87 protein-coding genes and 2 pseudogenes (1 of these 89 running past the window's edge) are annotated in these 115,343 nt (G+C 54.8%); 39 read left to right on the forward strand and 50 right to left on the reverse strand.

Annotated features, from left to right (window positions below):
• A partial coding sequence (locus FY046_RS18485) for a DeoR family transcriptional regulator (RefSeq protein WP_446186352.1) occupies positions 1 to 455 on the reverse strand: 455 nt, incomplete at its 3' end.
• Between the two features lie 275 nt (positions 456 to 730).
• On the opposite strand from FY046_RS18485, the pseudogene FY046_RS18490 reads away from it, so the two are divergent.
• From FY046_RS18490 to FY046_RS18500, 3 genes and pseudogenes are all read left to right on the forward strand, one after another.
• Positions 731 to 1,124: pseudogene (locus FY046_RS18490) on the forward strand (tyrosine-type recombinase/integrase); the annotation flags it as partial.
• A 377-nt stretch (positions 1,125 to 1,501) separates the two neighbouring features.
• Complete coding sequence (locus tag FY046_RS18495; protein ID WP_446186353.1) at positions 1,502 to 4,051, forward strand: N-6 DNA methylase; 2,550 nt, start codon at positions 1,502 to 1,504, stop codon at positions 4,049 to 4,051.
• Positions 4,052 to 4,240: 189 nt separating this feature from the next.
• A complete protein-coding gene (locus FY046_RS18500) occupies positions 4,241 to 5,320 on the forward strand; it encodes a hsdR (protein WP_446186354.1) in 1,080 nt (359 codons plus the stop codon).
• 174 nt (positions 5,321 to 5,494) lie between these two features.
• Here FY046_RS18500 and FY046_RS18505 read toward each other — a convergent pair whose 3' ends face one another.
• The 3 genes from FY046_RS18505 to FY046_RS18515 all read right to left on the reverse strand — a co-directional run bounded on the left by FY046_RS18505 (position 5,495) and on the right by FY046_RS18515 (position 8,649).
• The gene (locus FY046_RS18505; RefSeq protein WP_339507215.1) at positions 5,495 to 6,874 is read right to left on the reverse strand and encodes a VasL domain-containing protein; all 1,380 of its coding nucleotides are present in this window, start codon (positions 6,872 to 6,874) and stop codon (positions 5,495 to 5,497) included.
• 433 nt (positions 6,875 to 7,307) lie between these two features.
• Positions 7,308 to 7,649, reverse strand: a complete 342-nt coding sequence (locus tag FY046_RS18510) for a hypothetical protein (RefSeq protein ID WP_446186355.1) — start codon at positions 7,647 to 7,649, stop codon at positions 7,308 to 7,310.
• A gap of 31 nt (positions 7,650 to 7,680) precedes the next feature.
• Positions 7,681 to 8,649 carry a hypothetical protein gene (locus FY046_RS18515; RefSeq protein WP_446186356.1) on the reverse strand — a complete coding sequence of 323 codons (969 nt, stop codon included), beginning with the start codon at positions 8,647 to 8,649 and terminating at the stop codon, positions 7,681 to 7,683.
• 404 nt (positions 8,650 to 9,053) lie between these two features.
• Between FY046_RS18515 and FY046_RS18520 the strand changes: the two genes are divergently transcribed.
• Positions 9,054 to 11,174, forward strand: coding sequence for a TonB-dependent siderophore receptor (locus tag FY046_RS18520; protein ID WP_446186357.1), 2,121 nt, complete (start codon positions 9,054 to 9,056; stop codon positions 11,172 to 11,174).
• 45 nt (positions 11,175 to 11,219) lie between these two features.
• Here FY046_RS18520 and FY046_RS18525 read toward each other — a convergent pair whose 3' ends face one another.
• Positions 11,220 to 12,158 carry a LysR family transcriptional regulator gene (locus FY046_RS18525; RefSeq protein WP_446186358.1) on the reverse strand — a complete coding sequence of 313 codons (939 nt, stop codon included), beginning with the start codon at positions 12,156 to 12,158 and terminating at the stop codon, positions 11,220 to 11,222.
• Between the two features lie 99 nt (positions 12,159 to 12,257).
• On the opposite strand from FY046_RS18525, the gene FY046_RS18530 reads away from it, so the two are divergent.
• Positions 12,258 to 13,481, forward strand: a complete 1,224-nt coding sequence (locus FY046_RS18530; protein WP_238337028.1) for an MFS transporter — start codon at positions 12,258 to 12,260, stop codon at positions 13,479 to 13,481.
• A gap of 109 nt (positions 13,482 to 13,590) precedes the next feature.
• On the opposite strand, the gene FY046_RS18535 is transcribed toward FY046_RS18530, so the two are convergent.
• The 3 genes from FY046_RS18535 to FY046_RS18545 form a co-directional block, all read right to left on the reverse strand.
• Positions 13,591 to 14,529, reverse strand: a complete 939-nt coding sequence (locus FY046_RS18535) for a hypothetical protein (RefSeq protein ID WP_227535199.1) — start codon at positions 14,527 to 14,529, stop codon at positions 13,591 to 13,593.
• A gap of 54 nt (positions 14,530 to 14,583) precedes the next feature.
• Positions 14,584 to 15,249 carry a fructose-6-phosphate aldolase gene (gene fsa / locus FY046_RS18540; RefSeq protein ID WP_133842592.1) on the reverse strand — a complete coding sequence of 222 codons (666 nt, stop codon included), beginning with the start codon at positions 15,247 to 15,249 and terminating at the stop codon, positions 14,584 to 14,586.
• A 259-nt stretch (positions 15,250 to 15,508) separates the two neighbouring features.
• Positions 15,509 to 16,246 (reverse strand): DeoR/GlpR family DNA-binding transcription regulator, encoded by a 738-nt coding sequence (locus FY046_RS18545; protein WP_133842593.1) that lies wholly within the window; start codon positions 16,244 to 16,246, stop codon positions 15,509 to 15,511.
• A 327-nt stretch (positions 16,247 to 16,573) separates the two neighbouring features.
• Between FY046_RS18545 and FY046_RS18550 the strand changes: the two genes are divergently transcribed.
• Complete coding sequence (locus tag FY046_RS18550; protein WP_167864310.1) at positions 16,574 to 17,377, forward strand: Cof-type HAD-IIB family hydrolase; 804 nt, start codon at positions 16,574 to 16,576, stop codon at positions 17,375 to 17,377.
• A 459-nt stretch (positions 17,378 to 17,836) separates the two neighbouring features.
• Here FY046_RS18550 and hglS read toward each other — a convergent pair whose 3' ends face one another.
• Positions 17,837 to 19,171 (reverse strand): 2-oxoadipate dioxygenase/decarboxylase HglS, encoded by a 1,335-nt coding sequence (gene hglS, locus FY046_RS18555; RefSeq protein WP_159336777.1) that lies wholly within the window; start codon positions 19,169 to 19,171, stop codon positions 17,837 to 17,839.
• 485 nt (positions 19,172 to 19,656) lie between these two features.
• Here hglS and FY046_RS18560 point away from each other — a divergent pair, with 485 nt between their 5' ends.
• Both FY046_RS18560 and FY046_RS18565 read left to right on the forward strand, forming a co-directional pair.
• The gene (locus FY046_RS18560; protein ID WP_133842596.1) at positions 19,657 to 21,234 is read left to right on the forward strand and encodes a carbohydrate porin; all 1,578 of its coding nucleotides are present in this window, start codon (positions 19,657 to 19,659) and stop codon (positions 21,232 to 21,234) included.
• Positions 21,235 to 21,272: 38 nt separating this feature from the next.
• Positions 21,273 to 22,457: an alpha/beta hydrolase-fold protein gene (locus tag FY046_RS18565; RefSeq protein WP_171149294.1), complete on the forward strand. Its 1,185-nt coding sequence runs from the start codon at positions 21,273 to 21,275 to the stop codon at positions 22,455 to 22,457.
• Between the two features lie 78 nt (positions 22,458 to 22,535).
• Here the strand turns inward: FY046_RS18565 and FY046_RS18570 are convergent, their stop codons facing one another.
• Genes FY046_RS18570 through FY046_RS18580 form a run of 3 tightly spaced genes read right to left on the reverse strand, consistent with a single transcriptional unit; the run spans position 22,536 to position 26,034 of the window.
• Positions 22,536 to 23,897 carry a c-type cytochrome gene (locus FY046_RS18570; protein WP_159336775.1) on the reverse strand — a complete coding sequence of 454 codons (1,362 nt, stop codon included), beginning with the start codon at positions 23,895 to 23,897 and terminating at the stop codon, positions 22,536 to 22,538.
• A 2-nt stretch (positions 23,898 to 23,899) separates the two neighbouring features.
• The gene (locus tag FY046_RS18575; protein WP_446186359.1) at positions 23,900 to 25,489 is read right to left on the reverse strand and encodes a GMC family oxidoreductase; all 1,590 of its coding nucleotides are present in this window, start codon (positions 25,487 to 25,489) and stop codon (positions 23,900 to 23,902) included.
• A 26-nt stretch (positions 25,490 to 25,515) separates the two neighbouring features.
• Positions 25,516 to 26,034 (reverse strand): sugar dehydrogenase complex small subunit, encoded by a 519-nt coding sequence (locus FY046_RS18580; protein WP_159336773.1) that lies wholly within the window; start codon positions 26,032 to 26,034, stop codon positions 25,516 to 25,518.
• A 172-nt stretch (positions 26,035 to 26,206) separates the two neighbouring features.
• On the opposite strand from FY046_RS18580, the gene FY046_RS18585 reads away from it, so the two are divergent.
• Positions 26,207 to 26,626, forward strand: coding sequence for a nucleotide triphosphate diphosphatase NUDT15 (locus FY046_RS18585; RefSeq protein WP_159336772.1), 420 nt, complete (start codon positions 26,207 to 26,209; stop codon positions 26,624 to 26,626).
• A gap of 1 nt (position 26,627) precedes the next feature.
• Here FY046_RS18585 and FY046_RS18590 read toward each other — a convergent pair whose 3' ends face one another.
• Positions 26,628 to 27,377, reverse strand: a complete 750-nt coding sequence (locus FY046_RS18590; protein WP_446186360.1) for a 6-phosphogluconolactonase — start codon at positions 27,375 to 27,377, stop codon at positions 26,628 to 26,630.
• Positions 27,378 to 27,562: 185 nt separating this feature from the next.
• Between FY046_RS18590 and FY046_RS18595 the strand changes: the two genes are divergently transcribed.
• Positions 27,563 to 28,342 (forward strand): HalD/BesD family halogenase, encoded by a 780-nt coding sequence (locus tag FY046_RS18595; protein ID WP_159336770.1) that lies wholly within the window; start codon positions 27,563 to 27,565, stop codon positions 28,340 to 28,342.
• 2 nt (positions 28,343 to 28,344) lie between these two features.
• On the opposite strand, the gene FY046_RS18600 is transcribed toward FY046_RS18595, so the two are convergent.
• The 3 genes from FY046_RS18600 to treF form a co-directional block, all read right to left on the reverse strand.
• Entirely contained in the window at positions 28,345 to 29,439 is a 1,095-nt protein-coding gene (locus FY046_RS18600) for a DUF2817 domain-containing protein (protein ID WP_133842601.1), read from the reverse strand.
• 3 nt (positions 29,440 to 29,442) lie between these two features.
• The gene (locus FY046_RS18605) at positions 29,443 to 30,222 is read right to left on the reverse strand and encodes an ABC transporter substrate-binding protein (protein WP_133842602.1); all 780 of its coding nucleotides are present in this window, start codon (positions 30,220 to 30,222) and stop codon (positions 29,443 to 29,445) included.
• Between the two features lie 171 nt (positions 30,223 to 30,393).
• On the reverse strand, positions 30,394 to 32,028 hold the full coding sequence (treF, locus tag FY046_RS18610) for an alpha,alpha-trehalase TreF (RefSeq protein ID WP_259152095.1): 1,635 nt from the start codon (positions 32,026 to 32,028) through the stop codon (positions 30,394 to 30,396).
• Between the two features lie 747 nt (positions 32,029 to 32,775).
• Between treF and FY046_RS18615 the strand changes: the two genes are divergently transcribed.
• Entirely contained in the window at positions 32,776 to 33,402 is a 627-nt protein-coding gene (locus FY046_RS18615; RefSeq protein ID WP_133842604.1) for a LysE family translocator, read from the forward strand.
• Positions 33,403 to 33,458: 56 nt separating this feature from the next.
• Here the strand turns inward: FY046_RS18615 and FY046_RS18620 are convergent, their stop codons facing one another.
• Both FY046_RS18620 and FY046_RS18625 read right to left on the reverse strand, forming a co-directional pair.
• Positions 33,459 to 34,004, reverse strand: a complete 546-nt coding sequence (locus tag FY046_RS18620; protein ID WP_133842605.1) for a LeuD/DmdB family oxidoreductase small subunit — start codon at positions 34,002 to 34,004, stop codon at positions 33,459 to 33,461.
• Between the two features lie 2 nt (positions 34,005 to 34,006).
• Complete coding sequence (locus FY046_RS18625) at positions 34,007 to 35,308, reverse strand: 3-isopropylmalate dehydratase large subunit (protein ID WP_446186361.1); 1,302 nt, start codon at positions 35,306 to 35,308, stop codon at positions 34,007 to 34,009.
• A gap of 137 nt (positions 35,309 to 35,445) precedes the next feature.
• Here FY046_RS18625 and FY046_RS18630 point away from each other — a divergent pair, with 137 nt between their 5' ends.
• A complete protein-coding gene (locus FY046_RS18630; RefSeq protein ID WP_446186362.1) occupies positions 35,446 to 36,339 on the forward strand; it encodes a LysR family transcriptional regulator in 894 nt (297 codons plus the stop codon).
• Positions 36,340 to 36,761: 422 nt separating this feature from the next.
• Here FY046_RS18630 and FY046_RS18635 read toward each other — a convergent pair whose 3' ends face one another.
• Positions 36,762 to 37,541 (reverse strand): L-threonylcarbamoyladenylate synthase, encoded by a 780-nt coding sequence (locus tag FY046_RS18635; protein WP_133842608.1) that lies wholly within the window; start codon positions 37,539 to 37,541, stop codon positions 36,762 to 36,764.
• Between the two features lie 140 nt (positions 37,542 to 37,681).
• On the reverse strand, positions 37,682 to 38,746 hold the full coding sequence (locus FY046_RS18640) for an SDR family oxidoreductase (protein ID WP_133842609.1): 1,065 nt from the start codon (positions 38,744 to 38,746) through the stop codon (positions 37,682 to 37,684).
• Between the two features lie 95 nt (positions 38,747 to 38,841).
• On the opposite strand from FY046_RS18640, the gene FY046_RS18645 reads away from it, so the two are divergent.
• Complete coding sequence (locus tag FY046_RS18645) at positions 38,842 to 39,750, forward strand: LysR family transcriptional regulator (RefSeq protein ID WP_133842610.1); 909 nt, start codon at positions 38,842 to 38,844, stop codon at positions 39,748 to 39,750.
• An 81-nt stretch (positions 39,751 to 39,831) separates the two neighbouring features.
• Here the strand turns inward: FY046_RS18645 and FY046_RS18650 are convergent, their stop codons facing one another.
• Both FY046_RS18650 and FY046_RS18655 read right to left on the reverse strand, forming a co-directional pair.
• Positions 39,832 to 40,182, reverse strand: coding sequence for a hypothetical protein (locus FY046_RS18650; RefSeq protein ID WP_446186363.1), 351 nt, complete (start codon positions 40,180 to 40,182; stop codon positions 39,832 to 39,834).
• Between the two features lie 431 nt (positions 40,183 to 40,613).
• Positions 40,614 to 41,426, reverse strand: a complete 813-nt coding sequence (locus FY046_RS18655; protein WP_133842611.1) for an IclR family transcriptional regulator — start codon at positions 41,424 to 41,426, stop codon at positions 40,614 to 40,616.
• A gap of 335 nt (positions 41,427 to 41,761) precedes the next feature.
• Between FY046_RS18655 and FY046_RS18660 the strand changes: the two genes are divergently transcribed.
• The 11 genes from FY046_RS18660 to araD all read left to right on the forward strand — a co-directional run bounded on the left by FY046_RS18660 (position 41,762) and on the right by araD (position 53,372).
• The gene (locus FY046_RS18660; protein WP_133842612.1) at positions 41,762 to 43,288 is read left to right on the forward strand and encodes a sugar ABC transporter ATP-binding protein; all 1,527 of its coding nucleotides are present in this window, start codon (positions 41,762 to 41,764) and stop codon (positions 43,286 to 43,288) included.
• 41 nt (positions 43,289 to 43,329) lie between these two features.
• Positions 43,330 to 44,430, forward strand: coding sequence for an ABC transporter permease (locus FY046_RS18665; protein ID WP_133842613.1), 1,101 nt, complete (start codon positions 43,330 to 43,332; stop codon positions 44,428 to 44,430).
• Entirely contained in the window at positions 44,427 to 45,527 is a 1,101-nt protein-coding gene (locus tag FY046_RS18670) for an ABC transporter substrate-binding protein (protein WP_133842614.1), read from the forward strand. Before FY046_RS18665 ends, FY046_RS18670 begins: the two co-directional genes overlap by 4 nt.
• A 10-nt stretch (positions 45,528 to 45,537) precedes the next feature.
• Positions 45,538 to 46,383, forward strand: coding sequence for an SMP-30/gluconolactonase/LRE family protein (locus FY046_RS18675; RefSeq protein ID WP_446186364.1), 846 nt, complete (start codon positions 45,538 to 45,540; stop codon positions 46,381 to 46,383).
• 506 nt (positions 46,384 to 46,889) lie between these two features.
• A complete protein-coding gene (yiaK, locus tag FY046_RS18680) occupies positions 46,890 to 47,888 on the forward strand; it encodes a 3-dehydro-L-gulonate 2-dehydrogenase (RefSeq protein WP_133842616.1) in 999 nt (332 codons plus the stop codon).
• Positions 47,889 to 47,901: 13 nt separating this feature from the next.
• Positions 47,902 to 48,372 (forward strand): YhcH/YjgK/YiaL family protein, encoded by a 471-nt coding sequence (locus FY046_RS18685; RefSeq protein ID WP_133842617.1) that lies wholly within the window; start codon positions 47,902 to 47,904, stop codon positions 48,370 to 48,372.
• Positions 48,373 to 48,384: 12 nt separating this feature from the next.
• On the forward strand, positions 48,385 to 49,680 hold the full coding sequence (locus tag FY046_RS18690) for an MFS transporter (RefSeq protein ID WP_133842618.1): 1,296 nt from the start codon (positions 48,385 to 48,387) through the stop codon (positions 49,678 to 49,680).
• Positions 49,677 to 51,158 (forward strand): FGGY-family carbohydrate kinase, encoded by a 1,482-nt coding sequence (locus FY046_RS18695; RefSeq protein ID WP_259152044.1) that lies wholly within the window; start codon positions 49,677 to 49,679, stop codon positions 51,156 to 51,158. The genes FY046_RS18690 and FY046_RS18695 overlap by 4 nt, the downstream gene beginning before the upstream one ends.
• Positions 51,155 to 51,817: a 3-keto-L-gulonate-6-phosphate decarboxylase UlaD gene (gene ulaD, locus FY046_RS18700; RefSeq protein ID WP_133842620.1), complete on the forward strand. Its 663-nt coding sequence runs from the start codon at positions 51,155 to 51,157 to the stop codon at positions 51,815 to 51,817. The genes FY046_RS18695 and ulaD overlap by 4 nt, the downstream gene beginning before the upstream one ends.
• 2 nt (positions 51,818 to 51,819) lie before the next feature.
• Positions 51,820 to 52,677 (forward strand): L-ribulose-5-phosphate 3-epimerase, encoded by an 858-nt coding sequence (locus tag FY046_RS18705; protein WP_133842621.1) that lies wholly within the window; start codon positions 51,820 to 51,822, stop codon positions 52,675 to 52,677.
• Entirely contained in the window at positions 52,674 to 53,372 is a 699-nt protein-coding gene (gene araD / locus FY046_RS18710; RefSeq protein ID WP_133842622.1) for an L-ribulose-5-phosphate 4-epimerase, read from the forward strand. The genes FY046_RS18705 and araD overlap by 4 nt, the downstream gene beginning before the upstream one ends.
• Before the next feature lie 158 nt (positions 53,373 to 53,530).
• Here araD and FY046_RS18715 read toward each other — a convergent pair whose 3' ends face one another.
• The 4 genes from FY046_RS18715 to FY046_RS18730 all read right to left on the reverse strand — a co-directional run bounded on the left by FY046_RS18715 (position 53,531) and on the right by FY046_RS18730 (position 60,778).
• Complete coding sequence (locus tag FY046_RS18715; protein ID WP_446186365.1) at positions 53,531 to 54,847, reverse strand: c-type cytochrome; 1,317 nt, start codon at positions 54,845 to 54,847, stop codon at positions 53,531 to 53,533.
• A 10-nt stretch (positions 54,848 to 54,857) separates the two neighbouring features.
• Positions 54,858 to 56,642 (reverse strand): GMC family oxidoreductase, encoded by a 1,785-nt coding sequence (locus FY046_RS18720; RefSeq protein WP_167864302.1) that lies wholly within the window; start codon positions 56,640 to 56,642, stop codon positions 54,858 to 54,860.
• A 2-nt stretch (positions 56,643 to 56,644) separates the two neighbouring features.
• Positions 56,645 to 57,382, reverse strand: coding sequence for a gluconate 2-dehydrogenase subunit 3 family protein (locus tag FY046_RS18725; protein ID WP_133842625.1), 738 nt, complete (start codon positions 57,380 to 57,382; stop codon positions 56,645 to 56,647).
• Positions 57,383 to 57,931: 549 nt separating this feature from the next.
• The gene (locus FY046_RS18730; RefSeq protein ID WP_167864301.1) at positions 57,932 to 60,778 is read right to left on the reverse strand and encodes a sensor domain-containing protein; all 2,847 of its coding nucleotides are present in this window, start codon (positions 60,776 to 60,778) and stop codon (positions 57,932 to 57,934) included.
• A gap of 455 nt (positions 60,779 to 61,233) precedes the next feature.
• On the opposite strand from FY046_RS18730, the gene sbmA reads away from it, so the two are divergent.
• Positions 61,234 to 62,433, forward strand: coding sequence for a peptide antibiotic transporter SbmA (sbmA, locus tag FY046_RS18735; protein WP_159336761.1), 1,200 nt, complete (start codon positions 61,234 to 61,236; stop codon positions 62,431 to 62,433).
• A gap of 41 nt (positions 62,434 to 62,474) precedes the next feature.
• Here sbmA and FY046_RS18740 read toward each other — a convergent pair whose 3' ends face one another.
• Complete coding sequence (locus FY046_RS18740) at positions 62,475 to 64,115, reverse strand: dihydroxyacetone kinase subunit DhaK (RefSeq protein WP_133842628.1); 1,641 nt, start codon at positions 64,113 to 64,115, stop codon at positions 62,475 to 62,477.
• A 599-nt stretch (positions 64,116 to 64,714) separates the two neighbouring features.
• On the opposite strand from FY046_RS18740, the gene leuA reads away from it, so the two are divergent.
• Complete coding sequence (gene leuA, locus FY046_RS18745) at positions 64,715 to 66,382, forward strand: 2-isopropylmalate synthase (RefSeq protein WP_167864300.1); 1,668 nt, start codon at positions 64,715 to 64,717, stop codon at positions 66,380 to 66,382.
• On the opposite strand, the gene FY046_RS18750 is transcribed toward leuA, so the two are convergent.
• From FY046_RS18750 to gltP, 3 genes are all read right to left on the reverse strand, one after another.
• The gene (locus FY046_RS18750) at positions 66,364 to 67,128 is read right to left on the reverse strand and encodes an AraC family transcriptional regulator (RefSeq protein WP_133842630.1); all 765 of its coding nucleotides are present in this window, start codon (positions 67,126 to 67,128) and stop codon (positions 66,364 to 66,366) included. The two genes, leuA and FY046_RS18750, sit on opposite strands and share 19 nt — an antisense overlap.
• An 87-nt stretch (positions 67,129 to 67,215) precedes the next feature.
• Positions 67,216 to 68,760, reverse strand: coding sequence for a methyl-accepting chemotaxis protein (locus FY046_RS18755; protein ID WP_133842631.1), 1,545 nt, complete (start codon positions 68,758 to 68,760; stop codon positions 67,216 to 67,218).
• 379 nt (positions 68,761 to 69,139) lie between these two features.
• Positions 69,140 to 70,441 carry a glutamate/aspartate:proton symporter GltP gene (gene gltP / locus FY046_RS18760; protein WP_133842632.1) on the reverse strand — a complete coding sequence of 434 codons (1,302 nt, stop codon included), beginning with the start codon at positions 70,439 to 70,441 and terminating at the stop codon, positions 69,140 to 69,142.
• Positions 70,442 to 70,962: 521 nt separating this feature from the next.
• On the opposite strand from gltP, the gene acs reads away from it, so the two are divergent.
• The 3 genes from acs to actP all read left to right on the forward strand — a co-directional run bounded on the left by acs (position 70,963) and on the right by actP (position 75,066).
• Positions 70,963 to 72,918, forward strand: a complete 1,956-nt coding sequence (acs, locus tag FY046_RS18765; RefSeq protein WP_133842633.1) for an acetate--CoA ligase — start codon at positions 70,963 to 70,965, stop codon at positions 72,916 to 72,918.
• Between the two features lie 181 nt (positions 72,919 to 73,099).
• A complete protein-coding gene (locus tag FY046_RS18770; protein ID WP_133842634.1) occupies positions 73,100 to 73,411 on the forward strand; it encodes a DUF485 domain-containing protein in 312 nt (103 codons plus the stop codon).
• Positions 73,408 to 75,066 carry a cation/acetate symporter ActP gene (gene actP / locus FY046_RS18775; protein WP_133842635.1) on the forward strand — a complete coding sequence of 553 codons (1,659 nt, stop codon included), beginning with the start codon at positions 73,408 to 73,410 and terminating at the stop codon, positions 75,064 to 75,066. Before FY046_RS18770 ends, actP begins: the two co-directional genes overlap by 4 nt.
• A gap of 57 nt (positions 75,067 to 75,123) precedes the next feature.
• On the opposite strand, the gene FY046_RS18780 is transcribed toward actP, so the two are convergent.
• From FY046_RS18780 to FY046_RS18790, 3 genes are all read right to left on the reverse strand, one after another.
• Positions 75,124 to 75,669 (reverse strand): YfaZ family outer membrane protein, encoded by a 546-nt coding sequence (locus FY046_RS18780; RefSeq protein ID WP_133842636.1) that lies wholly within the window; start codon positions 75,667 to 75,669, stop codon positions 75,124 to 75,126.
• Between the two features lie 140 nt (positions 75,670 to 75,809).
• Positions 75,810 to 76,508, reverse strand: coding sequence for an LrgB family protein (locus FY046_RS18785; protein WP_133842637.1), 699 nt, complete (start codon positions 76,506 to 76,508; stop codon positions 75,810 to 75,812).
• Positions 76,501 to 76,929 carry a CidA/LrgA family protein gene (locus FY046_RS18790; protein ID WP_171149305.1) on the reverse strand — a complete coding sequence of 143 codons (429 nt, stop codon included), beginning with the start codon at positions 76,927 to 76,929 and terminating at the stop codon, positions 76,501 to 76,503. The genes FY046_RS18785 and FY046_RS18790 overlap by 8 nt, the downstream gene beginning before the upstream one ends.
• Before the next feature lie 107 nt (positions 76,930 to 77,036).
• Between FY046_RS18790 and FY046_RS18795 the strand changes: the two genes are divergently transcribed.
• Entirely contained in the window at positions 77,037 to 77,939 is a 903-nt protein-coding gene (locus FY046_RS18795) for a LysR family transcriptional regulator (RefSeq protein ID WP_446186366.1), read from the forward strand.
• A 286-nt stretch (positions 77,940 to 78,225) separates the two neighbouring features.
• Here FY046_RS18795 and FY046_RS18800 read toward each other — a convergent pair whose 3' ends face one another.
• The 4 genes from FY046_RS18800 to soxR form a co-directional block, all read right to left on the reverse strand.
• Complete coding sequence (locus tag FY046_RS18800) at positions 78,226 to 79,875, reverse strand: Na+/H+ antiporter (protein ID WP_133842640.1); 1,650 nt, start codon at positions 79,873 to 79,875, stop codon at positions 78,226 to 78,228.
• Between the two features lie 175 nt (positions 79,876 to 80,050).
• Positions 80,051 to 81,400, reverse strand: a complete 1,350-nt coding sequence (locus FY046_RS18805; protein ID WP_133842641.1) for an NCS2 family permease — start codon at positions 81,398 to 81,400, stop codon at positions 80,051 to 80,053.
• Positions 81,401 to 81,883: 483 nt separating this feature from the next.
• The gene (locus FY046_RS18810; protein WP_159336758.1) at positions 81,884 to 82,546 is read right to left on the reverse strand and encodes a glutathione S-transferase family protein; all 663 of its coding nucleotides are present in this window, start codon (positions 82,544 to 82,546) and stop codon (positions 81,884 to 81,886) included.
• Positions 82,547 to 82,572: 26 nt separating this feature from the next.
• Positions 82,573 to 83,040: a redox-sensitive transcriptional activator SoxR gene (gene soxR / locus FY046_RS18815; RefSeq protein ID WP_133842643.1), complete on the reverse strand. Its 468-nt coding sequence runs from the start codon at positions 83,038 to 83,040 to the stop codon at positions 82,573 to 82,575.
• Positions 83,041 to 83,132: 92 nt separating this feature from the next.
• Between soxR and soxS the strand changes: the two genes are divergently transcribed.
• Positions 83,133 to 83,558, forward strand: coding sequence for a superoxide response transcriptional regulator SoxS (gene soxS, locus FY046_RS18820; protein ID WP_171149306.1), 426 nt, complete (start codon positions 83,133 to 83,135; stop codon positions 83,556 to 83,558).
• A gap of 5 nt (positions 83,559 to 83,563) precedes the next feature.
• On the opposite strand, the gene FY046_RS18825 is transcribed toward soxS, so the two are convergent.
• Positions 83,564 to 84,868 (reverse strand): diguanylate cyclase domain-containing protein, encoded by a 1,305-nt coding sequence (locus FY046_RS18825; RefSeq protein WP_159336756.1) that lies wholly within the window; start codon positions 84,866 to 84,868, stop codon positions 83,564 to 83,566.
• 812 nt (positions 84,869 to 85,680) lie between these two features.
• Here FY046_RS18825 and FY046_RS18830 point away from each other — a divergent pair.
• Complete coding sequence (locus FY046_RS18830; RefSeq protein WP_133842648.1) at positions 85,681 to 85,962, forward strand: YjcB family protein; 282 nt, start codon at positions 85,681 to 85,683, stop codon at positions 85,960 to 85,962.
• 58 nt (positions 85,963 to 86,020) lie between these two features.
• Here FY046_RS18830 and FY046_RS18835 read toward each other — a convergent pair whose 3' ends face one another.
• Positions 86,021 to 86,983, reverse strand: a complete 963-nt coding sequence (locus FY046_RS18835; RefSeq protein ID WP_133842650.1) for an ATP-grasp fold amidoligase family protein — start codon at positions 86,981 to 86,983, stop codon at positions 86,021 to 86,023.
• A gap of 8 nt (positions 86,984 to 86,991) precedes the next feature.
• The gene (locus FY046_RS18840) at positions 86,992 to 88,248 is read right to left on the reverse strand and encodes a polysaccharide biosynthesis protein (RefSeq protein ID WP_133842652.1); all 1,257 of its coding nucleotides are present in this window, start codon (positions 88,246 to 88,248) and stop codon (positions 86,992 to 86,994) included.
• 546 nt (positions 88,249 to 88,794) lie between these two features.
• Here FY046_RS18840 and FY046_RS18845 point away from each other — a divergent pair.
• Positions 88,795 to 89,190 (forward strand): transposase, encoded by a 396-nt coding sequence (locus tag FY046_RS18845; RefSeq protein ID WP_133842654.1) that lies wholly within the window; start codon positions 88,795 to 88,797, stop codon positions 89,188 to 89,190.
• Between the two features lie 861 nt (positions 89,191 to 90,051).
• Here FY046_RS18845 and FY046_RS18850 read toward each other — a convergent pair.
• The 3 genes from FY046_RS18850 to gstA all read right to left on the reverse strand — a co-directional run bounded on the left by FY046_RS18850 (position 90,052) and on the right by gstA (position 92,591).
• Positions 90,052 to 91,014 carry a DMT family transporter gene (locus FY046_RS18850; protein WP_446186367.1) on the reverse strand — a complete coding sequence of 321 codons (963 nt, stop codon included), beginning with the start codon at positions 91,012 to 91,014 and terminating at the stop codon, positions 90,052 to 90,054.
• A 69-nt stretch (positions 91,015 to 91,083) separates the two neighbouring features.
• A complete protein-coding gene (locus FY046_RS18855; protein WP_446186368.1) occupies positions 91,084 to 91,917 on the reverse strand; it encodes an AraC family ligand binding domain-containing protein in 834 nt (277 codons plus the stop codon).
• Positions 91,918 to 91,985: 68 nt separating this feature from the next.
• Positions 91,986 to 92,591: a glutathione transferase GstA gene (gene gstA, locus FY046_RS18860; protein ID WP_133842660.1), complete on the reverse strand. Its 606-nt coding sequence runs from the start codon at positions 92,589 to 92,591 to the stop codon at positions 91,986 to 91,988.
• A gap of 214 nt (positions 92,592 to 92,805) precedes the next feature.
• Between gstA and FY046_RS18865 the strand changes: the two genes are divergently transcribed.
• Positions 92,806 to 93,738 (forward strand): VirK/YbjX family protein, encoded by a 933-nt coding sequence (locus tag FY046_RS18865; RefSeq protein WP_133842662.1) that lies wholly within the window; start codon positions 92,806 to 92,808, stop codon positions 93,736 to 93,738.
• Between the two features lie 6 nt (positions 93,739 to 93,744).
• Here FY046_RS18865 and FY046_RS18870 read toward each other — a convergent pair whose 3' ends face one another.
• Both FY046_RS18870 and dld read right to left on the reverse strand, forming a co-directional pair.
• Positions 93,745 to 94,191 (reverse strand): DUF3828 domain-containing protein, encoded by a 447-nt coding sequence (locus FY046_RS18870; protein WP_446186369.1) that lies wholly within the window; start codon positions 94,189 to 94,191, stop codon positions 93,745 to 93,747.
• A gap of 191 nt (positions 94,192 to 94,382) precedes the next feature.
• Positions 94,383 to 96,074: a D-lactate dehydrogenase gene (gene dld, locus FY046_RS18875; RefSeq protein WP_133842666.1), complete on the reverse strand. Its 1,692-nt coding sequence runs from the start codon at positions 96,072 to 96,074 to the stop codon at positions 94,383 to 94,385.
• A gap of 464 nt (positions 96,075 to 96,538) precedes the next feature.
• Between dld and FY046_RS18880 the strand changes: the two genes are divergently transcribed.
• Positions 96,539 to 97,927, forward strand: coding sequence for an amino acid permease (locus FY046_RS18880; protein WP_446186370.1), 1,389 nt, complete (start codon positions 96,539 to 96,541; stop codon positions 97,925 to 97,927).
• Positions 97,928 to 97,991: 64 nt separating this feature from the next.
• Here the strand turns inward: FY046_RS18880 and gdhA are convergent, their stop codons facing one another.
• The gene (gene gdhA, locus FY046_RS18885) at positions 97,992 to 99,335 is read right to left on the reverse strand and encodes an NADP-specific glutamate dehydrogenase (protein WP_133842670.1); all 1,344 of its coding nucleotides are present in this window, start codon (positions 99,333 to 99,335) and stop codon (positions 97,992 to 97,994) included.
• A gap of 497 nt (positions 99,336 to 99,832) precedes the next feature.
• On the opposite strand from gdhA, the gene FY046_RS18890 reads away from it, so the two are divergent.
• Both FY046_RS18890 and FY046_RS18895 read left to right on the forward strand, forming a co-directional pair.
• Complete coding sequence (locus tag FY046_RS18890) at positions 99,833 to 100,747, forward strand: lipid kinase (RefSeq protein WP_133842754.1); 915 nt, start codon at positions 99,833 to 99,835, stop codon at positions 100,745 to 100,747.
• Between the two features lie 14 nt (positions 100,748 to 100,761).
• Positions 100,762 to 101,082: a hypothetical protein gene (locus FY046_RS18895; protein ID WP_446186371.1), complete on the forward strand. Its 321-nt coding sequence runs from the start codon at positions 100,762 to 100,764 to the stop codon at positions 101,080 to 101,082.
• A gap of 74 nt (positions 101,083 to 101,156) precedes the next feature.
• On the opposite strand, the pseudogene FY046_RS18900 reads toward FY046_RS18895, so the two are convergent.
• The 4 genes and pseudogenes from FY046_RS18900 to FY046_RS18915 all read right to left on the reverse strand — a co-directional run.
• Positions 101,157 to 101,393 (reverse strand): annotated as a pseudogene (locus tag FY046_RS18900) (hemagglutinin repeat-containing protein); the annotation flags it as partial.
• A 213-nt stretch (positions 101,394 to 101,606) separates the two neighbouring features.
• Positions 101,607 to 102,080 (reverse strand): hypothetical protein, encoded by a 474-nt coding sequence (locus FY046_RS18905; protein ID WP_446186372.1) that lies wholly within the window; start codon positions 102,078 to 102,080, stop codon positions 101,607 to 101,609.
• A gap of 1 nt (position 102,081) precedes the next feature.
• Positions 102,082 to 110,904 (reverse strand): hemagglutinin repeat-containing protein, encoded by an 8,823-nt coding sequence (locus tag FY046_RS18910; RefSeq protein ID WP_446186373.1) that lies wholly within the window; start codon positions 110,902 to 110,904, stop codon positions 102,082 to 102,084.
• Positions 110,905 to 110,974: 70 nt separating this feature from the next.
• Positions 110,975 to 112,648: a ShlB/FhaC/HecB family hemolysin secretion/activation protein gene (locus tag FY046_RS18915; protein WP_446186374.1), complete on the reverse strand. Its 1,674-nt coding sequence runs from the start codon at positions 112,646 to 112,648 to the stop codon at positions 110,975 to 110,977.
• Positions 112,649 to 113,230: 582 nt separating this feature from the next.
• Between FY046_RS18915 and FY046_RS18920 the strand changes: the two genes are divergently transcribed.
• Together FY046_RS18920 and FY046_RS18925 are read left to right on the forward strand one after the other, a co-directional pair.
• The gene (locus tag FY046_RS18920; RefSeq protein WP_159336745.1) at positions 113,231 to 114,622 is read left to right on the forward strand and encodes an amino acid permease; all 1,392 of its coding nucleotides are present in this window, start codon (positions 113,231 to 113,233) and stop codon (positions 114,620 to 114,622) included.
• Positions 114,623 to 114,634: 12 nt separating this feature from the next.
• Positions 114,635 to 115,343, forward strand: partial view of a transporter substrate-binding domain-containing protein gene (locus FY046_RS18925; protein WP_133846977.1) — the 5' portion only. Its footprint extends 47 nt past the window's final position; the window shows 709 of its 756 coding nt (coding positions 1–709); it begins with the start codon at positions 114,635 to 114,637; its stop codon lies off the right edge, out of view.

The raw sequence follows: 115,343 nt of genomic DNA on the forward strand, positions 1-115,343 counted from the left end.
GGCTCAGTTGCCGAAAACATCTTGTCTTTATAGGTAAAATCTATCTTCTGGTATGCCTGAATTGCCCCGGAAATCGCATTGAGGGTGGACATGAAGGCACCGCAATTCTCATAGGGTCGTTGCTTGATCAGGAAGGGATTGTTTTCGGTATCACCCAGTAGTACGTTCAGCAGGCGGTCTTCCCAGCGCGGAAATAGTCCTTCAATGCCGAGAATGCGGGTAAAACGGCGCAAATCCGTGTTGCTGCGTTGTCCCAGAATCCCTTTAGGCAGGCGGTACTGCTTTCCCTGTCGGAGCAAGTTCAGGTAAGCCAAACGCTCAGTCAGATCGCGTCGTATTGTTTTTTCACAAACATTAAATTCGTCAGCAAGGCCCCTGACGGTCAGTGACTCGCCATTGTTGAGGCGCGTCAGTATCAATCCTAGTCGGTATCCAAGTTTGTCGTGTCGGTCCATTCCGGCATCCGGGTTGTTGAAGCAGGAATGGGATTATCGATAGGCAGGTGGACGGGTTAGGTCCCGTCATGAGAAAAAAGAACCTATTTAAAACAAATAATAATCAACGAGTTAGCAATTATTTTGATGGTATGGTTTTTCTGGACTCGTCCTGTCCATATGTCATTAAACGGAAGTGTGCGTATAGCCCGACGAATTTTGACCAAGTATCACTGCAGGTTTACAGTTTTAGAATTAACAGGATTTCGAGGTCTCCTGAGCAACAAAGTTACTACAAAGCGAGTGGACCCAGTGAAGTTGTCTCTCGTCTTCAACAACGTACAGCTGCTATTATGGGCTTTGCTGCACAAGATGTACTGACTTGATTATGAACCGGCCTAAGACACTGCTGGTGCGGTAGCCGTGGCTAAACGAGTTCATCGCATGGCACTTTATTTTGAACGCTTCCATAAGTCACTGGCGCGTATCGAATGCTTCAAAGACTGAAATTTGACCAAATCAGCTATGAGTTTAACGTTATTGGTTTACATACGTTCAAGTGAGCTACGTCAGATGGGAAGAAATTGATTTTAAAAATTCTTGGTCGAATCTTTGAAAGGAGTTGAACGCTCTCATCGTTGTTCAGAGAGACAAGCCCCTAGTCTCATGCCTCATAGCCATCAGGCCCTGAGATAGCAGAAAGCGAGTTGACAAAGCTAGTCTAGGTTCCAATTTGTTCTTTTAAGCGATCAGCAGCTATAGAACCAATTAGTAAGAGTAAAATTAACAAATCTTTTCGCTGAAACAAAAACTGAACTATATGTGCATGAATTTCGATCTATGTCATGCAGTGCGCAGATTTAATCAGGCTTATTGTTATAGGAAACTACTGAACGTCAGGATATAATTCAATTCGAGCAGTTTACATCCATAGCGCTAAACATCTTAATAAAAATCGCCTGATGACATAGTTGTGGGCAATGAATTTTTTATACATAAAAATAAAACATTCACTGCCCATTAAAACCTACAAAATGGTATTATTTAAATTTAAAAAAGTGGTAATTATGAATACTATACTTGTATGTCCAGTTCGTGGAAAACTGAAGTCCAATTATATTGCCGAGGATGGATTTACTGTTACAGAAGAAGCAAGAAGAATTGAATGCATAAAATATTTATGCAAGAAAAAATATCCAAAAGAAAACTTCTCTTGTGAAACAACAATCATAAAAAGAATAGGTAACGCAGGTAGAAACTCTCTTAGAGCGGATATAGTCATATATGACAAACCAACAAACTTGATTAATAAACTTGCTGAAGAAGAAAGAAACAAACATATCCTTCTTATCGCAGAGATAAAAAGAGAAAGCAAGTCCAAGAAAAAAGCACTAATGTATCAACTAGAACCAGCCTTAAGACAAGTTGATAAGAATAGCGTATTTGGTGTTTATTGGGATGATGTTAATAGACTTCTATTTATAAAGAAAACCAATGACAATGAAGTAATCATTGAAAAAGATGAACTGGGCAACATCCCAGACTATGGATTACCCTATCAATACAATAAATTAACATATGATAAATTAATTAGCCCAGAAGACATATCAACAACATTGATGGATATAGCAAATATCCTTAGGTCGAATCATATAAATGATGAGGCAACAAGATATAGAGAAACAGTCAAGCTTCTATTAGCAAAATATGTTGATGAAAAAGAGGCAAAGGAAAGCAAAGAACCTCTAATTCTACAAGTTTTACCCGGTGAAGATCCGAACTTTTTAACGAGGGTACAAAATCTATATTCTAGAACAGCAAGGATTTACTCTAAAGCGACATCTATTTTTAGTAAAGAAACGATAAACTACTTATCGGAAAAAGCATTAAGAGAAATAGTTGCAAAAGTTCAAGGGTTAGATTTGCTCAACTCATCAAGTGATTCTATGCAGCAGGTATTCATGAACTTTGTTCCCGCTGTATTCAAAAAAGATTTAGATCAATATTTCACACCACTGACATTAATTAATTGCATGGTTGAAATATTGAAACCGGGTCCAAATGATAAAATTGCAGACCCTGCAATGGGAACCGCTGATTTTTTAACTGCATCAATGCAATATCGGTTTAATCATAATGACGGGCAAGTTATTAACCGTGTTTATGGATCAGACAAAGATCCTCAAGCATATGAACTTGCCGTCATAAATATGATCTTAAATAAAGATGGTCAGACTAATTTACTTAATGTAGATACCATAGAGGAATACTACCGATGGTCTGAAACGATGGATATTGCATTTTGCAACCCACCATTTGGTGCAAAAACAGTAGAAACAAGAGAAGATGTATTAAAACAGTTTGACTTAGGGTATGTTTGGGAAAACAAGGAAGGTAAGTGGTATAAAACAGATGAAATCCAAGAATCACAGCAACTTGGAATATTATTTATTGAAAGGTGCTTTAAGCTTTTGGCTGAGGGTGGCAGGATGGGAATTATTTTGCCAGAAGGCTATCTATGCACAGCAAGTTATGGATATGTAAGACAATGGATCATTGATAAATTTAGAATCATAGGTCTAGTTGAGCTCCCTAGACGTATTTTCCTAAAATCAGAAGCAGATCTACGGTCCAATATACTTTTCGCATATAAAAAACACAACGAGGATGAAGATGAAGATTACCCAGTTCATACAGAACTAGTTAGAAAGGTAGGATATAAATTAGGGAAAGGTTTTTTCCCAATACCATTAAGGGATCCAAACACTGGCATTGAAATGAGAGATCTCGACAATAGCATTATAATTGATACAGATTTCCTTCGTGTCCGCGAAAATTTCCTACAGTTCATTAAATACATTAATGAGCCGATTGAAAAAAATTGGGATGGGGCATATCTTAGTGATATTACATCACACCCTTTATTGGATATGAAACCACGTAGATTGAATAAAAAAGCATTATCAAATATAAGAAACATCACAAATAGTCAGTATGTTAAATTGTCAGAAATTGCTGAGGTATTAGAATCTACAGAGTTATTTGATGGAGGTATTGAAGAAGAAATATACCTTGTTGAAGGGCAAGATATACGTGCAGTAGAAGGTGTAGTTGTGCTCAAGGACAGCGAAAAAAGATGGCAGGTTGAGGTTCGAAAAACCAATAAAGGATATAAACTCAGAAAAAATGATATAGTTGTTGGACTAGTTCGACCAGAGAGAAGAAACATAGGCTTTTATAATTATGATTTGCCTAATGTTTACGCTAGTTCTGATGGGGTCGCTGTCGTAAGGGAAAAAACTGAGTTAGCAGGCCAATTCCCAATCGAATGGATATTTCATACACTAAGAACAGAGAAATGTCGTTTACAATTTTGGACAGAGTCAGGCGGAACCAGTTATGGTAAGCTAACACTAGAGCAAATAAAAAATGTATTAATACCGTTACCGACTCAAACTGACATAGACGAAATAACAAATAAAGTTCGGTCATGGTCTGATTTAACATCTCAAATGCATCACCTATTCCAAAATATGTGGGCTAATGAGGATAAAAAAGCGATATTAAACTCTCCAATTATAGGATTGGAAAGTGAATCATTGTATGATGAGGAATAATTACTCTTGATTACTCACCAAGCTTAAATATGTTAAAAAGGGCTCAGAGGCCCTTTTTAACCATTAAGTTCAGTAAATACCCCCTCATCCTGCCAAGATCTTTTTTACGCTGAAAACTTAAAAGAAGGCTTAGCCAAAATAGCAATATTTAAATTCAGATTGCATATTATACTATCAGGATAGCAGAAAATGCTTTATGAAAATGATAATGAAAGCCCAGCCCTTACAAATGAAGTCCATGCCTTAATTGACAACGGATTAGATTTTCTGAATAAAGCACGCCGAGAGTTTGAATCCGGGCAACACAAGCATTCAATTGTCAATTTCTGGACTGCCGTTGAGATTCTTCTGAAGGTGCCTTTGGTCCACGAGCATTGGACGCTGGTCTGTACAGGTAAAAAAATTAGTCGTAAGAATTACCTCGCAGGAAATTTTCAGTCTGTTACCTATGATGAGACCTGCGATCGCCTCAGGGACATTCTTGAAAAAAATCTACCGACTGAAACTACTAAGATTTTCGATAAGGTCAGAAAGCACCGTAACCGAGTGGTGCATTTTTACCACAATGCTTTTTCGGAAACTGAACTGCAAAATATACTTGCGGAGCAGGCTGATGCATGGTTTTCCCTAAACAGGTTGATGCGAGATGACTGGCCATCATTGTTCGGGCACTCACTGAATCAAAAACTAGCGCTAGATGAGACTCATCTTTTACAGAATAACGAATTCTATGCAACAGCAAAATTTAAATATATCAAACCTCAACTGGATCAATTAGTAGCACAGGGTTTGGCTGTGAGTGACTGTCCGCATTGCAAGCAAACAGCCACCGTAGAATATGTCTCTAATGAAAACAGTACTCATCCATTATATGAGTTGCGATGCCATGTCTGCCTTCGAGAGGTTGATAAATATATTGAGGCAAACTGCCCAGAATGCACTATAGCTCAGCGCATCTATCCTGATGATCAAGATTTTACCTGTCAAAAATGTCATCATAGTTTAACCAAGTACAGCCTTCTTGATGAAGGGACTGGAAGGGCTAAGGATTCACTCTGCTCTCCTCTACCGGCAAGCTGTTCCGATTGTGACGGATATGAATCAATTTGCGAATACGATGGGGGTTACTTTTGCACACAGTGCTTTACTCCCCATGAATCATTAGAGCCCTGTGGCTATTGCAATCATTACAGCAATGATGTGGGAGAGTTTAGCATTATTAACGGCTGTAATTTTTGCGATGGTAATACGAAATTATTAGATGGCTAAAATAGAAGCAACATCGATTCAAGAGCGAGGATGCCTGATTGCCCCCAGCAGAACTGCATAACTAACAACCAAATTTGACACGAGTTTTGAAAATCCCCGTGTCCTTGGTTCGATTCCGAGTCCGGGCACCATATTTAGAAGAACCCGCCTGTGGCGGGTTTTTTGCTTTCTGGGTTACAGACTCTCTTTTCCTTTTTCCTGACTCAGCAAGAAGTAACGCTTCTGCAACTGCTCCAACGCCATTTCCGTCTGCCGTTTCTGTATATCAGAAGAGCTGACCGAGTAAAGACGCAGCTGTTCTTCAACCGGGATCGATCGGTTAAACGCCTGCCTTGCGGTGTATATCACCGACTTCAGTTCGCTGACCGTAATGTATTTCCCGCGCTCGCTGTCGAGCGTATTCAGCTTCGCACTCAGTTGCTGCAACTGCGACATGCCCTTATGCCAGCCGCTCATCACATCTTCGGGTAACGCTGCCGCATTGAGCTGCTGTTGCCATTTCTGTACCAGCTGTTTCGCCACCTCATCTTCAGGCTTGAATGACTGCAACTGGTTGATTAACCCCTGGCCGTAGGATAAAGACCAGTCAGGGCTGTAGCCCTCTACCCGCTCCAGCTGCTGCTGCGTTTGCTCAACAAAGTTTTCCGCCAGTTGAGGCTGACTCTGAAGCAAAGCCTGACGCTGAGCGGGCGATAACGGGGTAGCAAGAGGCATAACGGACGCTTCCAACTGCAACAACAGCGGAGCCGGAGGAAATACCTTATCCCAGCCCAGCTGTACCGCGCTGCCCAGCACAAGCATGACGCACATCCCCGCCGCAAAGGGCTTCCAGGGCATATTGTTAAACGGTATCTGCATCGCTGCCTTAGACTGCGCCACATAGACCCATCTCACGGGTTCCTCAGTTTCCTTCGGTGATTCTGCAACCGGCTCGGGTAACACCACGTCCAGCTTAGCCACCGTACTACTGGTCCCCTTCGCCAGAGGAGTTCCGGCGACTGACGTACTGTTTTTTCCCGCCACGTCACTGTTTTCCAACCGAATGGCAATGCTGTGCATCAACGTGGCCAGTACATCAAACTGACTCAGCTGTTTTAATTCCCGCCTATCCAATACTTCATTCAGACGCGCGAGCAGATGCTCGGCCTGGTACAACTGACTGAGGTTAAGATCGCTGTAGCTAATCGGAAGCGTGCGCATCAGTTGCTGGATACGTCGGCTCAGGCTACTGAGGATGTCCACCCGCGCGTGTCCCTGCTTAGGCCACAGCGTTTCCCACTTATGGCTAATCAGGGCCTCGAGGATCGCCAGGCCTTCGTTCAACCCGGATAACCCGGCAAGTTGCATGCGAACCTGGGTATACCAGGCGGCTGTCTGTAATTCCACACCGTTGCGTTCAAACAGTGCCAGGCACAATTTTTGTACCCGAGTCCAGTCCACGTCCGGCCGTGCAGAATGAGCGAACTTACTCATTTCATCGTTCAGGGAAATATAGTCCGGCAGCATAGTCGGGTCACCGCCGGTTTTCAAATAACGTTCAGATAATGGGTTCATAGTGGGCTTCTGAGTTGAGAAAATGTATTTATCTATTTAAGAAAGTTCAAAAAAATTATCGTGTTAAATAAGAACAATTAGACAAGCGCACCACAATAACTGCATGCCCTTCCTTCCTCAAAAATAATAATATTTTTTGAACCACTTATTGATATACAATCGGAAACCCTTACTAAGCAAATAGTCATCGCTACATATTCTGACAGTGTTCTGGGAAACAGGCTCACGAAAACTCCTTTTATAAGTTAAATCCTATCATTCCATTAAATATCCCAAAAAATACCCCATCGATTATTCATAACAGGGTTTTAATATCAAGATATTGTGTCATAAGATGACGGATCAGCACCAAAACCTGGGGCATGAGTGCCCTTTTGGCTGTGTTAAACAGAGAGATTAACGGCAGGAGGAACAGATATGAGACGTTGCAAGATTAGGCAGTGAGGAATTGCACGATAGCCACAATAAGCATCAGGCCGACACCTATCACCATTATCCAGCACAGCGCGTAAAAAGGATGATTGTTGCCGTGTCTTGCGATCAAACGCAGCTCGTCAGTCGAAAAAAACCGTAATGAGCGTCGAAAGACGATGAGATAGGCAATACAGTAAAGCAGCCACAAGAATGGCGTCAGCCAGGCCAGATCGCGCCCGCCAGTCAAAAATAAACATAATGGGATAACAAAGAAGAAGATGGCGGCCAGGTTATCCCGACGTTTCAGTTTCTCCCTCCATCGGGCATCGTTCTCTTTCACGGCTTTCTTACTGGGTAACATTGTTACTCTCCTCCTTTGGAACCATTTACCTTCACTTTATTAACGTATCTGCCTTGATCCAGGCAACAAGGGGAGAGCCTTTTGCATTGATGTAACCCACATTCACCCATTGATTATCAGGTGAACGTTGTATGATTTTTATTTCATCCCCCGCCACCAAATAGGCCTTAGTTTGACTGTGTTCATCTGCACGGGTGAATAATAAGGCTTTGGACTCTATCGATGCGGCCACCGTCAGGCTATTGACGTAATGGGCTATCTGGCTGCGAACGGCCTTTGCCGATAATTTATTTAATGTAGCCAGTTGCTGGTAGTCATTAATATTACCTTTCCCCGGCACGTCACAACGCATAATATTCATTACCCGGGCATTTTCCATGAGGGCGAAATCCCCTTTCGACTCACGCAGCGTAGGCCGCATTGCGGTAAAGTTAAACGTGTCTGCGTTGGGTTTTTCTGAACTGGCGAGGATATCTTTGCCGCCGACCCACGTGTAACCACACGCCTCACCGCTCCAGTCACTGGTGATACAGCCATTCTTCATATCAACCACACTGCAATAGGCGCGGTCGCTCCAGGTCACCGTACCATCTTCCTGCCACAACTCCCCACCAGAGATGCTGTTGACGATCAGATAACGCCCGGAGGGGGACACCTGGGAAGAACCGTCTTCAGTGTAATAACGGTCCTCCTGGCTGAGATCTGCCTGCATATTTTTAGTAGAGAAGACGATTTTCCCCCATGTGTTGGCATCGTAATGCTCCCCTTTTTTCGCCTGAGAAAAGGTTAATACGCCCCCTTCAGGAGAGGTAATCATCACCCCGGCATGACTTATTCCAGAAATTAAAAGAGAGAACAAAAAACAACCCGCATAACGATGCTTAATCATCCACTGACCTTGAAGGAGCAAAAAAGAAGGGGGAAAAGATACCACTCTTATGATGCGCTGACACGATCGCCTGCTGATGAATCGCAACGCGCTCAGCGAGGCAGCTATCATCGTGATAGCTGCTTTTTTTATTTTCCTCTACGGACGTTCTCTCCCTCTTAATGCCCGCTTTACTTTAAATATTCTACTATTTTTCTGCTTCATAACCTTCTTGTCATAATATCACCACAGAGTCTGAATGCGCTTTCGCGCCATATTTAACTACTTGTTAAATATATAATCACCCCTAAAAACCACAGATTCCAGGCGTATCATCACCTCAAGCACGTAACAGGCAGGTAACGTTCTAACTAAAGACAAATTTTTATATTGCCGTGAAGATCTGCACATAAAAACACTACGGCTTGTAGGTGTTATTTCGCGATAAAAATTTAATTTTTCGGAAGTTATTGCATAGTCACTACCAATGATAATAATTGTCGTTATCTTTAACATTCTCATTGGCATCTGAATCTATGTTTAACACCAAGCCCTGCCTGCTCTCTGTGCTGATTGCCAGCACCTGCGCCACCTTCGCTCACGCCGCCACCCCCCCTGACGAAAAAACCCTGGTGGTTAGCGCGTCGGATTCCGGTGCAGCGTCATTGCCCGCTTACACCAACAGCGCCACCAAATCAGCGGTGCCGGAAAGTAAAACGCCGCAGGTGATTAACACCGTGGGCAGCAAAGAGATTGCCGCACGCCACGCCAACTCACTGAATGAAATTCTGCGCTATGCGCCGGGCGTCTCCACAGAAACCCGTGGTGCCACCTCGTATATGAGCGAATATAAAATTCGTGGTTTTGCGGTAGATAACTCGTTCTACGACGGGCTGCAGCTACCGTATAACGTCACCGGAAATACCAAAGCCAATATCGACCCAATTCTTATCGACCATGTTGATATCCTGAAAGGCCCGGCCTCGGTGCTGTACGGCAACGGTTCACCGGGCGGTCTGGTGAATATTCAGAGCAAGAAACCGCAGAAAGAACAGAAAACCGAGGTCGGCTTTAACAGCGGCAGCCGGAAACTGCGCGAAGGCTATATCGACAGCACCGGGGCGATTGCCGACAGCGACTGGAGCTACCGCTTTATCGGTAAAGCCAGCGCCGGCGATGACCAGCCGCGCACCACCAAATCCGAAAACTATCTGGTGGCACCGTCCCTGACATGGCAACCCTCGGACAAAACCCGCCTGACATTTGATGCGCAGTACCAGGATATCCCCAGCCTGACGCCGTCGGATACAATGCCGCTGGCCGCGCTGAAAGCCTTAGATTCCTCACACCGCGCCTACGCGGGCGATCGCTGGAGCGGCTTTAAACAGCGCCAGTGGATGCTGGGTTACAGCTTTGAACATGAGTTCGATAACGGCTGGGCCGTCGCCCAGAAGGCACGCTACTTTGACGTCGACACGCATCAGCAAAGCATCTACGCGACCGGCATCACCGATCCAGCGGTCAGCAACACGCAACTGGGTCGTTTTGCCTATACCACTGATGAAGATCTGAAAAGTTTCAACATCGACAACCAGGTGACGAAGCAGTGGGATCTGGGCGACTGGAAACACCACCTGCTGGCGGGTGTGGACTATCAGCGCATGGATTCCCACTTCCACTATAAATATGCTTCTGCCGCCTCACCGGGTATTGATATCAGCAACCCGGATTACAATCAGGTCAATGAGTCGGCGCTGGGCCTGAACACCGCGCAGCTTAACCGCCTGAGTTTTAATCAAACCGGCTACTACTTCCAGGATCAGGTCGAATACGGCAACCTGAGCCTGATCGCCGGACTGCGTTACGACGACTACCGCTCAACCAATACCGATTATTTTGCCAATAACACCAAAACCTGGGTTGATCAGCACCGCCTGACCAAACGCCTCGGCGCGCTCTACACCTTTGATAACGGCATTGCGCCGTTTATCAGCTATTCCGAAGGCTTCAAACCGGTTTCACCCACGGGCAACCTGACCACCGCCAAACCGACCACCAGCCGTCAGCTGGAAGGCGGGGTGAAATACCTGCTGGCCGATTACGCCACCACGGTGACCGCCTCGGTATTTAATATTCGCCAGAAAAATGTGCTGACGTCGAATTCCAACGTGCCAGCAGTCTATCGCCAGACCGGGGAAGTGGAGTCAAAAGGCGCAGAGCTGTCGGTGATCAGTCGTCCGACCGAGAATATTAATATCATCGCCAACTACGCCTACACCCACGCGCTGAATACGGAAGATGATAAATATCAGGGTAAACGCCCGACTCAGGTGGCGGAGAACACCTTCAACCTGTGGGGTGACTACACCGTCGACAGCGGTGCAGTACGCGGCCTGACCGTCGGTGCCGGGGCGCGTTATGTCGGCCCAATGGAAATTTCACTGGCGAACGATCAGGGGAAACTGGGCGGCACCACGCTGTGGGATATGGCCGTGTCTTACAATATGGCGGCGGTGTCTCCGCAGCTGGCCGGGGTGACGCTGAAAGCCAGCGCGCAGAACCTGACCAACAAAGAGACCTTCACCTGCTACGACACCTACAACTGCTGGATCGGTCGTGACCGTACCTGGCAGGCAGGCGTCAGCTACAGCTTCTGATCCCGCGCTCTACAGGCACTCTCCTGGCGGGAGTGCCTTTTTTATTTAGCGCACCGGGTGCTGCGTCCCCGACAGGACCGGCATCGCTTCGCGCATCATCGCCAGAAACATCCGCAATCGTGCCGGATAGTAACGGGCATGCGGATAGACCAGATACACCGGCAACGCAGCGGCCTGCCACTGTGGAGCCAGATGCAGCAAGTCCCCACGGGCAATATCCTCCTGTACCACCCATGACGATGCAATACCCACCCCCATTCCTGCCAGTACGGCATTGCGCAGCGCATACAGACTGTCGGTCAGCAGACGTGGCCGGATATCAAAACGCTGGTTCTCCCCACTCGGAAGCTGCGTCAGCGACACGCTGTGACGATAAAAAGTGCTGAGCGCCAGCCAGGGCAGATCCTGCAACTGTTGCGGATGCCGGGGCAACCCCCCCGAAGGCAGCAGCGAGGGTGCGCCAATCACAATGCGCGGCACTTCGGCCACCAGCAGGGCCACCACCGAGGGTTCCGTCACCGGACCGACGTGCACCGCACAATCAATGCCTTCGGCAATAAAGTCCGGGTGCCGATCACTGAGCATCCACTCGACGGTCATCTGAGGGTAGCGTTGTAAGTAGCGCTGCAAAGGCCCAATCATCTGGTCCTGGCCAAAGGCATGCGGGGCCAGTACACGCAGCACGCCCTGCGGCTCTTCCGTTACGCCGCGCAGATCGTCCTCAATGCCCTGCCAGCTTTCCAGCAACGTTCTGGCATGGGCGTAACAGCGTTCGCCATCTTCCGTCAGCTTCATCACGTGCGTGGTACGCTGCAATAGCTTCAGCCCCAGCAGTTTTTCCAGGGTTTGCAGGCGGCGACTGACGGTGGGCTGGCTGGTCCCCAGACGTGCCGCCGCCGCCGACAGATTGCCGGCTTCCACAATGCGCACAAAAGTCTGCATCAGTTCTATACGGTCAACGCCGGGAAATTGAGATATGTTCATACGCTTATCGTATAACAGTTCTACCAGGCAGGCGACTACCCTCTAACGCAGCGGCGCATAATAATAGCGCCAACTTCACTGACACACAGGCTGTTCACCATGTCGACTCACACCGCTTCTTTACCGCAGCCACTCTCCGGCCCCACCGTGCTGATGCTGGCCAGCGGCGCTGGCTTTAGCGTGGCATCCATCTACTACAGCCAGCCGATGCTGGAAATTTTATCGCGCCAGCTTCATGCCAGCGTCACCACCAGCGGCCTGGTGCCGACGTTGACGCAAATGGGTTATGCCCTCGGCATCCTGCTGCTGGCGCCACTGGGGGATCGCCACGATCGCCGCACCATTATCACTCTCAAAGGTATGTTGCTGACGCTGGCCCTGCTGCTCAGCGCCGCCGCCGGCAATATGATGGTGCTGCTGGCCGCCAGCCTGGCGATTGGCATCACCGCGACAATGGCACAGGATATCGTTCCGGCCTCTGCCAGCCTGTCGCCGGAGGCACAGCGCGGTAAAACGGTGGGCACGGTGATGACCGGACTGCTGCTTGGCATTTTGCTGTCCAGAGTGGTGAGCGGGCTGGTGGCGCAGTACTTCGGCTGGCGCGTCATGTTTGTGCTCGCCGCCCTGCTGGTGCTGATGATTACCCTGGTGCTGTGGCGTCGCCTGCCGCATATCGCCCCCAGCACCTCGCTGGGTTACCCGGCGCTGTTGGCATCAATGCGCCACCTGTGGATGCACCACGGTGAGCTGCGCCGCGCCACGCTGGCGCAGGGGTTGCTCTCTGTCGGTTTCAGCGCGTTCTGGTCGACACTGGCGGTGATGCTGCACAGCCGTTATGGCCTGGGCAGCGCCACGGCAGGGGCGTTTGGCCTGGCGGGTGCCGCAGGCGCAATGGCGGCACCGCTGGCGGGAATGATGGCCGACCGCCGCGGCCCGGCGCTGGTTACGCAGTTCAGCACTGCCCTCGCCACGCTCTCTTTTGCTGCCCTGTTTTTACTGCCGCTGCTGCCGGTTTCCGCCCAGCTGGCGCTGATTGTTATCTCGGCTATCGGCTTTGATTTTGGCGTGCAGGCGACGCTGGTTTCCCATCAGACGCTGATCTTCGGGCTGGAACCCGCCGCCCGCAGCCGCCTGAATGCGCTGATGTTTACCGGGGTATTTATCGGTATGGCGGTCGGTTCGGCGCTGGGCAGTCTGTTGCTGGAAAAGGCGGGCTGGCCGGGCGTGGTCGCCCTGCTGACACTGGCCGGAGCGGGCAGTTTTATCGTGCGGATGAATGCCCGCCGCCTGATGAAGTCTGCCCATAAAACAAGACAAGCATAAATCCGTAATGGCTGACCCTGAGTTTCGGTCAGCCAGTATTGCTGACCTGGACCCTGGTACAAACCCTCAGCACGGGTCGATCGGAAAAAATGATCGACCCGTGCGGCTGTTACTCAGCGAGTTTTTTGTAGAAGTCATCCCACTGCTGACGGTACACATCAAGCTGCTTGAGCCCGCTCTCTATAGAGGATTGCGCCATCTTGTCAGGATTCGGCGTGTTGTTAATCACATCGGCAAAGGCACTGAACGCAGCCTCCATATTTTTACTGAGTGTTGTCGCCGCCATCATCGCCACCAGTTCAAGCTGCGGTCGGGCGGTGCCGCTCTTCACCTGCTCAAGATAGTCACGCGCATCAGCCTGCATCGCACGGGTGCCGTACTGGTTAGCCACATCCAGCATCCCCTGTGCCGACAGGAGCGTTCGCTCTTCGCGAAAGGCAATCTTGTCATCAATCATCGCATCAACAATATCGGTTGCCTGCTGTTGGTTATCGGGTGAGACATATTTCTCCACCAGCTTATGCAGCTTGGCCTGGGTTAACGTCAGGGCCATCGCCTCCGAGGTGTCTGAATTATCGTACTGATTACGCCCCACCTGACCATCCGTTATCACCTGATGCAGCGCGGCGGCAAAGCTGTCCATGCTGGCCTGGGTAGGGTCAGCGGTCATCTTCAGCAGTGGGCTGAAGGTGCGGGCATCCCAGTTGGTTTGCGGATCGTTAAACAACGCATACCCCAGATTTATCGACGGGGTCTGGTTGGCTGATTTACTGGCCAGCAGGTCCTTAACCTGGTGTTCCTGCTGTTCCAGTTGCTCTGCCGTTAAGGGTTCGGTGGAAACCTGCGCCAGTCGTGCTCTGCCTTCCGGCGAGATCACCACCATGCTGGCAGGCAAGGTTTTTCCGGTAATGCTCTCGGTTTGAGAAGAGGTTGCTGCTTCCACTGCGGTTGTGGCGATGTACCCTCTTGCCACGCTGTCGGTCACTCCACTGATAACGCCCATAATGCCCTCTACGGTTTTTTCTTCGGTAGAGCAATTAATCGGCAATATGTAAGAATTCTTTACCAAATAACGTCAGAACCCTGACATTCAGCAGGTCATTTATGACAGCGTCAGGCTACCGTAGGCCGATGACCAGTCGTGGTCAAAACGCTGCAGTGCGCTGTCCACCGCCGGATCAAGCAGGAACAGTTCCGCCACATCCGGATCGACGGTGATCGCCTGACACCCGGCGAGCATACAGTCCAGCACCTGGCGCGGCGTACGGAAGCTGGCGGCCAGCACTTTGCTCTGTGGGCAATGGAGGCCCAGCAAGGTTTGCAGCTCCCTGACCAGCGCAATGCCGTCGCCGCCCTGCGCATCAATACGGTTAACATAGGGAGCAATGTAGCTGGCCCCGGCCAGCGCCGCGTAAAAGCCCTGCCCGGCTCCGTATACTGCCGTGCCCAGCGTCGGGATATTCTGCTGCGTCAGTAATTTAATTGCGGTCAGGCCCTGGTGGGTTACTGGCACCTTTACCACCAGCGACGGCACGATTTCGCGCAACTGTAACGCCTCATCCACCATGGCAGATGCCTCATGCGCAATCACCTGAGCGAACAGCGTGCTGTCGGCTGGCAGAATCGTCACCAGCTCCTGCAACACGCTGCTGAGCGGGCGCTTACTGCGAGCGACAATACTGGGATTGGTGGTCACACCCTTTATCGGCAGCACTGCTGCCAGGCGCTTTACCACTGCCACATCTGCCGTATCTAAATAGAATTCCATCACATCCTCCGGGAAACCACGCTAAGAAGTTTCATATGAAACTGTTTTTTCTTTCGCCGTACAATAAATGAAATATTCGCGATGAAATTTGATCGCTGTCACGCTTATCAAGGCAGAAGAAAACAATAAAAAAACTAAAACAAAAAGTTTTAAAACAGTTAGTTAGATGCTGATGGTTGTGGTGTATTGCGATTGGTGAAAGTGACCTTTCACCAGGCGGGAAATAACGTAACAAAGCAGCGCGAATATGAAAGCGCTATCAGGCCTTCAGCACCCTCACCCCCTGTTGCACGAGGGCGTTTTCAAAGTTCAGCAGCAGCCCGGCGTCAGTGATCACCGTGTCGATATCGCTGTGCTTCGCCACGTTATACGGGAACAACTTGCCGAACTTGCCCGATTCGGCAATCACGTAATTCTGCACCCGCTTCTCTATCGCCAGCCGGATGTTTTCAGCGCGCATAATGTCACGCCCGGTAAAGCCATAATCCGGGTTGTAACCATCAATACCGATAAACACCTTGTTGAAATTGATGTTGTTGATACACAGGTGGGTCAGCGGCCCGACCAGGCATTCGCTGCGCTTTTGCAGCACCCCGCCTATCAACACCACATCCTGATGGCAGTTTTTCAGCTCGTTAGCGACATAAACACAAGGGGTTACCACCGTGACATCCAGGCCTGAACGGCCAATCTCCCGGGCAAAATGTGCATTGCTGCTACCGGCTTCAATAAACAGCGTGTCCCCTTCTGACAATAGCGCCAGCGCCCGCTTTGCCATGGCTTCTTTGGTGGAAAAGTTACTGCTGACACGCTCAGAGAGATCGTTAAGTGACACCGCATAACCGTGAGCACGGCTGAGATAATGCAGGCTTTCCAGTTCGGCCAGGTCTTTGCGGATCGTCACGCCAGAGACACCGTTAATCTGCGCCAGCTCATTAATGCTGACCTTTCCCTTCTCTTCCACCCGATCGAGAATACGCCGGTGACGCTGTTTCATAGGGACCCTCTCCGTCTGTGATTACTTTCATCAGTAATCCTTTCCTTTCATATTATGTAAGCAGCGTGCGGATCACAATCTGATGCCCGTCGAAAATCACTGCCTCTTTTCGAGGTAGGTTTTTCCCCTTACAGGTACTTTCATCGCTAACAGCATCCAGTAACAGTACAAAAAGCACCAGACAGGGGATAAATAACCCAATAACGGCTCAGCCTCAGCAAGCACACAAATAAAAGGGGAACGCACGGAAAAAAGCTGCCTCTTTTTACCTTCAGTCTTTCCACCGATGATAAGGCAGTATTTTACCTTTTTTACTCAGGGGACCCGATGATTAAAATGATTGCTGTGGATATGGACGGCACCTTCCTCGATGACAACAAAACCTACAACAAAGCGCGATTTTTAGCGCAATACCAGCAACTGAAAAAGCAGAACATCAAGTTTGTGGTCGCCAGCGGCAACCAGTATTACCAGCTCATCAGCTTCTTCCCGGAAATACGGGATGAGATCGCTTTTGTCTCCGAAAACGGTGCCAATATTGTCGACTGTGGTAAAACCTTGTTCTGTGGCGAGTTAAGTGAAGCGCATCTGGAAAAAGTGCTGGCGGTGCTGGCCAGGCTGCCTTACGCCCATACCGTGGTCTGCGGGCCGCGCAGCGCCTATATGCTCAACAGCGCACCCGAATCACTGGTAACACTGATGTCGCAGCACTATCACCGCCTGGAACTGCGCGATGATTTCAGCGCGCTCAATGACACCATCTTCAAGTTCTCACTGAATCTGGCCGATGAAAAAATCCCGGAACTGATGGCACATATCGGCCATGCGCTCGATGGCATCGTCACACCGGTTTCCAGCGGCTTCGGGTTTGTTGACCTGATCATTCCTGGCATCCACAAAGCGCACGGATTGGCGCTACTGCAACGTCAGTGGCAGATTGCCGACAATGAAGTGGTGGCCGTCGGTGACAGCGGTAACGATATTGAGATGGTGGCGCATGCCGGTTATGGCTTTGCGATGGCGAATGCGCAACCCGCCGTGAAGCAGGTGGCGCGATATCACACCGAGAGTAACAACCATGAAGGCGCGCTGAACGTGATTGAACGCGTGTTAAGCGGTCAGATCGGTTAAACGCAGGGGGCGCCCCTGAGAGATCCCAGAAAAATGACCAGGGCGTCATTGCGGGCAGCCGGTTCCCGGAGGAAGGGCTGCTTGCTGCACCGGCATAAACACGTCCCTGTGGCCTGGCGGCCGGCCTTCCCTGGCCGGCAGCCTGCTGCAATCAGCCCTTCCTCCTTCACCTGCTGGCATTTGCGTGGCTGTTTTTAAAACCCACAGCGGGAACGAATGTTTAGGGGATGGGGCCAGTTTGAGGTAAGCCGGACGTCACGCGGCAGGACGCCGCGTGCCGAGGCCCGCATGGATGCGTCTTTTGCCGATCCGGCGTGCTCAAACTGGCCCCAGCCCGTGTGCTGTGCATTCAGCCAGAAAACATTTGTGGGGATCCTTGATGGAAAGCCCCTTTTTCCGGTCGCCCCCTGCCGAATATTTCCACCACAGGGTGGGCTGACCGAAACAGAGGGTAAGGCCCTACAGGAACAGGCGATCGAGGGAATCCTGCTGTACTTGCTGATACAGCGTAAACTCATCGAGCACCTGAGCCCCCAGCGCCTGCTCAAACGCCGCCTGGCTGGGGTTACCGCTGCTGATACTGCTCGTGTCGCTCCCCAGATTCGACTGAAAAATCCCGGCCGCACTGACCGGTAGAAAATCTTCGTAGATAATCGGTTCGGCAATGACCGCACCCCGGGCAATCTGGCTCTCCAGATCGTCACCCGGTAATGCGGCTATTTCCGGATGACGACGATAACGGTAAAAAGCCAGCTGCTGCTGACGCAACTGGTCAGCATCATCCGGGAAGGCGTTAAATACCGCGCTCAAATGACGCTGATGACTGTCGTTATCCCCGTGTTTTTCCGCTGAGGCTTCACGCAGCAGGCGATCATACAGCTCGCGACCCTTGCGCGTCAGCGCCACGCCGCGCTGCTCAATTTCCCCAAAACGGGCAGTATGCGTACCCGCCGTCTGGTCGGTAAAATCAATCGCTTCATTCAGCGCTTTAAAACTGGTTTGCCGCAGCAGGATCGGACAATGTCGTGCAGGCGGGCCTTCGATGGTCTCTTTCGGCGTGATGCCATATTCCGGCATCAGCTGCTGTACAAGGTCGATATCCAGCGTGCGCGGCGTCAGATGGTTGATATGCGGCCCACGGAAACACACCACATCGGCGATCAGACGATGCTGTGCCAGCAACGTGTTATAGGTACGGAGGTCGACCGAAGCCTGATGATGCCAGCGGAAAGTTTCCAGCGCTTCCTGCACAAATTCGTCCGCCTGCGCATCGTCCAGACCGCCCTGCTGCTGCCATCGCGTCAGCAATTCGCGTAGCCGCGACGTGAAGATATCGCGCCGGGCCAGAATCTCACTCACCTGCTGGCGCAACGCCGGATCCTCAATCAACTCCAGCCGTAGCAGTGAGGTAAACACGCGAAACGGATTGATTTGCAGTGCCTCTTCCGTCACCGGGCGAAACGCGGTGGAGTGCACCGGCACCCCGGCCGCCGTGAGATCGTAATACCCCACCGCCGACATCCCCATCACGGCAAACAGCTGTCGCAGCGTAGCCAACTCCTGCGCCGTTCCCACGCGAATGGCGCCGTGGCGTTCCACGCTCAGGCGATTCACTTCCTGGGGCCACTGATCTGCATTCAATGCGCCAGGATGCTGCGCCAATGCCTGCTGATTCACCTCGCGCACCAGCTGCAACAGCGTGCCATATTGAGGAACTTCCTTTTGATACATCGCCGACATCGCTTTGGAAAAGCGGTCACGAATACGGTCTGCGCTGATAACTCTGTGACTCATTGCGGCTCTCCTGAGTGTCCTGTTCACCATCCCACAGGAAGGATAGCGATGGCTCCGGTGGCTAAGTGTTAGTTTCATCACAGATTGTAGACAGAGAATGAAAATGTCATTGCAGCCGCAGCCATAATTGAGACAAAATCTTCTTATTACGAAATATTTCATACCGTATTTCGTTAACAAACACTCTGGATTGTTACTGTTTGCCCGCTAACGGGCTGGCAGGCAAAACCTGAAGCGTTTTTCTTCTTGCTGAAAAAGCGGAAAGAAAAGCCATTCAGGTTTTTTTTTGCCTTCAGAAAAGTTGGCAGCAAGAAAATATAAGAGGAATGGTATTCATAAAAGAAAAAAAATATAAAACAAATCGTTGATTTAAAGAGTGTTGTCTGCTTTCGCACCCACTCTCAATTTTATGCCCGTTAGCGGTACGACTGGCAGGGATTCCGCATGCCTTTTATTTATCATGCAACACCTGGGAAACTAAAAAAATGAAAAAACACTCATTAAAAATAATAGCCGTTCTTATTACTTCTGCACTGTTTCCAAACCATGTTCTTGCCGCTAAATTAACGCTGGAACAGCGTCTGGAATTACTGGAAAAAGAGTTACAGCGAACCCAAACGGAATTCAGCGAATATAAAGCACAGCATGAGCAGCCCGCTATGGCTAAACGTGCGGCGCCCGCCAGCACGCCGAATGCCGCCCCTGTCGCGGTCAGCGCCAGCTCTACGGTTGACGTCGCCAGCACCTCTGCGGGTGGCGAAAGTAGCCAGCCAGTCACTCTGAAAGACATCAGCCAGTATGTGAAAGATGATATCGGCTTCACCTACTCCGGCTACCTGCGCAGCGGCTGGGCAACCGGCAACAACGGCTCCCCACAGTCCTATGCTATCGGCTCCGTCGGGCGCTTTGGTAATGAGCACAGCGGCTGGTTTGACTTACTGCTGAAACAGCGCGTGTATAACCAGAATGGAAAAACCGCCGAAGCCATTGTCAAACTGGATGGTAACGTCAGCCAGCAGTATGGTTCCGGCTGGTTTGGCGACAACACCGGCAATGAAAACCTGCTGCAGTTCTCCGATATCTACCTGACCACCAAAGGTTTCCTGCCGTTTGCGCCCGAAGCTGACTTCTGGGTGGGTAAACATACCCTACCGGTCTATGAAATCCAGATGCTCGACTGGAAAAGCGTGCGCACCGACGTCGGCGGCGGCGTAGGTATTGAAAACCTGGCGGCCGGACCGGGCAAGGTTGATCTGTCACTGACCCGTGAAGATATCGACGTTTACTCGCGCGATCTCGCCAATAAGACGCAAATGAATACCAACTCTGTCGAGGTCCGCTACAAAGATCTGCCACTGTGGGATAGCGCAACGCTGACCATGATGGGTAAATATTCGATGGCGAATAAAACCGACGAGCAGAAAAACAATGAAGACAGCAACAGCTTCTATACGCTGAAAGACGCATGGCTGGCCACCGCCATCGTGCGCCAGCAGCTCTACAACAAAGGCTTTAACGACTTCAGCCTGCAGGCCGGTAACAACTCCTTCGCCAGCAGCTTCGCCAATTACAACGGTGCAAGCTCCAATGTCAGCTATAACGGCTACTATTATGGCGACCACACTAACGGCACCGCGTTCCGCGCCATCTCCCAGGGTGAAATGTACCTGAGCGATAAGATCATTATGGCGAATGCGCTGGTCTACTCACGCGGTAACGATGTCTACAGCTACGAAAGTGGTTCACACAGCGATTTCGAAAGCCTGCGTACCGTGGTGCGCCCGGCCTGGATCTGGGACAGCTACAATCAGACCGGTGTGGAACTGGGCTGGTTTACTCAGACCAACAAAACGCAGTCAGGTGAGAATCTGAAAGAATCTGGCTATAAAACGACGCTGTATCACGCGCTGAAAGTCGATACCAGCATCCTGAACTCACGCCCGGAGATCCGTTTCTACGGTACGTATTTGCATGTACTGGATAATGAGCTGTCAAATTACAGCTTCCAGGACAGCAAAAACGATCAGTTCACGCTGGGCGTTCAGGCGGAAGTCTGGTGGTAATCTGCCCCTGATTTTCTTAACCGATAAGGAAGTAACTGATGAAGAAGTCTGCCGTTGCACTGCTGCTCTCAGGCCTGGTACTGGGGGCATCGCTCCCGGCCTTTTCCGCGACGCTGCCCGCTGATTTCCCTGTATTCCCGCCGCAGGACCGGGCGGTGAATCAGTACGTGACCCAGGTGAATGCTGACCACAGCATCACCTTCCGGTTGTTCGCACCGCAGGCGCAAAAAGTCTCGGTGTTTACCGGGGCCACGCCGGATAGCTATGTCTCGCATCCGATGGTGAAGGACGCCAGCGGGGTCTGGAGTTTCCGCTCAGCGGTGCAGGCACCGAATCTGTATGAGTACTTCTTCAGTGTTGATGGTTTCCGTAGTATCGATACCGGTACGGCGTATGCCAAACCCCAGCGCCAGGTGAACACCAGCCTGATCCTGGTGCCGGGCAGCATTCTCGATGTGCGCAATGTGCCTCATGGTGAACTGCGTACGCTGACTTATCACTCACCCCAGTTGAAGCGCGAGCGTCAGGTCGCGGTCTGGACACCGCCGGGTTACGACGGAAAAGGCGCCCCGCTACCGGTGCTCTATTTTTATCATGGCTTTGGTGACAGTCTGCGCTCGGCCATCGATCAGGGCCGTGTGCCGGAAATGATGGATAACCTGCTGGCAGAGGGAAAAATCAAACCGATGCTGGTGGTGATCCCGGATACCGAAACCGATACCGCCACCACCACGCCGGAAGCGTACGTGCCGCAGGAGCGCCGTAAGCTGTTCTACCCGCTGAATGCGGCGGCGGCTGACCGTGAACTGATCCACGATATTATCCCGCTGATAAACCAGCGTTTTAATGTCCGTCATGATGCGAACGGACGCGCACTGGCGGGCCTGTCGCAGGGAGGATATCAGGCGCTGGTGTCGGGTCTCAGTCATCTGGACAGTTTCAGTGCGCTGGCGACTCTCAGCGGTGTGAGCACTACCACTGTTCCGAATGACAAGGTGGCGGCACAGCTGGAAAAACCGGATCAGATTAACCGTCAGTTGAAAAACTTTACCGTTGTGGTCGGCGAGAATGACACCATTACCGGTAAAGATATCGCCGGGCTGAAGCAAACGCTTGAAGAGAAAGGGGTGAAGTTCGATTATCACGCCTGGCCGAAGCTGGGGCACGAAATGGATGTCTGGCGACCGGCCTACGCGGAGTTTGTCCAGAAACTGTTCCGTTAAGCGCAAAAACCGCTGATACCGGGAGAGAAAATCTACGCTAAAAAATCGGGCGGGCCGTTTAAGGCCTGCCCGACAGACTCATCGCCTGCGCAAACGTAACAGGCCGAACACCACCAGCAGCAACACTATCACGCCGCCAGCCATCAGCCAGTTCACGTAACGGATGATAAACGGGGGGTCCCCACCGCCGCGCAGATTATGCACATCCTCTGCCGTTAACGGGCTCACAATCCCCGCGAACTGGTCGCGTACATAGCGGCTGACAGCGGCAATCTGCGCATCATTCATTTGGCTGGCAAAGCCTGGCATAGCCACATCGGCATCGCTGCCATGGCGATGAATGCCCTCCACAATGGTCATCACTAAATTACCCGGAGAAACGGCAGATACTGCGCTGTTTTGCCTGAGCGAAGGGTAGAAGTTATCACCTGTTCCCTTGCCTTCGCGGCCGTGACAGCTTGCACAAGCGCCACTGTACAACGCTGCACCATCGGTGGTTGAGCTGTTCGCCAGCGATGCCTGATCGCCCTGACCTTTAATCACCTGATTAATGTCCTCAGGCGCTGGCCTGGTACTGTCCACCGCCTGCGCGCTTTGGATCGCGGGAACCTGCTTAATCCAGGCGGCAATCGCCTGCAGATCGTCATCCGACATGTAGCGGAAACTGTGCTCAACGGCTTCCGCCATCGGCCCGGCCGCCTGCCCTTTCCCGGTCACATGGCCCGTTTTCAGGTAGGTGGCAATATCGCTCTGACTCCAGTCCGCCAACCCCGAAGGATCGGAGGTGATATTCGGCGCATACCAGCCGCCCAGCGGACTGCCAGCAAGATAGCGGCTCTGGTCTTCTGCCATGGCCATATTGCGCGGCGTATGACAGGTGCTGCAATGCGCCAGCACGTCCACCAGATAGCGCCCACGGTTGAGTTTATCCGACAGCTCCGCCTGCTTTTCACCCTGTTGAGTATTGAGGTAAAGAAGATTCCAGCCCCACATCAGCTGGCGAAGATTAAACGGGAAACTGAGCGCGGTTTGTTCCTCAGGCGCCCGATCGACAGGTTTAACACCCTGCATAAAATAGAGATACAGGGCGTGAATATCGTCGTCAGTCATCCCCTGAAAGGCAGTGTAAGGCATGGCGGGATACAGGTAACTTCCGTCGGCAGCCTGACCTTTTCGCAACGCGTCAGCAAACTGTTGCTCAGTGTAGCCGCCAATACCGAACTGTCTGGACGGCGTAATATTGCTGGCAATAATACGTCCCATCGGGGAATCAATGGCATAGCCACCGGCAAAAGGCGCACCATTTTTGGTGGCCTGACGGTGACAGGCAGCGCAGTCAGCGGCGATGGCAATCGTTTTACCGCGCTCAATCATCACCTCGTCAGAGGCCACTGCCTGCCAGGAACCCGCCAGCAGCAGAACGTACATCAAGATTTTCATGATCAGATCTCTCGCTCAATGATGTCAGCGGCGCGAAGACTTAATGCCACGCCGGTGAGCGTCGGATTAATCACGCCTGAAGCCGGAATGACCCCTGTCGTGGCGAGAAACAGGTTGCTGTGATCCCACGTCCGACACTCATGGTTGACCACGGAGTCACGAGAGCTGTCTCCCATAATCACCGTGCCCATCAGGTGATCGCGGTTTTGCCATCCCGTATTGTCCTCAACAACGTCGCCCCCCATCAGGCTAGCGAAACGGCGGTAATCGTTATCCACCACCGCCTTCGCCGCTTTGACATAATCATCCACTTCGTAGTGCACCGTCAGCATCGGGATCCCCAACGCATCTTTACGCGTCGTGCTGGCACGAACCGTGTTCGTCTCATGCGGTAAAATTTCAAACACCGTAGAAATATCTACCCAGCGTGCAGCCTGATGGCGGATCTGTTCATCCAGCATTTTGCCAATGACGCCTTTGGCAATCAGCCGCTGCGCGACGGCCATATTCGGCACGTTGTTTGATATGGCATGCTTGATAGCCGAGTGATTTTTGCGAAAGTCTCCATCGCGGTTGTTAAAAATACCGCCCTGCTGAACCGCGCCACGACCGGGCCATAGCGGTTCATCTGCCAGAAACTGCATCCCCATTCCGGTGTGATCCATCAGATTACGCCCTACCTGATCGGAACTGTTGGCCACATCCGAGATCAGCAAAAGTTTTGCCGTTTCCAGACCATGTGCCGCCACCACGAAATATTTTGCCGTTAAGCGGGTATCTAACCCTTTTGAACTGCGCACATGTACGGCGACAATTTTGTCATCAGCGCCTTTTTCCAGTTTCCAGGCGGTGGCATCCGCCATCAGCTTTGCTCCTGCCTCTTCTGCATGGCGGGCATGAGTATCACCGCTGTACATGGCCCCAATGGGACAAACAGGCATGCAGTTGTTGTTACCACTGCATGCGGGGCGGGCATCATAGGGCCGCGTGGCGCGGGCATTGGGCTCATGAATGAAGTGGTATCCGGCAGGAGAGAGACGGCTTTTCAGACGCTGAAAAAGATAGGTTTCCCCCTCTGGTTCCATAGGATAAGGCTGCGAACGCGGAGGGAAGGCCGCTCCCCCCTGGCCGCTCTGATCATCTGTATCGCTGCCGCATACCCCCAGCGCCTCCTCCGCTTTTTGGTACCAGGGTTCAAGTGCGTCATAGTCCATTGGCCAGTCACGCCCAACGCCATACAGGGTTTTTAATTTCATATCGTTCGGCAGATAGCGCCAACAGGCAGCAGCCCAGTGCCAGGTGGTTCCCCCCACCAGTTTCAGCATTCCAGGGCGGAAATCGAATGAACCCGTGTTCTCAATATATTGTTCATCGTAAGAGTGATGAGCCCAGGGTTCATTAGGGTAAGGCGAGTTATAATTGCCTTTTTTCGACGAGTTACGGAAATTTTCAACGATTTTCCACCGTGGAATACGTTCACCGGCCTCCAGGATAATGACCGATTTTCCCTTTAGGGCGAGATGCGTAGCGGCATTACTGCCCAGCGCACCGGAACCGATGACAATGACATCGGCATCATAATGTTGATTCATAGGGGATGCTCACATAAAGAAAAGAGTTAGTCGTTGGCGATCGTGGCCGGCGGCTGGGTCCAGTAATTAGTCTTACCGCGCGAATAAGTGGGTATAACGGTGGCATCCAGGGTGGGGGCATACATTAGCGCATCGGTATAGGTTACAAAGCGGGTGTTATCCACCGCACGCAGTGGCACGGGCGTACCGGTAAACCCGAGGTACCAGGCGGAGATGATTTTCTTGATCGTTGCCCCGGTACTCCCCTGCATCAGAGAATGGCCGTTGAGCTGGTCAGCGTGAGTGATGGCGGCCGCCTGACAACCAGACCAAAGCCGTTGCAGTTGCTGAGGAAAATCGCCGTCCTCCGCGTTCAGGCAGTAAAGCGCACGCTGTGCCACCAGCGGACTCAGGTGCGAACGTGCGGTAACAAGTAATGAGGTGTGATAAAACGCAGCACTGTCACTGCCTGCGGCGGGAACGGCCGCCCAGGACAGGGTGGGCCTGAGCACCGCAAACCCCAACAAGGCGGCACCGCTACCTAAAAGCTTCCTTCGTGTTAACATTTGTCACTCTCCATTTGGACAACTGTGATTATCATCACACCATTCGAATGGACTTGTATATGGCATGTAAAAGCGCCAGATAGTTAAGCTGGCGTAACGAATTTGGATTTTTTACCGCTGTGGATTAATACAGTTTCAGTCGGTGAAAATACGTCGTAGTCAGGAGATTAAAATGACACAGCCGCGTATCGGCGTCGGAGTATTACTCTTCCGTGATGGCAAAGTATTATTAGGTAAACGTCTGGGCAGCCACGGCGCAGGCGAATGGGCAACGCCTGGAGGTCATCTGGAGTTTGGGGAAACGCCACAGCAATGCGCGCAGCGAGAAGTGGCTGAAGAAACCGGACTTTCTCTGGGGGAATGTGTTCAGGGGCCCTTCACTAATAACATTTTCTGTTCAGAGCAGAAACATTACGTCACGCTTTTTATGCTCGCCTGGCATGCCAGCGGCACACCCGAACGCTGTGAACCGCACAAATGTGAAGGCTGGCAGTGGTTCGATAAGACGGCGCTACCGCAGCCGCTGTTCGCCCCACTGCAATCTTTGCTGGATCAAAGTGATCTTCTCGATCTCAGTCAGGAAACGCGCTGATTTAGTGGGTGATATGCGCCGCCAGCCAGTCTGCATCCAGCAGGCGTGCGGCGGCCGCGTCGAGATAGAGCGTGCAGTTGGCATGGCGCTGCAATACAGAAGCAGGCAACGCTTCCACGGGGGGCTCCATCAGCATCCGCCGGACTATCTCGGCTTTATTCTCACCGTTGATCAGCACCCTGATATGCCTCGCCTGCATAATAGTGTGAATGCCAAAGCTCAGGTAGCTGTCGGGAACATTTTCCTCCGATCCCACTTCCTGCACTAAAGCCGCCATCAGTACACCGTGGCAGCGATCGACCTCAATTTCACGCGTCAGCGTGTCGAACGGCGTGCCCGGCAGGTTCGCGGCAATATGTCCATCCTGCCCCACCCCCAGCAGCAGCAGATCCAGCCCGCCGTCAGCGGCAATCGCGGCATCCTGCTGCGCAACGTTGGCCAGGGTTAACGGATGGATGCGTTGTAGCGGGATGCCCGCCGGGGTCAGCAGATGTCGGTCAATATGCTGATAAATCACCCCTGGCTGCTGCTCACGACCGCGCAGCGGAACATCATCCTGCAGATAATAGTGCACCTGCTGTCCGGCGTTTTCTGCCTGTAACCGTGCGACCAGATGCTGATACAGCCGCAGCGGCGATGAACCGCCTGTCGGGGCGAAATTACAACGTCCTCCCTGATTCAGCTCAGTAAAAATATCTGCCGCGGCCTGCTGGCTCAGGGCTTCATGATCGTCGAATAACCGTATTTTCATTTTTTCATTCCCTTGTTACGGACCGGATGACAATAAGATGAATGCTTCTGATAACCACTGCAACAATAATAACTAAAGGGATAATTCTCTTGGGTTTTTATCGCTAAAAAGTCCGAGAAATCAGTAGTAGAGCGCGCAACGGCATCGTACAGTGAATAACCTGCTTTTCTGCCAACGAGACCCTGATGAATCCTCTTGCTTCCCTGCTTAACCTGAGTGCTCACCCGATTACCGATGCCGGTTACACAGCAACATGCCAGCAGCAGCTAGCTGCCAGCGGCGCGCTGGTACTGCGAGGTTTTTTAACCCCTGCCGCGCTGGCCGCAATCAAGCAGGAAGGGGACGATAACCAGCATCTGGCGTTTTATGCCAGCAGCCAGCATAACGTCTATTTGCAGAAACCGGACGATGCCTTTGCCGCCGATCACCCGCGTAACCGCCAGGTGGTTTCCTCGAAAGGCTGTATTACCGATGAAGAGATCCCGGCGGCCTCGGCCCTGCGTACGTTGTACGACTCGGACGCGTTCAAGGCGTTTCTATGCGGCGTGCTGCAAGAGCAACAGTTGTTCCCGTATGCCGACAACCTGTCGTCGATTAACCTGCACTATGCACATGCCGGGCAGGAGCTGGGCTGGCACTTTGACAACTCCTCCTTCGCTATCACACTGCTGATTCAGAAACCCGAAGCGGGCGGCGTATTTGAATACGTCAGCCATCTGCGTAATGCGGAAGCCGGAGAGATGAACTACAGCGGTGTGGGTGCCGTGCTGGACGGTGAGCATCCGGTAGAGAAACTGGCCATTGAGCCGGGGGATCTGGTGCTGTTCAGGGGGCGGAATGCCCTGCACCGCGTGACGCCAACGGAAGGAGATACGACACGTATGCTGGTGGTGCTGGCGTACAATGCCCAGCCGGATGTGTCGTTGTCAGAAAGCGCCCGCATGACCTTCTACGGGCGCCTGTGATCTCACTGCTGTAATGCTTCCCAGCCGCGCTGGAAAATCTGTCGGGTGCGCAGTGCAACCAGCGCCCGCCAGTCCGGATCGGCCGGGTAAAACCCTTCAAACAGCTGCTGTTTCACCTGTAATGCCTGCTCGCTGTCCAGGTCACCGTACAGATGCAGCCAGTGGTCGTCGCGCACGCGACGGTGCATATCACGACCGTCGTAAGTTCCGCACTCCACCACCAGTTGAAGCAGTTCAGTCTCCGGCAGCTGATCCAGCATAAACTGTGACAAATAACCGGTGGCTGTGGCGGTCACACCGGTGTCACTCTCCCCACTGTCCCCGGTGATGATCACCGTCAGCCACTCGCCAAACAGACGTTTCGCTTCATCGAGCGCCGGGTAAGGGCGCTGCGCAATCGCCAGCAGCATGGGATGGCCGTAAGCCCCGGCCCCGGTATGCAGATCGAAGCTGATAATACGCCGTGCCATTTGCAGATGATTGGCGATAATCTGCCGCAGGATCTGCTGAGACCAGCTGGCCTCGCTGCCGCCGTAAAAGATGCCGTCAGCAAACTGATACTGCCCGGCTTCCACAATACGTTTTACGCCACCCCAGCCGATCTCCGCGCACTTCAGTGCCATCTGCACATCGGCTGCCGCACGCTCTGATCCGTCCAGGTCACGGCAGGTATAAATACTGTGCAGCGCCGGGTACGCCGGATTGGGCGGTACCGCTCCCGAGAAGTCGATAAAGTTACGGTTCAGGTCGGCGTTGTCTTCATTCACCCGCCGCAGCCAGGCGGTACCCCACGGATTGATCAGATGCACCAGCACCAGCGCGACATCCTGCGGCAGGGTGCTGCCATCCAGCGCTTCCAGCCAGGCGATCTGGCTGTCGGAGCCGTAATACCCTTCCACGCCGTGGGTGCCAGAAACCACCAGCATCACCTGCGGGGCATCCGCGCGGCCAATCACCGCCACATCGGTCGACAGCGGCTCGCCCTGCGGGCCGCTCAGCGGGTGTGGGTAGCAGGTAACAGCGCCTCCCAGCGCCCCCACTGCTGCCAGAAAGCGTGCGCGCTGCTGGCGAAAGTCAGGCAGTGTCGTTAACGTCATCGCTTACTCCGGGCGGTGATAAACATCAAAGCTGAAATACTGCTTCGCCAGACGATCGTAGGTGCCATTTTTGTGCAGTTCAGCCATCGCTTCATTAATTTTGGCAATGCGCGCACCGTCATCTTTACGCAAGCCGATCCCGACACCTTCACCGAAGTATTTTGGGTCATACAGCGGTTTCCCGGCGATATGATACTCCGCACCCTGCGGCGTTTTCAGGAAGCCGGACTCAGCCGCTGCTGCACTGGTGAAAGTGGCATCAAGACGCCCTGACGCCAGGTCCGGATAAATTTCCGACTGGTTTGGATAGCTCACCACCTGAACACCCTGGCTGCCCCAGACGCTTTTCGCAAAGCCTTCCTGCGTGGTGCCCTGCGCCACGCCAACGGTCTTGCCTTTCAGCGATGCCAGTTCCGGCATCAGCTTGCTGTCTTTACGTGTCAGCAACGCGCTCGGGGTGTTATAGAGCATGTCGGTGAACGCCACCTGCTCACGACGTTTTTCAGTCATCGCCATGGCTGACAGGATGGCATCAAACTTGCGCGCCTGTAATGCCGGAATAATGCCGTCATAACCGGTCTGTACCCAGACACATTTCACTTTCATCTGCTGGCAGATGGCGTTACCCATATCAATATCAAATCCCTGCAACGATCCGTCAGCAGCCTTGGATTCAAAGGGGGGGAACGTCGGGTCAACGCCAAAACGCAGCTCTTCTGCGGCCAGGGCAGAAGCACTAAACCCCGCCAGCAAAGCCAGCGCGGTCAGGGTCAGTTTTTTCATTTCAGGATCTCCGGGATCATCATGCGGGTTATCCCCAAGTAATAGCATGATTTTTCATGGAGAAATAAGGCTTTTGTCTTATGGCAGGCGGGGGTTAATAAGCCAGTTTTATAATACGAGGTGTTGTCGGGTAAACGTCGATGAGGGTGGCCGGGCGGCCACCCTCTGATCTCAGCTGCGTGGGTACAACTCAAGCAGACGGCGCGTCACACCGTTAGTCCAGCCGAAGCCGTCCTGCAACGGGTATTCGCCACCGCCACCGAGCAGCGCGGCATCACCGCTGATGTTGTATTTCTCCACCAGCTTGTGATGCTGCTGCCAGGTGGTATCGACGGTCGTCAGCCAACGGGTGGCAATCTCCTTCGCCAGCTCTTCTTCGCCATAACTGCTGAAGCCTTTTACCGCCAGCCACTGCATGGGTGCCCAGCCGTTCGGGCTGTCCCACTGCTCACCGGTCACTTCCATGCTGCACAGCATACCGCCCGGTGCCAGAAGATAGTCACGCACCGCTTTCGCCGTACGCGTGGCCTGCTCATAGCTGGACATTCCCACATACACCGGGGTGACCGCCGCGGCGGAGAACGCGGCTTTCTCCCCTTCACGCCAGTTGTAATCCCGGTACAGACCGGTTTCCTCTTCCCACAGATACTTATCTACGACCTCACGGCGACGCAGCGCCAGCTGCTGGTAGCGGTCTGCGGTCTCCTGCTCGCCTTTGCTGGCCGACAATCGGGCGATGGTGGTTTCCAGCTTGTAGAGGAACGCATTCAGGTCGATCGGCACAATACTGGTGGTCTGGATGCTTTCCAGACGGCCTGGCTCAGCCAGCCAGCGCGAGGTAAAGTCCCAACCGGATGCCGCGCCGGCACGCAGGTCACGGTACACTTCGCTGGACGGACGCGATGACTGGCGTGCCGTTTCCACGTCTTCCAGCCAGGACTCGTCACGCGGCGTATCACGGTCATCCCAGTAACGGTTCAGCACCGAACCATCGGGCAGCATCACCACGTGGCGATACGCCTGATTCGGGGAGAGATCGTCCTGGCCATCCATCCAGAACGCATACTCGCTTTTCAACTGCGGCAGGTAATGCTGTGCTTCATGGATATCATTCTTTTCGAACAACTCCACCATCATGGCAAACACCGGCGGCTGCGAACGGCTGAGGTAATAAGTACGGTTACCGTTAGGAATATGGCCGTATTTATCAATCATCCACGCAAAGTTGTCGGCCATGTTATGCATCAGATCGCCACGCCCGGCGGCGGCAAAGCCCAGCATGCTGAAATAGGAATCCCAGTAGTAGGTTTCACCAAATCGCCCGCCCGGCACCACATAGGGTTTCGGCAGCGGCAGCAGCGATGAAAACTCGCAATGCTTTTCCGGCTGGCGGGTTAATACCGGCCACAGCGCATCAATATGTTGTTCGATGCTGTTTTCCGGGTCGGAAACATAGCGGCTGTCATGGACACGTGGCAGCTCGAAATTTTCCAGCACGAATTCCAGCAGGTTAAAATCATCCCGCTCACGCGCCATATAATAACGAAAGAGAATACGTTCCGGTTCAAACCTTGGCGCACAGTCAGCAAAGGTTTTACTGTCGGAAAAAATACGCGACATCTGCACCACTTCGAACAGCTCCTGATAGCGGTCTGAAGGGGTGAGAATATCGGACGCGGGTAGCCCACGGATCGGCTCCGGCTGAGGCTCGACCGCGGAATCAGGCCCAGCCTCATAATCATCGTACCAGGCTTCATATTCAGTAGGGTTATTGTCAATCATCGCTTCATTTTGGTTGAAAGTGATAAGAACCTCCTGATGCCTAAATATTATGGCAAAGTCGCTGGTGGATTAAGAGACTTATTATAGTACCGTAGTCTCAGCACGCAACCCGATGTTTCCATTACTCTTAATGAAGAAATATTTCAAAAAATAAACAGAAAGAAAAATAAGCCAAATTCATTGACAATAAAAATGAAAATTGCCGTTTTCCCCTTCATTTCTGACTGCCTATTTATTTTTTAAAATAGTGTTCATTAATCGCGAAATTACAGCAGCTTAACGACGCTGGTGGCAAAAAAAGGCAAAAATGATTTCTCTGGCGTTTTTAACAGTATTCTTCAACGCTTACAGAAGATTAGCGTATTTTTCCGCTTACCCATGACGTGTGGCTGTGCCTGTTGAGCCCGCGCTGCAATGTTACGGGCTTGTAAAAGTTAAGTATGGGGGCATTTTTTGTCTAATTCAGACAATACCCAGAGAGAGCCCTGATGGAAAATGCTTTATCCACGGTGACTGCACAGGCTCGCACGCAGTGGATAGATCGGCTGGAGGCCGTTGCGGTGTTTATCCCACTCAACGGCCGCTTTCGCCTGAAACCCGGGGTTCGGGGAGCTTGTACTGAATCGCTGACAGGCCTCGTCACAGGAATATTTCCCGACTGTGATTTACTTCTCATTGCCGGGAAAATAAACTATTGCACCTTCGTAATTTGACGAAAAGAACAGACCCGGCGCCCTCAGGCTGAGGGTGATAACCAGAAAGGATTATGTAATGACGCTTCAACTCTGGCTGGCGTATACCGGTGTGATTGCCGCACTGATTGCCATCCCCGGCCCTTCGGCCCTGATCAGCATGACCCACGGACTGCGCTATGGCCGTAAACAGGCACTGGCAACGGTGACGGGCGGCGTGCTGGCCGCCATGATGCTGATGACCGCTTCTGCGCTGGGGCTGGGTGCCATCCTGGCGGCGTCTACCACCGCCTTTACCGTGCTAAAAGTGGTCGGTGCCGCGTATCTGATCTGGCTGGGCATTGCGGCCTGGCGTGATAACAGCGAGCCTGCTGCGGTGAATGCCGTGGAGCTGGAAGAGGCGCCGGGCGCATTACGCCTGTTCCGCAAAGGCTTTATGGTCGGTATCAGTAACCCGAAAGATCTGCTGTTCTTCGCGGCACTGTTCCCGAACTTTGTTGATGCCAGCCAGCCACATGCTGCGCAGTTTGCCACGCTGGCCATCACCTGGGCGGTGCTGGATCTCAGCATTATGTTCAGCTATGCCTGCGCCGGACGCCGCCTGTCAGGGGTGTTCTCCAATGCACGTCGTCTGCGCATCCTCAACCGTTCTACCGGCAGCCTGTTTGTCTTTGCCGGTGGCGCGCTGGCGATTTCAGCGAAATAATCCTGCCAGCTCCCGGGTGAAGCCGCTGTGCAGGCTTCGCCCGTTGCTCTGCTCCGTTACCCTGTACGAATGCGCCCACTGGCGCGCGCATAGGCAAACAACCCGCCCGCATCAATGATATTCGCCAGCTCCCCCACCGGATCAATCGCCAGCTGTTCGCCCGTTGCCAGCACGGTCACCGTCTGACTGCGGGTATCAATACTCACCCGGTCGCCAGTTTGCAGCTGCTGATACAGCGCTGCGGTGGTCGCAACGGGCAGCAACTCTCCGGTCGCGACACAGTTGCGGAAAAAGATGCGCGCATAAGACCGGGCAATCACGGCCTGCACCCCGGCGGCCCCCAGCGCCATCACGGCATGCTCACGCGATGAACCACAGCCAAAATTTTTCCCCGCCACAATAATCGGGTAAGCCGAGCGCCCACTCTGCACATCGATAAACGGTAGTGCGCCTTCCGGCAGACCGCACATCGCCAGTGAGGCCAGCTGGGCATAGCCCTCCGGCGTCGAAGGATTCACTTTGAGATACTCGGCAGTCAGAATCTGGTCGGTATCAATATTGTCGCCCAGCACGTATACCGCGCCGCTGATGATCGATTCCATGCTTACACTCCGAATTCAACAGGGTTGGTGATCATGCCGGTCACCGCCGCCGCCGCCACGGCATAAGGGGAGGCCAGATAGATAGTGGCGCGCTTGTGCCCCATGCGGCCAACAAAGTTACGGTTGGTGGTGGAGATCACTGAAATCGGCTGATGCACGCGACCAAAGGTATCGGCAGGGCCGCCGCAACAGGCCGCGCAGCCCGCTTCTGACGACAGCTGCACGCCGGCATCGGTGAGGATCTGATACACCGACTGCCCCGCAATTTGCGTGGTGATCAGGCGATGAAACACCTCTTTAGTGGCCGGAACGGCAAAGGTCGGGATCGACACTTTACGCCCCTTCATCACCTGTGCAGCAGCGACAAAGTCCGCCAGCTTGCCGCCCGTACAGGAACCAATATAGGCCTGAGAGATGGCGACATTTTTCAGCGTATCAATCGACACCACGTTATCCGGTGAGTGCGGTTTTGCCACCAGCGGCTGCATGGACGTCACATCGAACTCGACCACCCGGCTATAGTCCGCATCCGCATCGGCCGTCACCACACTAAACGGGATATCGGTGCGTTCCGCCAGATAAGCCAGCGTGGCTGCGTTCGGCACCATAATGCCGTTCTTTCCACCGCACTCCACGACCATATTGCACATCGTCATACGCTCTTCCACCGACAGGGCATCAATGACACTGCCGCCGAACTCAATCGCTTCATAGGTTGCCCCTTCCACCGTCAGCTCAGCCAGCAGCGCCAGGATCAGGTCTTTTGCCTGCACATGCGCCGGCAGCGTGCCGTGATAGTTAACCCGGATGGTGGTGGGCACTTTCAGTGGGATTTCGCCGGTCCCCAGCGCATAGGCCGCATCGGTGATCCCCAGCCCGACAGCAAAACAGCCAAAAGCCCCGGCGGTGACCGTATGGGAATCGGTGCCGAGTAACACCTCGCCGGGCCGGGTATGCCCGCCTTCGGCCAGGCCAATATGGCAAACGCCCTTATACTGTGGCGTGCCGGCATCGTAGAAGTATTTAATCTTCTGCTCCTGAGCGAACTCGCGCATCACACGAATATTGTGATTAGCCTGCGGGTCAGCCGAATAAACAAAGTGATCCGGAATCAGAATAAAACGGTCGGCATCCCATATTTTCGCCTGTTCACCAAATTCTTTTTTAAATACGCTGGCGACACCCGGCGTACAGGGATCGTGCGACATTAATATATCCACTTTTGCCCAGACTATTTCTCCAGGCGTAACGGTTTCCCGCCCGCTGGCACGAGCGAGTATTTTCTGACTGATTGTCTGCCCCATGCTATTTATCTCTGCGTGATATTTCGGCCATTGAAAGTAAATAAATTTTAATCACCTTACCGTTTTTCTCTGCGCGGTAAACGGGGAATATGCTAATATCCTCTATTGTTTCCGCCTCAGAACAATCCGGGATAATAATGAGCGATTTTGAAAACCTGCACGGGATGATTATTTTTGCCAAAGTGGTGGAAACGTTAAGCTATACCGAAGCCGCGAAAGCGCTGGGGCTGGCAAAATCCTCGGTGAGTAAAGAGATCTCGGCGCTGGAAGTGCGCCTCGGGGCAAAACTGTTGCAACGCACCACCCGGCGGATTCAGGTCACCGAAGTCGGGATGACGTACTATCACTACTGTTACCGCATCCTGCATGAGGTGAAAAGCGCCGATCTTTTTATCCGCCAGTTCCACGAAGAGCCGACCGGCAGCCTGCGCGTGGTGGCCCCGGTCACCTTTGGCTGTCAGTGTATTGTTCCGGCGCTGAACAGTTTTGTCGCCAGCAATATCCACGTCAGTGTCGATCTCGACCTGACCGATCGCGCGGTCAATCTGGAGGATGATGGCTGTGATATCGCCATTGCCATCACGCGCGAATTACCCGACCACCGCCATTATCGTCCGCTGATGGACATCGCCTGGGGGCTGTATGCCGCCCCGGATTACCTGAAAAATATCGAGCCTATCGCCAGCCCGGACGATCTGCCGCGCCATGACTTTATTCTTTTTCGTGGCCCGGCCCATACGATTTCATTACCGTTCCGTAAAGAGAAGCAGAAGAAAGACATTGAAGTCCGCAGCCGTTTTCGCGCTAATAACAGCATCGCTTTATTAAACTCAGCCGTGGCACAAACCGGCATCGCCTATCTGCCTAATTATATTGCACAGGAAGCGGTTTCCCGTGGGGAACTGGTGCAGTTATTACCCGACTGGGAAATGGATATTTATAAGTCATACGTTCTGGTGAAAAGTGATAATTTTATTTCACCGCGCGTGAGACTGTTTATTGAGGATTTGCAGAAGGCGTTAAAGAAATAACAATAGCAGACGGAAAGCAATAGAATATACCGAGGATATTATTTTACCCTAAATAATTGGCGTTACAGCAAGGCGGCAAGCTTGCTTATCCCCAGGAGCATAGATAACTATGTGACTGGGGTAAGTGAGCGCCGCCAACGCTGCTGTAGCGTCAAGTATGACGGATAAATTACCCTAAATAATTGGCGTTATAGCAAGGCGGCGAATGTGTTAATCCCCGGGAGCTTACTGGAGTAAGTGACCGGGGTGAGCACATGAAGCCAACGCCGCTGTAGCGTCAGGTATGACGGATAAATTACCCTAAATAATTGGCGTTATAGCAAGGCGGCGAATGCGTGAATCCCCGGGAGCTTACTGGAGTAAGTGACCGGGGTGAGCACATGAAGCCAACGCTGCTGTAGCGTCAATTATGACGGGTAAAATTAATAATAGTTGCCGTGACGGTAATCCCAGGTAGTAAAGATGTCAGACATGATCGACATAATCTTATCCACATCCAGACCTTTACGGATCAGCACCGGGCATGGCGTGATGTTACGCTCGCCTTTCTGCTCTGGCACCAGTTTGCCGTTATCGTCAACCATCGCAACCATCACACCCTGCTCGTAGCGAGTCTTTTCAGACTCGTTTGGCTGGATGGATTTCACGTAGTCGTTGGCAGCAATAATCAGGTCTGCATGCGCTTCGATGCGCTCGCCAATGCCTTCTACCAGGCCACGGTTTCCTTTACCTGATGGGTTCGCGGAGCTGGCGAAGGAGAATTTACCGTGGTTTTCCCACAGCTCTTTCGCCAGATTCTCGCCAGGTACGCCAAACTTAATCACAAAGCAGCTGGTCTGGCGGCGGTCCATCATCAGCTCTTTAGAGCCGTCATCCGGGATACGTGCCACCGCTTCTTCTTTCCACGGCAGGATGCAGCCCAGCAGAACATCCTGGTCCCAGTGCTGCTGATACAGCGCTTCGATTTCAGGGTTTAACTGGGCCAGTTCTTTCAGCTGTTCCAGAGAACCACACAGCACCACGCCTGGCTTGTTACGGTTACGCTGCTTGGCGTCAAACTTGCGCTCCAGACCTTTGGCATCAGACGTCATGATGATGTAGCCCACTTTGGTCGGGCAGACGATCATGCCGCCGTTAGCAGACAGGATCTTCACGGCTTCCGGCTGTAAGCCACCATTCCAGTTAACCACTTTATCGTTCATAACAGCACCTTTGCGTTCAGATTCGGTTCAAATTAAGTGGGTAATCACCCGTTGAAACCATCCTGCCACAGCCAGTTTTTAGCGCAACAATAAACATCAAAAAGCCATGATTGTTTCCCGGAGGAAACAACCGTTGCCTGTTAGCGTGGGATTAACTGCTCTGCTTTCAGCCGGTCAAACAGCTCAAAGAAGGCTTCGCGCGTTGGCTGATACCCATTGAACCCGGCTTTGCGGCTTTTGCTGACGTCGGTAAACACTTCCATCGGGCGACCGAGATCGGCATCGGTATGCCACCAGGAGGCCAGCTTGGTGACGTCGCTCTCTTTCAGGTTGTGCTGTTGGGCAATCTCCTGCCACTGCTGAGCGGCGTCGTTCATACGTCCTTCCAGCGGCTGCTCGCCGTTGAATGGCGCGGCTTCAAGACCAAAGTATCCGGCGATTTCGCCCCACATCCACTGCCAGCGGAACACATCACCGTTGACCACATTGTAGTCCTGGTTTTGCGCCGAAGGCGTGGTGGCGGCCCAAATCAGCTGGTCGGCCAGCAGGCGGGCATCCGTCATATCGCTAACGCCCTGCCACTGCGCCTGTGAACCCGGGAAGACAAACGGCTGACCGCTCGCTTTACACAACGTGGCGTACACCGCCAGCGTCTGCCCCATATTCATGGCATTACCCACCGCGAAACCAATCACCGTATGCGGGCGATGAACGCTCCAGGTGCAGCCATATTTTTCTGCGGCGGCAAAGACTTCATCTTCCTGCGCGTAGTAGAAGTTCTCTACCGGCTGACGTCCCTGCTCCTCACGGAACGGGGTCACCGGCACACTGCCTTTACCGTAGGCATCAAACGGACCCAGGTAGTGCTTCAGCCCGGTGATCAGCGCCACATGGCCCCCTTTCAGGGTGTCGCCCAGTGCATCCAGGACATGACGCACCATGCCACCGTTGACGCGGATATTCTCTTTCTCATTTTCCTGACGTGCCCAGGCGCTGAAGAACACCTTATCGACCACCACCTCTTTCAGTGCGGCCTGGACGGATGCGCTGTCCGTCAAATCGGCGGTCAGCGAAGTGACCCCGGCGGTGACCGGCGTGCGGCCGCGTGATAACCCATAAACCTGCCAACCCTGCGCCAGAAGGCGTTCTGCCAGGGCACTTCCGGTGACGCCGCTGACGCCGACAATCAAAGCTCGTTGTTGCATAATTTCTCTCCTGTTCAGTAATGCCTCCAGCTTAATAGAGAATTAAATTCTCATCTCAGGTATAAATTCACAGTATTCATGAACAGGAGGAACGAATGGCCTCATCTGAAGATCGCCTGAAAGGCATCACCGCCTTTGTTGCCACGGTGGAGAGCGGCAGTTTTACCGCCGCCGCCGAACGGCTGCATCTGACCAGTTCTGCCGTAAGTAAAAGCGTGGCACGGCTGGAAGCGCGCCTCGGTTCACGGCTGTTTGAGCGCACCACCCGCAGCCTGGCACTGACCGATGCCGGGCAGGCCTATTACGACACCTGTACCCGCGTGCTGGGGGAGCTGAGCGAAGCCGAATCGGTGCTGGCGGCTCAGCGTACCATTCCTGTGGGCCGTCTGCGCGTTGCCGTCCCCCATACCTTTGGCCGGCTGCATGTCATGCCGCTGCTCAATCACTTCTGCCAGCAACACCCGGACATGCAGCTTAACCTGTCGTTCTCGGACCGTTTTGTTGACTTGTTTGAAGAGGGCGTGGATGTCGCGGTACGCATCGGCGGGCCAGGCAGTTATCCCCCTTCGCTGGCGGTGCGTTATCTCGGCTGCGAGCAGTTGATCTTTTGCGCCTCACCTGACTATCTGGCGCAGCACGGTACACCGCAGTCGTTAGAGGCGCTGGAGCAGCACCGGGCGATTGTGTATGACCGCATCGACGGCAGTACCAGCCCGTGGCATGTCACCTCGCCGGATGGCCGCATTACCACACGCACCGTGCCACACCGGATGGCGCTGGGGGATGGCGAAGCGCAGCGTTCAGCAGTGATGGCCGGGCTGGGCGTGGCACAGATGGCGACCTGGCTGATGGAAGAACAACTGGCACGCGGTGAACTGGTGGCATTCCTGCCGGAACTGACGGTGCCGGGCCTGCCGCTGTATGTGGTGTGGCCACGCAGAAAACAGCTCACGCCGAAGGTCGATGCGCTGCTGAGTGCGCTGGAGACGTTGAGAATTGGATAACCAGGGATGGCCTGGGCCGCTGCGCACGCAGCGGTCACACTGTGACAGTCAACGTAAGAACATTTACGCATCGCACTATCATTATTTATCTTTTTTAACGCTGTCCTTTTCTAAACTGAATATTTTTTTCCAGTCAGCCAGGAACAGAATATAAAAAATGAAAAATAGCACAGCAGAATATCGAATAATGCTGTCATCCCATGCGGCGTAATTAAAAAACCGATAGAGTGGCCCGGCACCAAACCTGGCAATACCAAACTGGCAGCTCCCCACTATCAAAACAATCACCAGGTTAAGCAACTTTTTGCGCCGTAAGGTAAAAATTTTTTCTGAGCTAAGCAGATAAAGTGGGATCATCAATAATAGTGAAACTAATTCATATCCTATTATGACTAACCATGAGCTATCCGTTATGACCACATCCCTGTACATTTCATTCTCTCCTGATGAATAAAAGTGTCCTGAAGTATCCCGATGACCCGTTGTGGCCGACCTTCTGTTTCGGTCGGCCAGTAACACGGATCCAGCCTGTCGTGCACACCATCAACACAGATCGATCGGAAACGATGATCGCCCCCTACAAGAGATCGTCCTGTCGTGGCAGTGTTAAAACCACAGCGAGCACTCTGCCATTGGGGATGAGGCCCGTTTGAGGTAAGCCGGACGTCACGCGCCAGGGATGGCGCGAGCCGAGGCCCGCATGGATGCGGCTTTTGCCGATCCGGCGTGCTCAAACGGGCCTTAGCCCTGTCACACCGTCTCTAGCGAAGAAATGGGGGATACCTCCCCGACGAGAGATCGCCCTGTCGTGGCAGTGTTAAAACCACAGCGGCACAATTTTTGTGCCCACATTACCCGTTTAATTACTCGTGAAAACCCAGCTCGGCGGAGATCGCTTTCGCGGTGGCTACCACAGGAGCCATCAGCTTTTTCACCCCAATCTGCTGGAGTTTCGCCGTCGGCAGGGACACGGATACCGCATACGGCACCCGCTGCTGAATATCAAACACCGGAGCGGCAATACAGGAGACACCCAGCTCGTTCTCTTCGCGGTCCATCGCCGTCTGCTGCTGGCGAATATTTTTCAGCTCTTCCAGCATTTCCGGCAGCGTGATGATGGTGTTTTTTGTCAGGGGCTGAATGGTGTCCTGATGGCTCTGCCAGTAGTGCGCCGGATACTCTTCGCTGCCCCAGGCCATAAAGATTTTGCCCATCGCCGAACAGTACAACGGCATATGCTGGCCGATATAAGCACGGGTACGCATCATTCCGGTGGTCGGCTCCAGCTTATAAATCAGGATCACATGATCATCTTCCCGACTGGAGAAATTCACCGTTTCCCCTACCTCAAGATTGAGTTTTTCCAGATGCGGCGCCGCCACGTGGATCACATTGAGCGATGAAAGTGCCTTCTGCCCGACAGAGATAAATTTGGTGGTCAACCGGTAGCTGCCCGGCGACGGTGCCTGTGTCACATAGCCGCTGCTGTGCAGCCCCTGCAACAGTCGGTGCACGGTACTTTTGTTCATCCCGGAGAGCTCCGAGAGATGGGCCAGCGGGCAACCGTTAGGGTAGTTGCTTAAGAGTTCAATCAACTGAAGGCCACGAAACAGGCTCTGCGTCCCCAGCGGCTTGTCTTTCTTATCATCCTTCACGCTATCCGCTTTTACGCTCATCCACGCTTCCTCTAAGTTTCCCGCGCCCCGTCCGGGGAGTTGCCAGATGGTAACCCATGCATCCCGTACTGTGAATATGGAACGACGTTTCAGTGCATTTTCTGAGGGACAAATCTGCCAAAAAACGCCCATCCAGAAGTGAGCTATTCATCACAATTCCACAACATTAAAAACAACGCATTGTTTTTAAACAATAAATAAAACCGTCACATCTTTGCTTTCCGTTCCAACAGAGAATAGTATTTTTGAAACTTGATTTCGCATATTGAAATATTGCGGTGTTTTTTCTTGCTGTCGCCGCTGTTGATGCTCACCAGGAGTTGCAGGAGGCTGTAATGCAGCATACACCCGGTACACCGGTTCTTACGCTGAGCCATATCACCAAACGGTTCGGTGGCAATATTGCCGTCAACGATGTCAGTCTGGAGGTTTTCCCCGGCGAAGTGGTCGCCCTGTTGGGGGAAAACGGTGCCGGAAAATCCACCCTGATCAAAGTGCTGGCGGGCGTCTATGGTCGTGACAGCGGTGATATTCGCTTTCAAAACGCCAGTATCGCCTCTGCCGCCAGTTTAAAAACGGCCCGCCAGCAACCCATCGCCTTTATCCATCAGGATCTCGGGCTGATTGAGTGGATGACGGTGGCCGAAAATATGGCACTGGTGATGGGGTTTACCCGTCGTCTGGGGTTGATTGACTGGCGGGCGGTGCGCGAACGTTCACGTGCTGCGCTGGATGAAGTCGGCATCGCTCTGGACCCGGACGCCCGCGTGTTTGAGCTGTCGCGCACTGAGAAATCCCTGCTGGCGATTGCCCGCGCCGTGGCGGTCAATGCCGAAGTGCTGGTGCTGGATGAACCCACCGCCTCATTGCCCGCCAACGATGTGCGCCATCTGTTCAGCGTGATCAACCGCCTGAAAAGTAAAAAAGTCGGGATGATTTACGTCACCCACCGCCTGGATGAAGTGATTGAGATTGCCGACCGCGTCTGCGTGATGCGCGACGGCAAACGCGTGGCGGGCGGCATGACGGCGCAATATACCCTGCGCAACCTCGTCGAAATGATCGTCGGGGAAGCCATCGACGGCGATCAGCGCGAAGCGCTGCCTGAAGGGCAACCTCCAGTGCTGACGCTCAACCAGCTGCGCATTGATGAGGTCGGCCCGGTGTCCTTCAGCCTGCAACCCGGTGAAATGCTGGCACTGGCCGGGCTGCGCGGTGCCGGACAGGAAGAAATTGGCCGCCTGCTGTTCGGCCTGCGCCAGCGCAGCGGTGGCACCATGACGTTTCGCGATAAAGACTATCACGCCCAGTCACCACAGCAGGCCATGGCCGCGGGTGTCTCACTGGTGGCGGGCGACCGCACCGGAGAAAGCCTGGTGATGTCGATGAGCGTGCGTGAAAACCTGTTTCTTAACCCCTGTGCCAGCGGCCACCCGCTGCTGTCACGTTACGGTCGCCGGGCTGAAATCGGCGCCAGCTGGTGGAAAGTGCAGTTATTTGATGTACGTCCGAAAGACGTCAACCTGGATATCAGCGCCCTCTCCGGCGGTAACCAGCAAAAAGTCGTCATGGCACGCTGGATGCACCTCAATGCCCCGCTGCTGATCCTCGAAGACCCCACCGCAGGCGTCGATGTCGGCGCACGCGAAGAGATCTATCACCTGCTGAACAAAGCGCTGGCCGACGGCATTGCGGTGCTGGTGATTTCCAATGACTTTGAAGAGATCGCCCATATCTGCAACCGCGCACTGGTGTTTAACCGTGGTCAGGTGGTCGGCGAACTGAAAAATGACCAGGTCACGTTTGCCAACCTGCTCGAACTGGCTTCGGCCAGTCACGAAACCCCTGTCGCCACCGTCTGAATTGTCAACGCCACCCTTCGACGGTGGCAGGAGAAGCTGTTATGTCCAAAACATCCGTGAAATCGACCGCGCTGGAACAGCGGGTCAGCCTTGGCGAGCATGGTGCCGCTGCATGGTCGATGCAAATCGTCACCCGCTACGGTCTGCTACTGCTGTGCATCCTGCTTACTCTGCTGTTTTCCGTGCTCTCGCCGTCATTCGCCAGCATGCTGACGTTGCAGGCGATCCTCGCCAGTAAAGCCAAAATCGCCCTGCTGGCACTGGCGGCCACCATCCCGATGATTGTCGGCAAAATCGACCTTAACGTCGGCTTTGGTATTGTGCTGTGGCATATCCTCGCCATCACCTTACAGGTGGAATATGGCTTCTCCTGGCAGATGGCGGTGCTGACCGTGCTGGCGATTTCCGCGCTCTACGGGCTGCTGAACGGCATTCTGGTAGCGCTGGCCGATATCGACAGCTTCGTTGCCACCCTCGGTTCCGGCACCGTGCTGTATGCCGTGGCACTGTGGCACTCCGGCGGCCGCCAGATTGTCGGCGATCTGCCGGATGCCTTCACCGCCCTGCACCATACCGAAATCTTCGGTATTCCGGTGGGTGCCTTCTACGTGCTGGCGGTAGCCATCATCCTGTGGCTGATCACCGAACACACCCCGCTCGGACGCTGCATGTATGCCGTCGGCGGCAACCCTGCTGCGGCACGGCTCAACGGCATTGCCGTCAACAAATTTACTATCGGTGCCTTTATCGCCTCCAGCGTACTGACCGGGTTTAGCGGGGTGCTGATCGCTGCTGAACAGGGTGTCGGCCAGGCCAGCGTGGGTATGGATTACCTGCTGCCCGCCCTGGTGGGCGCGTTCCTCGGCAGCACCACCATCCGTCCGGGCCGCGTCAACGTCTGGGGCACCGTGGTGGGGATTGCTATCCTGGCGATCGGCATCGCCGGTATCCAGCAGTTCGGCGGCGATTTCTGGGTAGAGCCGCTGTTTAACGGTGCCACTTTACTGCTCTCCATTACCCTCGCCGGTTACGCCCAGCGCCGCCGGATGCTGAACCAAAAGGCCGTGGTGCGCAGTCAAAGCACCCCGGCTACCACTCCTGACAATAACCAGAAAACCATCACTCCAGGGAGTACCCTATGAAACGTCATCTTCTTGCTCTGACCCTTGGCACCCTGCTGGCAGGTTCGCTGCCCGCCTGGGCCGACAGCTACCTCGATCAGGCCACCGCCGCCATTACTAAAGCCACGGCCAGCGTCACAGAGTGGGACGGCCCGACCACCGGGCCTGTCCTGCAAAAGAATAAGAAGGTGATTTTTATCGCCTCGGATATGAAAAATGGCGGCGTACAGGGCGTGCAGCAGGGGCTGAGTGAAGCCGCCGCTGCCGCAGGCTGGAAGCTGGAAACCCTCGACGGTGGCGGCTCGGTAAAAGACCAGTTGGCCGCGCTGAACCAGGCCATTGCTCAGCGCCCGGACGGCATCGTGATTGGCGGCTGGAATCCGAATGTTGCCAAAATTCCGCTGAAAAAAGCCCTTCAGCAAAAAATCGTGCTGATGGCCTGGCACGCGGAACCTCAGCCAGGGCCGATTGCTAAATACGGTGTGGTCGCCAACATCACTTCTGACTCCAACGAAGTGGCCCGCCTCGCCGCGCAGTATGCGGTGGTACAGTCCGGCGGCAAGGCACAGGTGCTGATCTTCACCGATTCGCTCTACCAAATCGCACTGGATAAGGCCAATGCGATGAAGCAGGAAATTGAGAAGTGCAGCGGCTGTAAAGTGGTGGAGTTTATCGATACGCCGCTGGCCGACACCGCCAACCGCATGCCCTCCATGACCTTCAGTCTGTTGCAGAAGTACGGCGATAAGTTCCAGTACGCGCTGGCAATCAACGATCTCTACTTTGACTTTATGGCCCCGGCGCTGAAAACCGCCGGTAAAGGCGGTAAAAATGCGCCGTTTAATATCTCCGCCGGGGACGGCTCAATCTCCGCCTTCCAGCGTATCCGCAGCGGTGACAGCCAGATCGGCACCGTGGCCGAGCCGCTGAAACTGCACGGCTGGCAGCTGCTGGATGAGTTTAACCGCGCCTTTGCCGGGCAGCCGCCGTCAGGTTACGTCACCCCGGCGCACCTGATCACCAAAGAAAATATTGGCAGTGACGGCGGTCCGCAGAACCATTACGACCCGCAGAACGACTATCAGGGACACTACAAAACCATCTGGGGCGTGAAGTAACGGAGGCGTTATGCAGACCGATAATCTCAGGCTGGAAACGCTCTGCTCCCCGGCGATATGGGCAGAGGGACCGGTGTGGCTGCCAGAGCAGGACGCCGTGGTGTTCAGCGATGTGAAAGGCAACCGCATGTTCCGCTGGCAGCGTAGCGGTGAGGTGAGTCTCTGGCGTTCACCCTCGCACTATGCCAACGGCAACGCCCGCGATAATGAGGGCCGGGTGGTCAGCTGCGAGCATGGCCGCCGTGCTATCAGCCGTACCGAGCATGATGGCAGCGTCACACTGCTGGTGGAGAAGGTCGAGGGTAAACGCTTTAACTCGCCGAACGACGTGGTGGTGCGATCCGACGGGACGATCTGGTTCACCGATCCCCCTTACGGCATCGTCAGTGACGACGAGGGTTATCACGCGCACAGCCAGGTGATCGGCTGTTACCTCTACTGCTTCGACCCGGCCAGCGGACAACTGACTATCGCCGCCAGCGATCTGCAACGCCCCAACGGGCTGGCCTTTTCGCCCGACGAGCGTCTGTTGTATGTGGCGGATATGTCCATCGTCGACTTCCCGACGCTGGGCCGCCGTCAGCTGCGGGTCTATCCGGTCGAGGGACGGGAGCTGGGCGCCGGGCGGTGGTTTGCCGAGGTCGCCCCCGGTTTCCCGGATGGCTTCTGCGTGGATAACCGCGGCAACCTTTATTGCAGCTGCGCCAATGGGGTGATTATTTTCGACAGCCTGGGCCAGACGCAAGGCAAGATCCCCGTGCCGGAACGGGTGTCGAACTGCACCCTCGGCGGCCCGGACGGTAACGAGCTGTATATCACTGCGACCACCTCGCTGTACCGGGTGATCATCGGTTAACGGCCGGGCGAGGCATGCCTCGCCCCTGGGGTGACGGGGATCGGTTCGGGCCGGGCGAGGCGTGCCTCGCCCCTACGGTGACGGGGATCGGTTCGGGCCGGGCGAGGCATGCCTCGCCCCTACGGTGACGGGGATCGGTTCGGGCCGGGCGAGGCGTGCCTCGCCCCTGGGGTGACGGGGATCGGTTCGGGCCGGGCGAGGCGTGCCTCGCCCCTACGGTGACGGGGATCGGTTCGGGATGGGCGAGGCGTGCCTCGCCCCTGGGGTGACGGTGCCGGCGGTTTTTTAATATGTAGGGGTCAGGCATGCCTGACCCGGTTTCCCCACGCCTCAATTTCACCCAATGTGTTGGCGATCACATAACCCAACACTATTTTTATCTCACTGTTTTATAACGATTAAATTCCACTCCGTTTCTTTGACTTGTTCCCACCAGGCGCATAGGATTTATTTGGAACGATATTCCACATATTGAAATAAAGCCACCTCCGGGGAGAGACAGCAGTATGAGAATCAGCTATCAGCAGTTGAAACAAGAGTTCCTGCGGGTGTTACTGGCACGCGGCGTGGCGGCAGATAAAGCCGAAAGCTGCGCCACCCTGTTCGCCGACACCAGCGAGAACGGCGTTTACTCCCACGGGGTGAATCGTTTCCCCCGCTTTATCCAGCAGCTGGATGCCGGGCACATCGTGCCGCACGCCGAAGCGGAAAAAATCCTCTCGCTGGGCGCTATCGAACAGTGGGATGCCCACCGCGCCATCGGTAACCTCACCGCCCAAAGCATGATGGATCGCGCCATTGCGCTGGCCGACGACCACGGTATTGGGCTGGTGGCGCTGCGTAATGCCAACCACTGGATGCGCGGCGGCAGCTACGGCTGGCAGGCAGCGGAAAAAGGCTATATCGGCGTCTGCTGGACCAACTCCATCGCGGTGATGCCGCCGTGGGGGGCAAAAAACTGCGCCATCGGTACCAACCCGCTGATCGTCGCCGTGCCGGGTGAACCGATCACCATGGTCGATATGTCGATGTCGATGTTCTCCTACGGCATGCTGGAAGTGAATCGCCTGGCGGGCAAAACGCTGCCGGTCGACGGCGGTTTTGACAATGACGGGGAATACACCCGCGATCCCGCCACGATTGAAGAAAATCGCCGCATTTTACCCATGGGTTACTGGAAAGGCTCCGCCCTGTCCATCGTACTGGATATGGTCGCCACCCTGCTCTCCAACGGTGCCTCCGTCACCGAAGTCACCGAAGACAACGGCGACGAATTCGGTATCTCCCAGGTGTTTATCGCCATTGACGTTGACCGTCTGATCGACGGCGCCACCCGCGACAGCAAGCTGGCACGCATCCGCGAGTCCATCACCGGAGCCGAGCGCGCCGATAGCCAGCAGGCCATCCGTCTGCCTGGCCATAAATTCCCCGGTATCCGTGCTGAGAACCAGCGCCTCGGCATTCCGGTGGATGAACGCGTCTGGGCACGCATCCAGGCACTGTAAGGGAGGAAACCGCATGATTTTTGGCCATATCAACAACACCGATGCCCACCACTATCCGCCGACGATTGCACACGCCATCGACTGGTTAGCCCGCCACGATCTGGCCAGCATGGCAGCCGGGCGCTATCAGGACGATCACACCGGCTGGCAGATACAGGTGCTGGATCTGCACACCGCTCCGCACGGCGATAACTACCCTGAGGCGCACCGCCGTTTTATCGATGTGCAGTACCTGGTGTCCGGTAATGAGCTGATGGGCGTGGCAACGGAGAAGTGTGAACCCGCTATCCACCAGCCCTATGACGACGAACGCGACATCATCTTTTACCAGGATGCCCCGCATGAAACCCTGGTGCTGATGCAGCCAGGCCATTTTGCGGTGTTCTTCCCGCAGGATATTCACCGTCCGAACTGTGCGGTGAATGCTCCCGAAGCCATTCGCAAGGTGGTGGTGAAGATCCCCACGGCCGATCTCGCTGACTAAAAGAGGATCACTATGAGCCTGACTTCCACATCGATCTCACGCGAAGGGATCCCTTCGCTGCGCTGGCTGCGGATCATTCCACCGATCCTGATCACCTGCATTATTTCCTATATGGACCGGGTCAATATCGCCTTCGCCATGCCCGGCGGGATGGACGCCGACCTCGGCATCAGCGCCTCGATGGCCGGGCTGGCTGGGGGGATCTTCTTTATCGGTTACCTGTTCTTGCAGGTGCCCGGCGGAAAGCTGGCGGTCTACGGCAACGGTAAACGCTTTATTGGCTGGTCGCTGCTGGCCTGGGCGGTGATCTCTCTGCTGACCGGGCTGGCGACGAATCAGTATCAACTGCTGGCGCTGCGCTTTGCGCTGGGGGTTTCCGAAGGTGGGATGTTGCCGGTGGTGCTGACCATGATCGGCAACTGGTTCCCCGATGCCGAACGCGGCCGTGCCAACGCCATTGTGATCATGTTTGTGCCGATCGCCGGGATCCTCACCGCCCCACTTTCCGGCTGGATCATTACCGCCTGGGACTGGCGCATGCTGTTCTTTGTGGAAGGCGTGCTGTCGCTGTTTGTCATGGGGCTGTGGCATTTCACCATCAGCAACCGCCCGCAAGAGGCGAAGTGGATCTCGCCCGCTGAAAAACAGTATCTGATCAAAACCCTGCACGACGAACAGCTGCTGATCAAAGGCAAAAACACCCGTAAAGCCTCGCTACGCCAGGTGATGAAAGAGCCGGTGATGTGGCGACTGATCATGGTGAATTTCTTCTACCAGACCGGGATCTACGGTTACACGCTGTGGCTACCCACCATCCTGAAAGGGCTGACCAACGGTAACCTGGAGCAGGTCGGTTTTCTGGCGATCCTTCCCTATGTCGGGGCGATCTTCGGTATGTTCCTGTTCTCATCGCTGTCCGATGCTACCGGGCGGCGCAAGCTGTTCGTCGCCCTGCCGCTGGCCGGGTTTGCCCTCTGCATGGCGCTGTCAGTCCTGCTGAAATCTCATATCTGGTGGTCGTACGCCGCGCTGTGCGGCTGCGGGTTCTTTATTCAGTCGGCAGCAGGGGTGTTCTGGAGTATCCCTCCCCGCCTGTTTAATGCCGAAGTGGCAGGCGGTGCGCGCGGCGTGATTAACGCGCTGGGTAACCTCGGCGGCTTCTGTGGTCCTTATATGGTCGGCGTGCTGATTGTCGCTTACAGCAAAGATGCCGGGGTTTACAGCCTGGCAATCTCACTGACGATTGCCTCGCTGCTGGCGCTGACGCTGCCTGCGCGTTGCGATGCACAAAACAGGGAGGCAGCATGAACTACTGGCTAGGGCTGGACTGCGGCGGCACCTTCATTAAGGCCGGATTGTATGACGCTGAAGGGCGTGAACGCGCGGTGGCACGGCAGACTCTGCCAGTGCTGGTGCCGGAGCCGGGGCGTGCAGAACGCGATATGCCGCTGCTGTGGCAGCAGGCTGCCCGCGTGATTGCTGAGGTGCTGCAAAACAGCGGGCTGGAGGCTACTCAGGTGGCAGGCGTGGGCATTTCCGCGCAGGGTAAGGGGCTGTTTTTGCTGGATAAACAGCAGCAACCGCTGGGCAACGGCATCCTCTCGTCCGATCGCCGGGCGCTGGCGCTGGTGCAACAGTGGCAGCGCGAAGGGATGCCGCAGACGCTCTACCCGGTGACGCGGCAAACGCTGTGGACCGGGCACCCGGTGTCGCTGCTGCGCTGGTTAAAAGAGCATGAGCCGCAGCGCTATGCGGCCATTGGCAGCGTGCTGATGGCCCATGACTATCTGCGCTATTGCCTGACCGGAAAACTGGCCTGCGAAGAGACCAATATTTCTGAATCCAATCTCTACGATATGGAGAAAGGTGACTGGTCTGCCGCCCTGGCGGACACCCTCGGCCTCGGCGATATTCTGCCTGCCCTGCCTCCAATTGTCGGCCCGACGGCCATCGCCGGAGAGGTGACAGCGGAAGCCGCAGCATTGTGCGGGCTGCGTGCAGGTACGCCTGTGGTCGGCGGGTTGTTTGATGTGGTGTCTGCCGCGCTGTGCGCCGGGCTGCATGACGATACCCGACTGAACGCGGTGATGGGCACCTGGTCGGTCACCAGCGGCATTACCGACCGCATCAGCGATGAAAGTGGCCATCCGTTCGTGTACGGGCGCTACGCCATTGAGGGGCAGTACATCATTCACGAAGCCAGCCCGACCTCGGCGGCCAATCTGGAGTGGTTCTGCCAGCAGTGGGGGATTGACGACTATGCACAGCTGAATCAGTGGGTCGCCGCTCTGCCACCGGCACAAAGCTCGCTGTTGTTCCTGCCGTTCCTTTACGGCTGCAACGCCGGGGCCGACCTGCACGGCAGCTTCTTTGGTTTGCAGGCAGGCCACCAGCGCGGCCACCTGGTGCAGGCGATCTACGAGGGCGTGGTGTTCTCGCACCTCACCCATCTCAACCGCATTCTTACCCGCTTCCCGCAGGTCAGCGCCCTGCGCCTGAGCGGCGGGCCAACACGTTCCGCAGAGTGGATGCAGATGTTTGCCGATGCCAGCGGGCTGCCCGTCGAGATCCCACAGATTGAAGAGAGTGGTTGCCTAGGTGCGGCGCTGGCGGCGATGACGGGCACCGGAGCCTGGACCTCTCTGCAGCAGGCTCAGCAGGCGCTGGCACCCGCCATCATCAGCTATCAGCCGGACGCACAACGTCATGCGTTGTATCAGAAAAAATACCAGCGTTATCAGCAGCTACTCACGGCGCTGATCGCCGCACAAGGAGTCACACCATGAGTCATTCACGGGTTCCCCAGCTGCAGCTGGCGCTCGATCACACCCAGCTGGATGCCGCGCTGGAGACGGCGCAGCGCCTGCATCAGCAGGTCGATATCGTGGAAGCGGGCACCATTCTCTGCTTCAGCGCCGGAATTGACGCCGTACGTCAGCTGCGCCAGCAGCTACCGGGGAAAACGCTGGTGGCCGATTTTAAAGTGGCGGATGCCGGGGCCACGCTGGCAAAACTGGCGTTTGAAGCCGGGGCCAACTGGATGACGGTGATCTGTGCGGCACCGCTGGCGACCTTTGCCAGCGCGCTGGAGGTGGCGCATCTGCACCAGGGCGATATCCAGATTGAGCTGTTCGGCAACTGGACGCTGGAAGAGGCTAAGCGCTGGCGTGAACTGGGGCTGACGCAGGCCATCTACCATCGTGGGCGCGACGCCCAGGCCAGCGGCCAGCAGTGGAGCCCGCAGGATCTGGACGCGATGAAAGCGCTCTCCGACCTGGGTTTTGCCCTGTCGGTCACCGGGGGGATCACCCCGGACGAGTTGCCGCAGTTTAAACAAATTGATGTGAAAGCCTTTATCGTCGGCCGGGCGCTCAGCGAAAGTGCCGACGGGCTGGCCACCGCCGCCGAGTTTCATCAGGCGATTGCCAACATCTGGGGACACTAACCATGCGCCAACACCCGCTGGGAATTTATGAAAAAGCCCTGCCTTCTCATCTGAGCTGGCCGGAACGCCTTGCCCTGGCGAAAGCCTGCGGCTTCGACTTCGTCGAGATGTCGGTGGATGAAACCGACCTGCGCCTGTCGCGCTTACAGTGGAGCAAGGAGCAGCGCCTGTCGCTGGTCAACGCGATGATGGAAACCGGGGTGACCATTCCCTCGATGTGCCTGTCCGGTCATCGCCGTTTTCCGTTCGGCAGCCGCGACCCGGCCATCCGTGAGCAGGCCTATAAGCTGATGGAGCAGGCGATCCAGCTGGCAAAAGACGTCGGCATCCGCACCATCCAGCTGGCGGGCTACGACGTCTACTACGAACCGCACGATGAAGGCACGGTGGCACGCTTTGCCGAAGGGCTGGCGTGGGCGGTGGATCGCGCCGCGGCGGCGCAGGTGATGCTGGCCGTCGAAATCATGGATACCGAATTTATGAACGCCATCAGCAAATGGAAACACTGGGATAAGCAGCAGGCCTCGCCGTGGTTCACCGTCTACCCTGATGTCGGCAACCTGACGGCCTGGGGCAACGACGTCGCCGCCGAACTGGCGCTGGGCATTGACCGCATTGCCGCTATCCATTTGAAGGATACCCAGCCTGTCACCGCGAGTTCGCCGGGGCAGTTTCGTGACGTGCCGTTTGGCGAGGGTTGCGTCGATTTTGTCGGCGTGTTCCGCACGCTGAAGCAGCTTAACTATCGTGGCGCATTCCTGATTGAGATGTGGACAGAAAAAGCCGAGGAGCCGGTGGCCGAGATCGTGCAGGCCCGGCGCTGGATTGAACAAAAAATGCAGGAAGGAGGCTTACAATGAGCTTATCAACGCTGAAACAGCAGGTTTTCGAGGCCAATCTGGCCCTGCCGCGCCACCATCTGGTGACTTTTACTTGGGGCAACGTCAGCGCCATTGACCGCAGTCGCGGGCTGGTGGCGATCAAGCCTTCCGGCGTGGAGTATGACGGCATGACCGTTGACGATATTGTGGTGGTGGAGCTGGAAAGCGGCCGCACGGTGGAAGGCAGTAAGAAGCCCTCTTCCGATACCGCCACCCACCTGGCGCTGTACCGGGCGTTTACTGATATCGGCGGCATCGTGCACACCCATTCGCGCCATGCCACCATCTGGGCGCAGGCCGGGCTGGATCTGCCTGCCTGGGGCACCACCCACGCGGATTATTTCTACGGCACCATCCCCTGCACGCGCCTGATGACGCCACAGGAGATCGCTGAGGATTACGAACACAACACCGGTGAAGTGATTATCGATACGTTCCGCTCACGCGACATCAGCCCGACGGCGATCCCGGCGGTGCTGGTCAACGCCCACGGGCCGTTCGCCTGGGGTAGTAACGCGGATAACGCCGTACATAACGCGGTGGTGCTGGAAGAGATTGCCTATATGGGAATTTTCTCGCGTCAGCTGACGCCGGGGATGCGTGATATGCAGCAGGTGCTGCTGGATAAACATTATTTGCGTAAGCACGGGGCGGGGGCGTATTACGGGCAATAATGGCCTGCAATGGGCAGACCGGTAGTCCAGGGCGAGGCATGCCTCGCCCCTACGAGTTCCGGTAGTCCAGGGCGAAGCGTGCCTCGCCCCTACGAGTTCCGGTAGCCCCGGGCGAAGCGTGCCTCGCCCCACGAAAGCATGATGTGTCGCTCAGCCCGTTACGGCGTCAACTTCTCCACATCAACACTCCCCTGCTGATGCACCACGGCCTCATCCTTACGCACCTTCGCCACATCGCCGGCCGACACCACAGACGTTGCGGTATTGCCCCAGCTGGTGCGGATAAAGTTCACCACATCGGCGACCTGCTGGTCGTTCAGACGCCAGCCAAACGCCGGCATGGTGATGGTGGTCGGTGCATCTTTCATACCCGGCAGCTGTGCGCCACTCAGCACGATATGGATCAGCGACGTGGGATCTTCTGCCAGCACCACCGGATTCCCGCGCAGTTCCGGGAAGAAGCGTTTATAGCCGCTGCCATCGGTCTTATGACAGGCCGCGCAGCTGTCGACATATACCGACGCCCCGGTCTTGCTGTCATCGCCCTTCCACAGCGCTTTCGCAACGGTGTCATCCGGTGTGAAGCCCACCTGATTCGGATCTTTTGCGCCCAGCGACTTCAGATAGCGAGCAATCGCCGTCGCATCCTCTGGCGTCAGGTGTTGCAGGCTGTGCTGCACGACATCGGTCATGCCGCCGAACACCGCCGTATGATCGTTGCGCCCCATACGCAGGAACTGCACCAGATCATCTTCGCTCCAGCGGCCCAGGCCATCACGCCCGTCACCTCTGAGATTGCTCGCCGTCCAGCCGTCAATCGGTGCATTGCTGCCGGAAAGGAAGTCGCTGCCCTCATCATTGTTCAGCGCTTTTTCCTGCATGGTAATACTACGCGGCGTGTGGCAGGCACCACAGTGTCCCAGCCCTTCCACCAGATACTGGCCGCGCGCCAGCACCGCATCCTGCCCTTTGATCGGCTGGAACGCCTTCACATCCGGGGCAAATATTCCACGCCAGATCGCCAGCGGCCAGCGCATCGACAGCGGCCACGGAATGTCGCTCTCCTGATTCGCCTGTGCCACCGGCTTTACGCCGTGCATAAAGTAAGTGTACAGCGCCTGCATATCGTCGTCGCTGACCACCGCATAAGAGGGATACGGCATCGCCGGGTACAGCGTATCGCCGTTTTTCGCCACGCCATGACGTACCGCTTTCTGGAAATCGTCGTAGCTGTAACCCCCAATCCCACTCTGCTTATCCGGGGTGATATTGGTGGAGTAAATCGTGCCGATCGGCGTTGCCATCGGCAGCCCACCCGCGAACGGCTCGCCGCCCGCTTTGGTGTGGCAGGCCACGCAGTCCCCGGCACGGGCGAGGTAATCACCGCGTTGAATCAGGGCATCGTTGTTGTCGTCTGCCAGTGCGCTAAACGCCACCATGCCCGGCAACAGGGCAATAAGAAGTAACTTTTTCATCTGCTTATCCTTATGCCTGCACCAGTGGACCCGGGTTTTTCAGGTACTGTTCGCGAATCGCTTTCGCCGACCAGTAGGTCAGCGCTGCCACCATGCCGGTCGGGTTGTAGCCCAGCCCCTGCGGAAACGCCGAGGCACCGGGAACAAATACGTTCGGGACATCCCAGCTCTGGAGATAGCGGTTAATGGCACTGGTTTTCGGATCTTCACCCATGATCGCGCCACCGTTCATATGGGTGGTTTGATACACGGTGGTATCGAAGTGGGTTCCCGCCGCTTTCGGCGCACCACTGATCAGCTTAGGATTCATCGCTTCTGCAATCTTGTGCATCCGGCCATGCATAAACTGTGACATCTTGATGTCGTTGTCCTGCCAGTCAAAGGTCATACGCAGCAGCGGCTGGCCGTGCACATCCTTGTAGTTCGGATCAAGATCGAGGTAGTTATTGCGATAAGACTGATGTGCACCGTGGGCATCCATCGACACGTGGTGGGTATAGTGATCCGCCACCGCCGCCTTCCACTTGCTGCCCCAGTTCGGCGTGCCCGGAGGCGTTGGCAGGCCAGAAATCGGCTTCACGCCCGCCTGGTTAACCCACATTGGTGAACCGCCGACAAAGCCATATTTGGCATGGTCAAAGTTATCCGCATTGAAGTCATCCACGCCGACCCCCGCGCCACCGGCACCGATAAAGTTATTGGTGAAGACGTCTTTATCGAAGAACGCCTTAATGGTGGAGATGTTCTGGTAGGCAAAGTTGCGCCCGACGGTGCCTTCGTTAGTCACCGGATCGTACGGCTTGCCGATGCCGGACAGCAGCATCAAATGCACGTTATGGAACTGGAAGGCGGAGAGGATCACCAGATCCGCGGGTTGAACGTTCTCACGCCCCAGACCATCCACATAGGTCACCCCTGTGGCATGTTTCTTATCGTCGGTCAGATTCACACGCAACACATAGGCATTGTTGCGCAGCTCAAACTTCGGCTCCTGGCGCAGCGCAGGCAGAATATTCACGTTCGGTGAGGCTTTGGAATACATGTAGCAGGCATAACCGCTGCAATAGCCGCAAAAGTTGCACGGCCCCATCTGCGCACCGTAAGTATTGGTATAAGGGCCAGAGGTATTCGCCGAGGGCAGATCGTAAGGATGGTAGCCAATGCTTTCTGCCGCCTGGGCGAACAGCTGCGCGGAGTAAGTGCGCTTCTGCGCGGGCAGCGGGAAATCAGCAGAGCGGTCCGGGGCAAACGGGTTACCTTTGCCGCCCTGGCCAACCACTTTGCCCTTCACACTCCACGCCGAACCGGACGTGCCAAACACGCGTTCGGCCTGATCGAAGAACGGTTCCAGCTCATCGTAAGTGACGCCGAAATCCTGAATGGTCATGCCATCCGGGATAAAGCTTTTGCCGTAACGCTCCTCATAATGGCTACGCATGCGCAGTTCCATCGGGTCGACGCGGAAATGCACGCCGGACCAGTGCAAACCCGCGCCGCCGGTGCCGGTGCCGGGCAAAAAGGCCGCCAGCTGACGGTACGGCTGGGCAGTCTGCGCAGCATTGTGACGAATGGTGACAGTGCTTTTTGACAGATCCTGGAACAGCTTTTTACGGATGTTATAGGTCAGTTCGTCAATCACCTGCGGATAGGCGCCATCAGGGTAGGTATCACGATGCGGGCCGCGCTCCAGCGCCACCACGTTCAGACCGGCTTCGGTCAGCTCTTTCGCCATAATCGCCCCGGCCCAGCCGAACCCAACGATCACTGCATCCACTTTTTTCTGTTCGTTTGCCATGGTTATGCTCTTTCCCCGCGAATTGATACCGGCGGCAGCGTGTAGCGCTCGCCGCGTTCTACCCAGTCCATAAAGTCGGCGCGTGCGCCTGGGAAGTTAATCAGCTGCCAGCCGACCAGGCCCTGATTACCGCCGTGGATCGGGTCGCTGAAGAAGCCTTCGCGGGTGTTTTGTAACAGGAAGGAGAAGAAGGTTTTGGCCGGGACCTGGGGCAGTTCAACGCTGCCCGCTTCCAGCGCCTGTAACAACGCATCCTGCTGCTCGCCGCTCAACTGCGCGAACACGTTGCCGTGCTGCTGTTTCGCCAGCGCATCGGCGTCGGCCAGGCCAAGACGGTAGATCTCACGCGGCGTCAGCGGCAGCTGATAGCCCAGCGTTTTATCGGCATCCGGATGGAACGGTCCCTGCATATACCAGTTGCTGCCCGTGGCGTACGGGGTGTTCATCTGGCGGTCAATGTACTCGGGAACACCCGCTTCCAGCGCTCCGGGGCCACGCTCATCTGCCGGGATCAGTCGTGCGGCCGCCGCCTGAAGGAAAGCGTACTCTTCCGGGGTAAACCAGGTGGGCTGATAGTCGCGTGCTTTATGTGGCCCGGTGGCGGCGGCTTCTTTCGCCACCGCAGGAGCGACGGCGGCCAGTGACCCCAGCCCTGCGGTGCCAATCGCCATCGCCGGGGCGAGGGTAATGGTTTTCAGCAGAAAATCCCTGCGTGTACTGCCTGTTTTTTGCTCTGACATGACATTGCCTTCTCAAACGCTCGCATCGGCGATCGTAAAAATGGGGGTCGGATGATTTCTTAGTCACATGTAGTGTAGGGGTATTCTACTGTCCCGGCGGTTTAGGCTGTTATTGTTACCGGTAACAACACTACCTACTTTAACAGTAATACGCACAAGGTGTGAGGGGATAGAAACAAAAAGGCACAATTTCATTAACAAATTACGTAGCAGGCAGAGGGCGAGGCATGCCTCGCCCCTACGGAGAATGACGTTGTGGACAGGGTTATGCCGGGCGTGGCGTGCCTCGCCCCTACGGAGAATGACGTTGTAAACGGGGTTATGCCGGGCGTGGCGTGCCTCGCCCCTACGGAGAATGACGTTGTGAACAGGGTTATGCCGGGCGTGGCGTGCCTCGCCCCTACGGAGAATGACGTTGTGGACAGGGTTATGCCGGGCGAGGCATGCCTCGCCCCTACAGGGGAAGTCGTTGTGGACAGGGTTATGCCGGGCGGGAATGACGTTGTGAACAGGATGATGTAGGGGTCGGGCATGCCCGACCCGGGGAGGTTAAAACTCTTGCAGGCGGCTTTCCGACGGCTGTGGTCGGCCAAAGTAGTACCCCTGGAACAGGGTACAACCTTCTGCTTTCAGGCGTTCAAACTGCTCGTTGCTTTCCACACCTTCCGCCGTGATCTGAATATCCAAACTGCGGCTCATGCCGGTGATAGCACGGATAATCGCCAGTGCTTCACGACTGTCATGCATATCGTTAATAAACGACTTGTCGATTTTGATTTTGTCGAACGGGAACGATCGCAGATAGCTGAGCGATGAATAGCCGGTACCAAAGTCATCCAGCGCGATACGCACGCCTAAGGCCTTCAGCTTCTGCAAGATATGGATATTCACCAGGGTGTTATCCAGCAGTACGGATTCGGTGATCTCCACTTCCAGCCGATGCGGTGCCAGACCGGAGTCCTTCAGCGCGGCTTCCACTACCGAGACCAGCGCGCTGTTTTTAAACTGCAATGGTGACAGGTTTACCGCCACGCTTTGCTCACCCGGCCAGGTGGCGGCCTCACGGCAGGCCTCATACAGGGCATAGGCTCCCAGGCTGTGGATCAGCCCGGTCTCTTCGGCAATCGGGATAAAGTCCATCGGCATAATCATGCCTCTTTCCGGATGATGCCAGCGCATCAGCGCTTCATAGCCGATGATCTCGCGGTGCAGGTTGTTCGTGATCGGCTGGTAATAGAGCCTGAGCTGGCGGCAGGTGATGGCCTCACGCAGGTCGCTTTCAATCACACGGCGCTTCTGCGCCATATCACTCATGGCCACGGTGAAGTGCTCAAAGCGGTTACGGCCGTTACGCTTGGCTTCGTACAGCGCCATATCCGCACAGCGCAGCAGTTCATCCGGCGTGGTCATGCCGCTGTCGGCAATCGCAATCCCTACACTCAGCCCGACGGAGAGATTGTGCCCATCCACGCTGAACGGCGGACGAATGGTATCAATCAGACGGCTGGCGACCACTTCGGCTTCCTGCTGATGCGTCAGCCCTGGCAACACAATCGAGAACTCGTCGCCACCGCTGCGTGCCAGCGTGTCCTGCTCGCGCAATACTGCGCGCAGCCGCACCGCCACCGAACGCAGCAGATCATCACCCACCTGATGACCCAGCGCATCGTTAACGTTTTTAAAATTATCCAGATCAAGCCCTAGCGTTGCCGTCTTGCGCCGCGCATCACGGTCTTCACGCAGCGCCTCGGTCAGGCGCTGGCTGAACAGAACGCGGTTGGGCAGGCTGGTGAGGTTATCGTGATGCGCCATATGGTGAATACGGGCATCCGCAGCGCGCTGATCGGTTACATCATCCGCGATCAGCAGCACATAGTTATGGTGCTCATCGTTACCACGAATGATCGATGCGCTGCCGTTGATAATACGGTCACCGCCCGGCGTGGTCAGCAGCCGCTCGTTGCGCTGCATCCCCTCTTTACGCTGTGCGGTATCAGAGAGTTGCATAAAGTACTCCCCCATCTCTGCCGTCATACAGTCCGGCGCACGTTTGCCGATAAAGTCCCGCTGCGTGCCGCCCAGCAGTTTTTCTGCCTTGCTGTTGATCAACAGGATCTCGCGAGAAACTACATCTTCAACGATGACGCAGGAGGGGATGTTAGCAATGATGGTATCGAGAAATTTTGACAGTGAGGCCATTTTTTCACTGTTCTGCTCGGCCAGATCTTTCGAGCGCAGGATCTGCTGTTCGTACTCACGAACTTCGGTGCAGTCGCGGGTGATCTTGGCAAAGCCTATCAGCTGATCGTCATCATTACGGATCGCGTCGATCACCACATGGGCCCAGAAGGCGCTGCCATCTTTGCGATAACGCCAACCATAATCTTCGAAACGCCCGCTGGTGGCGGCTATTTTCAAATTGGTATCTGGCAGTTGCAGCAGGCGATCCTGAGCGCTGTAGAAGCAGGAGAAGTGCTTACCGACGATTTCTTCCGAGGTGTAGCCTTTGGCACGGCGTGCACCGGTATTCCAGTTCATCACCATGCCACGCGGGTCCAGCATATAGATGGCGTAATCTTTCACCCCTTCCACCAACACGCGGAATGTCTGCTCACGTTCGGTTTGTTCGCGCTGCATACGGCGCTGCTCGGTACAGTCGCGGGTAATTTTGGCGTAGCCAAGCAGCTTACCGTCATCGTCATGTACTGCATCAATAACCACGTGTGCCCAGAACGCGCTACCGTCTTTACGGTAACGCCAGCCCTGCTCTTCAAAACGCCCGGTGCGATAGGCCGTTTTCAGATTCTGTTCCGGCAATTTATTCAACCGATCCTGCGAACTGTAGAAACAGGAGAAGTGCTTACCGATGATCTCTTCAGCGGTATAGCCTTTAGAACGGCGGGCCCCGGCATTCCAGTTCACCACCAGGCCTTCCGCATCCAGCATGTAAATGGCGTAGTCGGTGACGCCTTCCACCAGCAGGCGGAAACGTTGTTCATGTGCACGCTGCTCGCTCAGCAGCCGTTGCTGTTCAGTGCAATCGCGGGTGATTTTGGCGAAACCGATTAACTCGCCACTCTCGCTGCGGATGGCATCAATGACCACATGAGCCCAGAAGGCGCTGCCATCTTTGCGATAGCGCCAGCCCTCCGTCTCATAGCGGCCACTCTCACGCGCGGTCCGCAACCCAAATTCCGGCAGGCCTTTTTGGCGATCTTCATAGCTGTAAAAGCAGCTAAAGTGCTTCCCGACGATCTCGGCAGGCAGGTAACCTTTGGCACGCTGTGCCCCCGGATTCCAGTTGGCGACGGTACCATCAGGCGTGAGCATATAGATCGCATAATCGACCACGCTTTGTACCAGCAGTCGGTACATAACATCTGAGTTTTCATTCATTATTATTTTCGCCTGGGCGCTGATGGTCATTTTCCCCTCTGAGGAAAACACTGTCAGCGCTGCAATACGCCGTTCGCTGGCGTAAAATATACCGCCCCCGCCCCCCGTAGGCAGCAGGATTCTTGTCTTTCAGTGTGCTCAATCCACACGGGTATAAACCGAAAACATCAGCCAATTCAAGCTAATTCAATCTATTGATAGCAGTTCATTGATCGTTATCGGCTTTGATTAAAAAACATTCAGCATTAATTTTCAGGCGACCACGCTATATAACGTGAATTTAAAGGTAAATTTGTTGTTTCTCTTCCACAAAATAAAGATTACGGGGCAATTAACGGCATAAATAACCAAAGGAAATAAAGTATTTTCGTCACGGACATTAATAGATACAACCGTAACGAGATTACTCACAGGCAATCGCGGTATAACCACCAGACATTGACAGCGGAGTGCCTATGTTTAAATCCTTTTTCCCCAGGCCAGGGCTGTTTTTCAGCAGCGTAGTGATCTGGAGCCTGCTGGCCGTTTTGTTCTGGTTTGGCTATGCCGACAGCAAGTTCGCTCACCTGATGATCCATTTGACATGGATTCCCCCCGGCACGTTGCCCAACAACGCACTGCGTTTCATCTCCCCCGGCGAACTGGGTTTCTACAGCTATTACCTGCTGGTCACGCTGCTGTTTGCCGGAGGCTGGTTTGTTTTCAGCCCCCACCCCTGGCAGCGCTGGTCCATCCTCGGCAGTGCGCTGATTATCTTTGTCACCTGGTTTTCCGTGCAGGTGGGCGTAGCGATCAACAGCTGGTATGAGCCGTTCTATGACCTGATACAAAAGGCCATGGCACACCCGAACACTATTCAGATCTCGGCGTTTTATACCCAGATAAACGGCTTTCTCAGTATCGCGTTTATTGCCGTGGTGATTGATGTGCTGAATTTGTTTTTTATCAGCCACTTCGTGTTCCGCTGGCGCACCGCGATGAACAGTTACTACATGGAATACTGGCCGCGCCTGCGCCATATAGAAGGGGCCGCCCAGCGCGTGCAGGAAGATACCATGCGTTTCGCGTCCACGCTGGAGGATATGGGCGTCAGGTTGATTGATGCGGTGATGACGTTGATCGCCTTTTTACCGGTGCTGGTGGCGCTGTCAGTGCATGTGAAAACCGTGCCGATCCTGGGCCAGATTCCCTATGCGCTGGTGATAGCTGCGGTAGTCTGGTCACTGTTCGGTACCGGGCTACTGGCGGTAGTGGGGATTAAGCTGCCGGGGCTGTCGTTTCGTAATCAGCGGGTGGAAGCCGCTTACCGTAAAGAGCTGGTGTACGGTGAGGATGACGCGCAGCGCGCCAGCCCTCCGCTGGTACGCGATCTGTTCAGCCACGTACGTAAAAACTATTTTCGACTCTACTTTCACTATCTCTACTTCAATATCGCCCGCATTTTTTATCTGCAACTGGATGCGGTATTCAGCATCTTTGTGCTGTTTCCCTCGATCATCACTGGGGCGATCACCCTTGGCCTGCTGACACAGATCACCAATGTGTTCGATCAAGTGCGCAACGCGTTCCAGTATCTGATCAATGCCTGGACTACTTTGGTGGAGCTGATGTCGATCTACAAGCGTCTGCGCAGCTTCGAGCGCGCACTGGATTAAGGAGGGCGGGCTGACCGAAGAAGAAGGTCAGCCCGCGAAGATTAGCCTGCCAGCGCGGCAAACACTTTTTCTACCGCACAGGCTCCCGGATCTTTCACCCCGTCCAGGCTCTCCTGGTTGAGGTAAGAGGAGCGTCCGGCACGTGCGCTGCGCATGGTGCTGGTGCTGTCGGCCCCCTTTTTAGCCGCCGTGGCCGCTGCAGTCAGACCGTCGCCGTTAAGCAGTGCAGCAAAGGCAGGCTGTAAGGCATCAATCATCGTGCGATCCCCGACCTGCGCCCCGCCGTAGTGCTGCATACGCTCCAGACCGGCGGTGAATGCCTGTGCCAGCGATGCGCCCTGGGCGAGCTGCTGTCCGGCTGCGGTAAACATGATCGACATCAGCACCCCACTGGAGCCGCCCATCACCGTGGCCAGCTTCTCACCCACCACCGTCAGCAGCGCCTCTGGCTGATTCAGCGGTAATTCCCCGGCTTCGCTCGCCTTCAGAACGCTACGCGCGCCGGCTGCAAAAGTTGACCCGGTATCCCCGTCACCCACCTTCGCATCCAGCTGATTCAGCTCACTTTCCAGCCCGATCAGTGTCTGACAAATCGTCGTGACGATGGACGCTGTCGCCGGGTTGTCTGAAGGGGTAAACGACTGTAGCGAGTCGGCCAGTTTGGCCGGGATCTCCGCCAGCGTTGCAGGCGCGATAGCCGGGCTCCAGCCGCTGACTTCCACCGGTGCCAGCAGCGCGGTTTCCAGCGAGGGATCAAGCTGCATCACTGAGAGTGAAAAGCCTTTCATATCCAGCGCACTGACCAGCGTGGCGGGGCCAACCAGCAGCTTAACCTGCTTGCCCAGCGCCGAATGAAGCGTCTCACGCACCAACACCGCCATTTCCAGCGCCGAGAAGCCGCCCAGATTGTTCACCAGCAGGGCGAGCGGTCGATCAGTCTTTTTCGCCGTCAGCTGTTGCACCAGTTCAGCGACGATCTCGCGGCTGTTCTGTGTTTTTAACGTTGAGGCCCCCGGTTCGCCGTGGATCCCCATCCCCAGTTCGCTGCACCCTTCCGGTACGCGGTGATCGTCACGCGCCTCGCCCGGCACATGGCAGGTGGTGAAAGCCAGCCCGATGGAGGCAGTAGCGTCACAGGCCTGCTGCGCCAGCGCGGCCACCTCCGTCAGCGACTGGCCCTGTTCGGCGGCATAGCCCGCCACTTTATGCACCAGCGCGGTCCCGGCGATACCGCGCGGCTGCGGGTTATCCGGCAGCGCAATGTCGTCGCGCACCATCACCATTTCCACCTGGTAGCCCATGCCACGGGCCTTTTCTGCCGCCAGCCCGAAGTTAAGACGATCGCCAGTGTAGTTTTTGACGATCAGCAGACAGCCCGCCTCCCCGGTCACATTGATAATGGCGTGCAGAACGGCATCGACGCTGGGGGAAGCGAAGATATCGCCGCACACCGCTGCCGTCAGCATCCCTTTACCCACAAAGCCAATATGAGCAGGTTCATGACCCGAACCGCCACCGGAGATCAGCGCAACGCGTGACTTGTCCCAGTCATTGCGCACGACCACACGCATCTGGGAGCCCAGCGCCAGGCGGCCAAGATTATGATGGGGAGTACTGAGCAGTACCCCTTCAATCGCGTCGTTCACCACCTGCTGTTTCTGATTCATGAAAAACTGACTCATTGCGCACTCCTTGTTAAATGAAGAATATTAATTACCCTTTCAACTAATAAACAATACCCTACGTTAAGAGAGATAGCCCGGGGATATTTACCTGTTCCCGCCAAAGATTAAAACCAGGTTCACATACAACGTTTCACCATATAAAGATGCCATCAAAAATAAGCACACAATTAATTGATAACACTCACCTTTAATTCCCTGTTAATATTTTAATACATATTTAACACAAAGGTGATATGACAATGAAACTTCAGTATCAATCACACTTTGCTATTAAATGTAATGCATTCCACAGACATTGCGTATATAACTGTCCTCGGCTAACCACAACATAACAATACGCCGTTTAGCCAATGATATAAAAATCCAATGAGGTGCCGCGCGGCAGGCCATCAAACACAATTACAGGCAAATCACTGCCCGCATCACATCTCAGCAGTCACGCCAACACCAGGGCGTCAAAAGGAGCAGGCTTAATCCCCTGCTCCTTTTTTTTCATCGTTGATTGTCACTTTTTCATCCGCTGTTGTCAGTTTTGCGCCAGCCAGCCAGCGCATTTTCACCGCAGAATAGTCACTCACCCAACAAGGAGCCTGACTATGCTGCACCAACCTGCCGACAAATATCACGCCTTTCCTCCCGTCACATTGACCGATCGCCAGTGGCCTGCCCGCACGCTGACCGCCGCCCCGCGCTGGCTCTCTACCGACCTGCGTGATGGCAATCAGTCACTGGCCGAGCCAATGGATGGCGCACGTAAAAAAGCGTTCTGGCAGTTGCTGATACAGTGTGGTTTCAAAGAGATCGAAGTGGCGTTTCCTTCAGCGTCACAGACCGACTTCAATTTCGTTCGTGAACTGATCGAAGAGCGGATGATCCCGGATGATGTGACGATCCAGGTTCTGACCCAGGCAAGAGCCGATCTGATCGATCGCACGTTTGTCTCTCTGGAAGGGGCAAAGCAGGCCTGCGTGCATTTGTACAATGCCACCGCACCGGTGTTTCGCCGCCTGGTGTTTCGCCAGAGCCGTGAGCAGATTATCGAACTGGCCGTGAACGCCACACGTCTGATCCGACAACGCTGTGAGGAGCAGACGCAGACGCACTGGACCTTTGAATACTCACCGGAAACCTTCTGCTTCACCGAGGCCGATTTTGCACTGGAAATCTGTGAAGCGGTGGCCGCCGTCTGGCAGCCCTGTGCACAGCGGCCGATGATCATCAACTTGCCTGCCACGGTGGAGGTCAGCACACCTAACGTGTATGCCGACCAGATCGAATACTTCTGCCGTCACTTTTCTCAGCGCCCGCAGGTGTGTATCAGCGTGCATCCGCATAACGATCGCGGCACCGGGATTGCCGCCGCAGAGCTGGCACTGCTGGCCGGGGCCGATCGGGTTGAAGGCTGCCTGTTTGGTAACGGCGAACGCACGGGGAATGTGGATCTGGTGACGATGGCACTGAACTTCTATACCCAGGGCATTCATCCGCAGCTCGACTTCAGCCAGATGAAACAGGTGGTCGATGTGGTGGAGCAGTGCAACCAACTGCCGGTGCATCCGCGCCATCCCTACGCCGGGGAACTGGTGTTTACGGCCTTTTCAGGCTCCCATCAGGATGCGATTAAAAAGGGCTTTGCAGCCCGTCAGCAGCAGGAGCGCTGGGAAGTGCCTTACCTGCCACTCGACCCGGCGGATATTGGCTGTAGTTACGAAGCGGTGATCCGCGTCAACAGTCAGTCCGGGAAAAGTGGGGCGGCATGGATGATCGAGCAGAATCATGGACTGGCTCTGCCACGCGCCCTGCAACAGGACTTCAGTCAGCAGGTGCAGCAGGTTGCCGATCGGGAAAGCCGTGAAATGACTCAGGCCGCCATCTGGCAGCTGTTTCGCCGGGTATACGGTCTGGAAGCGACACATTTACAGCTGGGTGAGTACCGCAGCGAAAGCGACAGCCAGGGGCAGTTGCGTTTCGACGCGGGCATTCAGCAGGGCGACAAACATTACAGCATCAGCGGGCGGGGGAACGGCCTGCTGTCTGCGGCAGCCGATGCGTTGCGCCAGGCGCTGGATGTCTCCTTTACCATTCAGGATTATCATGAACATACGCTCGGCCAGCGCAGTGACAGCCGCTCCGTCACCTATCTGCGCTGCATCTTCCCTGGCAACCGCAGCGCCTGGGGCGTGGGTATTGACAGCGATGTATCGCGAGCCTCGTTGCAGGCGCTGCTGAATGCCGTGGCGCAGGATCAACTGGGCGGGAAGTAGTCGCTGGGAGCAACGCCGAGGATACGGCGGAACATGGCGCTGAAAGCGCTCTGGCTCTCATAACCCAGCTCCAGTGATACCGTCAGCACCGAGTCGCCCCGAGCCAGGCGCGTCAGGGCTTCCATCAGGCGGGCGCGCCGCACCCAGTCGCTGAATTGCAACCCCGTCTCCTGATGAAAATGCCGCGCCAGCGTACGGCTGCTGACATTAATGCGTTGGGCGCTGTTTTCCAGCGTCCAGCGCTCGCCCGGTGCCGCCCTCAGCGCCTGGCAAAGCCCGACCAGGGCTGCACTCTGCGGTTCCGGCAGGTTGAAAGGCAGCACGCTCATCACCCGAATTTCATCAAGGATCAGTTCATAAATACGTTCAGCGCGGCTGGCGGGAGCATAATGTTCAGGCAGGTCGAGAGCGCTAACAATCAACTCGCGCAGCAGGGGCGACACCTGCACCACCTGGCAACTGGCAGGCAGATCGGCGCGCGCCAGGGGGTCGATAAACAACGTGCGTGCCGCAACGTCTCCGGTCATCTGCAACGCATGTTTCACCCCGGCAGGCAGCCAGACACCGCGCCCCGGCGGTACAACCCAGTGCCCGAGCGGCGTCTCAATCCGTACCACGCCCGTCAGCGTATGTACCAGCTGCGCGCAGTTGTGATGATGCAATGGCTCAACATCGCCATGTTGATAGTCGTGTGCATAGGGGATCAGCGGGCGGTGGGCAAAGGAGAAATCGACGGTAGCTGACATGGGAGTCTCGCAGGTTAACGGAGAGTCAGCATAACAAATGTTAAGCGGGTCGGGCATGCCCGACCCCTACAGATTTTCCCTGATGGGTTAACGGAACACGCTGATAGCTTCGACCAGACGCGTAGCCTGCCGCGTCATACGCCCGGAAGCCTGTGCGCCCTCTTCCACTTTTGCCGCATTCTGATGAGTAATGTTATCCAGATCTTCCACCGCCAGGCTGATCTCGCCGATGGCCGTGGACTGTTCGGCGGTTGCCGCGCTGATCTGCGCGATCAACGACGTTACGTTCTGCACCTGAGACACAATACTTTCCATCGTTTTCCCCGCTTCATTGACATGCAACGTGCCGGATTTCACTTTGTCAGCGCTGCTCTCCACCAGCATTTTGATCTCACTCGCGGCCTTGGCGCTGCGCTGGGCCAGGCTGCGCACTTCCCCGGCGACCACGGCAAAACCTTTACCCTGCTCACCGGCGCGAGCGGCTTCCACCGCAGCATTCAGCGCCAGAATATTGGTCTGGAAGGCAATGCCGTCAATCACGCTGGTGATGTTGGCAATTTTCTTCGAACTGTCGGTGATCTCCGCCATCATCTTGACCATATCATTCATCGCTTCACCGCCCTGTACAGCGGCGCTGCTGGTGCTGATCGACAGGCTTTTCACTTCGGCTGCAGTTTCCGTATTGCTCTTCACCGTGGCCGTCATTTCATTCATGGTGGCCGCGGTTTGCTGGACGTTGGCGGCGGCCTGTTCGGTGCGGCGGCTCAGTTCGCTGTTACCCTGCGCAATCGAGTCACTGGCGCTCAGCACATTAATTGCCTGGCCGCTGACATCATCCACTAACCAGCGGAACATCAGCCCAAGCTGACCTATAGCTCGCAGTGTGGTGCCGACCTCATCAACCCGGTCTATCTGCTCCACTTTATGATCGGCCCCGGTGGCCACGCGCAGCGCCTGCTGGCAAACGCGTTCAATCGGTCGTGAAATCTGCTGCTCCAGCCAGGCTGACGCCAGCAGCAACAGCACCGCCATGCCCGCAGCAAAAATACCCAGCGCAGCATGACTCAGCCCGAGTGCCCAGACGCCCAGCGTCGCCAGCGGCAGCAGCGCCAGCAACGCGCTGCGAATACGCCAGCGCAGCGGCAGGGTTTTAAAGACGGATCGCCAGGCCATCAGACCGGTACGAACAATCAGCCCTTTATGGAAGCACTTTCCTTTCGCCCGTCCGGTACGGAAATCCTGGTACAAACGCTCGGTGTCACGGATCTCCTGCTGGCTCGGTTTGGTGCGCACCGACATATAGCCCTGTACGTTGCCGTTACGTACCACCGGAATGGCATTGGCACGTACCCAATAATGGTCACCATCTTTGCGGCGGTTTTTCACCAGTGCGGTCCAGGGTTCCCCCTTTTTCAGCGTCGCCCACATATCGGCAAAGGCTTCCGGCGGCATATCCGGATGACGCACCATATTATGGGGCTGGCCGTTAATCTCTTCCGGCGTAAAACCACTCACCTCCATAAAGGCATCGTTGGCATAAGTGATATGGCTGTTGGTATCGGTGGTCGACATGAGTGTGGCATCATCGCCAAACGCATATTCTTGCTGTGTAACGGGCAAATTATTGCGCATGAGTTAAATCCTTGAATGGATCAACGGGAGTTGGACCAGGAAAAATTAGTAACGTTTTTTTATATTTTCGGCGCGAAATAGGGGATCTTTAGCAGGGTTTTTATAAATTTCGTGATCCGGGCGACAAAGCTTGTAACATCGACGCACGGACGCTGACCCACAAAAAATCACGGCCTGGAAACAACAAAAAACCATGATTTTAGTAAGTCATTATTCTTCAGGGAAAATTTATGATATTGCCAATGCATCTTTACCAGGCGGATAGGTGATGTAGGGGAATGCCCACAGATACCCCAGATAAAATGATAGCGATAAAGGAAGAAGTGCGCAGGGAGAGCTTATTCGGGCTGGCGATCAGTGCCACCAGCCCGTGGAGTTATCAGACTGAAGTCTGCGTTTTTAGCTGCGCTTCATAGGCTACGGCCTGTTTGGCATCAAACTGATCTTCCCACTTGGCAATCACCAGCACCGCCAGCGCATTACCCACCACGTTCAGCGCCGTACGCGCCATATCGAGGATACGGTCAACACCGGCAATAAACGCCAGCCCTTCCAGCGGAATACCCACGCTTCCTAGCGTTGCCAACAGCACCACAAAGGACACGCCCGGCACGCCCGCAATACCTTTCGACGTCACCATCAGCGTCAGCACCAGCACGATTTCCTGCCCCAGGGAGAGGTCAATGCCGTACAGCTGGGCAATAAAGATTGCCGCAATGCTCTGATAGAGGGTGGAGCCGTCAAGATTAAACGAGTAGCCCGTCGGTACCACAAAGCTGGTGATCGACTTAGGTGCACCGTAGGCTTCCATCTTCTCCATGATACGCGGCAGCACGGTTTCCGAACTGGCGGTAGAGTAAGAGAGGATCAGCTCATCTTTCAGGATGCGTATTAACGTTGTAATACGCAGCTTACAGAAGCGCGCCACCGCACCCAGTACCACCAGTGCGAAGAACAGGATCGCCACATACACCAGTATCACCAGCTTAGCCAGCGGCCACAGTGAAGCGAAACCGAAGTTTGCAACGGTGACGGAGATCAGCGCAAACACCCCAATCGGCGCATAGCGCATGATCATATTGGTGACTTTGAACATCGCTTCTGAGGTCGAACGGAACACTTTCACCAGCGGGTCACGGTGTTCAGACGGCAGCGAAGAGAGGCCCAGGCCGAACAGCACCGAGAAGAAGATAATGGGCAGCATGTCGCCTTTCGCAATCGCCGCAAAAATATTCTGCGGGATCAGCGACAGGATAGTGGTTACCAGACTGTGTGGCTGCCCCTGAACCTGCGCCGTTGTGGCTTCATACTTAGAGATGTCCACCGTTGCCAGCGTCGACATATCAATGCCGGAGCCGGGTTGAAACACGTTCGCCAGAGTAATTCCTGTCACAATGGCAATGGTGGTAATCACTTCGAAATAGACGATGGTTTTCACACCAATACGTCCGAGTTTTTTAGCATCACCGACACCGGCAATGCCGACAATCAGTGTAGAAATCACAATCGGTACAACGATCATTTTGATCAGATGGATAAAGATATCACCGGCAGGACTGAGAACGTTGGTGACTAACCATTCACGATTTTCTGGCTGATTATGCAATATCGCCCCAGCGGCGATCCCCAGCACCAGCGCAATCAATATTTGCCAGGCAAGGCTGAACTTTACGGCTTTCATAACGCGTCATTTCCTTAACAAAACCTGCTTTCCGCGTGGTGCATGCGGAGTGAATAACACTCAAAGGAGGCTGACCGGGATCGGGCAATTCGCAGGTAGTGGATAGTTGAAACCTGATTGACAGGCGCGTAATCAGTACCATTTTCAACGGACTAAATGCAACCCTGCGAGAGATGTGGCTACTTTACTATCTATTAACAGGATAAAGCGCTACCGTTAACATGAAGAAATAAGTCTTTGTAATAATTAGAAATATTCAGAATAAAAACAGCATAGCTATGCATAACCCCGCCATTCCCCGCAGAAACAAAATGGTCTATATGCGCTTTTTTTGCACGACATGTCGTGCGCATCTCAGCGGTTCTGACGGTAAATGAATATCTTTAGAGCAGGCAGTTCCCCCGATTCCATCACATTCTGTTATGACGTGATCTGCCGCGCAAAAAGAAAACAAAGCCAAACCAGCGTCTTCACTTAACCTTTGATTGACATATTATTAACAATCTTCAAGGAGGCCAGCTATGAGCCAATCACATACCTACCCGGTTCCCGCGAACATTGCGGAAAATACCCAGATCAATGCTCAGCAGTACGCGTCAATGTATCAGCAGTCGGTACAGGACCCCGATGCGTTTTGGGGTGAACAAGGCAAAATCCTCGACTGGATTAAGCCTTACACGTTGGTGAAGAACACCTCCTTTGCTCCCGGCAATGTCTCTATCCGCTGGTTTGAGGACGGCACGCTAAACCTGGCGGCCAACTGCCTTGACCGCCATCTGCAAACGCGTGGCGACCATCCGGCAATCATCTGGGAAGGCGATGACAGCAGTGAAAGCAAGACGATCACCTATCGCGAGCTGCACCAGGACGTCTGCCGCTTTGCTAACACCTTAAAAGCGCTGGGCATCAACAAAGGCGATGTCGTGGCTATCTATATGCCGATGGTGCCGGAAGCCGCCGTTGCCATGCTGGCCTGCGCACGTATTGGCGCTGTGCATTCGGTGATCTTCGGTGGATTCTCGCCAGAAGCGGTCGCCGGACGCATTATCGACTGTAACGCCCGGCTGGTGATCACCGCCGATGAGGGCGTACGTGCCGGGCGAACTATCCCACTGAAGAAAAACGTGGATGATGCGCTGAACAATCCCAACGTCACCAGCGTGGGGAACGTGGTGGTGTTTCGCCGTACCGGTAAAGAGGTTGGCTGGAACAGCGATCGCGACCTGTGGTGGCACGAGCTGGCGAACAACGCCAGCACCCATCACGAGCCGGAAGAGGTGGCTGCAGAAGACCCGCTGTTTATCCTTTATACCTCCGGTTCGACCGGAAAGCCGAAAGGCGTGCTGCACACCACGGGCGGCTACCTGGTGTATGCCGCCGCCACCTTTAAGTATGTGTTTGACTACCAAGCGGATGATATCTACTGGTGTACCGCCGATGTCGGCTGGGTGACCGGCCACAGCTACCTGCTGTATGGCCCACTGGCCTGCGGTGCCACCACGCTGATGTTTGAAGGCGTGCCGAACTGGCCAAAACCGAGCCGTATGGCGGAAGTGGTCGACAAGCATAAGGTGACGATCCTGTATACTGCCCCGACCGCCGTGCGTGCGTTGATGGCCGAAGGGGATAAAGCGATTGAAGGGACCGATCGTTCGAGCCTGCGCATCCTCGGGTCCGTTGGTGAGCCGATCAACCCGGAAGCCTGGGAGTGGTTCCACAAAAAAATCGGCAATGGCCGCTGCCCGATCGTGGATACCTGGTGGCAGACGGAAACCGGCGGTTTTATGATCACCCCGCTGCCGGGCGCGACTGCACTGAAACCGGGGTCGGCCTCCAACCCGTTCTTTGGCGTGCAGCCTGCACTGGTGGATAACGAAGGCAATGCGCTGGAGGGGGCCACTGAAGGCAACCTGGTGATCGTCGACTCCTGGCCGGGCCAGGCGCGTACGCTGTATGGCGATCACGAACGCTTCGAGCAGACCTATTTTTCCACCTTTAAAAATCAGTATTTTAGCGGTGACGGCGCACGTCGTGATGAGGATGGCTATTACTGGATCACCGGGCGCGTGGATGACGTGCTGAACGTCTCCGGCCATCGACTGGGGACGGCAGAAATCGAATCTGCACTGGTGTCTCATCCCTTAATCGCCGAAGCGGCGGTGGTAGGTATTCCGCATGGTCTGAAAGGTCAGGCAATTTATGCCTATATCACTCTGAATCATGGCGAAGAACCTTCACCCGAGCTGTATACCGAAGTGCGCAATTGGGTACGTAAAGAGATTGGCCCGATTGCCACCCCGGATGTATTGCACTGGACAGATTCATTACCGAAAACCCGTTCCGGTAAAATAATGCGTCGTATCCTGCGCAAAATTGCTGCCGGTGATACCAGTAATCTCGGTGATACCTCTACTCTGGCCGATCCTGGCGTAGTGGAGAAATTACTCGAAGAGAAACAGTCCATTAAAATGCCATAACCCACAGGGGCCACCGTGCCCCTGCTTTTCATATTGACATCATAAACCTGCCGCAGAGCAGATCTGATTGCTTCACGTCTTAATATTGTCCGTACCAGGATATAAAAAAAATATATTCCCCCGATCTTGACGTTAATGCTTCAAGGATCAAAGGAATAACCCTGTCTCTGGAGATATTACAATGAGCAATGTCCTCTACGAAAGAATAGAACGAAGTGCGAAATTTAAAGAGCTGGTGAGAAAACGCCAGAGCTTTGCCACCCTGCTGTCCGTGATTATGTTAGTGCTGTATGTCGGGTTTATTTTGCTGATTGCTTTTGCCCCTGGCTGGCTCGGTACGCCGCTTTATGAAGGGACCAACGTGACGCGCGGTATTCCGATTGGCGTGGGCTTAATTGTGATTTCTTTTCTGCTGACCGGAGTTTACGTCTGGCGTGCTAATGGCGAGTTCGACCGTCTGACCCGCGAACTGCTGAATGAGGTGAAAGGATGAAATCACGCCATCTGTTCTTTGCGCTGGCGGCACTGTTGCCGTGTGGTGTACTGGCCGCCGATGCTATCAGCGGCGCGGTAGAGCGCCAGCCGACTAACGTCGAAGCGATTATCATGTTCCTGATTTTCGTCGCTTTTACGCTGGGGATCACTTACTGGGCCTCCAAACGCACCCGTTCACGCAGCGACTACTACACGGCAGGCGGCAATATCACCGGCTTCCAGAACGGTCTGGCGATGGCCGGGGACTTTATGTCTGCCGCCTCATTCCTCGGAATTTCCGCGCTGGTGTACACCTCCGGTTATGACGGGCTGATTTACTCGCTTGGTTTCCTGGTGGGCTGGCCGATCATTCTGTTCCTGATTGCCGAACGCCTGCGTAACCTCGGCCGCTATACCTTTGCAGATGTGGCCTCTTATCGTCTTAAGCAGAAGCCAATCCGCACCCTCTCCGCCTGCGGTTCTCTGGTGGTGGTGGCGCTGTATCTGATTGCGCAAATGGTGGGGGCAGGCAAGCTTATCCAGCTGCTGTTTGGCCTGGACTACCATGTGGCAGTGGTGTTGGTCGGGATCCTGATGGTGATGTACGTGCTGTTTGGCGGCATGCTGGCCACTACCTGGGTGCAGATTATTAAAGCCGTGCTGCTGCTGTTCGGCGCCAGCTTTATGGCGATTATGGTGATGAAAACCGTTGGCTTCAGCTTCAATACGCTGTTTACCGAAGCGATGAAGGTGCACCCGAAAGGCATCGCCATTATGAGCCCCGGCGGGCTGGTGCATGACCCGATATCGGCGCTGTCACTCGGACTGGGCCTGATGTTTGGTACCGCCGGGTTGCCGCATATTTTGATGCGCTTCTTTACCGTAAGCGATGCGCGTGAAGCGCGTAAGAGCGTGTTCTGGGCCACCGGCTTTATGGGTTATTTCTACTTCCTGACCTTTATTATCGGGTTTGGTGCCATTCTGCTGGTCGGGGCTAATCCGGCGTTTAAGGATGCGACCGGGGCACTGATTGGCGGCAATAATATGGCGGCGGTGCATTTGGCCGACGCGGTGGGCGGCAGTCTGTTCTTAGGCTTTATCTCTGCTGTGGCCTTCGCCACCATTCTGGCGGTGGTTGCGGGTCTGACGCTGGCCGGCGCCTCGGCGGTGTCACACGATTTGTATGCCAGCGTGTTCCGTAAGGGCCAGGCGAGCGAACGTGATGAGCTGCGGGTGTCGAAGATCACCGTGGTGCTGCTGGGGATTGTGGCGATCCTGCTGGGCATTATGTTTGAGAAACAGAATATTGCGTTTATGGTCGGGCTGGCGTTCTCGATTGCGGCCAGCTGTAACTTCCCGATTATTTTGCTGTCGATGTACTGGTCGAAACTGACCACGCGCGGGGCAATGATTGGCGGTTGGCTGGGTCTGCTGACGGCGGTGCTGCTGATGATCCTCGGCCCGACGGTGTGGGTGCAGGTGCTGGGACATGCCAAAGCCGTGTTCCCGTATGAGTATCCGGCGCTGTTCTCCATGCTGGCAGCATTTATCGGTACGTGGCTGTTCTCGGTGACCGACAACTCGGCATCGGGTGCGGAAGAGCGTCAACGCTTCCAGGCGCAGTTTGTGCGATCGCAAACAGGTGTCGGGATTGAGGGTGGGAAAGGGCATTAACACGGAACCCGTACGGGCGAGGCACGCCTCGTCCGTATCAAACAGGGTGGCAGGGCGTTAGAAGTGCAGTGCGGCGCCCACGTATGGACCATCAGCAACGACATTATCTTTACGGCCATCTTTGCCGTTCAGCGTCATATACTTGTAACCCACGCTCACATCCACCAGAGAGATTGGCTGGAAGCTCACGCCTGCAGATGCTTCCTGGTAGTTATCGATGTGGCTGGAAAACGAATCAGGAGAGTAGAAATACTCACCGTACACGTTAAACATTTTGGTCACAGGGACTTTCACGCCGCCACCAATGGCAATCGCGTAGCCATCTTTCGTGTCTTTCGGGTTAGTCGACAGCGCTTTAACGGTCGGAGACAGGAACACATCGCCAATCGCGACGTTGTAACCCAGACCCAGGCTCTCTACATTGCCATCATGATCGCTGCGCAGCCAGTCACCGGAAAGCGCAAAACCAGGGGTTGTTGTCCCCAGGCCAACGTGAACATCAGTGTAATCCTTACCCACACTCACGCCACCTTCGATAGCCTGAGCAGAGCCTGCCAGCGCCAGCAGCGCCAGTGCGCCGGTTGTCATTGCCACTCTTTTCATTTTATTCTCCTGATTAATTTTTACTCACGCCATGATGCGGCGGGCTTGCAGAGTAAACCAACCGCCCCTGAAATTATATGAGAAACAAACTAATCACGTTGAATTTGAGTAACCTTACAAACGCACTGAATCCAGTCCTGTTAGCCAACCGCCCACATGACATGCCCGATAGCAGGCGCTATCACCACGGTAACGACACCGGATAACATCATCACTAAGCTTGAAACCACGCCCTCCTGCTGACCCAGCTCATACGCGCGTGCCGTCCCGGCGCCGTGAGATGCCGCACCGAATCCGGCCCCTCGCGCCAGGCCTTGTTTGATGGCCAGACGCAGGAACAACAGGTCACCCACCGCCATGCCAAACACCCCGGTGATCACCACAAACAACGCCACCAGATCCGGCTGCCCGCCCAGCTGTTTCGCTGCCGCAAGCGCAAACGGCGTGGTGATGGAACGCACTGCCAGGCTGCGCTGAATGCTCTCCGGCAACGCCAGCATCTGCGCCAGCCACACTGAACTGCATACCGCTACCGCCGTGGCGGTGATCACCCCGGCACTGAGCGACATCCAGTGACGACGAATGATCGCCATGTTCTCATACACCGGTACAGCAAACGCCAGTGTGGCCGGGCCAAGCAGCCACAAGAGCCAGCGGCTTTCACTGATGTAGTCCTGCCAGGAGATATGGGCCACCACCAGCAGCGCCACCAGCACCATCGGTGTCATCACCAGGGGCATCAGCAGCAGGCGGTGCCAGCGGCGATACAGCCGTTTATTGCAGAAGTAGACGGCCAGTGTGGCCAACAGACATAACACGCTGAGGATAAAATCATTCATCGCCCTTCCCCTGTTTACGCGCCGCCAGCCACAGCTCGAAGCGATACACGCGATCCACCACCAGCGAGGTGGCGCCCAGCACCAGCAGCGTACTGACACCAATCACCAGCAGAATTCGCCAGCCCTCAAGGCGCAACAGATCGCCATAGTTAACCACCGCGACAACGGCCGGAACAAAGAACAACAGCATTTCAGCCAGCAACCAGCTGGCACCGGCTTTGACCCACCCCAGCGGCATTACGCGCAGCATAATCATCGACAACAGCAACAACATCCCAACGATGTTGGCGGGAAGGGGTAAATGCAGCCAGCTCACCAGCTGTTCTGAGATTAAAAACAGCCCGACATAAAGCGCCACCTGTAGCGGAACCTGAACCCGATGCAGCCAGGCAGAACCCTGTGGACGAAGTGCCAATGCCATGCTGTTTTCCCCTTTGTGAATGTTTTTATAGGAAAGAGTATAAAGCGGTAACAAAGGGTGAAAAAAATGACTTAATATTATCCCAACTATGCCAGACAGGAATGATTATGGACGTTCGCGCCCTGCGCTACTTTGTGGAAGTGGTTCGTCAGCAAAGCTTCACCCGTGCTGCCGAACAGCTCTACGTCACACAGCCGACCATTAGCAAGATGTTGCGCCAGCTGGAGGATGAGCTGGGCTGCACCTTATTGATCCGTGAGGGGCGTAAACTGCATCTGACGGATACCGGGCAGGCGGTGTACCAGCGCGGCGTGACTATCCTGCAAGAGTTTAAACAGCTGGAAGCGGAGATCAGCGATATCAACGAGCTGAAAACCGGCGAGCTGCGCCTGGGTATTCCCCCGATGGTGGGGATGCAAATTGCGGGTTCGATCTCCGCATTTCGTCAGCGTTATCCGGGCGTGGAGCTGAAAATATCTGAGTTTGGCGGCCTGACCGTGCAGCAGGCCGTGCTGTCCGGCAGTCTGGATATTGCCATGACCGCCCTGCCGGTCGCTGATGATTTGCCGCTGAATTCGCTGTCACTGATGAGCCACCCGCTGTGCGTGCTGGTGCCCCGTACCGAGGCCTGGTTGCGCCGCAGCCATATGCCGATCAGTGAGCTGGCCGGGCACCCGATCCTGATCTATAACGAAGAATTTTCCCTTAATCGCCAGCTGATGCGGGCGTTTCAGGCCAGTGGTTTTACTCCGCAGATTGCGGTGCGCAGCGGGCAGTGGGATTTTCTGGCCGCGATGGTGCAGGCGGGTATGGGCGTGGCGATTCTGCCGGAGCCTATCTGTCAGCGTCTGGATAAAAGCCAGCTTCTGTGGCTGCCGCTGGAGTCGGATCTGGTGTGGAGTCTGGGATTAATCTGGCGCGAGGGGAGCTATCTGTCGCGCAGCGCACAGGCATGGATTACCTGCTGTCGCGAGTTCTGGCCGGGCGAAACACCGCGCATTTCATTGTAAACCCGCCGGGCGAGGCATGCCTCGCCCCTACACGCAATTTACAATGCCGGATTATCGCAGGAGCCGGACATGTCCGCCCACCAAAACCACACGAAATAGACACCGTCGGATTATCGTAGGGGTCGGGCATGCCCGCCCACCAAAAACACACGAAATAGACACCGCGGATTATCGTAGGGGACCGGGCATGCCCGGCCCACCAAAAACACACGAAATAGACACCGTCGGATTATCGTAGGGGTCGGGCATGCCCGACCCACAAACGCACGGGACCGCCGATGCGCAGTTATTCCTCTTTCTCGATCAACAGCGTTTCCAGCAGGTCGAGATCGTGCAACAGCTTCTGCATCGTCTCATTACTGATTTGCTGCGTGGCTCGCAGGTGATACAACTCCGCGCGCTCAGAACGCAGAGCGCTCAGACGGAAACGTCGCTCAAGGTTTTCGGCAAACAGCGCACGTTCCATATCCTCTTTGCCATCCACACGACGACGCAGATTGCCCATCACCCTTGAACTGACTTCTTTCAACAGCTCGGGGTCGATGTTCTCTTCCGTGTCGACCATCAGACGTTCTTCCATCTTATGCAGACTGTCGATGGCAACACTCGCCATCGTCGCACGCGCCATCTGTAGCTCACGGCGGTGGCCCGCTTTATCGATCCCTTCAACGCCTCGCAGCAGCAGCGGCAGCATGACCACCCCCACCAACAGCGAGAACAGGATCACCCCGGTCGCCAGGAACACCAGCTCATAACGCGCCGGGAAATCATTTCCGTTACTCAGCAACAGCGGAATCGACAACACACCGGCCAGGGTAATCGCGCCGCGTACCCCGGCGAAGGAAGCAATCAGCAGCTCACGCGTCGAGTAGCTGGAAAACTCCATCGGACGTTTTTTTAACGCCGTACGGCTGATAAAGCGCATGGTCCACAGCCAGCCAAAACGCACGACCATCAACGCCATATAGATCAGCACCACCGAGGCAAACAGCACCCACAGCTCAACATTCGGGTCAGCATCCGCCTGACGCACGGAGATTTCCAGAATGCCTGGCAGTTGCAGGCCCAGCATCAGGAAGACCATGCCGTTAAACACGAATTCCAGCATCTGCCAGACGCTGTTAGCACGCAGGCGCATAGCCAGCGGCGCCTGACGGATAATCCCGGAGCGTGAAATGGTCATCCCGGCGGCAACCGCCGCAAGAATGCCGGACACACCGATATGTTCGGCAATCAGATAAGACGCAAACGGCAGCAGCAGCAGCAGCACGGTCTGCGTGGCCGGATCATCGCCACTCCAGCGGCTGAACAGGCGCAGTGATTTACCGTATAACCAGCAGATCGCGATACCTGCCAGCAGGCCACCTATCGCCACTTTGGCGAATTCCAGCGAGGCCCCGGACACGGTAAACACCATCGTGCCCATCGCCACGGCGACGGCGAACTTCAGCGACACCAGGCCGGATGCGTCGTTCATCAACGCTTCGCCTTGCAGTATCCCCATAATTTTTTTCGGAATGCGCCCCTCGCCGACAATACCGGAGAGCGCCACGGCATCGGTCGGTGACAACACGGCCGCCAGTGCAAAGGCAGACAGCAGCGGAATACCCGGCACCAGCCAGTAAATCAGGTAGCCAATCCCGACAACGGTAATCAGCACCAGCACCAGCGCCAGGCCAAGGATCTCGCGCCCGTGGCGCAGAAACTCACTGGTCGGGGTTTTCCAGCCGTCAGCAAACAGCAGCGGTGGGATAAACAGCACTAAAAACAGCTCCGGATCAAAATCGACATGCAGACCAAACGTTGGCCAGGCGAGCAACGCGCCCATAGCGATTTGCACCAGAGGCAAAGGAATTTGAAAGGGAATAATACGCGCGGCGACGCCTGACAGCGACACAACCAGCGTCAAAATGAGAATGGTAAAGAAAATTTCCATGCGATCCTTTTTATACGTCTTCCGATAGGCTTTAAACACAGGCAGACATTGATAGCGAATACCCTGGTAGATAGTAAAGCAAATTAGGGAGACGATGAAAAACAGGATGTGCGTTAGGAAGGGAAAATCAGTGTCATCTTAAGGTGGGGCCAGCGATCCCGGCCCCGAAACAGAATTATATCGCCCAACCGCAGGCATAGAAAGCGACCAGCGCTACCGCAATAAGCACGGTGCCCACATTCAGCTTGCGCCATTCACCGGCAAAGATACGGCCAATCACCAGTGAACCGAAACCGAGCATAATACCGGTAACGATGTTACAGGTCAGAACGATAAAGACGGCTGCCAGCAGGCCAGACATTGCATCAACAAAATCACTGAAATCGATTTTGGACACGTTGCTTAACATCAGCAGGCCGACATACATCAGCGCAGGTGCGGTGGCATAACCCGGAACCAGGTACGCCAGCGGCGACAGGAACAGGATCATCAGGAACAGCACACCGACCACGATGGCTGTCAGACCCGTTTTACCGCCTGCTGCCGTTCCGGCTGCCGACTCAATGTAAACGGCTGCCGGGGCCGCACCGACCAGACCTGAGAAAATGCTGCTCAGTGAGTCCGTGGTCAGGGCCTTGCCGCCATTGATAATCTGGTTGTCTTTATCCAGCAGGTTCGCCTGCCCGGCGACTGCACGGATGGTGCCGGTGGCATCAAATACCGCCGTCATCACCAGCGCCAGCACGCTTGGCAGCACCGCCGGTTTTAATGCCCCAAGGATATCCAGGCTAAACACCAGCGAGTTACCCTGCGCATCGCTCAGGCTTGGCATCGCGAACAACCCCTGATAGGTCACCGCCGGGTCGAAGATCAGGCCAAGCACCGAGATGGCAATAATCGTCAGCAGGATGCCACCAGGCACACGCAGCTTCTCCAGACCAAAAATCACCGCCAGCCCGACCAGCGTCATCACCACCGGGAAAGAGGGGAAGTGACCCAACGCAACCGGCAGGCCAGGCCCCGGGTTTTTCACCACCAGGCCCACACCGTCAGCGGCAATCAGCAGCAGGAACAGGCCGATGCCCACGCCCGTGCCGTGCGCCACGCCCATCGGCAGGTTACGCAATATCCAGGCTCGAATGCCGGTTGCAGAGATCAGGGTAAACAGGACGCCCATCAGGAACACCGCACCCAGCGCAACAGGTACGCTGATCTGCTGGCCCAGCACCAGGCTAAAGGCGGTGAATGCCGTCAGCGAGATCGCGCAGCCAATCGCCAGCGGCAGATTGGCCCACAACCCCATCAGCAGTGAACCAAAACCGGCCACCAGGCAGGTCGCCACAAAGACCGCCGTCGGCGGGAAACCTGCTTTGCCCAGCATCGAGGGCACCACAATCACGGAATAGACCATCGCCAGGAAGGTCGTAAGACCGGCCAGGATTTCCTGACGGACGCTACTACCGCGCGCAGAAATTTTGAACCAGGCGTCTAAAGAGCCGCTGGCCGGTTGAGAAGGAGCTGACATCGTAATCCCCTGAGATTTCTTATGAGTTATCGCTGCGTGGTACCCCTGTTTCCCAGCGGTAGTCGACGTTTGCATCCCTGGCGCAATATACGCGGTACAAAAACCTCAGGGCGAGGCGCAGACCGGATAAAGGCAAACGTTTACTATTCCACGCAAAAAACCGCCTAATTGCTGTGCTGATACTCGATATCATTCGCGTCGCAGGCGGGCAACGCCAACGCATCTGCGGCTTGAAGTATGACGAGTATTCCTGCGCAAACGATTATCCTGTGTTTAATGGTGCATTTTCAACACTTCTTCACGCATAAATTTGCATAATTATTGATTTGCACACACGTCTGCTATCAACGCTTATGAGGGTAACGGCAGTGCCGTGCGCACTCTAATAGCGCTTTCTTATGACGGCCTGCAATAGCGCTTTCTTATGACGGCCTGCCGACGGTTGCGAGTTGAAACGTTTGTCACTCAAGAAAAGAAAAGCATTCAGTCGAGACGGACCTCACCGCCCTGTTGTAGCGCACGCTGCCAGGCAGCACGGCTTTGCACCTTCTGCAACCAGGCCTGAATCGCCGGGCTGTCGGCCGCGCCACCGCGCGCGGTGAGCGCCTGCAGCGGAAAACTCATCTGCACATCCGCAATACTGAAGCGGCTACCGGCGAACCATTCATTTTGGGCAAGATGCTGTTCGATGAACTGGCGATGGGTGGTGATCTGCGGGTCGAGGTAGCCCTTCTGAACCCCTTGACCAAAGGCGCTGCCGATGGGACGTAACAGCCAGGGCACCGGGGCTTTGCCCATCCGGCTAAAAATCAGTTTCATTACCAGCAGCGGCATCAGTGACCCTTCCGCATAGTGCAGCCAGTAGCGCGACTGAATCACCTCTTCTTCATCGAAAAGTTTCAGCAGACCTTCAGCGTCATACTGCGCTTCCAGATACTCCAGGATCGCGCCGGATTCGGCCACCACACGATTGCCATCGGTAATTACCGGAGATTTACCTAGCGGATGGACTTTTTTCAGGGCCTCAGGTGCCAGCATGCTCGCTTCACGCTGATAACGTTTGATCTGATAGGGCACGTTCAACTCTTCCAGCAACCACAGCACGCGCTGCGATCGCGAATTGTTCAGATGGTGTACGGTGATCATATTCGCTCCTTAAAGCCTGAGTATAGTCAAACGCTCTTCACATCCAACAGTATCGCCCCAGTGCCCTGCTCGCTCAGGCGGTCGTTCGGGTTACGCAGCGGGCAGTCTTCCATCGACAAACAACCACAGCCGATGCAGCCGTCCAGATCGTCGCGCAGGTGCGTCAACGTTTCAATGCGTCTGTCCAGTTCGTCACGCCACTGTTGCGACAGCACCGCCCACTCTTTTGTCGTCATGCGCTTGCCCGGGGAATACTGCATCAGGCTGTCGCTGATAGTCGCAAGTGGGATGCCGATACGCTGGGCAATCTTGATCACCGCCACACGCCTCAGCACATCACGGGTGTAGCGCCGTTGATTTCCGGGGTTGCGGAAACTGCTAATTAATCCTTTGCTTTCATAAAAATGAAGCGTCGAAACCGCCACACCGCAACGCCGTGCCACATCGCCGGGGGTTAGTTCGCGCTTGCTGGCGTTACTCATACTTTTTTTCATTTAGCGCTTTACCTCAAGTTAACTTGAGGAATTATACTCAGCCTCCATTGAGTTCGCGACCTATTGACGCAGAGACCTGGGAGAAAAAGTGTATGCATGACGACATCATCAGCACCCTGACTGACTGGATCGACAACAATCTGGAAAAGACTCTGTCGATTGATGAAGTGGCGGCAAAATCAGGCTATTCGAAGTGGCATTTGCAGCGTATGTTCCGTTCCGTGACGAAACAGACGCTGGGTGGATACATTCGTGAACGCCGTCTGACGCTGGCCGCCGAAGCGCTGCGCCTGACGCAACGTCCGGTGTTCGATATTGCTATGCAGTACGGTTATGACTCCCAGCAGACGTTTTCACGCGTGTTTCGCCGCCAGTTTTCACAGACACCGACCGCCTATCGTCACACCATGCGCCATGCATCCCTGAAGCGCAGCAGCTGGACATTCGACTGTAGCGACTATGCCACCAGCAGCTTCAGCCAGCGGGTCAGTGAAAAATCCTGCCCGACCTGCGGCTAACGCGGCTAATGACGACCCGTTGCCACCGCCACCTGCGGTGGCAAGCCGGGTATTTCCTGCCCCCAGTAAGACGGTGATAAGTACCAGCCGCCGCCCAGCTCTTTAATGTGATACATCGCCGCATCAGCCTGCGCAATCAGTGCTTCCGGGGAGCTGTGGTTTTTTGCCAGCGCCACACCCACGCTTAACGACTGCACCACCCGCGCGCCTTCCGGCAGCACGATGGGCGGCTGCATTGCTTCAATAATATCGCGCGCCACCTGAGCCACCTGCTCCTCCCGTTCGACCGTCGATAGCACCACAGCAAACTCATCGCCGCCCAGGCGTGCCACCAGATCGCCTTTACGCAGGCGCTCACGCAGACGCTGGGCTGTGACCATGAGCACATGATCGCCGGCGGCGTGACCGTAGCAGTCATTCACCTGCTTAAAACGGTCACCGTCGATAAACAGCACACTGGCCTGCTGGCGGGTTTCCGGGTCGTCCATCAGCGCCTGTAAATGTTGCTCAAAGGCTTTACGGTTAGGCAGCCCGGTCAACGTGTCATGCAGCGTCTGGTGTGTCAGCGAGTCATTCTCACTGGTCAGATGCCGCTGCCACTGGTCCAGCTCATCGAGCAGGCTGTTGAAATCACCGCTCAGTTTATCCAGCTCGGCAATCGAGGACGACGGTACGCGCAGGGAGAAAGCACGCCGTTTGCGCACATCATGTGCGACGGAGGCAATATTTTGCAGCCCCTGTAAAATGCCGGCATGCATCCGCCGCGCCAGGTAGATCGCCAGCATGGCGGTAATCAACAGACTGCCGCCCAGCCACAGCAGCGCCTGCCCCAGATAATGTAGAACGCGTGAGGCATCACCGCTGATCCACACCCGGCCGACTTCCTGATTATTATGCATCACGGGTGCGCTCACCGGCTGAGGGAACAGCCAGCGAGCCACAACGGCACCGGCGCCGCGGGGATCTTCGCCGCCCGGTGCCTGCCATTGGGCCAGCAGCTGCTGATCAGCACGATATACGCGCCCGACCGCAAACTCCGTACGCGTCCCCATGTCACGCAGAATACTCTCTGCGGTTGCTGAATCGTTCTGTAGCACCGCTGTCCGGGCGCTGTAACTAACGCTGGCCGCGACCAGCTGGATATTGTTTTCCGCATAGCTGCGCAGCACATACATCGACAGCGCAGAAAGCGACAACCCGCTGAACAGCAGCGACACCACGATAATCACCAGATGAATGCGTTGAAATGACTGGCGCATGGTCGGTAATTCACGCGCCACTGTCACCGCCTCGTTTTGCCTGATCTTCATGCTTACTCCCCCTCCGCCGTTCAGCGGACAACGTGCCCGGCATCCACACGGGTGATTTGCCCGTCACGATCATGTTTGATGTGAAAGACCCGAAAGCCAGGAGTGACCAATAGACGACACGCAGGCTCCTTTATTATTTTCTGCTGTTTGCAGATGTATTATTAGTTAATGTTTTTTGGGCATGATTTACGGGAATAGAAAACCCTCCCTGGATTAATTCCGGGAAATAATAAACAGGGAGAAATGTTTGGCAAAATCCTACAGATCATCGATAGTCTGTACAACTTCAAATAGCGTAAGATTCATCTTAAACCGTTTGATTTGACTTAGATTTAACGGAGAGACCAGAAAATAACATCATGATATAAAACAACTTTTACTTAAAAATACATTCAATAATTGCAGATAAAATGGGTTATCACAGCACGTAACAATACGCAATTAGAATTAATCTTACCCTAAGTTAAATTAGATATTCGATGGCACAAAAGGTCAGAAAAAAGATCGGTCACATGGCATAGAAATAATATTATGCATACGGATTAATCTGTATTTTTCGATATCAGCGATAATATATTTATCACCTGCCCTCCTGGCGAGTCAGTGTAAACCCACCTGGATTGACCGAAAAAAACTACCATACCAGGTATAAATTTTGTTCAGTTTTGAAAAACGGGTGATATAATGTGATCGCCGTCACACTTCCATGACCAGAGCGTCAGACCGGAAAGGAGCAAGCCTGGCAGCTCCCGTTCCGTTCCGGGTGATGTTGCATCCCGTTTGTCAGGACCGATCACCCCGGAGTTTTCAATATGGCTACGATTACCACCAGCGTTATTCTCATGAGATGGGAGCTGCTCAGTGCAGTGATGATGTTCCTTGCCAGCACCTTTAATGTGCAGTGCCGCAAAGCCAGCCGCAACGTGATGGCGTTCGCGTTTACCGGTATTGGTATCGGTATGTCATGCTGGTTTGTCACCGGGCTGCTGGGCATTACGTTGAGCATGGATAATCTGCATAACTTCTGGACGATAACCAAGGATGTATTTGTCGAAGTGATGAGCCGCACACCTCCCGACTGGCCGATGCCGTAAGCGACATCTGCCCGGAGAGCTGACCTGACTCACCGGGCAGAAGGTTATTTGTCACTTTTTATATCTTTTTTAGCACCGCCGAGGTCGGCAAAGGGACATCGCTGGACGCTTTGACTTCCGGCAACGCTGCCGTTTTACGATCCTGCAACCACATATCCCCCATGATCTGATTCAGACCATTTTCCAGTCCGGTCACCATACCTGCGCCTGGCGTAAACGTCAGCTCACCGAAGTAGATATGCCCTTCATGGATGTACCAATCAACACGCACATAGTCGAAATCCGTTGCCAGCGTCTTACTCAGTTCCAGCGCACGTTCCAGCGTCTCGCTGTCTGCACTGATGTCAAAACCGGTATCCCGGATTTTATAAAAGCTCTGCTTCAGGTTGTTGACGTAGAAGCTCATCGACAACGCAGCACTGCCCACCCGGTTGTAAATCACCTGCAATACGTACTCGAAGTTGCCATCTTTCTTGTTGAACATATGAAACTTGTAGTCAACGGCGGCAAACTTGCCATCACCAACGTACTGTTCAACCAGAATGCAGGGCTTAATGTAGCGGTAGTGAATCTCACGCGCGTGGTGCGAGAAGTCCTTATGCAACCATTCATCGCAGCGCTTGATCAGCAGTTGTTTCTGGATGCAATCGGGTTCTTCCAGCACAATTTCCACCATGCCTGAGCCGTGATTCGGCTTGATCACCGTGTTTTTCAGGGACGGCAAACTCAGTAACGAAATCGGGTCATCGGTCTGATGAATCAGCGGAATCAGATAATCTTCCCCGATAGTGTCGGCAATATATTCTCTGACCAGTAATTTATCGGACAAATTGGCATAGCGCACATGGTCACCAGTGACATATTTACGATACAGAATCTTCTCATTGAACAACTTGGGTTCCCGGATATTGGGAATACGTTTGAATTTCTGAAAGTAATAAATTTTATCCTGGTAAGACCAAGGCATTTTCTTGAGCAGGTAAACAAAACCCTTTCTCAACTCTGCTTTGAGCTTCAACATGATTTACCTCATCTGTAGGTTTTGTAGTTGAGTGAGGAAAGCTGTATTTTAAGAATGACGCCATTCTTAAAGAAATAATTCATTATCGTCAGGGACAGGAGTTCGGTGATAAACACGCTCCAGGCTGCGCCTGTTAATCCCCAGGAATGGATAAAGAAGTAAGAAGTTGCCAGACCAATAACTACCAGCAGAATCACTTTCACCAGTAAGTAATTGAAACCACCCTCTTTCACCATGTAGCGATACGCTACGGTTCCCATTGCCGAAAAGCAGGTTGCTAACGACAACAACGTAATGAGGTTTCCCGATTGTGTGTAATCTTGCCCATACAGGCTGTTAATGATCCTGTCACCAAACAGCGTGACAACGGAGAGCATCAAAAGTGAAACTGCCATAACATAGCCATTAAGCCGTGAAGCCAGTTTTACTGCCACATCCGCACGCTCCCTGAAAATTTCAGAGAAGCAGGATGTAATGATCGCCACCGGAATAAAAATCCACGAGGCGGAAATGGTATTCGCTGCGGTAAACAGGCCAAGATCCTGGGCCGAACTCACCCCAACAAGAAAGAACTGTGCGGTCTTCACCTGAACGGCGATAAAGACGCTGGAAATCGCCAGCGGCAGCCCCGCATGCAGTAAATAACGCAGATAATTCTTACGCTTATGTCGCGGCGGTGGGCTGATAGTGTTGGTCTGATAAAAGCGACTGCGCTTGATCAGATAGGGCACCAGCGTGACGGCGACAATGGACAGGGACAACCACAGCGGGCTGAGCTTGCACCAGGCAACAGTAAAGCTGATGGCAAAGCTCAATATCATGCCGGTGGCATTTGCAACCGTATTCATTCGCGATTCCAGACGGGCGTTATTGTAAACGCTAAAAATATCCTGGGTCACAAACATAGCGGAGAGAAATGATGCCACGGCAAACACAATAAAGTTCTCGCGCATCGTCAGCCACACATAGAGCAATACGGGCAATGACAGCACCAGTAATAATGTCAGGCGCAATGATTTTGCCACCCCCATCAGGCGCATTCCTTTTGGCGTGCTTTTACTGATGCTTTTAAAAAGAATTGTTTCTGTGCCAAAAATGGCAATAGTCTGAATAATTGAAAACAGTGAGGCAGAAAATGCTATTTGCCCGAATATAACCGGGCCGAAAGATTTAGCCACATAAGAGGTGACAAAAATTACGCCAAAAACTGACACCACTTTTTCGGACATCATCCAGGCGGCATTAGACATCACACTGTATTTCATCGAAGCATCCTTTGTGTTTCCAACCAGCTAAAACCTCAAACCAACACATCCGTGTCCACAACTGATTCAATAACGCACAGTAGACCCCTGGCGAGAACGCAGAAAAAGAAAATAATATTTTTCAGGCATCGTTGTGCCTTTTATTTTTAAGAGACTGTTTTTTAACCTGAACAGACAATCCTGCCAGCATTTATGGTTAAATCTGGTCTTAATTTAAGTGTGATCTAATTCACATACCCTTTTGACCGGGATTAAAGTTAGCACACTTTTTTTACCTTTCCCGTTGGAGTTATCCTAATTACAACGTGGCCTTGAACTGGCATGAGACGAATCTATATCAAAAAAACCAATATCGAAAGCTATCAAAACCCTTTTGAAATAAAATAGGAGAAATCCCATGATGTTATTTCTTCATAATCCCTTAACTTAAAGCTTGCCATTCCAATCGCGTACTTTGAAACACTGCGCTAATATCTGTACAAAACAGATCCATTGATTAATGCAGTCATTCTCATCCCATTATTGTTAAGAAAGGTAATAGCATTCATGAGAAAGTCACGATATACCGAAGAGCAAATCACCAGCGCCATTAAAGCTTCTGAAAATGGTATCAAGGTGAAAGAAATCTGTGACGAACTGGGCATTTCTGAAGCAACTTTCTACAGTTGGAAAAAGAAATACGCCGGATTGTCCTCAGAAGAAGGGAGGAAAATCAAAGAATTAGAGGAGAAGGTCCACCATATGGAACGTGAGCTCCAGTCGCTATCATCAGACAAAGAGATGCTGCAAAGCGTGCTGAAAAACTTTTTCACCACGAATGACAAACGGCAAGCCGTTAATTTCTTACAGGATACGTTCGACATTGGAACGCGCCGTAGCTGCCGTCTGCTGGATATCAGCCGCAGTGTTTACCATTATCCTTACAATCTTGAAAATCAGTAATTGCTCATCGGCAGTCAATGTCAGGTGTAATAGTACCAAAATAAAATATTCTCAACGCTTATTGAAAAGTTCAGATCGATTTTTTGATGCGGAATTTGACTGATGAGTTAATTGTCATCCCGCTCTATTATTTGGCTGTAACTTATCCAGGCACCAGCTAAAATCTCAATAGCATCAAGGCTTTCAATGCGCGTTTATCTTTGCAGACAAAGATAAACGCGCCTTAAGTTAACGTGTCCTTTGCAAACCCCACCCTCAAGAATTTAGAAAAATCGTTAGCTTTGGTGATCATTCTCTTTTTTATAATGGCTTCTTATTCTCATCGATCACTAATGAATAGCCGGAGAGTGCTACATGGCGACACCCGCGCTCAGCGCGCCACAAAGCGCAATAAGTCAGCAGCAGCACAGATGTTCCCACGGTAAACAGATTAAACTCATTTATCATTTATCAGGATACCCCCCCACCTGTGACCGTTAAATGACGCTTCAACTTATCATTAGCGCCTCTTTCTCTTTCGTCTCCCTACCATAATCGATGATTTTTTATTCATATCATTCGAGTTAATACTGGTCTGATCTGGGAAAAGTCGTCTCAAAAATGAAGGTTTTTGCATTGAGTAGGGAGGGTTTACTGTACAAAAAAAGGCGATATGTGGATTAGCGATAATTCTCATAGCCGAACAATCCCTGCTTATGGCAGGCGATCCGCTGAGTTGATGATAAATAAAGCAGGGAGGATGTGAGTGAAAAGGTGATTTTGATCACATTATTGCGATGAAATCACGGACTGTCGGGCCAGCCGGGGCCCTGAACGGCGCCTGACTGAACATCGCCGCGGTCAGTCAGGCTGCGCGCATTTTTATCCGCGAATATTCAATGGCTTTACTACCGCTTCTGGCTTGATACGCATAGCACTGATTACCCCGACCATCAGGCACAAGATGCCGCATAGCGTCAGCAGTGGCGGCCATGACTGCCGTAACAGGAAGGTGTAAGCCAACCCGGCGAGTATCTCAAACACGATCAACGGACCCACTAAGACCGTGGGTAATCTCTGGCTGGCTTCATTCCAGCACAGCGTCCCCAGCCAGGAACAGAACAGCGCAATCGCCAACATCAGCGCAATAAAGACCGCCGGCCGCGGGCCAAACGGGAGGGCAAACGAAACATCGCTAAAATGCAGTTGCCCCATGACCAGCAAATACCCGACCAGCGCCAGCGGCAACGTCACCAGCCCCTGCGCAGTGGCCCAGGTGGCAGGACGAATCGCATGCTGGCGTAACCAGCGGGCATTGCGCAGCGGATACCATGTCCAGCACACCACCGCAGTAAAGGCCAGCGCCATCCCACTCAGATAGCGCCACACGTCGACCGGATGCGTGGCGCCCGTCAGTTCCGCCACATTCACGCACACCAGCCCGACGACGATCAATAACAGGGCCGGAAATAACTTACCCCAGCGCAGATGCCCTTCATCGCGGCCGTAAAACAGATTGGCACTGACCGAGATCACCACTGGCAACGTACCGATAATCATGGTCGATATCGGTGCGCCAGTACGCTGGATCGCTGTTGCCAGACAAACGTAATAGAGCAGGTTGCCGACCAGCGTCAGTTTGAAAGCCTCCCGCCAGTCATGGCGGGTCAGCGCCGCCAGACGATGGCGATCCTGCCAGGCCAGAGGCAGCGCAATCAGCCCAAAGGCCAGATAGCGGCCCATCGACTGCAGGGTGCCAGGATAGTCAGGCACCAATAGCGGCCCGACAAAAATCAGCCCCCACATCAACCCGGCGCTCAGTGCAAATAAAATACCCGTTAACATCGTCCACTCCGGACAGAGAAAACACCATTATGGGAAAAAGGGAGGTCGGGAGATTGTAGCAAATTGCGGTCAGCGCAACGCGGCACGTACCTGTTTCTGATAGCGCGACGGCGTGATGCCATAGCGCCCGGCAAAACTGCGCGTCAGATGCGCCTGGTCGGTCAGCCCCACAGCCGCGGCCACCTCTGCCGCAGGCAGCCCGGCCCTCAGCAGTTGGCTGGCCTGGTACAACCGGAACGCCATCAGCATCTGATGCGGGGTAACATGATAGTGTGCTTTGAACTGCCGCTGGAAATGGTAAGGGCTGAGAGACACCAGCGCCGCCAGTGTGTCCAGGGTGATACGTTCGTTGAAATGGGCACGCAGATAGTCGCGTACCTGATCGAAACGGTGGCGGGGTTCAGCCGCTAAGGGCCGGGCAATGCGGGCATGAGGACGTAGCAGATCGCACAGCGTGAGCAGCAGGCCATCCGTCGCCAGCGGATCGTCGGCCTGCCACAGGTTTTCCAGCAACCTTGAGAGCTGTGCTGCGCGCTGCGGATCATGGCAGACCGCCTGCTCAAACCACCAGCCCGTTTCTCCGGTTAAGGCAGCAAGACGCTTAGGTTCAATATAGATCATGCGGTATTGCCAGCCGCCCTCCGTGGCGGATTCCCCCGTGTGTAACTCATCGGGATTCATCAATACCAGCGAGTCGACGGGCGCTACATGCTGTACCCCGCGATAACGGAAACGCTCGGCACCCCGATCGATAGTCCCGATGCCGAACGCTTCATGCGTGTGAGGTTCAAACGCGTAGCGGGTAATATGGGCGCGATACAGTTCAACGCCCTGCTGCCCGGAAAGATGACGGAAGCTGGCCCGATCCTGCTCATAGCTGAACTGCTCAGGAACCCCTTCCACAGCCGACTCCATTAAGAAAATGATGAGGGTGTCAGCTTACGATCTTTACCCGCAGCGATCCAGACGCCTTAGATCAAGCCTTCGGCTTTCAGCGCTCGCTGTACTGCAGGGCGTGCTGCCACGCGGCCTGCAAACGCCTGCAATTCAGGCCAGCTGTCGAGCGAGAAGCCAACCACTTTGCTCCAGCCCAGCACGGTAAACAGATAACCATCTGCCACGGTGAACTGCTCACCCTGGAGCCAGGTTTTCCCGGCCAGTGCGGAAGAGAGCCAATCGAGGCGTTTATTGAGTGTCGCCACGGTCGCCTGCTTCCAGTCAGGGGTCTGGGCCGGGTTAAACAACGCACCCATTGGCTTATGCAGTTCCGTTGAGATAAAGCTCAGCCACTCAAGCACTTTGTAACGTTCCGCGGTGCCCGCCGCCGGGATCAGGCCTGCTTCCGGTTTCAGGTCGGCCACATACTGCGCAATCACCGTACCTTCTGTCAGCAGGCTGCCATCATCCAGCAGCAGTGCAGGAATGTAGCCTTTGCTGTTAATGGTCGTGAAGTCAGCGCCGGTTTCGGTTTTTTTCGTTTTAAGATCAACCTTTTCCAGCGTGAACGTTGCCCCAACTTCTTCGAGCGCGATATGCGGGGAGAGCGAGCAGGCACCTGGGGTATAGAACAATTTCATCAGACTTATTCCTTGTTGATTAGAGAGCGTCAGAGTACGCGAGCCAGTCTACGCCGCCTTTAGCGGTTGATGCCACGCATGCTTACAAATCCTGAAGATTAAACGCCAGCCAAACGGCCGCATTATTACCAGAAGCTTCCCTCAGGCATTGACTCACCATTGATTATCGCCGTGGTTGAATACGTTTTTCTTACACCAGGTCGGATAACACATCATGTCAGAAACGTTGACGCTTACGCGCCCGGAGAACGGGTTATCGCTGTTCCAGCACCTGCTTAACGGCAGAATGCTCCCAGGCCCGATCTGGCACAGTACCGCCTGGCGGACCAAATTTTTACTGCGCTCACTGGCCTTTCCTCTGGCCACTCTCCAGCACATGCAGCAGATTGCCACCCTGCCCGTGATGCAGGATGCGCTGCATCTGCAGCCGACCTTGCCCAATAAGATCCACCGGCCTTATCTGCACCTCGGTCTGTCTGCGGGCCAGCGGGTGCAGGTACTGAGCCAGCACTACCGTTTTGTGCAACAGCTCCCTTCCCAGGCATTACGCCATGCCATGCTCTCATCACACCCCACCACACTGGCCAGCTTCAGTGGCAAAGAGGGCGAGCATTTTCAGCTCACGCTGACCTGTAATGGCCGCTGCGAGCGTGAGGGTGAAGTGAATATGATGCTGCATGGCGATGGGACGCTGCTGGCGATACTGACGTTCGTCATCGTTGAACGTGACAGCCTGCCGGTGCTGTTGATCGGGGGAATACAGGGCGCACACAGCGATACGCCCCATACGCTGATCCGCTCAGCAACCAAATCCTGTTATGGGCTATTCCCGAAACGTGTCCTGCTGGAAGGGGTATCACTGCTGGCACGGGGCATGGGTATCAGCGCCATTCAGGCCGTCAGCGATCGCGGCCATACGTATCGCAGCCTGCGTTATCGCTTTAAAAAGAAGGCCGTGTTTGTCGCCAGTTATGATGAGTTCTGGCAGTCACTGGATGGCACGCCGCTTTGCCGTCGCCTCTGGCAACTGCCGCTGGCATTCAGCCAGAAAACGATGGAAGAGATCCCCAGTAAAAAACGTGCGGAGTATCGTCGCCGCTATGGGCTAATGGAGAGCCTCAGCGAGCAGTTTATGCGCCTGCACTGAGTGGGATCAGCGGACAGAAGGGGCTTCCTGTTCAACGTCATCAATCTTCCAACCATCGTGATCCTGCACCAGCGTGACCAGCAGATGCTGCTGGTCAGCAGGGTCACGCCCGAGGGTGACATCGCCGGAAGCCCGGTTACCGTTTAGCGTAAATCGGCTGACGCTGACATTGTTGACCCAGCTGTCGCTGTAGTCTTGATCCTGGAGGAAATAATCATCGTCCATACCGTCCGGGCTTTTGATCAGCAGATTGATTTTTTTCAGCAGCCGCTCAGTAACATACTCATTTAATAACGGGTCGTGTTCATCAATCGGGCTTTCTTCTTTGTTCAGCGCCGCCAGATACCAGCTGTAAAAGGCCAGGCTGGTGCTCTGGGGATCGTCGTTATGCGCTGCCGCCGCTGCCTGAAAAGCAACGAAAGACACCACCAGCATCAGCAACCACTTTTTCATGCAAACCATCCCGGATAACACCGCTATTCATTTCTGCCACCTGTACGCCGACAGGGCGCCAGTGATTGTATTGAATTTATCCGGCTAAGCCAGCGTCTTCCCCCACACTTTGCCTGCTTTTTTAGTAACTGTTTATCGCAGTGATACGTTTGCACTCAGCCTGCCACACAGGCAGGCTGAGTGCAGCATTGTCATGCCCAGTGCTTCTTCTTACTTGTTTTGCCAATACCCGGGTTGCAGGTGTTGGTCGGGTCGAGCTGATGGAAGTGATGCTGATGCTCGTCGGAGGCGTGGTAGAGATGGCCAATATTGTGCTCGGCCGGGTATTTTGCCCCGCGCTGATCCAGATACGCCAGCACCGCCGCTTTAAACTGCGCGCCATCGACGCCAGGTTTCAGAATGTAGTCCTGGTGATTGACCAGACAGAAGAAGTGGCCACAGCAGGAGTCTTCCAGTACCTGCGCCTGCAACTCTGGCGGCAGGCGGATCAGCCACTGATCGTCATTACGGCGCAACGCCACATCAAAGGCAATCAGCCTGTCGTCGGTATTGATGCCAGCATAGTCGCAGTAGAACACCGTGCAGGCCCCCACGCCAAAACGCACCAGGAAGGCATCCTTCTGTTCCTCTTCAGTACAGTGGAACCATTCCCCATTGCGCGTGGCGAAGAATGCAGTCAGCAGGCGACTCATCGACGCAACTTCATCATGGGCCAGTTTTATCATCAGATGATGTTCATAGCGGCGATGATACGAGAGCAGACGCGGTGCCACGGTAGAAGGCGTGATGCGGTTACCCCACTGGATCAGCCGATCGAGGGTGTTATGCGGCAGTAGCCGGAGTTTTCTCAGCCGCGCATCCCAGCGTGCTTTTTTTGCCATCAGCCCCGGCAGCGCTGCGGGCCCGAGGCGCTTAATCGACAGGAACATATGACGCGCATAGCGCAGGGTCAGCCGGAAAGCGTTGCGGTGGATATACTCCGCCTGAATCGGCAGCGTCTCAAGATTTTCAATCAGATAGCGACGCAGGTCGAGCAGCACCTGCTCATCGTTGGTGCCAATATAGAAGGTGTCTTCCTGCGGGGTAGCGTCGAAGGTGGCAAGGCGCACGGCAAAGACGATCACTTTTCCGGCGCAGCCCGCGCTGTCATGCAGATAGTGCGGATTACCGTTAAAACGCGTCGGGGTGGTGGCATCCACATCTTTGATCACCGCCGCGTAGTCATCGGCCCAGATTTTTCCTTCCCAGTCCGGGGCTGTGCCGGTGGTGTACTCGCCTGCTTCCAGTCGGGTGATCATCTCTTCCGGGGTCTTCCCCAGCTCGATGCCCAGATGGTTGATCAGATGCAGCTGCCCGTCGTCGCTAATCTGCGCAAACAGGGATTTTTCGGTAAACGCCGGGCCGCGTTGTAACAGCGATCCCCCAGAGTTATTACAGATGCCACCGACCACCGATGCGCCGATACAGGAGGAACCGATCACGGAATGCGGTTCTTTGTTCCACGGTTTCAGGCTGGTTTCCAGCTCGGTCAGCGTGCTGCCGGGGAACGCGATAATCTGCTGTGCGTTATCAATTACCTGCACACCCTTGATTTTGCGGGTGCTGACAATCACCACCGGGCGGTCATAGTCATCACCGTGCGGCGTGGAGCCACCGGTCACCCCGGTGTTAGAGGCCTGCATCAGGATAATGATGTCATTTTGCTGGCACACCTTGAGCACCTGCCACAGTTGCAGCAGCGTTTCCGGCAGCACAACGGCCAGCGCATCACCCTGGCCCACGCGGAAGCCTTTGCAGTAATACGCTTTTTGATAACTGTCGGTGATCAGATTGTCCGGGCCGACCGGATCGCCCAGTTGTTGCAGGATCAGAGTGTGTTGCATGTTATGACTGCCTCTCCATAGCTCATTTTTTTAGCAGCGAGGATTGTACCTGAGGGGGCCGAGTCTGGGCCAGCATGAGAGGGTGAAATTCTGTCATGCTGGGATGTCCGCCCTTTATCTTTATAAAAAGCGCGCAAAACGATTTTGTCCACAACGAAGAATTTTTTACGCCCCTTCCTCACGCCCTTTGATGAATAAATAGTTAGTTTTTTTCTGGCTAATAGGAAAAATTATTTTATGCAATTAATATGCACTATTTATGCATATAGAAAACTTTTCCCCTGTTTTTCAAAAACTTGAATGTGATCAAAAAGTGAATAATTACGGACTTTGATGTGTTGACTTTGTTACAACGCAGCGCGAGCATGTGGACCACTTTCCGAATCCATCAGAACGTAACTCCCTGATAATACTATAGGGAAGGGATGGTTTTGCCTGCGACTCATCAATGTTGAGAGGATGCGATGTCTGACCAAATGGATACACAGCAAAACCTGCATCGCGGCCTCAGTTCGCGCCATATCCAGCTGATCTCGCTGGGCGGCGCAATTGGCACCGGGTTGTTTATGGGGGCAGGCAAAACCATCGCGGTCTCCGGCACCTCGATCCTGATCACCTATGTGGTGGTGGGCTTCTTTATGTATATGGTGATGCGTGCGATGGGTGAGCTGCTGCTCACCCGGCTGGATTACCGTTCATTTGCCGATTTTGTTTCCGACTACCTCGGCCCGAAGGCCAGCTTCTTTCTTGGCTGGTCTTACTGGCTCAGCTGGGTGGTGACCTGCATTGCCGACGTGGTGGTGTGCGGCGGGTATATGCAGTTCTGGCTGCCCGAGCTGTCGCCGTGGATCCCGGCGCTGTTGACCCTGGGGCTGCTGTGTCTGTTTAATTTGCTGTCGGTGAAAATGTTTGGCGAGGCCGAGTTCTGGTTTGCGATTATTAAGGTGATCGCCATTATCGCGCTGATTGTTACCGGCATCTGGATGATTGGCAGCGGCTGGACATCGCCGGATGGCGTCACCGCCTCACTGCATAATCTCAGCGACCCGGCGGTGTTTATGCCGCACGGAATCGTGGGCTTCTTTGCCGGTTTTCAGATCGCGATTTTCTCTTATACCGGCATTGAGCTGTTGGGCACCATGAGTGCCGAAACCAAATCGCCGGAAAAGGTGTTGCCGAAAGCCATCCGGGCAATCCCGCTGCGCATTATTATCTTCTATGTGCTGTCGATGGTGGTGATCATCGCCGTCACCTCCTGGCAGCATATCTCACCGGATACCAGCCCGTTCGTTACGCTGTTTGCTAAAGCCGGGCTGCCTGCCGCCGCGGCCGTGATTAACTTTGTGGCGCTGACGTCGGCGATGTCATCCGCCAACAGCGGCGTCTATTCCAGCACACGTATGCTGTACGGCCTGTCGGTGGAGCAGCACGCCCACTGGCAGTTCCGCATTCTGTCGCGCACCACCCGCATTCCGGTTCGCAGCCTGATGTTCTCCTGCTTCTGTATGTTAAGCGGTACGCTGCTGCTGTTCCTGGTGCCCAACGTGATGACGCTGTTCACCGTGGTGTCCACGCTGGCAGCGATACTGGTGATTTATACCTGGGGGATGATTCTGGTGGCGTATCTGGTGTACCGCAAACGCCGCCCGGAGCTGCACCAGCAGTCGACGTTTAAGATGCCTGCCGGGGTTCTGATGAGCTGGATCACGCTGCTGTTCTTTCTGTTTTCACTGGTGGTCATGGTGTTTGACCGCGATACGCTGATGGCGCTGTGCGCGATGCCGCTGTGGTTTATTTTGCTGGCGTGGGTCTGGCGGGTGAAGCAACGGCGGGAACAGACGGTAATGGCATAAGGGTTATGCAGGTGCAGGATTCGGGGCGACCGAAAAATGGTCACCCCCTACCAGGGACGGGACGTTACAACACGCCCTGTGCCAGCATCGCATCGGCCACTTTTACAAACCCGGCGATATTCGCGCCGTGCACGTAGTGGGTCTGCTTCCCTTCCCCGCCGTGCTCGACGCAGGCGTGATGGATATCCAGCATGATATGTTGCAGACGAATGTCCACCTTCTCGGCTTTCCAGCTCAGACGCGCTGCGTTCTGTGCCATCTCCAGACCGGAAGTTGCCACACCGCCGGCATTCGCCGCTTTCCCTGGGGCAAACAACACACCCGCATCCAGGAACGCATCGGTCGCCTGGATCGTGGTCGGCATATTGGCGCCTTCGGCCACGGCTTTCACACCATTAGCAATCAGCTGACGCGCCGCAGGCAGATCCAGCTCGTTCTGTGTAGCACAAGGTAAGGCGATATCTACCGGTACGCTCCACGGCTGCTGCCCGGCGAGGTAAACCAGCTGACGTTCGCGCGCATAGTCTTCCACGCTGCCGTAACGCACGTTTTTGATTTCAGCCAGATGAGCCAGCTTCTCAGGGGTAAACCCGGCTTCATCCACTACCGTGCCGCGAGAGTCAGACGCCGTCAGCACGCGAGCGCCCAGCTCCATCGCTTTTTCAATGGCGTACTGCGCCACGTTGCCCGCACCGGATACCGAGACCGTGCTGCCTTCAAAGCCCAGACCATGACGTTTTAACATCGCATCGGTGAAGTACACCAGACCGTAGCCGGTGGCTTCCGGGCGGATCAGGCTGCCGCCAAACGACAGACCTTTACCGGTAAACACGCAGGCCGTGTTGTTCGACAGCTTCTTCATCATCCCGGACATAAAGGCCACTTCACGGCCACCCACGCCGATATCGCCCGCAGGCACATCGGTATCCGGACCAAGGTGACGATACAGTTCGGTCATCAGCGCCTGGCAGAAACGCATCACTTCCGCGTTGCTTTTCCCTTTCGGATTGAAGTCAGAGCCGCCTTTCCCGCCGCCCATCGGCAACGTGGTCAGCGCATTTTTAAACGTCTGCTCAAACCCGAGGAATTTCAGGATCGACAGGTTGACTGACGGATGGAAACGCATCCCGCCTTTATACGGGCCAATCGATGAACTGAACTGCACGCGCCATGCGCGATTCACCTGTACCTGACCTTTGTCATCCGTCCAGGCCACGCGGAACTGGATCACACGTTCCGGTTCCACCAGGCGTTCCAGCAGGCTCTGTTCCTGATATTGCGGGTTACGCTCCAGGAATGGCCACAGTGAGGTGAATACTTCGCGTACGGCTTGCAGGTATTCAGGCTGGTGCGGATCGCGCTGCTGAACGGAGGTGAGAAACGACTCCAGAGAGTGAAAAGCTGTCATGACGAATTCCTTGTGCGTAATGGTCTGACCCTGATGTTGTTATTGTTAGGGTAATCAGAGAGATGATGTTGTGTCTCAGCGACTATATCATTGGCTTTGCGCTGTACAACAAAAAACTTATGACCTGCAAAACACAGGGTAATGAGGCCAATAAGGCGCCAGGCAGCGAAAACACTGAACGGAAGCGCAAAACCACGACGAACAGCCATAAGAAAAAGTTATTACAGGCCCGCATTTCATCAACGTTGATGATTAGAAGCGGTCAGAAGAGAGCAACGGAGAACAAAATAACCCGCTAAAACAGAAAATGAATATGACACTTTTATTACAGCCATCAATCTCCGGCTATTTCCCCCGCAGTTTTATGTTTTATTTCACGAGCGCCGTCATTATTTATGTATAAATGTAAACTTAAGAAATGTGAGTTGCCTCATCGTAATCAGCTGTGATTCCATCGACCCTCCAGAAATTGTGCTCTGACGACCTGAGAAATAATGATGAACCATGATAATGATAATATTCAGGGAAAGCCGATCGCATTGTTACTGATTAATGAACATTCCCGGAATGGCAAAGCCAATAAACAGCAGGTGTTATCCCTGCTCAGCGCAGAGGGAATTCAGGTGGTTGAACCTGAAGCCAGCGACCGTCGCGACAGCAGCGAGATCATCCTCGACTACGCTGACCGCATCGATTTGGTGATCGTTGGTGGGGGCGATGGCAGCCTGAACGCTGCCGCGAAAGGGCTGATGCGCAGCGGCCTGCCGCTGGGTGTGTTGCCACTCGGCACCGCCAATGATTTCGCCCGCACCATCGGCATCACGAACGATTTGGCTCAGGCCGTGAAGGTGATCGCCGCCGGGCACCAGCGCCCTATCGACCTGGGTGAAGTGAACGGACATTTGTTTTTTAACGTCTCCAGCATCGGGTTTTCCGCCACGCTGGCCCACCATTTGACCGCTGAATCGAAGAAGCGCTGGGGGACTTTTGGCTACGCGCTGGCGGCCTTTAAACTGCTGAAACAGAGCCGCCCGTTCAGCGCCACGCTGGAGCATGACGGCATCACCGAGAAGGTCAAAACCGTGCAGGTTTCCGTGGGTAACGGCCGCTTTTACGGCGGCGGCATGACGGTGGAACAGAGTGCGGCACCCGACGATGGTCGCCTGGATGTTTACAGCCTGGAAGTGGCGCACTGGTGGGAGATGATCGCCCTGCTGCCCGCGCTGCGGCGCGGCACACACGGGCGCTGGCGTAAAGTGCGTACGCTATCCACCACCGCCATGACGCTGAGTACGCGGCGTCCTCATGATATTAACGCCGACGGTGAACTGATTGGGCAGACGCCTGCCCGGTTTGCCATCAAGGCACATGCCATTACTGTTTTTTCTCCGTCGCAAGCGACGTCGGTTTAATAAGGGTTATTTCTATGAACAAATTTGGCATTCTCGCATTAACCACCATAATCACCTTAATTTCAGCCTGTGATGATGCAACCAAAGAAAATATTAAAGAAGAAGCCGACAAACGCACAAGCAGCCTGGTGGAATCGGCACAAACGCAGTGGGATGAAACCCGTAAACAGGCAACGGATCTGGCCGATGCAAAAGTGGCGGAACTAAACGCTGCGCAGCCATTAGAAGAGGCGAAGAAAAAAATGAATGAGCTGGGTGAGATGAAGCTGTCTGACTTTATTTCGGGCGGCGGGGAAGAGAAAGAAGGCGAGGAAGCGGAGTCGGAGAATAACTGATTTTTGTCCTTCTCTGAATTTCCTTCGTATGTTTACTTTGGCGATACAGCGGTTTTTCACTGCTGCTTTGGTGGGTTAACCCCCACCTTCTCGCCGCTCACCTGGGCACCGTGCAGCGTGGCGTCCCGCCCGCTGGTGATGCTCAGGTTGTTACCCGCGTTCACCGTGGTTTCACTGTGCGTGGCCCCGTTGCCCGTCTCGCTGCCGCGCCCCTTATTGACGCTGGCGTTGAGCGACAGCCCGTTGGCACCCTGACCAAAGTTTATCCCGACGCCGACCGACGCACCGTGGCTCTCGTTCTTCCCGTCCAGGCTCTGCGACTGGCTACCGTGAGCCGGAGGAATCGGAAGTCTTCACCACCCTGCGCCAGACCTGTAAAAAGCTGTCTGCCCGCAAGCAGCAGCAGATCGCCGAGTTTATTCAGGTGATTTCGGGGCCGCAGAAGCGGACAGCTAAGGTGTAACTGGCTGAGTATAAAGTAAAATCCCAACCGTGAGGGTTGGGATTTGTTTAATCAGAATATTTTATAATGTATTCCTATTAATTCCATGCGTAGTTATTAGGACAGCTTGAATACTTGAATCAAGTTTATCTTCATCCAGCCATGAGACATCTTTTCTTTTTAAATGAAATTTTATTGTTGGCAATAATGTTTCATCATCTAGCGATATAATGACATTTAAATAATCTAGATGATTACTATTCCATTTCTTTATTATTGAGTTACAAAAAACAATTGAATATTGAAAATATTTTTCATTTACATAGTCTTCTATATGGATAGAATTCACAAAACATTCGAAGGAAATTTCATCTTCGAAAATATCAGGAGTAACAGGGTTACAATAAGAGAGTAGTTTTCTAGATAAAAAACAACCAGATAACTCAATAAAATCTTGCTCAACAACCTCATTCAACTCATAAGGAAGGTGGAGGTTTTCTACATCATCCCAGCAAACTGATTCAAGCTGAGGACGCATAAGATAGTTAGTTATCATCTTATTTCTCTCCCAGGTATTTAGTCATACCTTTATCTACAGCGCTCTTGAAGGCAGGATCTTTCAATTTATCATTCACATTTTTAGGTGCTTCAGGGAATGTTTGTGTAACAGGATCATAATAGTACTTTTTATTACTATTATCCTGGTAATGTATTTGGCCTGCTCTTTTTCCTGGCGCAGGGTTCTCAACATCAATTCTCTCTTTCCCTTTACCCATCCACAATGTTTTACTTGGAACAGTTGGGCCATTTATGCCGAGCATAGCGCCATCTTTATTTAAGGTATAATTAGGCTTACCAGCCTTACTAATTCCCCCAAATGCCGAAGCCGCTGCACTCGCAACAATACCCGCCTGAACTTCATCCAGACCATATTCTTTCTGGAGTGCCTCAGAGACTTTATTTGTAGCAACAACGCCTTCCGCCTGCATCTGATGCGCAAAGGTCGCCGTCAGATCGTAGACCATCTTGATCGGAATATCTTCACCAAGAGCACGATCTATTGCCTGTTTCACTGCCACGCTGTCGGCCAGCACATCACCATATTTCTGCTGGCAGGTGGTCGGACTGCTTGCACAGTCGCTGATTAGCTGCTTCTGCTGGGCGGTGCTCAGTTCTTCATATTTCTTAATAATCCCGCCGCAGTCACCGCCGCCAGCCTGACAGGTTTTCATTTCAGCCGACCATGCATCTATCTGCTTACTGCTCAGGAAGTTATTCTCCACCGCATTCTTACCCGCCAGCCCGCCCGTCACCGCTCCCGCCGTGCTGTCGCTGCTCACACCGGACGCTATCCCTGACGCCAGCGTCGCCAGCGCGCTCAGGTTTTCCTTCTGCTGCGACGTCAGCTTACTGCTGTCCGCCGTACCGTACAGCGCCAGCGCTATCGCCGGCGCCGCAAGCTCTCCCGTGGCCGCTCCCGCCGCTCCCGCCGCCGCGTTGCCGCCGCTCAGCTCTGCAACCACTCCGCCCAGCAGCGCATGCGCCAGCGCATTATTCGCTTTCTCCGCCGCGCTCAGTTCGCTGTACTGCTTATCCTGCGTCGTCAGGGTCTTGACCACCCCCGCAAGATACGGCGCCGCACCCTGCGCCAGCGCGGCCCTGATGTCACCTCCCGCCAGGCCCTGCAGCGCACTCACCACCGCATTCACGCCCGTGCTCACGCTGCCCCCCATCTGCGCGCCATTTGCCGCCAGCGCATCGTCATAGGCCAGCTGCCAGGCTTTTCCGGCTACCGCCTGCGGCCCGTCATCCACCTTCGGATTGACTCTTTTCTCCTCCGAAAGCGCCTTTTTCGCCCGCTCCTCAAGCCCGGCCTGACGCGATTTATCGCCCAGTGCCGCCGTGGCCTCGCGCGTGGCTTTGGTCGCCTCGTGGGTGTTGTAGATATCCAGCGCCTGCCCGGCGATATCGCTCACCAGCTGCGCCTGCTGTAGCCGCTTCTGCTCTTTCTCTTTGTTAAAGATCGGGGTAATGCTGCCGTCGTTGGCGTGCTCCGTATCGCGGTTCAGGGTGCTGACGTCCTGCTGCTGCTTCGCCGTATCACGCACGGTGATGCTGCCTTCGCTGACCGCCGCTTTGGTGGTCCCCTCCGCGTGCCCTTCACTACCCGAACCGGATATCGGCAGGGCGCTGACGTTGCTTAAAAGGTTGGCCCCTATTGGTCCACCGCTGTTAAAGCCCACGCTCTGATGCTCGGTTTTGTAATCAGCCTGATTATGAATATCTGACCAACCCAGCGTCCCGGTATCAAGGCTGTTTTTATCCGCCGTGGCCGTTGAGGCGATCACCGCCCCGTCCAGCTGCGTGTGCTCACCTACTTTAATAGCATAGCCGCCGCTACCTGCGAACAGCCCCGTCTGCTCCTTCACCGAGTCAAAATCACTGTTCATCTTGTCGCGGTTGGCGTTGATATTCACCGATCCGGTCATGGATCCAAAGGTGAAGCTCCCACCCACGCTGACATTCTGCTGCTTTGCATCGTAGCTGTCACTGTCCTGCTGCGAGGCAAGCGTCAGGTTACGTCCGACATCAGCGGTCACGGTTTCACCGCTGACCTGTGCGCCTTTCAGCGTGGTGTCGCGCCCGCTGTTCAGGCTGACCACGCTGCCCGCGTCCAGGGTGGTTTCACTATGCGTCAGGCCCTTCCCTTTCTCATGGCCTTTACCGGCATTGACGCTCGCCGATACGCTGATGCCCCAGCCGCCAGAGCCCACTCCGATCCCGATGCCAACGCTGCCGCCCTTACTGCTGTTTTTACCGTCGGTACTTTCGGTATTCTGCGCCGACACCAGATGGATATCGCGACTGGCGTCCAGCGACAGATCTTTACCCGCCTTAAGCTGGCTACCTGCAATGTTGATATCGCCGCTGTCAGGCCCTTTACCTTTGCCAGTGGCGGTGATCGACAGGTTTTTCCCGGCGTTCAGGGTGCTACCCTGCGACTGGCTGCTTTTGATGGTCGTCTCACTCTTTGACGACTGGCTGCCATAAGAGAGATTCACCCCCACCGTATTGGTGGCGCCTTTTTCTGCCCCATCGGCGCCTTTCTCCACGCCATTTGCTGCATTTTTTGCATCGGCCGCTTCCGTTACAGCATTGTCATGATCCCAGGCCTGCGCCCCCTGCACCCCGGACAGCACCGCTTTCGTTCCCTGGAGTGCCTGCAGGCGTCCGTCGCCCTCTTTCCTTGCCTGCTGCGCGGTGCTGACGGCGGTATTCAGCGCGCTGCCCACCGCCCCGGAGAGGGCCAGGGTAAAGCCGCTCTGCTTCGATTCGAAGGTTTCGGTACTGGTGCGTTTATCGTAGCCCGGATCTATCTGCACGCTGTCACCAGTGATGGCAATATCTTTGCCCGCCACCACATCGGCACCGCCGATATGCGCCCGGTTGCCTGCGGTGATGCTGACATTGCCCTGGCTGCTGCCCACGGTGCTGACGCTCTGGCTCTGCGTGGTGCCGTTCTCATCTATCTGATGACGTGTTGACTGGCTTCCGACGGTAAAGCCGATGCCGCCGCTGCTCATCAGGCCGCTCTTTTTCTTCTCTTCCAGCAGATAATGCGACTGTGTCTCGGTGGCCGCGACGATATCCACATTGTTGCCCGCGGCGAGGGTGACATCATTATCAGCAGCGATGGCCGATCCCACTACCGCCAGGTCGCGTCCGGCAGTGATGCTGACGCTTTCCCCGCTGAGCAGCGAGCCCTGTTCAAGGGTGGAGCGATCGTCTTTTACCGTGTGGCTGCTGCTTTTTGACAGGAAGCCTTTTTTCTCGCTGCGCTCTTCGGAGAACTGCGATTCGCGATCGGTGGCGCTGTTAATCACCACGTCCCGTTTCGCCTGCAGCGCAATCGCGCCATCCTCGCTGTGCAGGGTACTGCCCGTCAGCGTAATATCATTTTCACGGGCGATCACCGTTACGCCTTTCTCGCCGCTGAAGGTGCTGCCGATGCCGCTGTCGCGCACCGTCTCCATCTCACGCTGGCTTTTGGTTTTACCCTCGCGTTTCTTTTCGCTGTCCTGGTCGATGACAACCTGGCGCGCTTCTTTGATGATCACGTCCTGCGCGCTCACGCCGATGCTGCCTTTCTCGCTGTCCACCTGCGCGCCTTCCACCCGCAGGTTTTTACCGGCCACCAGCGTCACGCCCTGATCACCGCTCAGGGTACTGAGCAACAGACGATCTTCCTGACGGGTGTTACTGACTGACGAAGTTCTGCTGTCGGCAGTCAGATGTGTGGTGTTGGTGGTCGTTTCTGCCAGCAGTTTTATCTCACCGCCCGCCTGCAGCTGGGTGGTGCCGCCCGCTTTCACCTGACTGCCCTGCAGAGTCAAGTCCTGCCCGGCATTCAGGTTGAGGTTGCCCCCGGCATTCAGTGAACTGCCCAGCGCCTGCTGCCATTCACCGCTCACCTGTGCCTTACGCGAGCCGGCGTCTTCCATACCGGCGCGCGTCCGGTTGCCCATCGCCCCGGAAATCACCTCAAGACTGGCGGTGTGGCTGCTGCGGGCCGCGCCAATCTCCAGGCTGTTTTGCGCACTCAGGCTGAGGTTCTGCGTGGCATCCAGCTTCGCCCCTTGTAGCTTCACATCGGTGCCGCTCAGGCTGATGTCACTGGCACTCATTGAGGCCTGGCGCAGGGCATCCTGAAGGTTGGTGCTTAAGGTCAGGTGAGTGGCCTGTACGTTAATACTGTCAGCACGAATATCGCCGCCCTGGTGCAGGAACTGGTCGGCATCAATCTTCAGCGCCTGGTCAGCCACCAGGTTCCCGGCATTGCTGAGGCTGTTAGCCGAGAGTTGCAGGTTGCCACCGGCGATCAGCGCCCCGTCACCGGACAGGCGCACGGTATTGTTGGCCAGATAGACTTTAGGCACCCAGACCGTCTGCGGGCCTTCTGCGCTATCGACCGTTTCACTCACCAGCCAGACGATGTCCTGTTGTAACGCGGCTATCTGTGCTGGCGTCAGCGCCACGCCAGGCACCAGGTGGAAGTCCTGTGCCACTTTGCTGCCGTTGTTCATCAGGTTCTGATACTGCGCCATGGCATCGTCTCCCTTCTCCGACGGCCGTCCGGTCAGCGCCAGCATCTGCTCACGGACCAGACGCTGCTCGTAGAAGCCATCGCCCAGGCGCTTGATCACCAGCGCCGGATCGTATCCCACCCGGTCGAGCAGGTAATCACTGCTGATAAACTTGCTGCGGCTGGTAAAGCGCTCGTCGGTCACCACCAGGAAAGGGCTGCCTTTGGCCGTATCCTGGCGGAACAGGCCGTTATTGGGAATGGAGGTCGCCACACGATCGAGCTGCTGTTGATTCGCCAGCGCCAGTTCACCCGGCGTCAGCGGCTGGGTGCCGTCCTCGTTGGCCGTCAGCGGGTTACGTTCCCACTCTTCGCGCCCGGCTTGCGCTGCTTTCTCCGCCGCTGCCACGCTGCTGATTTGCGCCTGATTGACTGTGACGTTCTCAATGCTGGCGCCCTGGATCGTCACCGAGCCATTGCCCGTCATAATGGCATCAATGGTGGTCAGCGCGGTGGTCTCATCGCGATTGAAGGTGGGATACCAGTGGTTAGTGTCACGATCGTAGTGGTCGACGATATGTTCCTGGCGGCGTTCGTTAACCGAATAGCCTTTATTGACGATATTTTTCGCGCCTGCAACATTCAGATCCCCGTTCGCGCTGAGGGTGCTGGCATCATTAAGCAGCTGCCCGGCCACACGCAGCACCATATTGCCGCCCGCCAGAATATGCGCACCGACACCCGCAGACACCAGTTTGTCACGGGTTACCGTGCCAGTGACCGTACGCTCACGCAGGTTGTTGTAATCGCTGACGTACGGTGCATCGGCAATATCAAGATGTTTGTTCGGATCCCACTGTTCCAGCCGTCCCTGGTCGTGTTCTCGCCAGACGGTGTTTTGATACGGTGTTGGCACCGTATTCTGGCGATAGCCACGCGTTTCATAGAACGTCATGGCATAGCTGCCATCCGCATTCGGCTTCAGGGCCAGGTAGTTGACCCACAGATTCGTCATCACCCCTTGACTGTTTTTCACCCGCACCTGGGCGCGTTTGGACCCGGCATCGATAGCCAGCAAGGTGCCGTAGCGATTGCTGGCAGCAGCCGCGTCATCCTTAAAGGTGAGCCGCTGGGTGGTTGGCGTCATGGTGTTTTTGTTGCGACCCACATCTGAACCATATGAGCGCCAGTAGTAGTTGTAGCGATGCCAGCTGTAGTCACTGCTGGCCGCATTACGGGCGATATTCAATCCTTCGCGCAGGTTGTTCAGGCGTTTGGCCTCCACCGTGACATCACCGTCCGCTTCGATGCTGCTGGCGCGATTTTCAATCAGATCATCACTGCCCAGGAAGAGGCTGCCGCTGCTGTAGAGCAGGCCACCATCGCGGTTCGTCAGGCGTTCCCCGCTATGCAGATCCAGACGGTCGGTCGCCGCGATTACCGCAGCATTACCGTGGTTGTCGATCACCCGGCCACGCACGGTGATGTTATCGCCGATCAGGGTCGCCGGGTTGTCCAGCGTATCCACGTTCAGCGTCATGCTGTCGGCTTCCAGTCGCCCACGGTTAAGCAGCAGGCCGGTCGTCAGGTGCAGCGTTTTACCGACCAGCGATCCCTGATTCGTGAAATCCTGGCTGTTAACGATCAGGCCGCCAGGCAGTAACCAATCCGTCAGGTTGGTCAGCACGCCCGCCACGGAAAGCGTAACAGTGCCGTTGCTGCTGAGGGTGTCGCCCGCACGGTGAGTGTAATCCTGGCGGACCGCGAGATTCAGATCCTGCTGGCTGAGCAGCGTACCGCCCTGGTTGTTGAGAGTGTGGGTCTGAACGCTTAATGTTGCGCCGCTTTGCACCACGCCGCCCTGATTGATCAGATCGAGCGCGGGAACTCCGGCACTGCGTGCGCCCGGATTGCCGCCCTGGATCGTCAGCGCCTGATTCGCCACAACACGTCCCTGGCGGTTATCCAGCGTCTCCAGCAGTGAAAGGGTGAGCGTTCCTGCACTCTGTACACTCCCGGCGCGGTTATCCAGCGTGCGGGCCGTCACATCGGTGTCCGTGGTGCCCAGCAGCAGCCCGCCGTCACGGTTATTCAACCGATCCGCCTGTACGGTCAGCGCCTGCTGGCTGCTGATTTTTCCCTGATCCTGATTATTCAACTGCGTCGTATGCACGTCCAGCGCCCGCGTTGCAACCAGCTGGCCGCCCTGGTTGTTGACCTCATTGGCCTCAATCGCCAGTGCATCGCCGCTATGAAGCTTGCCCTGCTGATTATTCAACGTGGCAACATGGTACACACCCTTGCCATAGCTGATCAGCGTGCCGTCCGGGTTATCCAGCTGCTGCGCGGTCAGTTCCAGCCCTGCGCCGCTGCTGAACAGCCCCTGGCGGTTATTAATGTGGTTGGCCACAATGCGCTGATCGTCGCTGCTCCTCACCGTGCCGCCCTGATTGTCCAGCGCGTTATTCACCGTCAGATCAAGCTGCTGGTCGCTGAAGATCAGGCCACCGCGGTTGCCCAGGCCGCCCTCGACCGCCAGCGTCAGATTACCGTTGCTACCCAGAGCGCCATGGGTGTTATCCAGCAAACCGCTGACCTGCCAGTGCTGCGCCGTATCATTGAGTGCCACCAGCCGTCCATTCTGGTTGGTCAGCGTAGCGCTGGTCAGGCTCAACTGCCGGGCTTCAATGCTGCCATCGGTATTATCCAGCTGGCCAGAAAGGGCAAAACGGCTTTCCCCTTCTCCGGTCTGCGACCAGATGCCACGCTGTACGGAGAGACTATCCGCGTTAATGTCCCAGCGGCCCGCGCTCACCTGCGCCTGCTGCGCCGCAACGCTCCCTGCGGTGTTAACGATCAGCTCGGCGCTGTCCACTTTGGCATTTTTTAATGCTACGCCTGCCGCCTGCGCACGGATGTCGGCACGGCGGGCAGCCAGCGTACTCTGGCTGAGATCAACCCGTTGCCCGCTGACCTTCACGTCCTTTTTGCTCAACAGCTTGCCGCTGGCCTGGATATCGCCCTGGCTGGTCAGCGTAAGATCCGCATCCTGCGTCAGGACACTGTTCGCATCACTGCCTGCCAGCAGGTTGCCGCTGCTGGTTATACCGCGTTTTGCTTTCAGTGTGACGTCGCCCGCCGCTGCCAGAGTGCCGGACTGTTTCACATCACCTTCGCGGCTGTCGACGGACAGCGTGCCACCGCTGTGCAGTTTGCCGTGGTGTTCAATGCTGTCCCGGGCCGCCAGCTGAATATCCCCGCCCGCTTCGGTCACCGCCTCCTGTTTGCCAGACTGCCAGGTGAGTTTACCTTCGCTGCTCACTGTCAGCGTTTTCTCAGCCTGAATGTGCCCGCCCTGGTTGCGCACGCCGACGCCCGCTTCCGTCCCGATCATGCGAATATGACCGCTGTACATGCCGCCCATCTGTCCCATGTCGATCGCCAGTTCAGGCGCCTTGCCGTCGGTGGCCAGCGCACTCACCGTTTTCGCGTCTGCGCTGATGCGGTTCCGGCCTGCGACCACGTTGAGCCCCTGTTTCGCCCACACGCCCGCATTCACGTCGACTGCACGCGCCAGCACGTCAACGTATTCCGTATCATGCCGGGCATCGCCATTCAGCCCGCCGCCTTCAATACGCACGGTGCCGCGCTCCACCTGATAACCCGCCAGGCTGCCATCGGCGTTCAACTGAGTTTTACCGGTCGTCAGCGTCATGCGCCCGGCGTTGATGGTGCCGCAGCCATTGCAGACGATCCCCGCCGGGTTGGCGACGATGACCTGTGCACGCCCGCCTGCGACTTCAAGGAAGCCGCGCAGTTCGCTGGGGTTGCTGCTGTTCACTTCGTTAAGAATCACCCGCGCCGGGGCTGAATTCAGCTTAAGATTCGGGTTACCCTGGATCATCCCCGCCAGTTGGGTCGAGGTCATCGACGCGGAGTTATTGAGGATCGCCCCGCGTTTATCAACGTCAAACTGGCGGTACTGGTTATGCGATACCCCGGAGCGGTTCGGCGCGGCGATGTTCACCTGTGGCAGTCCGTTCTGCGTGGCGATCACCTGCGGGCGCTGGCCCGCAGGTGCCGAGCCGTCGGCAACAATCCCGGCGGCGATCGTCGGCGCGGCAAACAGTGACAGGCCGAGCATCCAGACCACCCGACGTACCGTCACCCACAGACGCGGCGCGCCGATGCCACGGCTCTGGCCGGGGTCACTGCTGCAACTGCGGGCCAGTTCGGACACCACGCGCAGCTCCCCGTGAGTGCGGCTGAAGATAAGGCGATAGCAATGTTTGTTCATAGAAGTCGTCCCTGAAAGAGCACTGTCCGTTCACGTCATAGTGCAGCCGCCGCGAGGGCGGATGGCCGCGTTAAATGTCCAGGTTGAGGCTGAAACCTGCCGTCGCACCTGAAGTATGGAATTGTTCGGGTTTTTGCAGCGGTACCCCGGCAAACAGGTCGTAGCTGAGGTGGCTCAATACAGCACCGCGCACGCCGATGGCGCTCCCTGCCAGCTGGTGCCCGGCCAGATAACGGGTACCGGGGCCGTCAACTCGACCGTAGTCCAGCGCGGCGTACAGCTCATGGCCGCGTGACAGCACATTCCACGCCAGCTCATTACGCCATATCACCCCTTTCTCACCCGACAGGATCTGCTCACCGTCAAAACCGCGTACCGAGTAACGCCCCGCAATTGCTATGCGATCCTGTGGCGTCAGCGGGTTGGCGCTCCACTGGCCGCGTACGCTGGTGACATAACGCCAGGGTTCGCTGCCCAGGGTAAAGGGTTGGTTCAGGCTGATATCGGCCATGGCAATGCCGGTACGGGCGCTGCCGCTCTGGGTATCCTCTTCGGGTGCCCGCAGCGCATTGAAAGCGCCGGTGCCACGCCGCCAGTTGAGGTTGGCATCCAGCGTGGCGTTGCCAAGATAACTGCGCTGATTCAGCCCCAACTCCCAACCCGCCGTACGGCGGCGCTGCTGTTCGATCTCGACGTCCTCCACTGCGTTAGAGGAGTTTCTGCGCCAGAGGCGCATATTGAGGGTGGTTTTATGCAACTGATTGCGGAACAGCAGGCGCGAGAGCGTCAACTGTACGTTGTCGCTCTTGCCGCTGTAGCTCAACACCTCGTTGGCGTTGGCGATATTCTGGTGGTAGGTGTAATTGTTGTAGTTGGCGGCCAGCCCCCAGTAGCCCACAGGCACCGAGTAGTTCAGCGTATGCGAGCGGTTGCCAAAGGGGCCGTGCTGAAACAGATCTTTGCCGATGTTGGCATAGAACAGATCGTTTTGTGCAAAAGGTGCATCCACCGCCAGCGTGGCGGAACCGAGGTAGCGCCCGGTGCTTTTTGAACCGCTGTCGTCCAGCCCCAGGCTGAGGCGAACCGGGCGGCCCTCTTTCCAGTTCACCCGCAGGTCGCTGGTGCCATCCTGCTCACCGGGCAGGATGCTGATATCGGCAGTGGCGCTGGGCACCCGCCGGAAGTTTTCCAACCCCTGCTCAATATCGCGCAGATTCAGCACATCTCCTGAGGATGCCGGTACAGCATTCCACATACGTGCACGCCATGAGACCGGCTCTTCAAACTGCACGCGACCGATGCGTCCGGGCTGTAGCGTCAATGTCAGCACACCTTGGGTCAAATCCTGTTCCTGGGCCATCACCCGGGTGGTGACAAAGCCTTTTGCCAGGATGGCATTCTGCACCTTGTTGATCACCAGCATAATGCCCTGCCCGCCCAGACAACGGCCTTTGGCCCCCTCAGCCGCGTCCAGCGCCCACTGAAAACGGGGTGCGAGATCGCCCTGCAGACGCAGGGAGTGGATCATGAAGCAGGGTTTTTCGTCGACAGGATAGTCAGGGGTCACCGCATCGGGGCGTGCCAGACGGACATCACTGTCCGGCGCATTTTGCTGCTGGAGTGCACGCTCTCGCGCCTGCTGGCGCAGTTGCTCCTGGGCATCCAGCGTTGCGCCCGTACGGGTATCGTTATCAGGGAGTGCTGCCGCGAAGGCGATGGGTGTAGCGGTAATTGCAGCACTCATAAGTAAAGATGTAGCAAATCCCTGCTGAAAGAAACGCAAAAATAAAGTCATGCTAATGTAAGTCCATTTTAAAGGCATGTAACACAATGTAATTTTCGTGCATTATCCATTCAATAAAATGAAAATCAAGCAGGAATGTATCCGTTTTTTATTATTCACACGAAAACGCTTCTGTCTGGATAAGTTAAAATGACTTACCGTTAAAGGTTCAGCTAATTAATAATACAAATGGGTTACTTATCTATTTTAGAATTTGGGATAAGTCATTTGAATTAACGGAAAAACCGCGTTCTTAGAAGAGTTATTCAGTAAGAATGCGCAGAGCTACACATCACCCTGCACCTTTATGGTTCACATCCGTCATTAAAGACGCACTCCCTGCTCAACTCGTGCACAAAAACCCCCTAAAGAGCACATCTTCGGTGCATAAGACGTGTTGCATGCATAGCCTGTGAGTCGAGCGTAAAAATAATTAGTCTTATTTTTCATTGTGTTGAGAATATCGCTCCTTAATAAGCGCTGCCGCTGGCCCGGGAATTGCTAATTACCCTGCAACAAATATCAATACGCTGGGGAGCATACATGGATCACAATCAGTCAGAAGGTCAGCTGCACAGGGGATTGAAAAATCGCCATATTCAGCTGATTGCTTTGGGTGGCGCAATCGGTACCGGGCTGTTTCTCGGTATTGCGCAAACCATCAAAATGGCAGGCCCGTCGGTTCTGCTGGGCTATGCGATTGCCGGCATGATTGCCTTCTTTATTATGCGCCAGCTCGGCGAGATGGTGGTTCACGAACCGGTTGCAGGCTCGTTCAGTCATTTTGCCAACACCTACTGGGGCAGCTTTGCCGGTTTCGTCTCCGGCTGGAATTACTGGGTGCTTTACGTGCTGGTCAGTATGGCTGAGCTCACCGCTGTCGGGATTTACGTTCAGTACTGGTGGCCGGACATTCCGACCTGGGTTTCTGCCGGGGTGTTCTTTGTTGCGATCAACCTCATCAACATGACCAGCGTGAAAATCTACGGTGAGGTGGAGTTCTGGTTTTCCATCATCAAAGTCGTGGCGATTGTCGGCATGATAGGCTTTGGCGCCTGGCTGCTTGCCAGCGGCCATGGCGGCCCTGAGGCCAGCGTCGCTAACCTGTGGCAGTACGGCGGTTTTTTCCCTAACGGAATCAGTGGGCTGGTGATGGCGATGGCCGTGATCATGTTCTCTTTCGGTGGGCTTGAGCTGATAGGCATTACCGCCGCCGAAGCCGATGATCCTCAGAAAAGTATTCCGAAGGCTACCAATCAGGTGATTTATCGCATCCTGCTGTTCTATGTGGGGGCGCTGGCGGTGCTGCTGTCACTCTATCCGTGGCAGAAAGTGGTCGAAGGCGGGAGTCCGTTCGTTCTTATTTTCCACGCACTCGACAGCAATCTGGTCGCGACGCTGCTGAATGCCGTGGTGCTGTCTGCTGCGCTGTCCGTTTATAACAGCTGCGTGTTCAGCAACAGCCGTATGCTGTTTGGTTTGGCGAAACAGGGTAACGCTCCGGCGTCATTATTAAAGATTAATCGTCGCGGTATTCCTTTCAACGCCCTTAGCGTTTCGGCGCTGGTGACCGCCCTTTGCGTACTGCTTAATTACCTGATGCCGGGCAAAGCCTTCGAGCTGCTGATGTCACTGGTGGTTTCTGCGCTGGTGATCAACTGGGCGATGATCAGTATCACCCATCTGAAATTCCGCAGCGCCATGCGCGTTGCCGGGCAGAAAACCCGCTTCGCCAGCCTGGGCTATCCCCTGACCAATATTCTGTGCCTGCTGTTCCTGGCCGGTATTCTGGTGATTATGTTTATGACGCCGGGCATCGCGATTTCCGTCTGGCTGATCCCCGTCTGGCTGCTGGTGCTGACCGTGAGCTATCAGTTAAGAAAAAAGAAAAACACCGCGCATGTGGGCACGATTGTTGAAACCAATAACCTCTGAGACAGGGAAAAAATGAAAACATTATTACCTTTGGTATTGCTGGTTGCCGCCGGGAGCGCCAGCGCAGAATCACATCTGCAAACAGTGGTAAAGCAGGGCACGTTAACTGTCTGTACTACGGGTGATTACAAGCCTTACACCTTCCTGAAACCCGATGGCAGCTATGAAGGGATTGATATCTCGATGGCTGAATCGCTGGCGAAAAGCCTGGGGGTAAAGGTGAACATCGTGAAATCGACCTGGAAGACTCTGACGCCCGATCTGGTGGCAGGCAAATGCGATATTGCGATGGGCGGAATTTCGGTCACGCTGGCGCGTCAGCAGCAGGCTTTCTTTGCCGAGAAGATCGACGTTGACGGTAAAATCCCGCTGGTACGCTGCGTGGATGTGAAAAGGTATCAAACGATTGAGCAAATCAACAAACCCTCAGTACGCCTGATCGAGCCGGCAGGCGGCACTAACGAGGCTTTTGCCCACGCTTTCTTACCGAAAAGCACGCTGACGCTCTCTCACGATAATGCCGGCATCTTCCAGCAACTGGTCGACAAAAAGGCCGATGTGATGATAACCGAGGCATCTGAAGCGCTGTATCAGAAGAAGTCGCACCCGTCGCTTTGCGCGGTGAACCCTGATAAACCGATGCAGTATGGCGAGAAGTCTTACATGCTACCGACCGACGATATCAGCTGGAAGCTTTACGTCGACCAGTGGCTGCATCTGT

It is taken from the genome of Erwinia sp. 1181_3, from assembly GCF_052824965.1.

Bases quoted from the DNA above. Each gene is read 5' to 3' on its own strand.
- FY046_RS18730 (WP_167864301.1), bottom strand. From the start codon at position 60,778: ATGAATGAAAACTCAGATGTTATGTACCGACTGCTGGTACAAAGCGTG.
- FY046_RS18520 (WP_446186357.1), top strand. From the start codon at position 9,054: ATGTTTAACACCAAGCCCTGCCTGCTCTCTGTGCTGATTGCCAGCACC.
- FY046_RS18725 (WP_133842625.1), bottom strand. From the start codon at position 57,382: ATGTCAGAGCAAAAAACAGGCAGTACACGCAGGGATTTTCTGCTGAAA.
- yiaK (WP_133842616.1), top strand. From the start codon at position 46,890: ATGAGAATCAGCTATCAGCAGTTGAAACAAGAGTTCCTGCGGGTGTTA.
- FY046_RS18670 (WP_133842614.1), top strand. From the start codon at position 44,427: ATGAAACGTCATCTTCTTGCTCTGACCCTTGGCACCCTGCTGGCAGGT.
- FY046_RS18890 (WP_133842754.1), top strand. From the start codon at position 99,833: ATGAACCATGATAATGATAATATTCAGGGAAAGCCGATCGCATTGTTA.
- FY046_RS18805 (WP_133842641.1), bottom strand. From the start codon at position 81,400: ATGTCAGCTCCTTCTCAACCGGCCAGCGGCTCTTTAGACGCCTGGTTC.
- FY046_RS18865 (WP_133842662.1), top strand. From the start codon at position 92,806: ATGTCAGAAACGTTGACGCTTACGCGCCCGGAGAACGGGTTATCGCTG.
- FY046_RS18525 (WP_446186358.1), bottom strand. From the start codon at position 12,158: ATGAACATATCTCAATTTCCCGGCGTTGACCGTATAGAACTGATGCAG.
- FY046_RS18740 (WP_133842628.1), bottom strand. From the start codon at position 64,115: ATGAGTCAGTTTTTCATGAATCAGAAACAGCAGGTGGTGAACGACGCG.
- sbmA (WP_159336761.1), top strand. From the start codon at position 61,234: ATGTTTAAATCCTTTTTCCCCAGGCCAGGGCTGTTTTTCAGCAGCGTA.
- FY046_RS18825 (WP_159336756.1), bottom strand. From the start codon at position 84,868: ATGAAGATCAGGCAAAACGAGGCGGTGACAGTGGCGCGTGAATTACCG.
- FY046_RS18880 (WP_446186370.1), top strand. From the start codon at position 96,539: ATGTCTGACCAAATGGATACACAGCAAAACCTGCATCGCGGCCTCAGT.
- FY046_RS18795 (WP_446186366.1), top strand. From the start codon at position 77,037: ATGGACGTTCGCGCCCTGCGCTACTTTGTGGAAGTGGTTCGTCAGCAA.
- FY046_RS18840 (WP_133842652.1), bottom strand. From the start codon at position 88,248: ATGAAATACAGTGTGATGTCTAATGCCGCCTGGATGATGTCCGAAAAA.
- FY046_RS18570 (WP_159336775.1), bottom strand. From the start codon at position 23,897: ATGAAAATCTTGATGTACGTTCTGCTGCTGGCGGGTTCCTGGCAGGCA.
- FY046_RS18755 (WP_133842631.1), bottom strand. From the start codon at position 68,760: ATGCGCAATAATTTGCCCGTTACACAGCAAGAATATGCGTTTGGCGAT.
- gdhA (WP_133842670.1), bottom strand. From the start codon at position 99,335: ATGACAGCTTTTCACTCTCTGGAGTCGTTTCTCACCTCCGTTCAGCAG.
- FY046_RS18565 (WP_171149294.1), top strand. From the start codon at position 21,273: ATGAAGAAGTCTGCCGTTGCACTGCTGCTCTCAGGCCTGGTACTGGGG.
- FY046_RS18675 (WP_446186364.1), top strand. From the start codon at position 45,538: ATGCAGACCGATAATCTCAGGCTGGAAACGCTCTGCTCCCCGGCGATA.
- FY046_RS18810 (WP_159336758.1), bottom strand. From the start codon at position 82,546: ATGATCACCGTACACCATCTGAACAATTCGCGATCGCAGCGCGTGCTG.
- FY046_RS18500 (WP_446186354.1), top strand. From the start codon at position 4,241: ATGCTTTATGAAAATGATAATGAAAGCCCAGCCCTTACAAATGAAGTC.
- gstA (WP_133842660.1), bottom strand. From the start codon at position 92,591: ATGAAATTGTTCTATACCCCAGGTGCCTGCTCGCTCTCCCCGCATATC.
- FY046_RS18530 (WP_238337028.1), top strand. From the start codon at position 12,258: ATGTCGACTCACACCGCTTCTTTACCGCAGCCACTCTCCGGCCCCACC.
- FY046_RS18910 (WP_446186373.1), bottom strand. From the start codon at position 110,904: ATGAACAAACATTGCTATCGCCTTATCTTCAGCCGCACTCACGGGGAG.
- actP (WP_133842635.1), top strand. From the start codon at position 73,408: ATGAAATCACGCCATCTGTTCTTTGCGCTGGCGGCACTGTTGCCGTGT.
- FY046_RS18580 (WP_159336773.1), bottom strand. From the start codon at position 26,034: ATGTTAACACGAAGGAAGCTTTTAGGTAGCGGTGCCGCCTTGTTGGGG.
- FY046_RS18790 (WP_171149305.1), bottom strand. From the start codon at position 76,929: ATGGCATTGGCACTTCGTCCACAGGGTTCTGCCTGGCTGCATCGGGTT.
- FY046_RS18750 (WP_133842630.1), bottom strand. From the start codon at position 67,128: ATGTCAGCTACCGTCGATTTCTCCTTTGCCCACCGCCCGCTGATCCCC.
- FY046_RS18780 (WP_133842636.1), bottom strand. From the start codon at position 75,669: ATGAAAAGAGTGGCAATGACAACCGGCGCACTGGCGCTGCTGGCGCTG.
- FY046_RS18800 (WP_133842640.1), bottom strand. From the start codon at position 79,875: ATGGAAATTTTCTTTACCATTCTCATTTTGACGCTGGTTGTGTCGCTG.
- hglS (WP_159336777.1), bottom strand. From the start codon at position 19,171: ATGAGTCACAGAGTTATCAGCGCAGACCGTATTCGTGACCGCTTTTCC.
- FY046_RS18870 (WP_446186369.1), bottom strand. From the start codon at position 94,191: ATGAAAAAGTGGTTGCTGATGCTGGTGGTGTCTTTCGTTGCTTTTCAG.
- FY046_RS18655 (WP_133842611.1), bottom strand. From the start codon at position 41,426: ATGAGCGTAAAAGCGGATAGCGTGAAGGATGATAAGAAAGACAAGCCG.
- FY046_RS18615 (WP_133842604.1), top strand. From the start codon at position 32,776: ATGACGCTTCAACTCTGGCTGGCGTATACCGGTGTGATTGCCGCACTG.
- soxR (WP_133842643.1), bottom strand. From the start codon at position 83,040: ATGAAAAAAAGTATGAGTAACGCCAGCAAGCGCGAACTAACCCCCGGC.
- FY046_RS18595 (WP_159336770.1), top strand. From the start codon at position 27,563: ATGAATCCTCTTGCTTCCCTGCTTAACCTGAGTGCTCACCCGATTACC.
- gltP (WP_133842632.1), bottom strand. From the start codon at position 70,441: ATGAAAGCCGTAAAGTTCAGCCTTGCCTGGCAAATATTGATTGCGCTG.
- FY046_RS18715 (WP_446186365.1), bottom strand. From the start codon at position 54,847: ATGAAAAAGTTACTTCTTATTGCCCTGTTGCCGGGCATGGTGGCGTTT.
- FY046_RS18640 (WP_133842609.1), bottom strand. From the start codon at position 38,746: ATGCAACAACGAGCTTTGATTGTCGGCGTCAGCGGCGTCACCGGAAGT.
- FY046_RS18620 (WP_133842605.1), bottom strand. From the start codon at position 34,004: ATGGAATCGATCATCAGCGGCGCGGTATACGTGCTGGGCGACAATATT.
- FY046_RS18665 (WP_133842613.1), top strand. From the start codon at position 43,330: ATGTCCAAAACATCCGTGAAATCGACCGCGCTGGAACAGCGGGTCAGC.
- FY046_RS18835 (WP_133842650.1), bottom strand. From the start codon at position 86,983: ATGTTGAAGCTCAAAGCAGAGTTGAGAAAGGGTTTTGTTTACCTGCTC.
- FY046_RS18625 (WP_446186361.1), bottom strand. From the start codon at position 35,308: ATGGGGCAGACAATCAGTCAGAAAATACTCGCTCGTGCCAGCGGGCGG.
- FY046_RS18685 (WP_133842617.1), top strand. From the start codon at position 47,902: ATGATTTTTGGCCATATCAACAACACCGATGCCCACCACTATCCGCCG.
- FY046_RS18660 (WP_133842612.1), top strand. From the start codon at position 41,762: ATGCAGCATACACCCGGTACACCGGTTCTTACGCTGAGCCATATCACC.
- FY046_RS18830 (WP_133842648.1), top strand. From the start codon at position 85,681: ATGGCTACGATTACCACCAGCGTTATTCTCATGAGATGGGAGCTGCTC.
- FY046_RS18690 (WP_133842618.1), top strand. From the start codon at position 48,385: ATGAGCCTGACTTCCACATCGATCTCACGCGAAGGGATCCCTTCGCTG.
- araD (WP_133842622.1), top strand. From the start codon at position 52,674: ATGAGCTTATCAACGCTGAAACAGCAGGTTTTCGAGGCCAATCTGGCC.
- FY046_RS18770 (WP_133842634.1), top strand. From the start codon at position 73,100: ATGAGCAATGTCCTCTACGAAAGAATAGAACGAAGTGCGAAATTTAAA.
- FY046_RS18575 (WP_446186359.1), bottom strand. From the start codon at position 25,489: ATGAATCAACATTATGATGCCGATGTCATTGTCATCGGTTCCGGTGCG.
- FY046_RS18650 (WP_446186363.1), bottom strand. From the start codon at position 40,182: ATGTACAGGGATGTGGTCATAACGGATAGCTCATGGTTAGTCATAATA.
- leuA (WP_167864300.1), top strand. From the start codon at position 64,715: ATGCTGCACCAACCTGCCGACAAATATCACGCCTTTCCTCCCGTCACA.
- FY046_RS18630 (WP_446186362.1), top strand. From the start codon at position 35,446: ATGAGCGATTTTGAAAACCTGCACGGGATGATTATTTTTGCCAAAGTG.
- FY046_RS18695 (WP_259152044.1), top strand. From the start codon at position 49,677: ATGAACTACTGGCTAGGGCTGGACTGCGGCGGCACCTTCATTAAGGCC.
- FY046_RS18505 (WP_339507215.1), bottom strand. From the start codon at position 6,874: ATGAACCCATTATCTGAACGTTATTTGAAAACCGGCGGTGACCCGACT.
- FY046_RS18720 (WP_167864302.1), bottom strand. From the start codon at position 56,642: ATGGCAAACGAACAGAAAAAAGTGGATGCAGTGATCGTTGGGTTCGGC.
- FY046_RS18845 (WP_133842654.1), top strand. From the start codon at position 88,795: ATGAGAAAGTCACGATATACCGAAGAGCAAATCACCAGCGCCATTAAA.
- FY046_RS18920 (WP_159336745.1), top strand. From the start codon at position 113,231: ATGGATCACAATCAGTCAGAAGGTCAGCTGCACAGGGGATTGAAAAAT.
- FY046_RS18895 (WP_446186371.1), top strand. From the start codon at position 100,762: ATGAACAAATTTGGCATTCTCGCATTAACCACCATAATCACCTTAATT.
- acs (WP_133842633.1), top strand. From the start codon at position 70,963: ATGAGCCAATCACATACCTACCCGGTTCCCGCGAACATTGCGGAAAAT.
- FY046_RS18545 (WP_133842593.1), bottom strand. From the start codon at position 16,246: ATGAAACAGCGTCACCGGCGTATTCTCGATCGGGTGGAAGAGAAGGGA.
- soxS (WP_171149306.1), top strand. From the start codon at position 83,133: ATGCATGACGACATCATCAGCACCCTGACTGACTGGATCGACAACAAT.
- FY046_RS18905 (WP_446186372.1), bottom strand. From the start codon at position 102,080: ATGATAACTAACTATCTTATGCGTCCTCAGCTTGAATCAGTTTGCTGG.
- FY046_RS18605 (WP_133842602.1), bottom strand. From the start codon at position 30,222: ATGAAAAAACTGACCCTGACCGCGCTGGCTTTGCTGGCGGGGTTTAGT.
- FY046_RS18515 (WP_446186356.1), bottom strand. From the start codon at position 8,649: ATGATAGCTGCCTCGCTGAGCGCGTTGCGATTCATCAGCAGGCGATCG.
- dld (WP_133842666.1), bottom strand. From the start codon at position 96,074: ATGCAACACACTCTGATCCTGCAACAACTGGGCGATCCGGTCGGCCCG.
- FY046_RS18850 (WP_446186367.1), bottom strand. From the start codon at position 91,014: ATGTTAACGGGTATTTTATTTGCACTGAGCGCCGGGTTGATGTGGGGG.
- FY046_RS18600 (WP_133842601.1), bottom strand. From the start codon at position 29,439: ATGACGTTAACGACACTGCCTGACTTTCGCCAGCAGCGCGCACGCTTT.
- FY046_RS18915 (WP_446186374.1), bottom strand. From the start codon at position 112,648: ATGAGTGCTGCAATTACCGCTACACCCATCGCCTTCGCGGCAGCACTC.
- FY046_RS18705 (WP_133842621.1), top strand. From the start codon at position 51,820: ATGCGCCAACACCCGCTGGGAATTTATGAAAAAGCCCTGCCTTCTCAT.
- FY046_RS18495 (WP_446186353.1), top strand. From the start codon at position 1,502: ATGAATACTATACTTGTATGTCCAGTTCGTGGAAAACTGAAGTCCAAT.
- fsa (WP_133842592.1), bottom strand. From the start codon at position 15,249: ATGGAATTCTATTTAGATACGGCAGATGTGGCAGTGGTAAAGCGCCTG.
- FY046_RS18590 (WP_446186360.1), bottom strand. From the start codon at position 27,377: ATGAAAATACGGTTATTCGACGATCATGAAGCCCTGAGCCAGCAGGCC.
- FY046_RS18635 (WP_133842608.1), bottom strand. From the start codon at position 37,541: ATGAACGATAAAGTGGTTAACTGGAATGGTGGCTTACAGCCGGAAGCC.
- FY046_RS18560 (WP_133842596.1), top strand. From the start codon at position 19,657: ATGAAAAAACACTCATTAAAAATAATAGCCGTTCTTATTACTTCTGCA.
- FY046_RS18645 (WP_133842610.1), top strand. From the start codon at position 38,842: ATGGCCTCATCTGAAGATCGCCTGAAAGGCATCACCGCCTTTGTTGCC.
- ulaD (WP_133842620.1), top strand. From the start codon at position 51,155: ATGAGTCATTCACGGGTTCCCCAGCTGCAGCTGGCGCTCGATCACACC.
- FY046_RS18785 (WP_133842637.1), bottom strand. From the start codon at position 76,508: ATGAATGATTTTATCCTCAGCGTGTTATGTCTGTTGGCCACACTGGCC.
- FY046_RS18550 (WP_167864310.1), top strand. From the start codon at position 16,574: ATGATTAAAATGATTGCTGTGGATATGGACGGCACCTTCCTCGATGAC.
- FY046_RS18585 (WP_159336772.1), top strand. From the start codon at position 26,207: ATGACACAGCCGCGTATCGGCGTCGGAGTATTACTCTTCCGTGATGGC.
- FY046_RS18510 (WP_446186355.1), bottom strand. From the start codon at position 7,649: ATGTTACCCAGTAAGAAAGCCGTGAAAGAGAACGATGCCCGATGGAGG.